The 82,200-nt window shown below is 41.9% G+C and carries 61 protein-coding genes, 4 tRNA genes, 1 rRNA gene and 1 pseudogene; 17 read left to right on the top strand and 50 right to left on the bottom strand.

Annotated features, from left to right (window positions below):
* The 8 genes and pseudogenes from D464_RS13445 to dnaK all read right to left on the bottom strand — a co-directional run.
* Positions 1–160, bottom strand: a 160-nt coding sequence (locus D464_RS13445) for a plasmid mobilization protein (RefSeq protein WP_018911341.1), incomplete at its 3' end; no start/stop codon positions are given.
* A gap of 142 nt (positions 161–302) precedes the next feature.
* Positions 303–1,190 (bottom strand): toprim domain-containing protein, encoded by an 888-nt coding sequence (locus D464_RS0110360; protein ID WP_009162335.1) that lies wholly within the window; start codon positions 1,188–1,190, stop codon positions 303–305.
* Positions 1,191–1,408: 218 nt separating this feature from the next.
* Entirely contained in the window at positions 1,409–2,623 is a 1,215-nt protein-coding gene (locus D464_RS0110355; RefSeq protein ID WP_018911339.1) for a VapE domain-containing protein, read from the bottom strand.
* A gap of 11 nt (positions 2,624–2,634) precedes the next feature.
* Entirely contained in the window at positions 2,635–2,991 is a 357-nt protein-coding gene (locus D464_RS0110350; protein ID WP_018911338.1) for a helix-turn-helix domain-containing protein, read from the bottom strand.
* 99 nt (positions 2,992–3,090) lie between these two features.
* Positions 3,091–3,456, bottom strand: a pseudogene (locus D464_RS14160) (mobilization protein); the annotation flags it as partial.
* Between the two features lie 129 nt (positions 3,457–3,585).
* Positions 3,586–4,044, bottom strand: coding sequence for a DUF6078 family protein (locus D464_RS0110340; RefSeq protein WP_024985917.1), 459 nt, complete (start codon positions 4,042–4,044; stop codon positions 3,586–3,588).
* A 20-nt stretch (positions 4,045–4,064) separates the two neighbouring features.
* Positions 4,065–4,730 (bottom strand): hypothetical protein, encoded by a 666-nt coding sequence (locus D464_RS0110335; RefSeq protein WP_018911335.1) that lies wholly within the window; start codon positions 4,728–4,730, stop codon positions 4,065–4,067.
* Positions 4,731–4,797: 67 nt separating this feature from the next.
* The gene (dnaK, locus tag D464_RS0110330) at positions 4,798–6,702 is read right to left on the bottom strand and encodes a molecular chaperone DnaK (protein ID WP_018911334.1); all 1,905 of its coding nucleotides are present in this window, start codon (positions 6,700–6,702) and stop codon (positions 4,798–4,800) included.
* Between the two features lie 321 nt (positions 6,703–7,023).
* Here dnaK and D464_RS13670 point away from each other — a divergent pair, with 321 nt between their 5' ends.
* Positions 7,024–7,161: a hypothetical protein gene (locus D464_RS13670; protein WP_154649601.1), complete on the top strand. Its 138-nt coding sequence runs from the start codon at positions 7,024–7,026 to the stop codon at positions 7,159–7,161.
* Between the two features lie 15 nt (positions 7,162–7,176).
* On the opposite strand, the gene D464_RS0110320 is transcribed toward D464_RS13670, so the two are convergent.
* The 4 genes from D464_RS0110320 to cysK form a co-directional block, all read right to left on the bottom strand.
* A complete protein-coding gene (locus D464_RS0110320) occupies positions 7,177–8,706 on the bottom strand; it encodes a PQQ-binding-like beta-propeller repeat protein (protein ID WP_018911333.1) in 1,530 nt (509 codons plus the stop codon).
* A gap of 36 nt (positions 8,707–8,742) precedes the next feature.
* Positions 8,743–9,555 carry a carboxylesterase family protein gene (locus tag D464_RS0110315; protein ID WP_024985916.1) on the bottom strand — a complete coding sequence of 271 codons (813 nt, stop codon included), beginning with the start codon at positions 9,553–9,555 and terminating at the stop codon, positions 8,743–8,745.
* Positions 9,556–9,776: 221 nt separating this feature from the next.
* Positions 9,777–10,859, bottom strand: coding sequence for an OmpA family protein (locus D464_RS0110310; RefSeq protein ID WP_004382288.1), 1,083 nt, complete (start codon positions 10,857–10,859; stop codon positions 9,777–9,779).
* A 756-nt stretch (positions 10,860–11,615) separates the two neighbouring features.
* Positions 11,616–12,563 carry a cysteine synthase A gene (cysK, locus tag D464_RS0110305; RefSeq protein ID WP_018911331.1) on the bottom strand — a complete coding sequence of 316 codons (948 nt, stop codon included), beginning with the start codon at positions 12,561–12,563 and terminating at the stop codon, positions 11,616–11,618.
* 244 nt (positions 12,564–12,807) lie between these two features.
* On the opposite strand from cysK, the gene D464_RS0110300 reads away from it, so the two are divergent.
* Together D464_RS0110300 and D464_RS0110295 are read left to right on the top strand one after the other, a co-directional pair.
* Positions 12,808–13,626, top strand: coding sequence for an AAA family ATPase (locus D464_RS0110300; protein ID WP_018911330.1), 819 nt, complete (start codon positions 12,808–12,810; stop codon positions 13,624–13,626).
* A gap of 20 nt (positions 13,627–13,646) precedes the next feature.
* Positions 13,647–14,669 (top strand): DUF4435 domain-containing protein, encoded by a 1,023-nt coding sequence (locus D464_RS0110295; RefSeq protein ID WP_018911329.1) that lies wholly within the window; start codon positions 13,647–13,649, stop codon positions 14,667–14,669.
* Between the two features lie 68 nt (positions 14,670–14,737).
* Here D464_RS0110295 and D464_RS0110290 read toward each other — a convergent pair whose 3' ends face one another.
* The 14 genes from D464_RS0110290 to D464_RS0110225 all read right to left on the bottom strand — a co-directional run bounded on the left by D464_RS0110290 (position 14,738) and on the right by D464_RS0110225 (position 28,161).
* The gene (locus D464_RS0110290) at positions 14,738–15,355 is read right to left on the bottom strand and encodes a DUF4840 domain-containing protein (RefSeq protein ID WP_018911328.1); all 618 of its coding nucleotides are present in this window, start codon (positions 15,353–15,355) and stop codon (positions 14,738–14,740) included.
* A gap of 381 nt (positions 15,356–15,736) precedes the next feature.
* Positions 15,737–16,147, bottom strand: coding sequence for a hypothetical protein (locus D464_RS0110285; protein WP_018911327.1), 411 nt, complete (start codon positions 16,145–16,147; stop codon positions 15,737–15,739).
* A gap of 12 nt (positions 16,148–16,159) precedes the next feature.
* Positions 16,160–17,473 carry a ribosome biogenesis GTPase Der gene (der, locus tag D464_RS0110280; RefSeq protein WP_018911326.1) on the bottom strand — a complete coding sequence of 438 codons (1,314 nt, stop codon included), beginning with the start codon at positions 17,471–17,473 and terminating at the stop codon, positions 16,160–16,162.
* A 186-nt stretch (positions 17,474–17,659) separates the two neighbouring features.
* Positions 17,660–18,541 (bottom strand): GTPase Era, encoded by an 882-nt coding sequence (gene era / locus D464_RS0110275; protein ID WP_018911325.1) that lies wholly within the window; start codon positions 18,539–18,541, stop codon positions 17,660–17,662.
* A 77-nt stretch (positions 18,542–18,618) separates the two neighbouring features.
* A complete protein-coding gene (locus D464_RS0110270; RefSeq protein WP_004382258.1) occupies positions 18,619–19,638 on the bottom strand; it encodes a beta-ketoacyl-ACP synthase III in 1,020 nt (339 codons plus the stop codon).
* 2 nt (positions 19,639–19,640) lie between these two features.
* Positions 19,641–19,826: a 50S ribosomal protein L32 gene (gene rpmF / locus D464_RS0110265; RefSeq protein ID WP_004382259.1), complete on the bottom strand. Its 186-nt coding sequence runs from the start codon at positions 19,824–19,826 to the stop codon at positions 19,641–19,643.
* A gap of 22 nt (positions 19,827–19,848) precedes the next feature.
* Positions 19,849–20,370 (bottom strand): YceD family protein, encoded by a 522-nt coding sequence (locus D464_RS0110260; protein WP_018911324.1) that lies wholly within the window; start codon positions 20,368–20,370, stop codon positions 19,849–19,851.
* Between the two features lie 168 nt (positions 20,371–20,538).
* On the bottom strand, positions 20,539–21,705 hold the full coding sequence (locus D464_RS0110255; protein WP_018911323.1) for a sensor histidine kinase: 1,167 nt from the start codon (positions 21,703–21,705) through the stop codon (positions 20,539–20,541).
* A 383-nt stretch (positions 21,706–22,088) separates the two neighbouring features.
* Positions 22,089–22,493 carry an OsmC family protein gene (locus tag D464_RS0110250; protein WP_024985914.1) on the bottom strand — a complete coding sequence of 135 codons (405 nt, stop codon included), beginning with the start codon at positions 22,491–22,493 and terminating at the stop codon, positions 22,089–22,091.
* Between the two features lie 723 nt (positions 22,494–23,216).
* A complete protein-coding gene (gene asnS / locus D464_RS0110245) occupies positions 23,217–24,608 on the bottom strand; it encodes an asparagine--tRNA ligase (protein WP_018911321.1) in 1,392 nt (463 codons plus the stop codon).
* Positions 24,609–24,771: 163 nt separating this feature from the next.
* Positions 24,772–26,304, bottom strand: coding sequence for a pseudouridine synthase (locus D464_RS0110240; protein WP_018911320.1), 1,533 nt, complete (start codon positions 26,302–26,304; stop codon positions 24,772–24,774).
* Positions 26,305–26,457: 153 nt separating this feature from the next.
* The gene (purB, locus tag D464_RS0110235) at positions 26,458–27,804 is read right to left on the bottom strand and encodes an adenylosuccinate lyase (protein WP_018911319.1); all 1,347 of its coding nucleotides are present in this window, start codon (positions 27,802–27,804) and stop codon (positions 26,458–26,460) included.
* Between the two features lie 159 nt (positions 27,805–27,963).
* Positions 27,964–28,038 (bottom strand) — tRNA-Val (locus tag D464_RS0110230).
* A 48-nt stretch (positions 28,039–28,086) separates the two neighbouring features.
* Positions 28,087–28,161 (bottom strand) — tRNA-Val (locus tag D464_RS0110225).
* 432 nt (positions 28,162–28,593) lie between these two features.
* On the opposite strand from D464_RS0110225, the gene D464_RS0110220 reads away from it, so the two are divergent.
* Positions 28,594–29,013 carry an HU family DNA-binding protein gene (locus tag D464_RS0110220; RefSeq protein WP_018911318.1) on the top strand — a complete coding sequence of 140 codons (420 nt, stop codon included), beginning with the start codon at positions 28,594–28,596 and terminating at the stop codon, positions 29,011–29,013.
* Between the two features lie 101 nt (positions 29,014–29,114).
* On the opposite strand, the gene D464_RS0110215 is transcribed toward D464_RS0110220, so the two are convergent.
* The 4 genes from D464_RS0110215 to D464_RS0110200 form a co-directional block, all read right to left on the bottom strand.
* Positions 29,115–29,196: transfer RNA gene (locus D464_RS0110215), tRNA-Leu, on the bottom strand.
* Positions 29,197–29,412: 216 nt separating this feature from the next.
* Entirely contained in the window at positions 29,413–30,435 is a 1,023-nt protein-coding gene (locus tag D464_RS0110210) for a S41 family peptidase (protein WP_018911317.1), read from the bottom strand.
* Positions 30,432–31,274 (bottom strand): DUF3316 domain-containing protein, encoded by an 843-nt coding sequence (locus D464_RS0110205; RefSeq protein WP_018911316.1) that lies wholly within the window; start codon positions 31,272–31,274, stop codon positions 30,432–30,434. The genes D464_RS0110210 and D464_RS0110205 overlap by 4 nt, the downstream gene beginning before the upstream one ends.
* A gap of 71 nt (positions 31,275–31,345) precedes the next feature.
* Positions 31,346–34,078 (bottom strand): DNA gyrase/topoisomerase IV subunit A, encoded by a 2,733-nt coding sequence (locus tag D464_RS0110200; RefSeq protein WP_024985913.1) that lies wholly within the window; start codon positions 34,076–34,078, stop codon positions 31,346–31,348.
* Between the two features lie 186 nt (positions 34,079–34,264).
* Here D464_RS0110200 and D464_RS0110195 point away from each other — a divergent pair, with 186 nt between their 5' ends.
* The 6 genes from D464_RS0110195 to D464_RS0110170 all read left to right on the top strand — a co-directional run bounded on the left by D464_RS0110195 (position 34,265) and on the right by D464_RS0110170 (position 43,611).
* Positions 34,265–35,812, top strand: a complete 1,548-nt coding sequence (locus D464_RS0110195) for a glycine--tRNA ligase (protein WP_004382276.1) — start codon at positions 34,265–34,267, stop codon at positions 35,810–35,812.
* Positions 35,813–35,903: 91 nt separating this feature from the next.
* Positions 35,904–36,575 (top strand): FKBP-type peptidyl-prolyl cis-trans isomerase, encoded by a 672-nt coding sequence (locus D464_RS0110190; RefSeq protein ID WP_018911314.1) that lies wholly within the window; start codon positions 35,904–35,906, stop codon positions 36,573–36,575.
* Between the two features lie 166 nt (positions 36,576–36,741).
* Entirely contained in the window at positions 36,742–38,190 is a 1,449-nt protein-coding gene (locus D464_RS0110185; protein WP_018911313.1) for an MATE family efflux transporter, read from the top strand.
* A 628-nt stretch (positions 38,191–38,818) separates the two neighbouring features.
* Positions 38,819–40,741, top strand: coding sequence for a 1-deoxy-D-xylulose-5-phosphate synthase (gene dxs / locus D464_RS0110180; RefSeq protein WP_018911312.1), 1,923 nt, complete (start codon positions 38,819–38,821; stop codon positions 40,739–40,741).
* A gap of 69 nt (positions 40,742–40,810) precedes the next feature.
* Positions 40,811–42,151 carry a Trk system potassium transporter TrkA gene (trkA, locus tag D464_RS0110175; RefSeq protein WP_018911311.1) on the top strand — a complete coding sequence of 447 codons (1,341 nt, stop codon included), beginning with the start codon at positions 40,811–40,813 and terminating at the stop codon, positions 42,149–42,151.
* 2 nt (positions 42,152–42,153) lie between these two features.
* The gene (locus D464_RS0110170) at positions 42,154–43,611 is read left to right on the top strand and encodes a TrkH family potassium uptake protein (protein WP_004382282.1); all 1,458 of its coding nucleotides are present in this window, start codon (positions 42,154–42,156) and stop codon (positions 43,609–43,611) included.
* Between the two features lie 756 nt (positions 43,612–44,367).
* Here the strand turns inward: D464_RS0110170 and D464_RS0110165 are convergent.
* The 5 genes from D464_RS0110165 to D464_RS0110145 all read right to left on the bottom strand — a co-directional run bounded on the left by D464_RS0110165 (position 44,368) and on the right by D464_RS0110145 (position 50,749).
* Positions 44,368–45,252, bottom strand: a complete 885-nt coding sequence (locus D464_RS0110165) for a tRNA threonylcarbamoyladenosine dehydratase (protein WP_018911310.1) — start codon at positions 45,250–45,252, stop codon at positions 44,368–44,370.
* Positions 45,253–45,302: 50 nt separating this feature from the next.
* Positions 45,303–46,172 (bottom strand): CvfB family protein, encoded by an 870-nt coding sequence (locus tag D464_RS0110160; protein ID WP_018911309.1) that lies wholly within the window; start codon positions 46,170–46,172, stop codon positions 45,303–45,305.
* Between the two features lie 107 nt (positions 46,173–46,279).
* Positions 46,280–46,975, bottom strand: coding sequence for an ABC transporter ATP-binding protein (locus D464_RS0110155; RefSeq protein WP_026284687.1), 696 nt, complete (start codon positions 46,973–46,975; stop codon positions 46,280–46,282).
* A 58-nt stretch (positions 46,976–47,033) separates the two neighbouring features.
* The gene (locus D464_RS0110150) at positions 47,034–49,151 is read right to left on the bottom strand and encodes a cation:proton antiporter (protein WP_018911308.1); all 2,118 of its coding nucleotides are present in this window, start codon (positions 49,149–49,151) and stop codon (positions 47,034–47,036) included.
* A gap of 494 nt (positions 49,152–49,645) precedes the next feature.
* Positions 49,646–50,749 (bottom strand): PDDEXK nuclease domain-containing protein, encoded by a 1,104-nt coding sequence (locus D464_RS0110145; RefSeq protein WP_018911307.1) that lies wholly within the window; start codon positions 50,747–50,749, stop codon positions 49,646–49,648.
* Positions 50,750–50,983: 234 nt separating this feature from the next.
* Between D464_RS0110145 and D464_RS0110140 the strand changes: the two genes are divergently transcribed.
* The gene (locus tag D464_RS0110140) at positions 50,984–51,997 is read left to right on the top strand and encodes an aspartate-semialdehyde dehydrogenase (RefSeq protein WP_018911306.1); all 1,014 of its coding nucleotides are present in this window, start codon (positions 50,984–50,986) and stop codon (positions 51,995–51,997) included.
* Between the two features lie 307 nt (positions 51,998–52,304).
* Here the strand turns inward: D464_RS0110140 and D464_RS0110135 are convergent, their stop codons facing one another.
* Positions 52,305–52,589 (bottom strand): putative quinol monooxygenase, encoded by a 285-nt coding sequence (locus D464_RS0110135; RefSeq protein WP_018911305.1) that lies wholly within the window; start codon positions 52,587–52,589, stop codon positions 52,305–52,307.
* A 28-nt stretch (positions 52,590–52,617) separates the two neighbouring features.
* Entirely contained in the window at positions 52,618–53,028 is a 411-nt protein-coding gene (locus D464_RS0110130; RefSeq protein WP_004382329.1) for an FMN-binding protein, read from the bottom strand.
* A 439-nt stretch (positions 53,029–53,467) separates the two neighbouring features.
* On the opposite strand from D464_RS0110130, the gene lipA reads away from it, so the two are divergent.
* Positions 53,468–55,288 carry a lipoyl synthase gene (gene lipA, locus D464_RS13435; RefSeq protein WP_018911304.1) on the top strand — a complete coding sequence of 607 codons (1,821 nt, stop codon included), beginning with the start codon at positions 53,468–53,470 and terminating at the stop codon, positions 55,286–55,288.
* A gap of 473 nt (positions 55,289–55,761) precedes the next feature.
* Here the strand turns inward: lipA and mutL are convergent, their stop codons facing one another.
* From mutL to tig, 10 genes are all read right to left on the bottom strand, one after another.
* Positions 55,762–57,633, bottom strand: coding sequence for a DNA mismatch repair endonuclease MutL (gene mutL, locus D464_RS0110120; RefSeq protein WP_018911303.1), 1,872 nt, complete (start codon positions 57,631–57,633; stop codon positions 55,762–55,764).
* A 13-nt stretch (positions 57,634–57,646) separates the two neighbouring features.
* Positions 57,647–57,934 (bottom strand): hypothetical protein, encoded by a 288-nt coding sequence (locus D464_RS0110115; RefSeq protein WP_018911302.1) that lies wholly within the window; start codon positions 57,932–57,934, stop codon positions 57,647–57,649.
* Between the two features lie 107 nt (positions 57,935–58,041).
* Positions 58,042–59,874: an OstA-like protein gene (locus D464_RS0110110; RefSeq protein WP_018911301.1), complete on the bottom strand. Its 1,833-nt coding sequence runs from the start codon at positions 59,872–59,874 to the stop codon at positions 58,042–58,044.
* Between the two features lie 95 nt (positions 59,875–59,969).
* Entirely contained in the window at positions 59,970–61,406 is a 1,437-nt protein-coding gene (locus D464_RS0110105) for a peptidylprolyl isomerase (RefSeq protein WP_018911300.1), read from the bottom strand.
* A 19-nt stretch (positions 61,407–61,425) separates the two neighbouring features.
* On the bottom strand, positions 61,426–62,850 hold the full coding sequence (locus D464_RS0110100) for a peptidylprolyl isomerase (protein WP_018911299.1): 1,425 nt from the start codon (positions 62,848–62,850) through the stop codon (positions 61,426–61,428).
* Positions 62,851–62,925: 75 nt separating this feature from the next.
* Positions 62,926–64,410: an IMP dehydrogenase gene (gene guaB, locus D464_RS0110095; RefSeq protein WP_018911298.1), complete on the bottom strand. Its 1,485-nt coding sequence runs from the start codon at positions 64,408–64,410 to the stop codon at positions 62,926–62,928.
* 714 nt (positions 64,411–65,124) lie between these two features.
* Positions 65,125–67,308 (bottom strand): DNA helicase RecQ, encoded by a 2,184-nt coding sequence (gene recQ, locus D464_RS0110085; protein ID WP_018911297.1) that lies wholly within the window; start codon positions 67,306–67,308, stop codon positions 65,125–65,127.
* A 101-nt stretch (positions 67,309–67,409) separates the two neighbouring features.
* Positions 67,410–68,648: an ATP-dependent Clp protease ATP-binding subunit ClpX gene (gene clpX / locus D464_RS0110080; protein ID WP_018911296.1), complete on the bottom strand. Its 1,239-nt coding sequence runs from the start codon at positions 68,646–68,648 to the stop codon at positions 67,410–67,412.
* Between the two features lie 11 nt (positions 68,649–68,659).
* Positions 68,660–69,373: an ATP-dependent Clp endopeptidase proteolytic subunit ClpP gene (gene clpP, locus D464_RS0110075; RefSeq protein ID WP_018911295.1), complete on the bottom strand. Its 714-nt coding sequence runs from the start codon at positions 69,371–69,373 to the stop codon at positions 68,660–68,662.
* A 175-nt stretch (positions 69,374–69,548) separates the two neighbouring features.
* On the bottom strand, positions 69,549–70,913 hold the full coding sequence (gene tig, locus D464_RS0110070) for a trigger factor (protein ID WP_018911294.1): 1,365 nt from the start codon (positions 70,911–70,913) through the stop codon (positions 69,549–69,551).
* 489 nt (positions 70,914–71,402) lie between these two features.
* Between tig and D464_RS0110065 the strand changes: the two genes are divergently transcribed.
* Positions 71,403–74,366, top strand: a complete 2,964-nt coding sequence (locus D464_RS0110065; protein WP_018911293.1) for a SusC/RagA family TonB-linked outer membrane protein — start codon at positions 71,403–71,405, stop codon at positions 74,364–74,366.
* 12 nt (positions 74,367–74,378) lie between these two features.
* Entirely contained in the window at positions 74,379–76,013 is a 1,635-nt protein-coding gene (locus D464_RS0110060; protein WP_018911292.1) for a RagB/SusD family nutrient uptake outer membrane protein, read from the top strand.
* 812 nt (positions 76,014–76,825) lie between these two features.
* Here D464_RS0110060 and D464_RS0110055 read toward each other — a convergent pair.
* Positions 76,826–77,587: an ABC transporter ATP-binding protein gene (locus tag D464_RS0110055; protein WP_018911291.1), complete on the bottom strand. Its 762-nt coding sequence runs from the start codon at positions 77,585–77,587 to the stop codon at positions 76,826–76,828.
* 181 nt (positions 77,588–77,768) lie between these two features.
* Entirely contained in the window at positions 77,769–78,515 is a 747-nt protein-coding gene (locus D464_RS0110050) for an MlaE family ABC transporter permease (RefSeq protein WP_004381600.1), read from the bottom strand.
* A gap of 385 nt (positions 78,516–78,900) precedes the next feature.
* Here D464_RS0110050 and D464_RS0110045 point away from each other — a divergent pair, with 385 nt between their 5' ends.
* The 3 genes from D464_RS0110045 (at position 78,901) to D464_RS0110035 (ending at position 81,437) form a co-directional block, all read left to right on the top strand.
* On the top strand, positions 78,901–80,241 hold the full coding sequence (locus tag D464_RS0110045) for a leucine-rich repeat domain-containing protein (RefSeq protein ID WP_018911290.1): 1,341 nt from the start codon (positions 78,901–78,903) through the stop codon (positions 80,239–80,241).
* A gap of 148 nt (positions 80,242–80,389) precedes the next feature.
* Positions 80,390–81,214, top strand: a complete 825-nt coding sequence (lptB, locus tag D464_RS0110040; RefSeq protein WP_018911289.1) for an LPS export ABC transporter ATP-binding protein — start codon at positions 80,390–80,392, stop codon at positions 81,212–81,214.
* A gap of 134 nt (positions 81,215–81,348) precedes the next feature.
* Positions 81,349–81,437: transfer RNA gene (locus D464_RS0110035), tRNA-Ser, on the top strand.
* A 535-nt stretch (positions 81,438–81,972) separates the two neighbouring features.
* On the opposite strand, the gene rrf is transcribed toward D464_RS0110035, so the two are convergent.
* Positions 81,973–82,085 (bottom strand): 5S ribosomal RNA (gene rrf, locus D464_RS0110025).
* Between the last annotated feature and the right edge of the window lie 115 nt (positions 82,086–82,200).

Below are 82,200 nucleotides of genomic sequence, written 5' to 3'. Positions count from 1 at the left end.
CTTTTCTTACAAACTCACTCATGGTTACTCCTGCGCTTTTGGCTTTGCCTTTGAGCGTATAGTAATCCTGCGTATTCAGTTTCACCGTGATACGGTATTTCTTCTTTTCGGCTACGCCCTTGGTTGGGCGACCACCTTTTTTATATTCTGTTTTTATCATACTTGTTTCGTTTATTGATTTGATGGAGACCGGCGGGATAATCCTCTGCACCGAGTGTCAGGAGGTGGAGCAAGTGGTTTTGGTATACCCAAAACATAAACTTGCTCCCCGAAAAACAGATTACGCAAAGCAAATCCTACAATCATAGCTTAATCCCTTTGATTTTCTTGTTTTCTATTTTCTCTGAATGCTTGAATTCAGCACATAAATACTCATTTAGGTCTTTATAATTCTGGAATACGGAAGAGCAGTCTTGGACAGTAAAACCATCTCTTTTAAGTTGTTCTAAAGTTCGCTTTCCTCCTTCATCATTATCTAAATATGAACAGATGAGCTTGTGCTTTGAAAGAAAAAATCTTGACTTTTTGATATTATTAATCGAGTTAAGTATCAGTGCAGCTTTCTTCTCTTCATCTGGACTCATCGTAAGCAGACTAAGATAATCCATAAAACCTTCAAATAGATTGATTTGTTCTGAAGGATTGGGAACATACGACACATCGGAAGGTGGCAAACACCCTTTGAAGTATGGATTGCGCAACACATACCCATAAGAATTGTTTGGAAAGCCTATTGCGTAATACTTCTTATCACCAACTCTATAATGAATTTCCTTGCAATACTTTTTGGCAGTATTTAAATTGACAGCTCGTGCAGCCAGATATTTTATGAGATTAGGATTGCATAGCTCCGTTGCTTCTATAATCTCTATTCGTGTCAGAGTAAGAGTTTTTGTTTCGCTAATGGAAGTAATAGCTGGCAATTTGTATTTATTGTTGTTTAATGCTTCTATAGCTTGTACTAAACTGCAATTATGTAATTTCATAACTAAATCTATAAGACTCCCACCTTCATCAAGGGCAAAGTCATACCATAGATTTTGGTTATAATCAACTTTGAAACTTGGAGTATGTTCATTTCGGAATGGACTTTTATACATCCCGTAATAGCTATAATTCTTTGTTGGATATATAGACATACTACCTAAGTAATCTTTAATTGATATTGCTTTAATTTCATCTATTGTCATACTTGTAACTTTTAAACCTTTTACTTACTACAATGTTATTGTTTTGTAAGTCATTGACAATGAAAGAAAAATATGTAGTACTAACTATCTTTGTAGTAATCATTGCATCTGTATATGATAGGTTGGTAGTAATGAGGTAGTAATACCTTATATAATTATTTACTACGGTCTAACCTTTTTTCTTTCAATGCCTTATCCCTCTTTGTAGTAAAGTAGTATTAATAATTTGTATTGTAACTTTGGATAAAAGGATTGGGAACAATCTTGCGTATATGGTAAACATACATTGGATTGCCACCTATTCTTTTGGATTTCCGCAAAAAACCAGCCTTTTTCAAGGCTTCTCCTATTCTCCTTTCACTTAGGTTAAGCGTTGTATATCCACGCAAATAGTTTAAGATTTCAGAAGTGGTCATATAACTCTCTTCTGTTGCTGCAGGCTTTTCCATGCCTTTAAGAAGCATTTCATACTCAACAGTCTGCACTTGAAACCCTTCGCTCTCTTGATGTAGTTCGGCTATTTCCTCTTCATTGAACCAGTAATGATAATCAACTCTCCACAATTCAACTGCTTCGGAGTACACCTTGTTGATATTAACCTCTTTAGCAGCATCAATATCAATGTGCTCAACCTCAAAAGGTAGAAAGCGACGACTTCCTGTCGGATCTGTTAGAAAATCATTACCATTAACAGATGCCATAAAGCTTGCTAAGTGAGGATACTCTTCGATGTAAGTGTCGTATGGTCTACGATATTTTACTCTTGGTGTCGTTATCAGATTCTTCAATTCATTTTCATCTCTCTTATTGAGTGCCTTTAGCTGGTCGTCAATATTGATAAAAAGGTATTCCGCAATCAGTGTTTGTATATCTTTTCCTTGTGGGTCAATCTTTCCTGTGAAAAGATAACTCTTCAGTTCTTCTGGACAGAGTAAATCAAGGAAAGTTGTTTTGAATTTTCCTTGTTCACCTGTAAGAACTAAACATGTATGATTACGACACTGTAAATCATCCATAGCATTGGCTACGACAGCAACCAACCATTTTACAAAGTAGTGTTTCCATTTATCAGGATTTCTCACCACAACACAATTTGCCAACCTTATAATTTCAGATTCATCTTCACCTTTAGGCTTTGGAAGATTCAACAAATACTCACGAATTGGGTTAACTTTATTGCAAAAGTCGCTCTCCCATATTGCTCGAATATTATCTGCTGGAGTATATATTCCCAAAGTCCCATCTACCAGCCGACGCATAGAATTAATATCATACTTAGTAAGAGGATGGAATGAAGTATTAGAATCTTGTTCTCGAAACTCTGTTCTACTTTTAACTGTATTAAAACGAAAAGCATAATGCTCTTTCAAGAATTGCTCTATGCGTTCATTCTTAGATTGCTTGGCTCGCCCTTCAGCTCTTTCCTTTTCCATAATACATATATTTATAAAAGGGAAGAATCAGAATGTTTCTCAGAAATAAAAGCTTTTGCCTCCTCGTTGATTTCGGCAACAGTCTTTTTCTTACCTCCTTCAATCCATGCCAACAACTCATCTTCAAAAAAATAGAGATGCTTACCATTCTTATAACAAGGTAGTAAGCGTTTACGTACTAAGGTGTAAACCGTGGGCTTGGCTTTCCCTATTAGTTTACACGCATCATCTATTCCAATAGGAATACGTTTGGGAGGGGTAACAGGTGTTTGTCCTTTACATACTAAATTCTTGATTTCAGCAATTTCGCTGACTAAGTGAGCAACTGCCTTTGGCAAGTTCTCAAAAGTGATTTCATTTTGTACCATAATACTTGTTATTGATTTTTACGGTGCAAATGAAAAAAGTGTTTCCTCTGTGTCCTAAGACACTGAAGAAACACTATAAAAACACAATAGGTTTGTGTGTTATTCTGTTATTTGGCGGTCTGAAAGGCTTTGTACAATAGGAATAACACCTTTCTTCTCATCATCACGGAGGTAACTTTTTATACTTCCAACTTCTACATCTTTGAATGTGGTGGCAAAAACCTGTTTGAGGAACTGCGACATTTCATCTTGTTTGCCAACTCTAAAATAGTTCCATATATTCCAACCAAAATGAAACAGGTCTAAGGCAACTAAACCTTTGATATTAATTGGTTCAACGTGTGATAAGGGAAGCTTAGCGGAGTACAACTCTATATATTCACAAAGCTTGAGCAAATATTTGTTAGAAACATAAGGTGCGAACTATAGTTGAGTATATTTAACAGCTATAGCTTTGTTTTGCTTTTTATAAACTAATTATTTTCATAGGAATGAAACCAGAGTTTCAATATGATGAAACTGGAGTTTCATACTGATGAAATTAGAGTTTCAAACTGTTGAAACTTTCGCTTAGTACTGAGAAGATGTTTTATTTTATACACGTTTGTAGGTACGCATAAGTGTAGGGTATTGTTCTTCATAGCTGTCGAACTCAATTGCAGAGCCGTCGTAACCCACGTCTGTGAAGATATCTCTTATCTCCTTTTGCTCACTTTCTGTCAGTACACGTTCCTTTCGTTTAATCCGATAATAAGCTGTGCGCCCAAAGGTGTAGATGAGATTTTGTCGGATATCACTTAAATCAGCCACTCGCACATTGTCATATATTCGTGATATTCCCCATGCAAAACGTTCCTTGCTGTTAGGGTCGAAGAACGGACAAGGCTGTGTGTCCGCAATCACATTCGAGTTCACCATCATATACTGCTCCCGTCCACCCATTTCGAGCATCGTGTAGGCAGTGTGGCGTAAGCACTGGCTGGCTTTCTCACAGTGAGTACCAGCACAGTGTGCGTAGTCGTAGGGTAATTGGTTGTATTGTTCAAGAGTCATTGGGTTATTTTAAGTTTAACTTATGGCAACTCTTCCATATATATTAATTTAAGATCATTCTTTTGGGTAATAACCTTCGTTATCTTAAAAGATGTACCACGAGTAAAATTGACTTGCTTTTCATCACCATGATTGTATATTTCATAAAGATTGTGTGCTTTAGTCTTTCCATCTTTCAATGGTTCAATTATATACACATTCTTACTATCTTCTTGCTCCCAATCGTCTTCTGTACATGTAAGACAATGAGCTACCGTAAAGATGTCTCCTTCACAAAAATCTGTTTTATCTTGAGATTTGCAATATCGACGTAAAGGGGTACTCTTACTTTGAGGAGCCTTCAAAACAAGGGAATTGAGTACTTTAAATAATTCTTCTGCGATTTCTGGTACAGTTCCATGATAATAATCGTCTCTAAAATAACAAGACATATCGCCATAAAACATTCTCAAGATTAAACGTTCAGCTTCTGTTAGGTTATATTCTTCTTCATTTTCAATATATTCTTTCATTCCACTATAATACCACTGTATTTTCCCAGCTTTTAGAAAATATTCTGAATTATAAAAGTCTGCGTCTATAAGACCAGTACCATATTCCATTCTTTTTCCATCATTTTTATGCTTTAATATATATTCTTGTTCTTTATCAATAAAATATTGAATATCTTTTATTTCTTCTTTCATAGTGTTTGATTAATCTAAAAAGCCCCAATGGAATTTCTACCATTGGGGCACGTTTATAATTATTATTTTACTTCACTTCCTCAAAGTCTGCATCCTGGATGGTATCATCCTGCTTTGGCTGCTCCTGCTGACCAGCATCTGCGCCCGGCTGAGGACCTGCCTGTGTACCTGCTTGGCTGTACATCTGCTGTGATGCTGCCTGCATAACGGTGTTGAGGTTGTTGATAGCTGTGTCGATAGCTGCAACGTCAGCTGACTTGTGAGCATCCTTGAGCTGCTGGAGAGCTGACTCGATGCCTGACTTCTGATCAGCTGGAACCTTGTCACCGTTGTCCTTCAAGAAGTTTTCGGTGGTGAAGATCATTGAGTCAGCCTGATTCAGCTTGTCAATCTTCTCACGCTCCTTCTTGTCGTTCTCGGCGTTCTGCTCAGCCTCAGCCTTCATACGGTTGATTTCCTCCTCGCTCAAGCCACTTGAAGCCTCAATGCGGATGCTCTGCTCCTTACCTGTTGCCTTGTCCTTTGCAGACACGTTGAGGATACCGTTGGCATCAATGTCGAATGTTACCTCAATCTGTGGAACACCACGACGAGCTGGAGCAATACCTGTCAGGTTGAACTGACCGATAGACTTGTTCTGTGCTGCCATTGGACGCTCACCCTGTAGAACGTGGATAGTAACCTCTGTCTGGTTATCAGCTGCAGTAGAGAACACCTCACTCTTCTTGCAAGGGATAGTAGAGTTAGCATCGATGAGCTTTGTCATCACACCACCCATTGTCTCAATACCGAGGGTCAATGGAGTTACGTCGAGCAATACAATGTCGCCCACACCGCTCTCCTTGTTGAGGATAGCACCCTGGATCGCTGCACCGACAGCAACCACCTCATCAGGGTTAACACCCTTTGAAGGCTCTTTGCCGAAGTAGTTCTTCACCAAGGTCTGCACTGCAGGGATACGGCTTGAACCACCTACGAGGATCACCTCATCAATATCTGATGTCTGCAACTTCGCATCGCGGATAGCGTTTTGGCAAGGAACGAGACAAGCCTGAATGAGGTTGTGTGCCAACTGCTCGAACTGCGCACGGGTCAATGTCTTTACCAAGTGCTTTGGAACACCGCCCTCAGCTGTGATGTATGGCAAGTTAATCTCTGTAGAAGAAGAGCTTGACAACTCAATCTTTGCCTTCTCAGCAGCCTCCTTCAGACGCTGCATAGCCATCGGGTCCCTTGTCAGGTCGATACCCTCGTCAGCCTTGAAGCCGTTAGCGAGCCAATCGATGATGACCTGGTCGAAGTCGTCACCACCAAGGTGAGTGTCACCATTCGTAGAAAGTACCTCGAACACACCGCCACCGAACTCAAGGATAGAGATATCGAATGTACCACCACCAAGGTCGAACACGGCAATCTTCATATCCTTGTTCGCCTTGTCAACACCGTAAGCAAGAGCTGCGGCAGTAGGCTCATTCACGATACGCTGTACATTCAGACCTGCAATCTGACCGGCCTCCTTGGTAGCCTGACGCTGTGAGTCAGAGAAGTAAGCCGGTACGGTGATGACGGCATCCGTCACCTCCTGACCGAGGTAGTCCTCAGCGGTCTTCTTCATCTTCTGCAGAATCATTGCAGAGATTTCCTGCGGCGTATATTTACGGTCGTCAATCTGTACACGTGGATAACCACCCTCATTGACTACCTTGAACGGAACACGCTCTGCTTCCTTCTTACTCTGGTCGTAAGTCTCACCCATGAAACGCTTGATAGAATAAACGGTCTTCTGCGGGTTGGTGATGGCCTGACGCTTGGCAGGGTCGCCCACCTTCCGCTCGCCGCCGTCAACGAAACCTACGACAGAAGGTGTCGTACGCTTTCCCTCGCTGTTAGCGATTACCACTGGCTCATTACCTTCAAATACAGCAACACAAGAGTTTGTTGTTCCTAAGTCAATTCCAATAATCTTTCCCATAATTGTATATTCTTTTATTATTATTTACTATTTAAATGCTATAACACGCTGTTCTTCAAGACAGCCGAAGCTATCTCGCTGGGCTAGATTAGCTAGCTTTCACAGCGTCATACGCCTACTATTAGACAAAGGATGTGCCAATGGCATAAGACTGACATATTGGCAGAAATAGAGAAAAGCATTGGATGTAAGTTAAAAATTAGATTCGTTTAAGTCACGAGCAGACTAGTTGACAAGTCAACGAGTTTACGCCACAAAGTAGGGACAGACGCCCTCGTCTGTCCACTAAACCTCCCTATTTCTTCGTGAAAAATATCCCTTATGAGGAAAGATGAAGGTTTCTATCCCAACCTTGCCGCATTACATTCAATAGAGGTAAATAATGGGTGGTATCAAAGAGAGGCTTTCCTCAATGCAAGAAAAGGCTCTCTTGAACTCAAGAATAGGGTTCAGTTATAAAGAAATGGATTTGTTTTATTTGATTACAAACTTGTAAATCCCATTCTGACGAGACCCGACAACAGCAGTATTGCCAATTGCTATAGGTGAAGACTCAAAGTTGCTTGCTACATGATGCTTATAAAGTAGTTCGCCATTCTTTGCCCTTATAAGATAGACTGTACCACCAGAATCACCAGTAAAGATAAACAGTTCGCCCTTTTCATTCATATATCCAATAGGCGACGACCATGCAAATTGATTCAGACGGGTTGTATAAGCAATCTTGCCATCGGTGGTATTAAAGGCTACTAACTGACCTGATGACTTACCCTTCCCATCGGCTCCATTATGGCAGATATTGGCAAAAATCAAGCCTTTCGCATCTCCTTTACCAAGCAAAGGGGTGCAATACATTCCACCATCAAGCACTTTCTCTCCTATTTGTATTCGATTACAAGGAATCGTCTGCACCCATACTTGCTCGCCAGTTAGGCCATTGAGCTTCACGAAATAACAAGTTCCACTCATCCCTTGTTTATCTACTTCGCAGCCACTATATATATAAGGTGTATTGTTCTCAACCTCACAGACGATTGTTCCGTCAATGTCATCGTGGTTGTCGTAATACCAAACTGGCTTCATGGTATTGAGGTTTACGCAGATAATACTACCATAATTATCGCCAAACCAACCATAATTACGATAGGCACAAAGGCTGTTTTCAATACCTGGGGCAGAGCCATTGATGGTATAACGCAATGCACTTACAAGTTTCAAGTGCCCTTGCTTACGGCTATACTTGTATAAACTGCCATCTTCACCAGGCCAGAAAAGATAGCCACCAACCTCTATAGGCGATGCATCAGACGCATACCAATGACGTAAGGCACGTGAGTCACGATCAATAAATTGCGATTCTTTGGTTTTGTTCAGATCGATTACTAACCGTCCAATTGGTAGGTGATTAGGGATGCCCTGACCTACATATAAGTTCTTGAAGAAAGGGTCAATAGAGGGTGTCCCTTTGATGGTGTTATGCACATCTACGGATGGTCTTGATGCCTTACCAGTAGTAAAGTCAATGAAATAAGTGCGACTGCAAAGGGATGACAGGATGATTTCATTACTCTTACTAAGATACAATGGCTGTCCTGTCCAGCCACTTCCACCTCCCCAGACACCAAAGCGTGTGTGCTCTGTGTTATAGTAGGTATCAAACTTCCAGGCTACTTCTATGGTATCAGGAGTGCCCTTCACTACTCCTCCGAAGTCTGCATTGCGTAATGGATCCTTACGGAATGTGAGGATATCAACGCTTTCGTAATCAGAAATCTTTCCTTTCAACAGACTCTCCGAATTGCCCTCTGCATCTATAGACCACTTCAATTTATTGGCAGAAGCATACATAGTGTCGGGCAAATAATGGTCTTCTATATTTGATTCAACAGCAACGGAATCTGTAAGTGGACTTTGAGTTTCAACCTTCTTAGTATCGTGACAAGATAAGGCTGTCACCAGTAAGGATACAGCCAACACCGTTTGATAGTAATTGCGAGGCTTCATGTTATATTATTTTAGGGTTTTAATCATAGGTATCAATTAATCATTATCATACATCTGGGGCAAGTTCTTTAGGTTTTGATAGGTTGATTTTATGTCGTCCCAAGTGATATCGAAATCTTTATCTATCGTCTTTGGTTTGTCATTCAATGAATGAGTAATCAGCCAATCGTATGTTTTTTGGAGATAAAAAACACGTGCCAAGATTCCATGACTACCACCTTGTAACCAATCATAACGCAGTAATTGATCACGATGATTGGCTTGTAAATAATTGACAACACGCTTTGATTCGTTTATAGAAATGGCTCTGTCGGCTGTTCCATGCATAATCCAAAGGGGTACTTCACCGAGCCCATCCATGTTTTTTAACGTCGTTCCGCCACACAAAGCCATACCGGCTGCAATCTTATTAGGGTATGTTCCTACGAAATCCATTGTACCATAACCACCGAGACTCATGCCTAGGACGTACACACGACTTGCATCAATGGAATAGTGAGACTTCATCCATTCCAATATATTATTTAGTTTCCTTGGACTCCAAGAACCACCCGGATTTTGTGGAGCTACCACGAACATGGGAATAATCTTACCCTTGTCAATAGCATCAAGGACGCCATAACGCCTCACTTTGTTCAAGTCTTTCCCACAGAGACTAGCACCATGTAGGAAGATAATAAGCGGTAACGGATGCTTGTTCTCCTTGTATTCATCAGGAGTATATATCCAAAAGTTATAGCCATCGGGAACGGCGTTATATTTCGTTTCAAACTGTCCTTCTGGTCTAATTTGTGCCGAAATATTCAATGTAAAGAGCAACATTATTATAGAAAAAGCGTACTTTACCATATCATTCTATAATCTTATATGAACATTGTAAATAGTTAGTAAGTATCAGAAATACTTATATTTAGTCTTGAGGTTACAAAGTTACAAAGAAAGACTTACATACATCAAACCTCCAAAAGGAAACTTATAGAAAAAAAGTAGGGGTAAACCTTTATCTGGTCTACCCCTACTAATATTCTTGTTTAATAATTAGCTATATTCGAGCTAATCGATTAACTTGATTACTTTACGTAAACAACTGCCAAACGGTTAGATGTTACACCCTGTACGCCTTGACCCTTAGCCTCGTCAACAACAACGCCACGACCCTCAAGGTACTTAGCTACAATGTTTGCACGATTCTGTGATAGACGATCATTGAACTCCTTTGAACCTTCTGGAGAAGCAGTACCAACAATCTGTACGTGACGACCAGACTTAACAGAGTCAAGTGCCTTCTTAGCTTCGTTAGTGAGGAAGTACTTGCCTTGAGCGAATGTTACAAATACTAAGTTATCAATGCAAAGAGTCTGAGTTGTCTGAGTTGGAACCTCCTTAACAACTTCTTTAACAACCTCCTTAACAACCTCTTTTGGCTTAGCGTTCAACTGATCACGGAGAGAGTTAATCTCATCGTTCAACTCACCAACATTCCAAACCTTGAAGTTGTGAGTACCGTTAGAAGTCTTGAACTTGTAGTTCAAACCAACGAAGAGACCAAGCTGAGCAGCCTGACGACCGAACTGGATAGCATCACCAGGACCATGTGTAAGGTTCCAAAGGATTGCTGGCTCTGCATAAAGCTGCCATGCTCTGTCCTTACCAAGGTTATAAGCGAATGTAAGACCTGTCTTTGCTGTTAACTCAGTATCATCACCTACATTGTTAGCCTGAATGAGGTTATTATCACCGAAAGTAATCCAGTAGCCGATACCAGCCTCTGCACCTACTTCGAAACGACGCTCTGGATTGTAATCACAGAACAAGTTTGTGAAGTTGATAGTACCATTCAAACCGAGGTTAAGACCACGAACGATTGTGTGGCTATTAGCAAAACCTAAAGAACCTGTTTCCCAACGGTTGTCACCGAAGAAAGCAAGACCTTCGAGGTTAGCACCATAAACTGGGCTAAACTGCTTACCTAATTTCAGACCTGCAGCAGCGTTAAGAGGAGCAAAGTGCTTGAAGCTCATAGGACCCATTACACCGCCCTCAACACCTAAATAGACGTTATCAAATGGCTTAGCTTTCTCATAAGCTACTTGAGCCTGCATACTACTAATGCCCATTGTGAGCATTGAAAGTGCAATCAAAAACTTTTTCATAAATGCTTAATATTAATGTATTGATTTTAGCGATCTCTAATTCTAGGGTGCAAAGTTAATACTTTTTTTGAATAGACCATATCTTTTTCAGAAAAAATATTGGTTTTCTTTAAAATATAGACATATACTTGCTATTTTGATATGACAACCATTAAGAAATACAGAAAAACAATAAATAGAATACTCATTATCTATTATTTAATATTTAATTAAAGTAGACTTATCCTCAACCTCTGCAGTTCTATCCATAGAGAAAAGTATCCCCTAATATTAACGAAGTGCTTTGTTTGATTCAAGAGAAGGCTCTCTTCATATCGAAAGAAGCGTTCCCTCTATTGAAGGTCTTATAGGCTTCAGAACATGACATAGAACATCAAGGCTTTAATATCTATCTCTCATTGGGTTTGAATAATCTTATTGAATCTAAAGGAAATCTGTTTTACTGTCACTCCTATCACTCTTTTAATATCAACAAAACACTGATAACTAATATGTTAGTATAAATGTTAAAAGTGACAGCAAACTAAATTAAAAGTAAATTAGGGTTTTATAAGGGTAAAATAAATGGGAATACAGGATAGAAGACATCAAGGAAGAGACATCCTTAGACGCTTATTTCATCTTAAAAACAACGTAATATATAAAAGAAGAGGTGTGTCGTTGCTATACTGACACACCTTCTTTAATTATCTCCTATTTGTATAATTACATAATTGTAGTTATAATCCAACCTTATTAAATAAGCCCCTTTCTTTCTTACAAGGGATATTCCTCAAAAGCATATAATACTGTTGAGAGATAACGCTCACCCGTATCTGGGAGCAAAGTAACAATTCGTTTACCTTTATTCTCGGGGCGTTTTGCAAGCTCACTAGCCGCAAAGACAGCTGCACCTGATGATATACCAACAAGTAAGCCATCGCTTTGTGCCAACTGACGACCCGTGAGTATTGCTTCGTCATTATCGACTTGGAAGATTTCATCAACGTACTTGCTGTTATATGTAGAAGGTATAAAACCAGCGCCAATGCCCTGTATCTTGTGCGGACCACCTTGTCCGCCGCTTAGTACGGGGGATGTTGTTGGCTCCACAGCAACGACCTTTACATTCGGATTCTGCTCCTTCAAATACTTGCCAACACCGCTTATAGTACCACCAGTTCCTACACCGGCAACGAAGATATCGACAGTTCCGTCCGTATCACGCCATATCTCTTTACCCGTTGTCTCATAGTGTTTCTGCGGATTAGCTTGGTTCTCGAACTGCTGAAGAATAATGCTTCCTGGAATCGAATCGCACAATTCCTCCGCTGCTTTGATAGTCCCTTTCATACCCTCTTTACCACTCGTCAACTTCACAGTAGCACCATAAGCTTTCACAAGGTTACGGCGTTCTATGCTCATTGTTTCCGGCATCGTAAGGATGAGTTTATAGCCCTTCACTGCTGCTACTAATGCCAAACCAACTCCCGTGTTACCACTCGTTGGCTCGATGATAGTGGCTCCTGGCTTCAGAAGTCCTTTATCTTCTGCATCCTCAATCATCGCTAGTGCAACACGATCTTTGACGCTTCCACCAGGGTTAAACGATTCTATCTTTGCTATAATTGGCTGCTCAAGTCCTTTCAAAGAAGAGAACTTATTTAATTCCAACAAGGGTGTATTCCCAATCAATTCAGTGAGTTTCTTTGCAATCTTTGTCATATCCGTTACCTTTAATTATTCGTTTCATCAACCAATCAAAACGCTTATCACCACAAGTTCTAAGTCTTTTGTCTCTTTTTCACAGGTGCAAAGGTACGGAGAAACATTGGTCTTTAAAATACTAACTTTATGTTATTTCGCATACCACAATTATGGTATTTACGTTAAAAAGAGCCTTTTCTATCGTCAAACAGATAAAAAGCACTATATTTGCGATAGTGTTATAATACTACAAGAAAGCCTTATGCAGAAATATGCCAATTATATAGAAGAGATTGAAATCGACTCCCTTTGGAGTGGAAAGAAGCACATTCGATGGACATTAGATCGGCAAGTTAATATCTTAAGTGGTATCAATGGCGTTGGAAAGAGTACCATTATAAATAAAGTGGTACGCTCTTTTTCACAAGGCGGAGAGTTTCCCAGTCATCTACTAAAGGGCGTTCGGTTGAAAGTGAACCCTTCCGATGCCAAATGGATACGCTATGATATTATCCGTTCGTTCGATCGTCCGCTGTTAAATTCGGACAGTGTTAGTAAGATGGATGGCAATCTTTCCACCGAATTAGACTGGCAGCTCTTTCAGTTGCAACGCAAGTATCTGGATTACCAAGTGAACATTGGCAACCGAATCATTGCTACTCTACAAAGTGGAGAACCTAATGCTACGGAAGAGGCACAGCGCATCTCCCTACCCAAAAAGCGATTCCAAGATATGATAGACGACCTCTTCACCGAAACAGGAAAGACTATCATTCGCACGGAGAATGAGATTCGTTTCTCGCAGATAGGCGAAACGCTCTATCCTTATCAGCTCTCAAGCGGAGAGAAACAGATATTGGTTATCCTCTTGACAGTACTCGTTGAAGATAATAAACCATACGTTCTCTTTATGGACGAACCTGAAGTTAGCTTGCACGTAGACTGGCAGAAACGACTAATTGATCTCATTCTCGAACTGAATCCCAATGTTCAAATCATCCTAAGTACGCATAGTCCGGCTGTGATAATGAATGGTTGGATAGACCGAGTAACGGAAGTTTCGGATATTACTGACAAATAATAGCAAGGGAAGGAGGCACTATGAGCAGACGACTCCGCGACAATCTATCATCGGCATACATCAATGCTGCCAATCAACTTAATGGTAAGCATGCACGCAGAAAGATTATTGCATACGTCGAGGCATACGATGATATCTTCTTTTGGAGGACGGTGTTAAGTGGCTTCGAAAGCAATGATCGCTTCTTTGAAGTTATGCTTCCGTCACGCTTGAACTTAACGAAAGGGAAGAAGTCGGTGCTTATGAACCTTATTTCAAATCAAATGGGAGAGAACATGATAGCGTGCGTTGATGCGGATTATGACTATCTTTTACAAGGCGAAACAGCTACTTCTACACAAGTCATCACTAACCCTTACGTCTTTCATACCTATGCTTATGCCATTGAAAACCTACAGTGTTACGCCCAAAGTCTGCATGATGTGAGCGTAGCTGTTACCCTTAACGACCACGCCATATTTGACTTTGAATCCTTCCTACACCAATATAGCGAGATAATCTATCCTCTCTTTGTTTGGAATATATGGACTTATAGACACCAGAAGTACCGCCAATTCACTATAACCTACTTCAATAGAGTTATCGAAATAGGGCACTTTTCTATCTATAATGCTGCCGAATCCTTACAAAGACTGTATCATAAGGTACAAAAGAAGATACGCCAATTACAAAAGGAGAACCCTTATGCAAAGGAGGATTACCTACAACTAAAGAGAGAGCTAAGCGCACTTGGCGTTACACCTACTACCACCTATTTATATATACAAGGGCATCATCTCTTCGACAATGTGGTTGTTCCCATCCTTAAACGTGTCTGCGACCGACTGATCAGAGAGCGAGAAGAGGAGATAAACCGCAATGCGGTGCATGATACGCAGCGTCGGAACGAGTTATCGAGTTACAGTCATAGTATCGAAGCAATCGTTTCCATGTTGAGAAGAAACGTAGGGTACAGAAACGCAGAACCTTTCAGGAAACTGCAAGAAGATGTTAGATTGTTTTTAGAAAGACAATCTACACAAGAAGAAACAACCAACGAATAAGGCGGTAGTATCATCCTTGACACTACCGCCTTACGCTTATTTTATCTTAAAAGAATGCTTTTAACTTATCAATTTGTACGTACTTGATAGATGTTACCATCGAAGTACACATCATCTTTGAGTGCGTTATCAACATAGATACCATTCTCTATAAATTGCGCAGCCATGCGTTTTGTTGAAGGATCAAACAGTCCTCTTACCGTACTGTTCCATATAAATCTAACAGCGATCCGATGGCTTGCACCATCGTAAGTAAGGTTACCTAAATCAGCAAGGAGTGGTACAACATAGAAGCCCGTAGCGGTTGGCTTCGCCCAATAAATACTAAATTTGAACTTCAGATCCTGTGCCGGTAAAGCCTCAATAGCCTGCTTTAGGCTCACATTCTTTACACTCTTTGCGAGATACTTAGTAGGGAATTGCTTTACAAGTAAGCATGTATCTGATGTCATCTCCCAATGAATATCGGTTGAATCTTTCTTTTCCCAGCCACCTGTTTGTTGGTTACGACTAAAGCAGATGAGCTTTCCTTGATAGTTACCTTTCATAACATTAAAGGCTGCATCTCTCTCTTCCTTTGTTGGAAGTTGGGGTCTACCGCTATCGTCACCATCGCCAAGGCAAGATGTTAAAGACACTATTGTAAGGAGCACAATAAGTAACAGTAATAGTTTATTCTTCTTCATTTTATTATGTTTTAGTTAGTTTCTTTATGCAAAAGTGATTGTTGGCAAAGTTACACATTCATTATTTATTACGGAACAAAATACTGTTAAATAAAATGTAAAACACAGATTGCCTATCCCTCAAAAAGCCTCAACTACAAGCATATAGATTGGAAAAGTCCATTCCAACTGGCTTCCGTTAGGAACTCTTCTCCTTAGGGGAGGCAGGGTGGGGTTTTCCTGGCAAGGACTTCTGCCTCGACTTTATGACGATCTACTAGTCTACAAATAGCACTGTTCACACTCCTCTCCACTCGAAGAGAGTATGGGGGTAAAGTCTCTTTTCTCCTCTTTGGAAAAACTATGAGAGATTATCGGGAAGTTCGGAACAGTTTCGAGAGACTATCGCAAGATCCACTTCCCACGCTCTTTCACCATCGGAACAACCACCTGCTCTGTGGTTTTATCACCATAATAGAAGAGGAGGAAGACGCTGGCAGTATTGTCCTTAGCAGAGAAGTGGGATGCTCCGAGCGTTATGGAGTCTATCCCATGATGCACACTATCTTGCTGAGCCACAAACTGCTTAAGATTGAGCAATAGCTGCTTTCTGTAATTATCAGGCAGGTTATTGGTTCGATTCTCATTATTGAGGAACGCCTCGTAATCGCCTTTTAGGAGTTGCTCGTAATAGTGTTTAGCCGCTTTGGCAGCTAGTTTTCCTTGATCAACATTCTTCTTCTTCTCACCGCAAGCTGCTAATAGTAACGCAACAGCAATGAGAATACTTAATGATACCTGCTTCATAGACATTCTATTTATCAATTACTTTTGACGAATGAAGATGTTGATGGGGCAACCATGTAGGTTCCAATTCTCACGTAACTTATTCTCTAAGAATCGACGATACTGCTCCTTAACATATTGCGGAAGGTTCGCATAAAAGACAAAGGATGGTATCTGTGTGTTCGGAAGCTGTGAACAATACTTTATCTTGATATACTTGCCCTTGACAGACTGTGGTGGGGTAGCCTCAATGATAGGTAACATGACCTCATTCAACTTGGTTGTTCCAATATGAATCTTGCGGTTCTGATAGACCTCCTTAGCCGTCTCCAACACCTTAAAGATGCGCTGCTTAGTAAGTGCGGAAGCGAAGATAATAGGGAAGTCAACGAATGGTGCCATACGACTACGGATAGCATTAGTGAAGGTGTCGATGACCTTTTGGTTCTTATCCGGCACCAAATCCCATTTATTAACCACGACAACAAGACTCTTATTATTACGCTGAATCAGCTGGAAGATATTCATATCTTGCGACTCAATACCACGTGTGGCATCCAACATAAGAATACATACATCGGCATTCTCAATACTTCGGATGGAACGCATCACACTATAGAACTCGAGGTCTTCCGTTACCTTATTCTTACGACGAATACCCGCTGTATCAACGAGATAGAAGTCGAAACCAAACTTTGTATAGCGTGTATAAATACTATCACGTGTGGTTCCTGCGATCTCTGTCACGATGTTACGATCCTCACCAATGAAAGCATTAATGATGCTAGACTTACCTGCATTAGGTCGACCAACGACTGCAAAGCGTGGGATGTCTTCGTCGATTGTCTCATCAGGTACATCCTTCAGTTTATCAAGGAGCGTATCGAGCAAGTCGCCCGTTCCACCTCCTGTGGCTGCACTAATACATATTGGATCACCTAGACCGAGCTTATAAAACTCAGCAGCTTGGTAATATTCTCCGCTATTATCCACCTTATTAGCAACGAGAAGCACGGGAAGTTTCGTGCGACGAAGTATCATAGCAACATCTTCATCCCAATCAGTAACACCCGTCTCAGTATCTACTAAGAACAGGACAAGATCGGCCTCTTCGGTTGCAACTAACACTTGCTTACGGATTGCATCCTCGAATACATCATCCGATTTAACTACCCATCCGCCCGTATCAACAACGGAAAACTCGCGCCCATTCCACTGACATTTACCATACTGACGGTCGCGCGTTGTACCTGCCGTGTCGCTCACAATAGCGTGACGAGTTTGGGTTAAACGATTAAAAAGAGTGGACTTACCAACGTTAGGACGTCCCACTATAGCTACTAAATTTGCCATCTTTTTAATTGGTCTTCTTTCTTCTCATAATATCAAACATTGTAATTTACATTATAAGAAGGCGCCGGATGTGGTCAGGCATCCGATGAATATTTGCCGAGGATGACCATTCCCCAGCCCTCACAGTATGTGAGAGTGTGCCCTACTAAGCAGTTAGGGCGAGTGTCTTCTTAATTAGGGGGGCATTTACTCTGGATTATACCCAAAGTTATTCAATTCCTTCTGAGAGTTACGCCAATCCTTATCAACCTTAACAAAAGTCTCAAGAAATACCTTCTTATCAAAGAAACGCTCGAGACTCTTGCGTGCTTCCGTTGAGACTTTCTTCAGTGCCATACCCTGATGACCGATGATTATACCCTTCTGACTGCTACGTTCCACATAAATAACAGCATTGATATGAATCTGTTGATCGTCCTCCTTAAAACGCTCAACGACGACCTCAACAGAGTATGGAATTTCCTTATCATAGTAACGGAGAATCTTCTCACGGATAATCTCCGACACAAAGAATCGGGCTGGCTTATCCGTTAATTGGTCTTTATCAAAGAACGCAGGACTATCTGGTAACAACTCATGAATACGCTTCATTAAGATGTCTATGCCAAACTTATTCTTTGCAGAGATAGGGAGTATTTCAGCATTCGGGAGTAACTTATGCCACTGTCCCACAAGGTCGCCAAGTTTCTTCTGGTCGCCCTCATCTATCTTGTTGATAAGCAGAATGACTGGTATTGTCATCTTTGAGACTTTCTCTAGGAAGTCCATATTCTTCTCTGGGTTCTCAACGACATCCGTCACATAGAGCAAGATGTCAGCATCAGCTAAGGCCGATTCAGAGAACTGAAGCATCATCTCCTGCATCTTATAATTAGGCTTCAATACGCCAGGAGTATCAGAGAAGACTATCTGTGAATCGTCTGTATTGACAATACCCATAATACGATGGCGTGTTGTCTGTGCTTTAAAGGTGGCAATACTAAGTTTCTCACCAACGAGCTGATTCATTAATGTACTCTTACCAACATTCGGGTTACCAACAATGTTTACGAATCCTGCTTTGTGCATAATGGTTACTTCTAAAAAAACGCATCAATCTTATAGGAAAAGAAAGATGCGTTTCAATTATATGATAACTTAGAGTCTTATTTCTTAACCGCTACTGACTTTCCGTCGTATGCCCACTTATAATAAGATGCACCATTGACGAAACCAGCTCCGAATGCCGTAAAGATGATGTTATCACCTTTCTTTAGCTGTGACTCAAAATCCCAAAGAACGAGAGGCATGCAGGCTGCACTGGTATTACCATAACGCTGTATGTTAACCAATACCTTGTCCATTGGAACACCAATACGCTTTGCCACTGCTTCTATGATACGTAAGTTAGCCTGATGACAGACAACGTGATCAATGTCATTCTGTGTCAAACCATTACGCTCAAGCAATGTTGCACAATCATCACCCATTGCTGTTACAGCATAACGGAAGACTGTACGACCTTCTTGATAGGTGTAATGCAAACGATGATCAACAGTGAAACGAGATGAAGGACATACAGAACCGCCTGCCTTAACATGCAAGAATGGAAGCCCTTTACCATCTGTGCGATGATAAGAATCTATCAAACCGATTCCTTCCTCTTCTGTACCTTCAACCATAACAGCACCAGCACCATCACCGAAAAGCGGGCATGTCGCACGATCGCGATAATCAGTAATTGATGACATCTTATCTGCACCAATAACGATAATACGCTTATGGCGACCGCTTTGAATCATGTTGCAGGCTACATCAAATGCATACATGAAACCACAGCAAGCTGCAGCAAAGTCAAATGCGAAAGCATTCTTCAAACCCAACTTACCTAATACAATAGAAGCTGTAGATGGGTGAGGATAGTCAGGGGTCGTAGTGGCTACAATGACAGCATCAATACTATCAGGGTCTGCACCAGTCTTCTTCATCAGAAGTTTAGCAGCCTTTCGAGCCATATAAGAAGTACCAAGTCCCTCCTCTGTTAGGATTCTGCGCTCCTTAATACCTGTACGTGTGGTAATCCACTCGTCGTTGGTATCAACCATGCGCGACAATTCCTCATTGTTGAGGACATAGTCTGGCACGTAACCTGCGACACCCGTTATGATCGCATTGATTTTACTCATATTTATTCAGCCGTTTCCTTTACGACAGCAACTTTACCACGATAGTAACCGCAAGTAGGGCATACTGTGTGATAAACATAATAAGCACCACAATTAGGGCATACTGCCAATGTAGGAGCTACTGCCTTATCGTGAGTTCTTCTCTTGAGTGTACGAGTCTTTGACTGTCTTCTTTTTGGATGTGCCATAATTCTTTAAACGTTTAATATATTATTCTTTCAATTTTAATAGAGCTTCCCAGCGCGGATCCATTGGCGTCTCGTTTCCCTCCTGACCACTTCGGGTGGCAGAGTACTCCTCAAGAATACGTATCATAGCAGGGTTGCATTTTCCAGGTGCATGCACATGCTTGATAGGGATTGCGAGGGCAATGAATTCGTAGAGGTACCATGTAATATCGAGTATTCCTTCGTCCTCGGCCACCATTACAAGGTCATCCTCTTCTGAGTTTTCTGTTCCTAATTTTACTTCGAGACGTTGTGTTGTCTCTATGGACTGCTCCATTGGATCAAGGCAAATATCGCATGGAACCATTACCACGCCTGTCTCATGGAAGTCCAGGGTAAAGAAATCATTTCCTGTACGCGTAATATCAAGAAGAACACGCACCTTACCCTGACTCACTTCAGGAGCATCAATAGCCTTAAAGTAAGTGTCATCAAGGTCAAACTCAAGGTAATTAACACCTTCATTAAGACCTTTCAAGTCGATTTTAAGGGTTTCTAAGTCCATAATCGGGTTGCAAAGTTACGAATATTTTTCTGATTATAAGCAAATTATAAGTAAAAATGTAAAGATATACAGGCGTAAAGACTCGGGAAAAGGACATACTTATCACGCCTGCCACCCGTCTTTAGTCCCCTTAATTGAATAGTTTATCTGAATATAGAAAGGATAAAATCAGCTTTTATTCAGTTCAATTCTAAAGGTTGTACCATGTCCTATCTCGGAACATTTAACAAAGATCTTACCATAATGATAATCCTCCACAATACGTTTAGCAAGACTTAATCCAAGTCCCCAACCACGCTGTTTTGTTGTAAAACCAGGACGAAATACATTCTTAATGTTCTTTCTCTTTATACCTTTACCAGTATCTGATATTTCAACAACAACTTTATTATCAATTTGTTCAAGATGAAGGACGATCTGACCACATTCTCCTCCCATCGCATCTACCGCATTCTTACAAAGATTCTCTATAACCCATTCAAATAACGAAGCATTCATTTTTATTATAATATCCTCGTCTGGCAGATCTGTTATCATCTGTATTTTCTTGGAAGTGCGGCGATCCATATAGTCAACAACATGATATAAGACCTCATTCATACTGGCTGGGACAGGTTCTGGAATAGAACCTATCTTAGAAAAGCGATCTGCAACAAGCTGCAATCGTTGTACGTCCTTATCTAATTCCGGAAGTAATTTATCATTGGGATAGGTCTCCTTCAAAATAGCTAACCAAGCCATTAAAGAGGATATAGGAGTACCCAACTGGTGTGCTGTTTCCTTACTTAACCCCACCCAAACCTTATTCTGTTCTGCCCTTTTAGATGTCAATAATGCAAAGATAGCAACGACAACAAAAAGCATTACAACCCCTAATTGTATATAAGGATAAATAGCTATTCGTCTCAACATGAGTGATTCATCATAGCAAACTTCTATATAATCATTATGATTATTTGCCAATGGAATTCGAATAACCTGCCCTGCGCCTTTCATCTGTTGTGCTACTTTATTTACATATTTCACACTATCAGATTTATTACTAGCACTAATTTTCACATTTCGATACTCCGTGACCGTACCATCCTTGCCAAGTACAACCACAGGTATCGTATTATTCTCATCTAAAACTTTTAATACTAAACTAAGGTCAGCATTATAATCAGCTTCACTCAAAGTCCTCATAGCTTCAGCCCAGACCTCCATCTTACTCCTTTCTTGTTGTGCCAAATCACGTATCAAAGAATGTGAGATAAGCAAAGAGGCAACAGCTATAAAAATAGCTGCCAAGACTAATAAGATCTTTACCTGTCTGATTCTATCTGTCCATTGCATACATCTCTCATAACGGCAATATGGGCAAATTATTGCATAACGTCAAGAAACGATGACGCAAGAAGAATCGTATACCAAGCTTAACTGGAGCATCTTCTTAGAGAGAAAGAAATACCTAATTATTTTGTATTTTAGTTTGCTGTCACTTTTAACATTCCTCTGTATGATTTTTATAATCAGTGTTTTATGAGAGGTAAAGGAGTGATAGGAATGACAGCAAGCCAAATAAGTTTTTCGATAAGTACTTTATATAGTAATCAAGGTTGAAATGATGTAATTCGAATTTACGATAAGAGAATAATAAAGGATATTTGGCGATCTTAGATCTTCCAAATGTCCTTTATTTAATAAGTAAGTCTTGGTTCTTAAATCATATCATGGAGTTACTCATAAACAAAAGTAAAAACCTTCTCTGCCGTTAGCGTATTGCCAACAAAACAAGTCTTGCGAGCGATATGCTCAAACTTCTTACGTTGCTTCTCGTCAAATGAAGCCTTCAGATGGAAGGTGATTGGAATACGTGAAACAGCGAAAGTCTCCATATCTTCTTCTATCTGACCAATCTCAGCATAGCAACCAGAAAAATCTACACCACCACGTTCTGCTTGCAATCCCATCATCGTCAGCGCACATGCAGCCAGTGAATTACCCAATAACTCAACAGGGTTTTGATTCTCCCCCAATCCCCCTACAGCCTTACCAGCATCAGTGTTTATGGTTACAGCAGACCTTACGTGTGTTGCTTCAACTCGCCCTTTCCCTTGATAAATTGCTTTTGTAACTGTCATAATTGTATCTTTTAAATTAGTAATAATCTTTCGGTTGGTTAATAACATCTATATGTTTCGACAAAGGTAGTAAAAGGTAATAGATAAAACAAGGAATTAATTATTTTACTGAAAATTAGTTTGCTGTCACTCCCGTCATTCTTATAGATGTGTAAATGATAGCCCACTTCGTAATCTCTCTTCAGCTATTACAATGATATCATTTATTTCTGAAAGTTCTTTACATTCAAAATTCTTATTATAGAGTAAATAGCCCATTATTATACGCAAGTTCGGGTTAAGAAAGTCCTTTTAAAAGTTGGTAATCTCGTTAGTTTTTTGTAACTTTATATTTGAAAATCAACAATTTACAAAACAACCAAGCGATGATTACCAAAGACAAAGTTACAGAAAAACTTTAGAATGTATAACGATAATCAGCAGAAAGGGTTAGGCGTTTAAGTTTACGTTTACATACTTTCTTGCAGACAACATGGTGTTTTTCAGCGACATGATACTATCATCATTTCTTTGTTTAGTTTCCTGTCATCTTTATCAACTCCAGTATTATGCTATCCACCAGTCGCTTATGATAGATGTAGGAATGATAGAAGTGAAAGCAAACTTTAGATTGAAACGGAAAGAGGGAATCCCTTTCAAGCGTTTTATAGAGTAATATGTTTATTTTAGGTAAATAAAAAAGGCGACCATCTGTTAAGATAGTCGCCTTCTGGTATCTTATCTTTAGAACTCTGCGTTCTTTGGAGTACGTGCAAATGGGATTACGTCACGGATGTTTTGCATACCAGTAACGAAGAGAATGAGTCGTTCGAAACCAAGTCCGAAGCCACCATGTGGACAGGTTCCATACTTGCGAGTATCGAGGTACCAGTCGTAAACCTCACGTTTCATACCACGATTATCGATCTCTGCAAGTAACTTATCGTAATTCTCTTCACGGACAGAGCCGCCAATGATCTCACCGATATGTGGGAAAAGGACGTCTGTTCCCTGCATTGTTTTGCCATCAGGGTTCTTCTTCATATAGAACGACTTGATTTCGCTTGGATAGTCGGTCATGATGACAGGACGCTTGAAGTGTTCCTCAACGAGATAGCGCTCATGCTCACTGCTGAGATCCATTCCCCAACCAGTGATTGGGAACTCGAACTTCACACCATCAGCAACTGCTTTCTGAAGAATCTCTATACCTTCAGTGTAGGTTAGGCGAACAAACTCTTCCTTGAGTACACCCTCTAGGCGAGCAATCAGTCCCTTGTCAATCATCTTGTTAAGGAATTCAAGGTCGTCCTTGCAGTTCTCCAGTGCCCAGCGAACGCAGTACTTGATGAAGTCTTCCTCAAGATCCATCAGTTCGTCTTTATCAATAAAGGCAACTTCGGGTTCAACCATCCAGAACTCTGCCAAGTGACGAGGTGTATTAGAGTTCTCTGCACGGAAAGTAGGACCGAAAGTATAGATAGCACCCAATGATGTTGCACCGAGTTCACCCTCAAGTTGACCAGATACAGTAAGGTTCGTGCGCTTACCGAAGAAGTCTGCACTGTAATCAACCTCACCGTTCTTTGCGATGCGATCCAGGTCGAGTGTTGTTACTTGGAACATATTTCCAGCACCCTCGGCATCACTACCCGTAATCAATGGAGTGTGGAAATAATAGTAACCATGGTCGTGGAAGTACTTGTGGATAGCGATTGCCATGTTGTGGCGAATGCGGAAGACAGCACCGAAAGTATTGGTACGCAGACGCATGTGACCATACTTGCGCATATACTCAAAGCTCTGCCCCTTCTTTTGCATAGGGTAGTCGCTTGGGCAAAGACCGTAGATTTCAATCTCTTTACATTGGATCTCTGACGTCTGACCAGCTCCCTGACTCTCTACAAGCGTACCGATAACGCTGATACAAGCGCCTGTTGTAATGCTCTTCAGTTTCTCTTCTTCGATTGTAGTAGGGTCAACAACCACCTGAATGTTCTTGATAGTAGAACCATCGTTCAGTGCGATGAAGTCAACAGCCTTGCTACTTCTATGTGAGCGAACCCAACCTTTTACATTAATATCTTTACCAAAGTCGGTGCAAGCAAGTGCATCGACGACTTTTGTTCTTTTCATCTTTTGTATCGTAATTAGGACTTCTCAACAAGCTCAAAGGAAAAGGAAAAGGAATAAAGAGGGAATCTCTTTACACATTCTTTCCTTAGAAGTTTATTGTAGAAGTCTTTATCCTCGTTTATCCTCTCACACCCCCTCCTTTCGGAGGGGCTTGGGGAGGCTTCTATTCAAACGCACCCATGCGCAGCATATCGACTTCCTTCTCTGTGAGGAAACGCCAATCACCACGACGTACATTCTTCTTTGTTAGACCAGCGAACTGTACACGATCAAGCTTTACAACACGATAGCCAAGGCTCTCGAAGATACGACGAACGATACGGTTCTTACCGCTGTGAATCTCAATGCCAACCTGTGTCAAGTCGTCAGGACTAGCGTACTCAATAGCGTCAGCCTTTATCTCTCCGTCTTCAAGCTCGATACCATCAGAGATCTTCTGAAGGTCGTTTGCAGTAACAGGCTTATCAAGGAATACATGATAAACCTTCTTCTTTAAGAACTTAGGATGTGTGAGTTTAGAAGCAAGGTCGCCATCATTTGTAAGAAGCAATACACCTGTTGTGTTACGATCAAGGCGTCCTACAGGATAGATACGTTCAGGACAAGCACCCTTAACAAGGTCCATTACAGTCTTACGCTGTTGTGGGTCATCGCTTGTTGTAACATAATCCTTAGGCTTGTTCAATAGGACATACACTTTCTTTTCCAATGATACTGGCTTATCCTGAAAGAGTACTACATCAGTACGTAAAACCTTACTTCCGAGTTCCTTTACCACCTCGCCATTGACGGTGACAGCACCTGAAAGGATAAATTCATCAGCTTCACGACGTGAACAGACACCAGCATTTGCAAGATACTTATTCAATCGGATAGGTTCGTTTGGATCGAAGTTCTCTTCCTTATATTCAATGCGTTTCTTCATTGAATACTTTGCATTTGGATCATAATCTGCCGTGCGCTGACGATAACCTCCTTGGTTATAACCACCACGATTATTATATCCACCATGGTTATTATAACCACTGCGATTATTGTACCCACCGCGACTCTGATAGCCTCCACGATTGTTATAACCACCGCGATTGTTATATCCGTTGCGGTTCTGGTAACCACCTTGATGTGGCTGATAGCCGCTCTGGTTTACTTGATAACCATTGTTGTTCTCTTCTCCTTCTGCGTTAGTGTTGTTGTTATAACGTGGACGGTAACCCTGTGACTGGTACCCACCTTCTTCGTTGTTATAACGTGGACGATAGCCACCCTGCTGTGGTCTGCTTTGATAGCCACCACGACTTTGGTATCCACCTTGACGTGATTGATACCCTCTCTCTTCGCCATTGTTGTTGTTATAACGTGGACGATAACCACCTTGTTGAGGGCGACTTTGATAACTATTACGATTGTTGTATCCGCCACCATAGTTGTTCTGACGTGGGCGATAACCACCTTGTTGAGGGCGACTACTGCTTTGTAAGCCAGAACCAAAACCCTCCGGACGGAATCCACCTTCGTTGTTTCCGCCATTAGCCCTATCACTGCTGTAAGCACGTTGAGTGTGAATACGTGGACGTTGTGGGCGTCCTGTGCCACGGTACTCTCTTTGGTAACCACTTTGTTCAGCTGCAGAATAGCCCTCACGGCCATTGTCATTCTGTTCAGACTGAACCTCTTTGTTTTCGAATTCTTCTGCCATAATTGTAGTTTGCTTTAATGTTAACTACTGACCTCACGATCAATGAGTAATAAAGTTTATTATTGTTTTATTCTTATTGTTAGTTAAGGCTCCCATAATAGGAGCTACTCAGTTTTATTAATAATATCTTTTTCTTAGGGTTTTGTTGGTTTATTAAATTCCTGTATAGTTGTGTGGAGTGATTGCCATGAGCTCTGCTTTCACGCTATCACTGACATTTAACGTCTGTATAAACTCATGAATTGTCTCCTCTGTCATCTTCTTATTGGTGCGAGTAAGAGCCTTTAATGCCTCGTATGGATGTGGGTAAGCCTCACGACGAAGGATAGTTTGGATAGCTTCAGCTACTACTGCCCATGTGTCATCGAGGTCTTCGCGTAGTTTCTCTTCATGGAGAATGAGTTTACGTAAGCCTTTCAATGTACTTTGAATAGCGATGACGCTGTGCCCAAGAGGTACACCCACATTACGCAAGACAGTCGAGTCTGTCAAGTCGCGTTGCAGTCTACTAACTGGCAACTTCTGTGCTAAGAACTGCAAAATAGCATTAGCGATACCAAGGTTTCCTTCGCTATTCTCATAGTCAATAGGGTTCACCTTGTGTGGCATAGCACTTGAGCCAACCTCGCCCGCTTTGATCTTCTGCTTGAAATAATCCATTGAGATGTACATCCAGAAGTCACGATCAAGGTCGATAATGATGGTGTTGATACGACGAATAGCATCAAAAATACTACCCATGTGGTCGTAATTACTAATCTGTGTAGTCCATTGTTCACGTTCCAAACATAGTTTCTCGCTGACAAACTGATTGCCAAAAGCACGCCAGTCATACGATGGATAGGCTACATGATGTGCATTGAAATTACCTGTTGCACCACCGAATTTAGCTGTAAACTTACAACTGCGTAGGGATTCCAGTTGCTCGCTAAGACGATAAACATAAACCTCAATCTCCTTTCCTAATCGAGTAGGAGAGGCTGGCTGACCGTGTGTCTTTGCCAGCATTGGGATATCTTTCCATTCTTCAGCATACTCTTTTAGCTGCTGAATCAGTTCCTCCACTTGTGGATAATACACCTCTTCGAGTGCCTCCTTGATAGACAGCGGAACACTTGTATTGTTGATGTCCTGTGAAGTTAAGCCGAAATGGATGAACTCCTTATACGCATCTAAGCCCCCAATCTTGTCGAACTCCTCCTTAATGAAGTATTCAACCGCCTTGACATCATGGTTAGTTGTCTTCTCAATCTCCTTTACTCTTGCTGCTCCCGATTCGTTAAAATCACGATAGATAGTGCGTAACTGCTCGAATAAGTCACGGTTGAAACTTGCCAACTGAGGTAGAGGCAATTCACAAAGCGTGATGAAATACTCAATCTCTACACGTATTCGATAACGAATAAGAGCATACTCTGAGAAGTAGTCTGCTAAGCGTTCTGTCTTGCTTCTGTAGCGACCGTCAATTGGAGATACGGCTGTTAATGTGTCGAGGGTCATATCAATGGATGATTAATATAGGTGCAAATTTAGCAATAAAATCGGTAAACACACAAGGATAAGTAATAATAAAACAAAAAAGAATACGCCTTTTATACTATAAAAAGAAAACTCCGTAATATCCATTACGAAGTCTTCTCTTTTACTGATAACTATTAGTGGGCGTTGACGGATTCGAACCGCCGACCCTCTGCTTGTAAGGCAGATGCTCTAAACCAGCTGAGCTAAACGCCCTTGAAAAAATCCCTGCAACCCCGAAGAATCACAGGGAAACACCCCTTGTGGGCGTTGACGGATTCGAACCGCCGACCCTCTGCTTGTAAGGCAGATGCTCTAAACCAACTGAGCTAAACGCCCCTACTATCTGTAAGGCGGGTGCAAAGGTAAGTGTTTTTTTTGTTTCTAGCAAGTAATTAAGAGATTATTTTAGTGTAGAATGATATTATTTATTCCTTTAATAGGCTATGTTTGTTATCCTTTTATTCATTGTGTGTTGTACTCGTAAAAGGTTAGCACACCTCTTATATATGCTTTTCTTTTGTTCTGTCTATCGTCTTTTAACAGGGAGATATGGCTCACCTTTATTCGAGAAAGATTTTTATTACTTGGAAAAATAGATTATTTTTAGTTGGAGTTAAATCTGTTTTTGTCTAAAAAATAATCTATTTTTTCTTGCAAAAGGTATCCTTTTTTATTATATTTGCAGCTGTTTTACAAGATAAGTTAGGCTCTATTGGTAGAACTAAGAGCCTTATTTAACCGACAGAGTAACTAAGTAAAGATAATATTATGTCAATTCAAATCAGATTAGAACAGAGTAAGTTCAAAGATAAAAAGGGTGCCGGACATTGGTATGCACGTACAGTTAGTGCGGGCGAAGTATCTACTGAAGAGTTAGCTGATGCCATTCAGGAGAATACATCCTTTACTCGTGGTGATGTTCGTGGGCTCGTTATTGCCCTCATTGATGAGATTTCTTATCGCCTTCGACAGGGTGAGACGGTTGTTCTTGATGGCTTAGGACGTTTCCACCTCAGCGTAGAGAGCGAACCGGTGGAGAATCCGGAGGACTTCAATCTCAAACGAAATATCAAGGGTATAAAGTGCAAGTTTGTTCCTTCTGGTGCCCGTGCCGGACGGAAGGGGAAGAAGATTCAAGACATGGCATCGGGTGTCCGTGTTATTTGGGCTGATGTTGATGATGAATAATGAGGGGGATTAATGATAGGTCAGACCATGAGGTTTCAATGTTGACATGTGTATATAGAATAAAAAAGAGCTAACCATCAATAATGCTTAGCTCTTTTTTGTGCGCCTAACAGGACTCGAACCTGCACAACGTAAGTTACTAGATCCTAAGTCTAGCGCGTCTACCAATTCCGCCACAGGCGCATAACGAGTGCAAAGATACATAATGTTTTGGATATAACCAAATGTTTGTGAATTTCTTTTTAACGTTTAGTTGTAAACTGCCAATAGTTTTGTTAAATGTGACGGCAACTAAAATTAAAACTAAGACAAGTGTTTGGCGGTTTTAAGATGGAGATTATTCTTTTATAAAGCCAACCCTTCAAGCTCTCCTTTCGGGCGGTTGAAGGATTGGTTCAATTACTTTGCAATGAGTTGACGAGCAAACTCGATAATCGTATCCTTGCCTTTTATGAGATCCGATTCAGTGATATCTACTTTGTAATCAGGATCAATACCGAACTCTGTCATTTGCTTATCTCGATTATACATGGGGCATGCGGAGAAACGAACCGACCATCCATTGGGTAGTTCGGAAGAGAAGGGTAAACCTGCTCCGCCACCTGTTTTATCACCAACGACGTGGACGTTTGGGCAACACTTCATATACTTCACGAACTCGTTGGCAGCAGAGAATACACTACGATTAGTCAATACAACGACTGGTTTCTGCCATCGAATACCCTTTCCGGGAGTGAGGTATTCGGGTTGAAGTGATGAGAAGTCGTTATGATTGGGACCTGTTTTATGCTGGATATAACCGACAAGCTCCTCCTTATTCGTGAACCTTGCTGCCAGTTCTTCAGCATTACTTAACTGTCCACCTCCATTGTTCCTTACATCGATTATAAGCCCGTTGCAAGGTTGAAGATGCAGTAGGATGTCATCTAAATTACCAGCCCCAATAGGATTTTGGAAACTCTCGCAGCGTATATAACCAATGTTGTCATCAAAGACAGTATAGTCTAATCCGCTTGCAATGAGATAATCACTCTTCAGGTATTTACGCTCCAGCGAGTCTGAATAATTCTTTGGATAGTTGTCTCTCCACGCCCAATAACGTCCGATATTAAAAGAGGTATAAAGATTGACATGCCCATCTTTGAGTTCTGAAAGCATATTCGTTAAAACTTCAAACTGCTGTTTCTCATTCATGGATACGTCGAACTGTTTGGCATAACGTTGATGAACTTCTTGCCAATCTATTCCCTTTTGTGAGAAGAAACAATAATGTTCATCCATGATCTTCCATAATGCCTCAAAGTTTCCACGTGGATTGTTGGCATACTCTTCATTATCAATACAGCTCGTAACAGAGCACAACAAGAGAATCAGAAGGAGGCTCGTTGTGATAGAGCTGATGCTAGATTGGATTCTTCTCATGGTAATATTTTATTGATAGAAAATGTTCTTACGATACCCAATACAAATAGATTGCTCCACGTGTGTTGGCGTAATCCGTTCATCTTAGCCTGTTGGTAATCGCCAAGATAGCCAAGACGGAGGGTGGTATGATGCAATGTAAAATCAATTGTAACCATCTGTCGGAGTGAAGGAGCATTGATGGGAGTTGTGAAAACGAGGTTGTGATCGTAATTACCTTTCGTGAATATCTCATAATAACTCTGCCCATAATTAGGTGAGAAAGCTAATCCAATGAGTGGTATTTGTAATTCATAACGGAGACAGAAAGGCTTGTTCCAAAGGTGAAACCGATAATCAGCTGTAACATTAGGAGCGATGTTTAGTTGCCCATAAGCTTGTGCTGGATTATTGGCATTACTTGTGTTGTAAAGGAAACCAAGCCTTGTGTCAATTCCTCCACCAGCTTTCAAGCGTAAGTCTCCATTGCCGATAGTCCATTTATTGATGACATATTGCCAGTTATATTGGAAGTTGTAATAACCTCCTAATTCGTTATTATTATCTCGTCGATTGTGTGCATAGAGTAATTGAGCTTGATGTATCAGTTCTCGTGACACCCTGCTACCATTCTCACGCACTGTATGTGAGATGTATCTAAGCTCTGTTCCGTTGTATTTCTCTTGTGATAAGTAAGTGTCGAGGACGTTAGCTGTACCGATACCCAACATTTGTGCATTGCTTATCACCTTATTATTATATAAGGTGTCTTGGGCTTGTAAGGTTGTTGAAGAGAATAAGAGAAACGTTATAAAGAAGTTCGTTTTACGTAAAAAGAGAGTCTTTAGTTTCATAGGCATAAGTTTCGTTAAAGCGAAAATCCCACTTATAGAAACATTCACATCAGGTCTCTATAAGTGGGAATATCATGTTATTCATCTGTAAACAAGTTGAGTTGCCCAGTTATCTCATCAATCACTTGTTGTTGAGATTTACCAGCATCAGGGTCGAGATTCTCCTCCATTGGATTTGTTGTAGGCTCTTCTTGAGTATCATCTCCATTATCTCCCTCATCGTTATTATCCTTCTTCTCTTCTTCAGGGAAGCGTGTTGGCGCTAGTTCCTCAATCTTATCTACTTTCCAAGTGGTGAGACGTTTACCTTTAGCTTTGAATCCTTTGATACCAACAAACTGTTCTGCATCAAACTCTTCAGTACCTCTTGAAGCATCCACCCCACCGTATGTCACTTGAATGCGAGGGTAAGCAACGTCCGTCAAGAGTACCATTTGTGAGTTAGGATTATCTCCTATGAAATTCTGATGACGCTTTGTTGCCTCCATTTGGAAGCGTTTCAGGTAAGGATAACCTTGATTGTCTGCATCATAGATAACGGCTGTCCATGGTTTATCTGCAATGAATTTCTCTATGCGAAGGATGTTATCTTCGTAGTGATTGCTTGCATCGAAGTTCGTAATATAGAACTCCCCATTCTTCAAGACGACGAGTATATTGTCTTGATCAGCGAACTCTCCGAGGAAACGACCATGCTCTTCGTAATTGATTCGGTTGATATCTGGGTCAAACCAAACCTTTCGTCCGCCCAATGTTGAGTGTCCGTGACTCTTCAATGAGATACGATGAACGTTCTTCTTTGTGAGTAGCTTGCCCTTAGCAGTACGTCCCTTGATAAGCACAGAAGCAAAGTCATACTCAACGAAGATGTTTTGTTTGGGCTTGTTAGGGTTCGGATCGAGGGTAATCTTTATCAGTTCGGCCTCACCGTTAGGGTTAGCTGTGAAGTAGATGATCCTTGATCCATCTGTACCTGAGGTTAAGTCATACTCTTTGTCACGTGTAATTGAGGTGACATTAAAGCGTTTGATGTAATAAGGACCAGTCTTTCCATCACGATAGACAACGTTATAGATGGTGCGTTTATCATTCTTCTTGAATACCTGAAGATATATAACTCCTTTACCCACAAACACCTTGTCGGCAATACGAATTACCTTGTACTTACCATCGCGATAGAAGATAATGACGTCATCAAGGTCTGAACAGTTTTGAACAAACTCTGCCTTCTTGAGTCCAGTACCAATGAATCCAGCCTTACTATCTATGTATAACTTCTCGTTGGCATCAACTACTTTCGCTGCAACGATGGTATCGAAGCTCTTTATCTCTGTGTGGCGAGGGTGATCCTTACCATATTTCTCCTTCAAATGAGTGAACCATTCGATGGTAACACGCACCATCTCGCTAAGATCCTTATCTATTTCTGCAATCTCAGCCTTTATCTTCTGAATGAGTTCGTCAGCCTTATCTTTATTAAATTTCAGTATTCGCTGCATCTTAATCTCCAGTAGGCGGAGGATGTCCTCACGGGTTACTTCGCGAATAAAGGTCTTCTTATAAGGATCTAATTTAGCATCAACAAAGACTACCACTTCGTCTAAGTTCTTTGCAGTCTCAAACTTCCTCTCCTTATAAATACGCTCTTCAATGAAGATACGTTCCAATGAATTATAGAAGAGTTGTTCCTCCAGTTCGTGTTTGCGAATCTCTAACTCCATCTTCAACAACGCCTTTGTATGTTCTACGGAATTGCGAAGAACGTCGGAGATAGTCAAGAACTTAGGTTTATTGTCTTCAATGACACAACAATTAGGAGATATGTTTATTTCGCAATCAGTGAAGGCATAAAGGGCATCAATGGTCTTGTCACTGGATGTGCCAGGGGTGAGGTGGAGTTGAATCTCAACCTCGGAGGCGGTCATATCCTCTACTTTGCGAACCTTTATCTTACCTTTCTCTACTGCTTTTGTGATTGATTCTTGAAGTGAGTTAGCCGTTTTGGTGAAAGGAACCTCACGTATGACGAGGGTCTTGTTATCAAGTTTCTCTATTTTGGCACGCACCTTTAATACACCACCACGCTGTCCATCATTATACTTCGCAGCATCAATACTTCCGCCAGTAGGGAAGTCTGGATAGAGATGAAAGTCCTCATTCCGTAAGTATTGCACTGCTGCTTCACAGATATCGTTGAGGTTGTGAGGAAGAATCTTTGATGATAAACCAACGGCGATACCCTCCGCTCCTTGTGCAAGAAGTAATGGGAACTTCACAGGAAGTGTGATAGGCTCTTTGTTGCGACCATCGTATGAGAGTTGCCATTCGGTTGTCTTTGGATTAAAAACAGTTTCCAAGGCAAACTTGGATAGGCGGGCTTCTATGTAACGAGGCGCAGCTGCACGGTCACCAGTAAGTATATTGCCCCAATTCCCTTGTGTGTCAATGAGCAAATCCTTCTGTCCTAATTGCACCAAAGCGTCTCCGATGGATGCATCGCCGTGTGGATGGAACTGCATGGTATGCCCAACAATGTTCGCAACCTTATTGTATCGCCCATCATCCATGCGCTTCATCGAATGGAGAATACGGCGTTGAACAGGCTTCAAGCCATCTTCGATATGCGGAACGGCACGTTCAAGGATTACATAACTGGCGTAATCTAAAAACCAATTCTTATACATACCAGAGAGGTGATGCACTGCAGCAGCGTCAAACCTGTCAGCAGGCTTGTAGTCAGAATGAGTTTCTTTTCCTTGCACCTCATCGGCAGGAGCGAGCTCGTCCATGTCTTTTATTTCGTCATCCATATTGTCGTTGTTGTTGTGTCGTAGCTTAGCTATATAAGTTACAGATGACTGCAAATGTACAAAAAAAACTGAATATAAGCAAATCAGAGCCTTTTCTCATTTTATAAAGTTTCACGCTATTAATGAACTTATTCGACTAAAAAGATGTAACTTTGCGACAAATTTATAAGGAATAAAAAGATAATTATGGCACAAGAGGACGTTTTTAAGAAGATAGTAAGTCACTGTAAAGAGTATGGTTTTGTATTCCCCAGTAGTGATATCTATGATGGTTTAGCAGCCGTATATGACTATGGTCAGAATGGTGTTGAGCTTAAGAACAATATAAAACAATACTGGTGGCAATCAATGGTATTGCTTCACAGCAATATTGTTGGTATTGATGCTTCTATCTTTATGCACCCAACTGTATGGAAAGCAAGTGGTCACGTTGATGCCTTCAACGACCCTTTGATTGATAACCGAGACTCTAAGAAGCGTTATCGTGCAGATAACCTTATCGAGGATCAGATAGCTAAATACGAAGAGAAGATTGATAAGGAAGTAGCAAAGGCAGCGAAGAAGTTCGGTGCAGACTTTGATGAAGTTAAGTTCCGCGAAACCAATCCTCGCGTCTTAGAACATCAAAAGAAACGTGACGAATTGCATGCTCGTTACACCGAAGCAATGCAAGGTCCTGACCTCGAAGCATTGAAGCAGATTATCCTTGATGAGGGTATTGTTGATCCAATCAGTGGTACAAAGAACTGGACAGATGTGCGTCAGTTCAACCTTATGTTCTCAACAGAAATGGGCGCATCAGCCGATGCAACCAATAAAATCTACCTACGTCCAGAGACAGCACAGGGTATCTTTGTAAACTTCCTCAACGTCCAGAAGACGGGTCGTATGAAGCTTCCTTTCGGTATTTGTCAGATAGGTAAGGCCTTTCGTAATGAGATCGTAGCACGTCAATTCGTGTTCCGTATGCGTGAGTTTGAGCAGATGGAGATGCAGTTCTTCTGCCAACCTGGAACAGAGATGAAGTGGTTTGAGTATTGGAAGAAGCACCGTTTGGCATGGCATGAGGCTTTAGGTATGGGCGACGATAACTATCGTTTCCATGATCACGAGAAGTTAGCTCACTATGCCAATGCGGCTACTGACATTGAATTCCGTATGCCATTCGGCTTCAAGGAGGTTGAAGGTATCCACTCACGTACCAACTTTGACCTTTCACAACACGAGAAGTTCTCGGGAAGACAGATAAAGTATTTCGATCCAGAGCGCAATGAGAACTATGTTCCTTACGATGTTGAGACATCTATCGGAGTAGATCGTATGTTCTTATCAGTGATGTGTCACAGTTATACAGAGGAACCATTGGAGAACGGATCAAGCCGTATTGTATTGAAACTCCCCGAGCCTTTAGCACCAGTTAAGTGTGCTGTTCTACCATTGGTAAACAAAGATGGACTTCCAGAGAAGGCTCAAGAGATTGTTAACCAACTGAAGTTCCACTTCAATACACACATGGAGGCGAAGGACTCAATAGGTAAGCGTTATCGTCGCCAAGACGCTATTGGTACTCCATTCTGCGTGACTGTCGATGGTGATACATTGAATGATAACACCGTAACTCTGCGTTATCGTGACTCAATGAAGCAGGAACGTGTACCAGTTGAGAAGCTCCGTGAGATAATAGAAGACCGTGTTTCAATCACTTCTCTATTGAAGAAGATTGATATTGATTAATAAGAGATAGGTTAGTAGAACTTACTTGTTTAACATCTTATCAATGGATGTTTCAGTAAGTGCTACTAACCTTTTTTGATATAAAAAGGCTATGACTAAAACGATAAAAACATTCTTTCGCCATGTTGTAAGTATGCTTTGCTTAGGCGGATTACTGCTTACTTCAATGAGTATTGTGTCTTGTTCCGAGGATAAAGACGATGTTGATGAGTTTGCCAATTGGAAGACTACGAACGAGAACTATTGGAATAAGCTCTATACAACTACTGAACAGAAGATAAAGGGAGGTGATACTTCTTGGAAGATTATCAAGAATTACACCTTAGCCGGGCAGCATGCTGTTGGTAATGCGCAGCTGAGCTATAAGCTAGAGAATCATATCATTGTACATGTATTAGAATCTGGTTCGGAGACAAAAAGCCCTCTTCTCACCGATTATGCATCGGTTCACTATATGGGACGTTTGATACCATCAACAACCTATACAGCTGGTTTGATCTTCGACAAATCATGGTCGTCTAACACCTTCAATGCGCTTACCTCTCGTCCAACACACTTTGAAGTAAGAGGTGTCGTAGACGGTTTCGCTACAGCCTTACAGCAGATGCATAGAGGCGACCATTGGGTTATTTACATCCCTTATCAGTTGGGTTATGGTGCTGTAAAGGCAGGTGGTGGTACGATTCCAGCCTATTCTACGCTTATATTCGATGTACGATTAGTAGACTTCGCACATGTTGAGAAGAATCTAAAGGATAAATAAGAGTAGGACAACTAACTGTTTTTTATCGGTTGAATAGCCGAACCTTGTACTTGTAAGTAGGGACACACGTCATCATAAGAACTTCTTTTCATGTGTGATAAAGGGGCTTATGAGGCGCATGTCCCTATGTTTTTTTACTTCAAATTATTGATTAATTCGTATCCCATTGCGTATCTCCTTTAGTAAAAACATAGCCGATGCACTCCTTTCAAAGATTCGAGAAGGAGAAGAGATGACGACGAGTGAGAAGTTTAATCTTATCATTCAGTTAAGTATTCCGTCGATTCTTGCACAGATAACAACCGTCCTGATGTTCTATATTGACGCTGGAATGGTTGGCTCATTGGGTGCAGAACCAGCAGCGGCAATCGGTCTTGTAGAGCCCGCAACATGGCTCTTCTTCTCTTTAATAGGTGCTGTTACAATGGGATTCTCTGTACAGGCAGCTCACTTCATAGGTGCTAAAGACTTCTCAAAAGCACGCTCTGTAATGCGTCACGGATATGCCTTTGGACTCTGTTTTGCATTATGTTTTCTGCTTGTTACAGTGCTCATTGCACCCTATCTCCCTATATGGTTAAGGGGCGGAAAGGATATTCAGCACGATGCGTCTACTTACTTTCTTATCTTCTCTTTCATCATTCCTTTCCACCTTCTGGAGGTAATGTCTGCCTCCATGTTGAAGGTTTCTGGCGATATGCGACGCCCCAGTTCAATGGCGATACTGATGTGTGTCTTGGATGTAATCTTCAATTACTTCTTCATCTTCCCAACGCACGACATCACCCTACTAGGGCTACAAGTAACAGTGCCCGGATGGGGTGCTGGCGTTGCAGGAGCAGCCTTCGGAAGCCTCTTGGCATTCATTGCTGTTGCATTACCATTGGCTTATTACGCCATATTCCGTAGTCCAATCCTAGCGTGGAAGTTGGATGTTGAACGCTTTGTGTGGCGTTGGCAATACATTTGGAATGCGGTGAAGATAGGTAGTCCTATGGCTTTGCAATATCTCTTGATGAATGGTGCTCAACTCGTATCAACGATGATTGTCGCTCCATTGGGTAATGTCTCGATAGCTGCCCATTCGTTTGCAATCACAGCCGAAAGTCTTTGTTATATGCCAGGCTATGGTATTAGTGAGGCTGCAACCACTCTCGTTGGACAGAGCGTAGGGGCGGGCAGGCGTGATTTGCATCGTAGTTTCGCATGGATGACCATATTCTTAGGAATGCTAGTGATGGCATTCATGGGTGTAATCATGTATATTTTCGCTCCCGAAATGATAAGTTTATTATCGCCAGTTGCCGATATACAAGCTCTGGGAACATCCGTTCTTCGGATTGAAGCGTTCGCCGAACCCTTCTTTGCAGCAGCCATCGTCGCCTATAGCGTGTGCGTAGGAGCAGGCGATACATTGAAACCTTCCTTCATAAACTTGGGTTGTATGTGGCTCGTCCGATTGACTCTTGCCTATGCGTTAGCCAGTGAATACGGATTGAAAGGCGTATGGTTTGCTATGGCTGTTGAACTTTCTTTCCGTGGAATCATGTTCTTGTTCTATCTCTTTATGCACCTTCGTGGAAAAGCGAAAACGGTTAGTACATTAAGTCGTTAGTACGTTATCACGGTTTGCCCAATATTCTTCTCAAAATAAAGAGACGCCCTCTTTGAATCAAGGAGACGCCCTCTTCATTGCAAGGAAACGCCCTCTTTGAATGGAAGAAAGCGTTCCTTTATTTAAAGAACATGCCAACCTGTAGGGACAGACGCCCTCGTCTGTCCGCTATAGCACAGCCAGATAAGACCTACCCCAAGCCCCCCAAAAGGAGAGGATGTAACCTAACGGGATGTTATTTAGGGATTTACAAGCGGACAGACGAGGGCGTCTGTCCCTACTTTATAGCCTCACCTTCCAACTCCTCTCCGAACGGAATACTCCCACCCAGCCTCCCCGAAGGGGAGGAGTGCCTAACGGGAGCCGGTTAGGAAAAGGCATTCTTAATACAAAGAGGGCGTTTCTTCACATCGAAGAAACGCCCTCTTCAAATGAAGATGAAGTTTCGCTCTCAGCTTCTCATCGAATGAAAAGAGGGGAAATAGTGTTTTTAACAACTTAAACATGGGTCTAATGACGTGTAAATTAATCCTCTTATAGTTTCAGCCAACCACTAGTTTACATCTAATTTATTTGGCTTTTCAGGCTATTTAGCGTATCTTTGCAACGCTATTCACATTATTATATAATGTTAAACGATAATAGATTCGACCTTTTAAAGACGATACAGTCACCCACAGACTTACGTAAACTTAGCTTAGAGCAGTTGCCTAAGTTATGTCAACAACTGCGTGAAGACATCATAGAAGAAGTAGCTGTTAACCCTGGACACTTGGCTTCGAGCCTTGGTGCAACAGAGATAACTGTGGCTTGTCACTATGTCTTTAATACTCCAGAAGACCGCATAGTTTGGGACGTTGGGCATCAGGCATACGGGCATAAGATACTGACTGGCAGGCGTGAAGACTTCTGCAATAACCGTAAATTAGGTGGGTTAATGCCTTTCCCGTCGCCTTATGAGAGTGAATATGATACATTCACTTGTGGGCACGCATCCAACTCTATATCTGCAGCTTTGGGTATGGCGGTAGCATCGAAACTGACTAAGCAGCATCGACATGTTGTAGCCATTATAGGTGACGGAGCGATGAGTGGCGGTCTAGCCTACGAGGGTTTGAATAATGTTTCGAGCCAACCTAATGACCTATTGATTATCCTCAACGATAACGACATGTCGATTGATAGGGCTGTAGGAGGTATGGAGCAATACCTATTAAACCTAGATACCAACGAGACTTATAACCGTCTTCGCTTCAAAGCGTCACAGTGGTTACACGCCAAAGGACTATTGAATGAGGATCGGAGAAAAGGCTTACTTCGATTGAACAATGCCCTTAAATCGGCTCTTGCACATCAACAGAATATATTCGAAGGGATGAATATTCGGTACTTCGGACCATTTGATGGTAATGATGTAGGAGAGCTTGTTCGCATCCTAAGACAATTGAAGGATATGAAGGGACCTAAGCTCCTTCACTTACATACGAAGAAGGGTAAAGGATACGAACCAGCCGAGAAGAGTGCCGTAGTATGGCATGCTCCGGGTAAGTTCGACCCAAAGACTGGCAAGCGAATCATACATGAATCGCATAACGAACCACCTAAGTTTCAAGACGTATTCGGTAATACTCTCTTAGAGTTAGCACGCAAGAATCCACGTATCGTAGGCGTTACACCAGCTATGCCAACAGGTTGTTCGATGAACATCATGATGAAGGATATGCCCGAAAGAACATTCGATGTAGGTATTGCCGAGGCGCATGCTGTAACCTTCTCAGCTGGTATGGCGAAGGATGGGTTACAACCTTTTTGCAATATTTATAGTGCTTTCTCTCAACGAGCTTACGATAGTATTATCCACGATATGGCAATCCTCAATCTGCCAGTTGTGCTCTGTTTGGATAGAGCCGGACTAGTGGGTGAGGATGGTGCGACGCATCATGGAGCCTTTGATATGGCTTTCTTGCGCCCTATCCCCAACCTAACTATCTCTTCACCGATGGACGAACACGAGTTAAGAAGGCTGATGTACACAGCCCAACTACCTGGTAAAGGCTCTTTTGTGATACGTTATCCACGAGGAAAAGGTGTGCTTACGGATTGGGAATGTCCGTTGACTGAAATAAAAGTAGGTACGGGTAGGCGTCTGCACGATGGTTGGGATGTAGCCGTGTTGAGCATTGGTCCGATTGGAAATGACGTAGAAAAGGCTATAAACATCATCGAGTCAGCCAACTCACCATCGACTCAAGAGCATTGTCCTAGTATTGCCCATTATGATATGAGATTCTTGAAACCATTGGATGAGACCATTCTTCAGGAAGTTGCCGAACGCTTTTCTCGCATTATAACTATCGAAGATGGGGTGCGTGACGGAGGCTTAGGTACTGCTGTAACAGAATGGATGAGCGATCATGGACATACACCTCACATAACCCGAATGGGTATGCCCGACCACTTTGTAGAGCAGGGAACAGTTGAACAGTTGCGTGCTCTCTGCGGTATAGATATTGATGGAATAAAGAAACAACTGACCTCAGTTGAGTCATAGTGAACCCTTATCTGTATAAGAGAAGGTGGTTAAAAGACTTACAAAGACAGACAAGTTAAAGCATAAAACATGAAGATTATCATATCAGGAGCATATACTATTGGCTCTTATCTAGCTAGACTCCTCTCACGTAACAAGCAAGACATTGTGCTCATGGATGAGTGCTCGGAGAACCTAGAGAAGATTAGTAACGAGGCTGACTTACTAACGATGGAAGGCGCAGCAACCAGTATCAAGAATCTTAAAGAGGCTGGGGCTGAAGATGCCGACTTGTTTATTGCGGTTACGCCAGACGAGTCGAAGAATATTGCGGCATGCGTTCTTGCACACCAATTAGGGGCTAAGAAGACCGTTGCTCGTGTAGATAATCCAGAGTATGTAGAGCCTTCTAATCAAGAACTCTTCCATCAAATGGGAGTAAGCAGCATAATTTATCCAGAGCTTTTAGCCGCTAAAGACATCATCAATGGATTGAAGATGTCATGGGTACGTCAGCGTTGGGATGTGCATGATGGAGCGTTGGTCATGTTAGGTATTAAGCTGCGGGAGAGTTGTGAAATACTTGATCGTCCATTGAAAGAGATTAGTGGTCCGAATGATCCTTACCATGTAGTTGCTATCAAGCACAACGATGAGACGATTATACCAGGTGGTAATGATACCTTACAATTATATGACCTTGCTTACTTCATGACCACTAAGCAATATATACCATACGTGCGCAAGATAGTGGGAAAGGAGCATTATGTTGACGTGCAAAACGTTATCTTCATGGGAGGAGGTAAGACGGCTGCACGTGCAGTGAGGATGTTGCCAGAGTATATGCACGCCAAGATCATAGAGCAAGACCCAACGCGTTGCGAAGAGTTAAACAATATCTTGGACGAAGACACGCTTGTTATCAATGGTGACGGACGTGATATTGGATTGCTGCAAGAGGAGGGTATCCGTAATACACAAGCCTTTGTTTCATTGACATCGAACGCTGAAACGAATATTCTTGCTTGTCTAACTGCAAAGCGAATGGGCGTTCGCAAGACTGTAGCTGCCGTCGAGAACTTTGATTATGTGGGCACTGCTGAAAGCCTAGATATTGGTACTATCATCAATAAAAAGGCTGTTGCTGCCAGTCATATATACCAGATGATGTTGGATGCAAACGTTGAGAACATCCGATTCCTTATGTCCGTCAATGCCGATGTGGCTGAGTTTGTACCCAGCCCAGACGCTAAGATCACACGAAAAGTAGTCCGCGAACTCAATTTACCACGTGGAGTTACCATCGGCGGATTGGTTAGGAATGGAGAAGGAATGCTCGTTTCGGGTAACACGCAGATTGAGGCTGGTGACTCAGTAGTGGTCTTCTGTTACAATGTAGATATGAAGAAGGTAGAGAAACTATTTATGTGATTATGTTGAATCTGAAACTTATATCCAAGATTCTGGGCTCTCTCTTGTGGATAGAGGGAGTGTTGTTGCTGTGTTGCCTCTTTGTTTCTATATGGTATCAGGGCGATGATATACTACCATTTGTGTGGAGTATCTTAATCACAGTAGGCTCTGGATTCATCTTCCGAATCCTTGGACGCAATGCAGATAACCTATTAGGACGTCGTGATGCTTACTTTGTTGTGACCATATCGTGGATACTTTTCACCCTCTATGGCACACTTCCTTCCATGATCAGTGGCTATATTCCGAGTTTTACTGATGCTTTCTTTGAAGCTATGTCAGGCTTCACAACTACGGGAGCAACCATCCTCGACTTCCCCGAGAAACTACCGAAAGGCTTACTCTTCTGGCGTTCGTTGACCCAATGGATAGGTGGTTTAGGTATCGTGTTCTTTACTATTGCCATCCTTCCTTCTCTAGTGGGTGGGTCGGTAAAGGTGTTTGCTGCAGAGGCAACAGGACCTATTAAGAGTAAGTTACATCCGCGTATCAGCACCAGTGCTAAGTGGCTTTGGATAGTCTATTTAGTGTTAACTACCGCCTGCATCCTTAGTTATAAGGTTTGTGGAATGGGCTGGTTCGATGCCTTCAACTATTCTATGACGAGTACAGCAACAGGTGGCTTCGCTACGGAGAGTGGCTCAATTATGACCTTCCACTCGCCTGCGGAGGAATATGTATGTGCATTGTTTTGCTTCCTTTCAGGCGTAAACTTCACCTTATTATATGCATCAGTTATAGGGATGGATATTAAGAAACTCTTTAAGAACAGTGAGTTCCGTCTCTATACTATCATGGTTCTTTCCTTTGCAATCTTCATCACTTTCGAACTCGTTTGGCGTAATCACTACGACATAGAACACGCTTTCCGCAGTGCCATCTTCCAAGTTGTTTCATTCATCACAACGACTGGTCTCTTTAGTGATGACGCTGGTAAGTGGCCTCATGTGACGTGGGTTGTACTCGCAGCGTGTATGTTCTTCGGTGGATGTTCAGGTTCGACGAGTGGCGGACTGAAGAGTATTCGAGGTGTGATGTTGCTTAAAGTAGTTCGAAATGAGTTCCGTCAGATCCTCCATCCGAATGCTGTTCTACCCATGAAGATCGATGGTGTCAATATCTCGCAATCGAAACGTGTAACCTTACTAGGCTTTGTTGGGCTCTATCTCATCCTAACTCTTTTCTGTGCATTCACGATGATTGCCCTAGGAATTGACAATACTAACGCTATCACCATCACGTTAAGTAGTCTTGGAAATGTCGGTCCGACGTTAGGCATGGAGATTGGTCCTACGATGTCATGGGCGCAACTTCCCGACTTAGCAAAGTGGATTTGTTCGTTCTTAATGCTTGTTGGTCGACTGGAGTTATTCACTGTTCTCGTCCTCTTCACACCTGCTTTTTGGAAGAAGAATTAGCCCTTTAATAATTCAAAATTCATAATTCACAATTCAAAATTATGATTAGGTAGAGTTGACGAGTGGACAGGTTGACGAGTAAACTGGTTATTTGTTCAATAGAATATAGTACTATCAAGTAGGGACAGACGCCCTCGTCTGTCCGCAAAAATACTGCCAATAAAAGCCTCCCTAAGCCCATCCAAAGGAGGGGATGTAGCCTAATGGGATGTTATTTAGGGATTTACAAGCGGACAGACGAGGGCGTCTGTCCCTACTTTGTAGTACTATATAGATAAGGGGAGAGCTATTCATACAATCCTCCGTGAGGTACTCCTCCCCTTGGGGGAGGCTGGGTGGGGTTTCCAGTCGAGGGCGTCCTTCCCTACTTTGTAGTACTATATAGATAAGGGAAGATCTATTCATACAATCCTCCGTGAGGCACTCCTCCCCTTGGGGGAGGCTGGGTGGGATTTCCAGCCGAGGGCGTCTGTCCCTACTTTGCAGCATCACATTCAATAGAGGTAAATAATGAGTGGGGAATCAAAGAGAGGCTTTCTTTAATGCACCTACGTCCAAGAGGGTCTATAAGCGGACAAAAATTACAAATGTTAGTGTGTTTTGATCTGATAGAACTGTCTTAAACTTAGAAACTTGCTATGAATAAAGGGCATCTGGAAGATAAGAGATCACCAAATGTCCTTTATAATTTTCTTTTCGTAAGTTCGAATTATCGAATATCAATCACGATGTCGTATAAATCGCTTATAGAGAAATTTATTTACTTACTACTGCCTTCTCTGCTTTGAGCCTTTTATATTCTTCCAACATCTTTGCAGCACGCTCACGTGCGATGCGGGCAGGCTCACTGGTAGCTTCTTCTTCAGGGCGAATGCGCATAGTGTGGGCTAGATTGATAAGATCTTTCACAGCTTCTCCACCTGCAATAAGTCCAGCCGCAGCTGGTACCCACGCATTAGAATTGGGAATAGTATGGCGATCGGTGCACTTACGCATATCCTTATCAGGGCAGATACAATGGAAACGACAAGAGATTTCGGGTTGTTCTATACTCTCAAGCGGTTCTTCAGGACTATATACTACTTTAAGATGCTTAATCTTTGTCTTACGAAGTTTCTTACGAATCACCTTCGCCAGTGGGTCGTTAATAGTCTTGAAGATGTCGGTCACACGAAACTGCGTGGCATCCAGTTTATAAGCTGCACCCATACAAGAGAGCAATGGGATATTCAACTCATGAGAACGATAGATGAGATCGAGCTTAGCTGTTACTGTATCAATGCAATCAATGACATAATCATAATGTGAGAAGTCGAATTGATCAGCATTGTCGGGCAGATAAAATGTTTGATATTTTCGTACAATACAACGAGGATTGATAGAGTGAATACGCTCTTCTGCTACATCTACTTTATGCTTCCCCACTGTTCGAGTGGTGGCAAGGAGTTGACGATTGACATTCGTCAAACAAACACGGTCGTCATCAATAACATCAATAGCTCCCACGCCACTGCGTGCCAAGACTTCCACAACATATCCACCAACGCCTCCAACACCAAAGACAGCGACACGACTACCATTCAAGGTGTCGATAGCAGGCTTACCAAGGAGGAGTTGGGTTCTTGAAAATTGATTCTGCATTGTATTTTATTATCCTTTATTTGGGCTGCAAAGAAAGCGAGTTAAAAAGATCATTGCTCGCCGACTAAGCGTATAGACAATGGTTCAACAGTGATGAGCCGGCGCTTGTAAAGATCGCCAATAGCTCGCTTATACACTTTCTTCGATACCTGGAAACGACGCTTGATATCTTCTGCTTCGCTCTTATCGCCAAGGTCGCAGATGCCATTATGCTCACGGAGATACTGGAGGAGCACCTCTGCAAAGTCTTCTGCATGCTGCTGCCCTGTGGGTTGGAGTGTACAATCAATCTTTCCATCGGGGCGAACAGTGGATATGTAACCCTTCAATCGGTCGCCAGTGTGAACATATTGGAACACCTGATCTTCATAGATAAGACCTGGATACTGGTTATCAACAATCACCTTAAAACCAAGATCTGTCTTCTGCCATACAAGAAGATCAACCTTCTGTCCATGCTTATAATCACGTGGTCGACGTTCGTCAAGATAATGTTCCACTTTAGCAGACGCCACAAGGCGATAACTATCCTCATCCAAATGGATATGCACAATATATGAATTGCCCATTACCATGCGCTTTTTCTGCTCACGGAACGGACAAAAGAGGTCTTTCATCACACCCCACGAAAGGAATGCACCATACTCATTGACCCACGAACACTCCAAGTAAGCAAAGTCGCCCACCTGTGCCAGAGGTTCTTCGGTCGTAGCAATAGGGCGTTCGTCTTGGTCAAGATAGACAAACACTTCTATCTCATCACCTATCTCAGTACTTTCTGGCACATACTTCTGAGGCATGAGAATCTCACCATCTGATCCTCCATCGAGGAAAAGTCCAAATGGTTCTCCATTGCCTTCACGTAAGGCAATCTTTAATACAGTGAGCGTGTTGTATGCTCCGAGCTTTATTTTAGACATAATAACCCTTTATAGTTGAAGACAAGATAATCTCTTATAAGACAGAGTAACATAAGAACAACATTCTTTAAGTAACAGACTTATCATTCTAAGAATCTACTCATTCTCTATCTCGATAACAGCACTCCCTCCTTCTGTAGGGGTTGGGGGAGGCTTTCTATCATACCATCTTTGAGATGTATCGTTCTATCTGTTATGTGTGCAAGCCCTTCATCATGAGTAACTATGACGAAAGTCTGACCGAACTTATCGCGGAGATCGAAGAAGAGTTGATGCAACTCTTCTTTGTTCTTTGTGTCCAAACTACCTGAAGGCTCATCGGCAAGGATGACAGATGGATTGTTTACCAATGCTCGAGCTACTGCCACACGCTGCTTCTCACCACCTGATAGTTCGTTGGGCTTATGACTTGCACGGTCACTCAACCCCATAAACGCTAATAACTCCTCTGCGCGCTGACGTGCTTCCTTCGTCTTTCTGCCTGCAATGTAAGCAGGAATCATGATGTTCTCAAGGGCTGTGAACTCTGGTAAGAGTTGATGGAACTGGAATACAAAGCCGAGATGTTGGTTACGGAAGTCGCTCAACTTCCCCGTTGAAAGACTCCCAACGTCAATTCCATCGACAATGACAGAACCACTATCAGGCTTATCCAGGGTACCGATAATCTGCAATAAGGTTGTCTTACCAGCACCTGACGGTCCGACAATGCTCACCACTTCTCCTTTATTAATATGCAAGTCGATACCCTTCAGCACCTGCAGTGAACCGAAACTCTTGGTTATGTTCTTAATATCTATCATAATGCTATTCTTTTATTGGGGCTATTAGCCTTATTGGGCTTATTAGCCTAATACCCTCTTACACCTTATTATGAATCCACTCTCTCACAGCCTCGTAAGCACTGCGTTCCTCCGTATGTTGTGGTTGAGCAAACGTCATATCGTCCATACGATTGCCATACTGATCAGGAAAAATTATCATCAGTGTCTTACCCTTGAAGTAGCGATTCACCTCTTCTGGTAATCGTTCCATCGCACTCTTATAAGAAATTGTACCCTTACGAGCTGTGACGATCACAAATAGCTGATCAGCCTTCACACGTGTTGCCAAATCTGGAAGTTCTTTCCAATGATACATCTCCTCGTACTCGGCACGCACACTAGGGAATCTATTACGAATGAACTCCGTTATGAGTTGCAAACTCTCGCGGCGACCATGAAACACGATACGGCACTCCAAATTACCTGCCAGACGTGCCAATCGCTCTAACCAACGATAGAAACCAGGCTCAAACTCTGCACGAGAAGGCACTGCAACTTGTATTCTTCTTATCGTATTCAGGGGTTGGGTAATACGAGTAATGATAATTTGTCGGCTCAATCCATTATACAAACTACGTGTGAACTCCCCCCAAAAGTTCTTATTTATATCCTTATGGAAGTGCAACCCCATAAGTATCTCAGATGTCTGAAACTCTTTAAAAGCATGTTTGATACCATTAGCAATATTCGCCGCTATGCGCACCTGCGTTGTCATTGGTACATCTGAAGAACTAGCTAACCGATGAATCTGTTCCAACAAACGCTGCCCCTCCACTTGATTATGCCGCATATTAACATCATCATACACTACATTTAGGGCGACAAGCTCCTTCTTTAGTCGTGGATTACGCATCATTATAGCCATAGAGACCAAACTCTCTGCATATTCAGGATACTTCACAGGAATAAGAATCTTCTCGTCGTTAAGCGTCTTCACCATCTCTGGTTCCTCTTTCTCTTGTAAACGAATGCGCTGAGCAGCCCACTCTGTAACCAATGTTGATATGATACAAGTGAAGAGTATCATAATCACAATACCATTCAACACCTCATCTCCAAAGAGGTAAACTCCGGGAGAAACCTCCAAGCGACGCCCCACCATCACCATGGCAATAGCACCTGCGGCGTGCGCACTCGTAAGACCGAACATCATGTGCCCCGACATCTTCGACATCTTAAAGAGTCTTGCGGCAATATATGCTGCCACTGCCTTACCCAATGTTCCAAAGACAACAAGGCAAAAGACCACCCATAAGATGTTGGTGCCAGAGAAGAGTAAACGAACATTGATCAACATTCCCACACCAATTAGGAAGTAAGGAATGAACAGCGCATTACCCGTAAACTCAATGCGATTCATCAACGGAGAAACCTTCGGAACATATCTATTTAGGATCAAACCAGACAAGAATGCACCAAAGATGCCCTCTAAGCCAACAGCATCAGATAAAGAAGCCGAAAGAAATACAACCGCTAAGATGAAGATAAACTGCATAACAGCATCAGAATAACGGCGCAAGAACCAACGAGCAAGACGGGGTATAAAGAAGATTAGTCCAGCACAATAAACAACAAACTTCACAACGAAGAACAACCAGAAGCCAACTCCCCCACCGCCATGGAAGCTATTGACGATTGATGCCATCACGATCAAAGCAATGAAGAGTGCCATCATGGAAGAGCCAACACTCAACGTCGAACTTGTGTGCCGTGTCAGTCCATATCTTCCTACGATCGGATAGGCTATCAGCGTGTTCGATGCCATAATAGCAGCGAGTAACAATGCGGCTAATGGCGTATAACTCAACAAACTAACGCCCATCAGATAAGTCATAATAAACGGACAAAGGAAGGTTAACAGCCCGAAGATCATCACCCGATTACGATTCTTCTTCAGCCCCTCCATATCCATCTCAAGCCCCGCTAAGAACATAATATAATACAAGCCAACACGCCCGAATAACTCGAATGAAGCATCACGCTCCAAGATATTCAGCCCGTACTTACCAACGATAACTCCCGCCAACACCATACCAATGATATGAGGTATGCGCAATCGACCCATGATGATAGGTGAAATAAGTATCATCAAAAGCACCACAAAGAATATCAGTGTCGGGTCGGCTATAGGGAAATACTGTGATAAATGCAACATGAATGTCTATTAACTTATTGCTTGCAAAGTTACTAAAAAAGTTTGGCAACATTCCATCTTAGCATATATTCATAAATTATATAAGCCAAAATTTAAGTCAATATACTTTGTTCCCCACACTTACATACGCTTTCCGCATTCAGTTCCTGCGGCTCCCGTATTCTTTACATACGTATTCTGCATTCACGGAATACGTATCTTTTCTTATTATCTAAGCGTGATAAAGTATTATCAGACTTAGATAACTAATTATCACGCTTAGATAATTAATTATCACACTTAGATAATACTATTACTTATGCTTCAAAACAATACAGAACACCGAAGAAACAAAAAGAAAAGCAGCGGAAAAGAAATGCTAAACATATACATTTCGATTCCACTGCTTGTGCTTTACAATAGGTAAAGAGTGCTTCCAACTATCAAACAGGTATATTACTTCAAGAGATGAACCCCATTTTACACCCTTTGTATATATGCCGGAGCGTAAATTATCACGACTTATTTTGCCCTTTAAACTGTAAGTAATACTGTGCTTTCTGCGCTTCTATCTCTGCCTTCAGTTCCTCTTGTGTGGGTAGATAGAGCTTATACTTTGTCGCAAAAAGTTGTTTACTATCGTGAAGTATGGAGTATCGTGCAATGTCTTCATCCGTGTCCGAACATAAAAGAATACCTATGGTCGGGTTATCACCATCCGTCCGTTTGAGCTCATCAAACATCCTGACATACATATCCATCTGCCCCACATCCTGGTGCGTAACCTTTGATGTCTTTAGATCCATCAATACGAAGCACTTTAGGAAGTAGTTATAAAAGACCAAATCGATGTAATAATCCTCCTTCTCCGTATGGATATGTTGCTGGCGCCCAACGAATGCGTAGCCCTTTCCTAGCTCCATGATGAACTTCTGGAGATTACTGATAATACTGCTCTCTAGGTCTGTTTCCGTAAAAGAAGTATTCGGTGTGAATCCTAAGAACTCTGCAACAACAGGGCTTTTAATGAATTCCAACTTCTCAACAAGTGGACTGCTTTTCTCTAGCATCTCCTCTCTTACCAGCTCCTTATGATGAGATTGCAATAGACGATAGTAGTACTGACTACTCACGTTACGCTGGAGTGTTCTAACGCTCCAACCCTCTGTAACAGCTTCCTGCTCATACCATGCCCTTGCCTCATCATCTCGAACCTGCAACAATACGCTATAATGTGTCCAAGTGAGACGAATGGAAGATTTTCCAGTCACCGACTGGAGAATGTCATGTAGAGCCGATTTTCCAGTCGAAAACTGGAATATGTCTGGGTAAAGTTGACTAAAGAGTATGTAATTATAAAGGTTACTCTTAGAGAAACCCTTACCATATCTATGTACAAGTAGACCGCTTAACTCTTGTATAACTCGCTTACCATAATCAGCACGGGAATACTTTAATAGCTCCTCATTCAGCCTCTTTCCTAACAGCCAATTACGCTTCAGTAGGGCGATATTCACGGCATGATACGCCTCATGTTGCGCCTCATCGATGATTAAGCAACTCTCTTCAAACAAATGCTCTTTGCTTGGAAGTTCGGGTTCTTGTGTAGTATTATTCATTGTTATAATTGTTTAGATTGTTCAACTCAAGCCTTCTTACTTCTCTTCTTCTCAAGTGTTTTTAGTTATAGATGTACTCTATTAAATCCGAGGTCAAAGTTACAAAAGAAGTTGAATATAGGCAAATATAACCCACCAAAGGCTAAAAGAAAGACAGATTGTAGCTTGTATTACAAGAAAAATAGTACTTTTGCAAGTACAAGTGATTAATTGAAAACAATAAAAACAAAGTATATGAAAGTAGCAATTGTGGGTGCTAGCGGTGCAGTTGGGCAGGAGTTCCTACGCATCTTAGCGGAAAGGAATTTCCCAATGGATGACCTTGTACTCTTTGGTTCAACGCGTTCTGCAGGCAAGAAGTACGTTTTTAAGGGTAAAGAATATGAAGTAAAACTACTCCAGCATAACGACGATTTCAAGGATGTAGACATTGCTTTCACCAGCGCAGGCGGTGGTACTTCAGCCGAGTTTGCCGATACGATCACCCGATACGGTGCTGTGATGATTGATAACTCCAGCCAGTTCCGTCAGGAAGCAGACGTTCCTTTGGTTGTTCCAGAGATCAACCCAGAGGATGCCCTCATACGTCCTCGTGGTATTATAGCCAACCCTAACTGTACAACGATTATGATGGTTGTTGTCTTAAACCCTATCGATAAGCTCAGTCATATCAAGAAGGTGCATGTCAGTAGTTACCAGAGTGCATCGGGTGCGGGCGCTGCTGCCATGCAAGAACTGCAACAACAATACAAGGAACTGGTTGAGACTGGTGAGGTAAAGACCATCGAGAAGTTTCCACACCAGCTCGCTTACAATGTCATCCCACAAATAGATAAGATGACAGAGAACGACTATACGAAGGAAGAAATGAAGATGTTTAATGAGACGCGTAAAATAATGCACTCCGACGTACGCACTTCTGCGACCTGTGTTCGCGTCTCTTCACTCCGCAGCCATTCGGAGGCTGTATGGTTCGAGACCGAACGCCCGCTATCTGTTGAAGAGATTCGTGAGGCATTGAAGGCGGCTCCTGGCGTAACACTCGTTGATGATCCGCAGCACTATGTGTACCCAATGCCACTCGAGAGTGCAGGTAAGGACGATGTCTATGTAGGTCGTATTCGCAAGGATCTAGCCGATGACAACGGTAACACGCTATGGCTTACTGGTGATCAGATACGTAAGGGTGCGGCATTGAATGCAGTGCAGATTGCAGAGTATCTGATTAAGGTGGGGGATGTGAAGTAAGGGTAGAGACTATAAAAAAAGCCTCACCCCCGCCCCCTCTCCGAATGGAGAGGGGAGTGATTAGTAAGACTTGCTTGTAGACTAAATAATGTTTACTTGTGAGACAAATAACATTCTTCTGTGAGGTTAGATACATATAAGAAAAATAAAAAGAGTTCATTTGCTATCATGCAAATGAACTCTTTTTATTTTATAATAGACGTACGATACCTCCAAAAGGAATAATCTCTATTCTATCGAAAGAACGTAAGATTTAGTACTATCTACTCCCCTCTCCATTCGGAGAGGGGGCGGGGGTGAGGCTTCTTTAACGCTCGAACTGTTCTATACTCAAGCCTCCTTCCGTCAGCTTCTCAATCTCAGGAACAATGCGAGTGAAGTGCTCTGAACGGGCATGACGGGCTAAGCAAACCTTATTCTCCCATGTTTCACAAAACATGAAAACACCCGGTTGGGTTGCACTCTCAAACAAATCGTAACCTTTGTTGCCCTCATCTTTTCGAGAGATTTCCACTAACTCGTCTGCAAGAGCCTTCACTTGAGCTGTCGTAACACCCTCTTTTACCTTGAAAAAAGCGTTTAATCTGATCATAATTTCTACTTATTTAGTCGATAAAACTTTACTTATTCTTCTTGTAATAAGCCACTGCAGCAGCCACATTAGCCTTTATTGCACGTGAAGAGAATGTAGCACCTGTTGCACCATCAACCTGCTCTGCCTTTGCAGCCTTAGCCACTTTCATTCCTTCAAACTTAGGGAGTAGGTTCTGCTTCACCGTGTTGAAGTATCGAGGTGATTCATGATTTGCCAATGGAACAACCTTTACAACCTTGTTATTCTTGATATAAACCTCCACAGGAGTAGCCCCCTTAAATCCCTTTACATTTGGAGTTAGGGTCGTGGTGTTCACTACGTATGTTCCATCTGCTTGTTTATACATCACCTTTCCCTGCTGGACTGCAGCAAAAGCAACGCTACCTGTAATTGCTAAAGCTATGAAGGTAGCTGAAAGAAACTTCTTATTCAACATTATTTTTACCTTTATCTATTTGCTATCTGTGTGCTTGCAAATATACGAAAAACTATGTTTCTAACACGATGTTTTTGTTTTTTTAATGGTAGAACACACCTACTTATAAGCCTATAAACCACTTTCTATATCGCAGACAGAACCTAAAAATAGCGTAAAAGAGGCTTCCCTATAAGAAAAAATAGTCTATTTTTAATAAGAAAACAAACGAACAACGAAGAGAAAATAAACTAAAAATTAACTCAAGAGAAACCCTTTTCAAACATAGGGGACCATCCGCACCCACATAAACGGGTATCTCTTCAAAAATAGAAAGAACTTATCAACATCACAAGACATAACCATCAACAACAGAATCATTTGCTTTTTTATTCCCAATACTTCGTCTCTTTTTCTAAAAGTTCGTACATTTGTAAGCAGTATCTATCAATACCAAACAATGAAATATATACTATTACCTAAACAAGATAAGTCCCACCAGCTACCTTTCTATTTTGCTGTCGAAGAATACGTAGCCCATCATTACCCCGATGATGATTATTTCTTGGCATGGCGTGTACCCCCTACTGTGATGTTAGGGCGCAATCAACTGATTGAAAATGAGGTGAACGTTGATTATTGCAAGGCACATTCTATCGACATATTCAGGCGTAAGAGCGGTGGAGGATGTATCTATGCCGATGAAGGGTGCATACAGTTTTCGTATATCTCACACCTTTCTAATGCGAATGAAGCCTTCGTTCAATACATGAATCGCATGACTAATTTGCTACAAAGTATTGGTATCGACGCACAGTTATCAGGGCGAAATGACATCCTCATCAACGACACAAAGGTTTCAGGATGTGCTTTTTATCAACTTAACAATCGCAGTGTTCTGCATAATTCATTGCTTTTCAACACACAACTATCGCATCTTTCAGATGCACTCACGCCCTCACTTGCGAAGCTCAAGAGCAAAGGAATCGATTCTGTTCGGCAACGTGTCACCAACGTATCACAATATACTGACATTGAAATAACCGACTTCATGCGCTATGCCCAACAGCAATTCTGCCATAGTGAGGTGTTAGAATTGACCGAAGAGGATATGCTGGGAATTGAAAGAATCGAACAGGAGTTAGCCTCCGACAGCTTTGTTTATGGTAAAAATCCGAAATATTCTATTGTAAAAAAGCATCGTTTCGAGGGTGTGGGAACACTGGAAGCGCACATAGAACTAAAGAATAACACGATTGTAAACATCAATTTGATGGGCGATTATTTCCTCCTTGGAGATATTGATAACGCTCTTCTGAAACCATTAAAAGGCGTGGAGTTTACGAGAGAGGCTGTTGAAAATATTTTAGAAAACACTGATTTGTCGACTATCATACGTGGCTTTCAACTCTCACAACTGCTCCGCTTGCTCTTTGGACGCAAACCACACGTGATGAAACCAGAGTGGTTAAAGATTGATCTAACATCGAAGAAGTCTACTGGTGAGACTGCAGGGATCTTGTCGAAACACCACATGAACACCATCTGTACGAGTGGCTTATGTCCAAACAGGGCTGAATGTTGGATGGCACGCACGGCAACTCTGATGATTGGGGGCGATATCTGCACCCGAAAATGCCGTTTCTGCAACACTTTGAGTGGGCGACCAAGAGCATTAGATAGCAACGAACCAACAAGAGTAGCCGAATCCATCAAGGCTTTAGGACTGCGTTATGCCGTCATCACATCGGTTGATCGTGACGATTTAGACGACTACGGAGCAGCACATTGGGTACAGACTATCAAGGAAATACAGCGTTTGAACCCCGAAACAAAGGTCGAACTACTTATCCCTGACTTTATGGGTAAAGCCGAACTCATACGTCAGGTGATGGCAACAAAGCCTCATGTGGCTGGTCATAACATGGAGACTGTACGCCGACTGACACCTTCCGTGCGTTCAGTAGCACGATATGACCGAAGTTTGGAGGTGTTGCATGAGATTACGAAGTGCGGTATTACAGCCAAAACAGGCTTTATGTTGGGCTTAGGAGAGACCCACGAAGAGATATTAGAGACGATGGATGACATTCTCAAAACGGGTTGTAAGCGTCTAACCTTGGGTCAGTACCTTCAACCAACAGCCCATCATCTCCCCGTATCAGCTTATATTACCCCCGAACAATTTGCCGATTATAAGCGCATTGCATTAGAGAAAGGATTCAAGCATGTGGTGAGTGGACCGCTGGTTCGCTCTTCTTATCATGCTGCAGAGGGGTAAAACAAGGTTGAGAATAGGCTCTCCCCTACCCCTTACAGACATGGTTTTAGACAGAATGACACAATGACATGTTGTTTTAATGACATATCTCTATGATAGAGGAGACGTGGTTTTAAACAGAATGACATAATGACATGCTGTTTTAATGACATATTTCTAAGATAGAAGAGGCGTGTTTTTAGACATAAAGACATAATGATATGTTCTTTTAATGGCATATTTCTAAGATAGAGGAGACGTGGTTTTAGACAGAATGACATAATGACATGCTGTTTTAATGACATATTTCTATGACAGAGGAATATAGGAACAAGAGGGCTGTAACGCCACCCCAAAGTAGGGACAGACGCCTTCGTCTGTCCGCTCAAAATCCCTGTTTCCATTGATACATACCACATTTGGGCGGACAGACGAGGGCGTCTGTCCCTACTTTGGGGTGCTACTTAGGTTGCGAATAATGCTGTCTACACTTCTTAACTATCAAACAAATATTCAATATCATGCTGCTTCATAACCGCAATAATCGGTTCGCCAGATGGCGTGTAATTGACATTTTCACAAGTGAAAAGCTCATTCACAAGGTTATCCATCTCACTATTGGTCAATACCTGACCCTGTGGAATAGCGGCATTACGTGCTAAACTCAAAGCGAGTGTACGATCGATATCTTCCTTCACACTTGCCCCACTCTCCACAGCTGATGCCACCATATCTTGAATAAGACTAACAGCATTGAGCCCTTCGATGCCTGCTGGCACTCCATTCACTGCATAACTATCACCACCGAGACTATCCAATTGGAAGCCCATATCTGCCATTTCAGGGAGGATGCGATCGATGATTAACTTGTCAGATACCGTGAATTGCACCACTTCAGGGAATAGAACCTTTTGCGAATGAGCCTTATGAGATGACAACTGGCGCAAGTACTCCTCATATAAAATGCGTATATGAGCACGGTGCTGGTCGATAATCATCAAGCCAGACTTCACCGCTGTCATGATATAACTACCCTTATACTGATAGTGCGAAGGTGACTTTTCCTCTATCATCGACTCGTTTGCAGAGGCTGTAGAGGCTGATGAAATAATCAAACTCTCATCTGTTGGAGTCGTATTAACATCTAAATCATCTTGTTCAAAGAGTTTTGACTGGCGTATCTCAGCATTACCGTCTAAACCAGAGTACAACTCCTCCCAACCCTCTGGCACACTCGGCTTCTGCGGTTGGGCAGTTTGTTTAAAGGGATTGAACGATGGGTTTATTTCAACCTTCGGTGCTTTAGTTCCCGAATGAGGGTCGAATACTGGAATATCAGGCTTCCCTTCGGTGTCAAAGTCAATCGAAGGAATGTCATTAAAGCGTCCCACGGCTTCTTTCACAGCTGCTAAAAGAATCTGCCAGATGGCTTGCTCATTCTCAAACTTTATCTCCGTCTTTGTCGGATGAATGTTTACATCAATGTTCGTAGGCGGTACTTCAAAATAAAGAAAGTAAGGAATCTGCTCGCCCTGAGGGATAAGTCGATCGAACGCAGTGATAACCGCCTTATGAAAATACGGGTGTTTCATATAACGTTCATTAACGAAGAAGTACTGCTGGGGCGTCTTCTTGCGTGCAGACTCTGGTTTCCCAACAAAGCCATGGATATGACATAGACTCGTGTCAACGTCTATTGCCAAGAGATCTTGGTTCAGTCTCTTCCCAAACACCTCAACAATTCGCTGTCTATAGTTGCATGATCGCAGATTAAAAAGCTCTGTTCCATTACTATATAAGGTAAAGGCTATATGTGGATAAACCAATACAATGCGTTCAAAAGCATTGATGATATTATTCAATTCGGTGGTGTTCGACTTCAAAAACTTGCGTCGTGCAGGTACATTGAAGAAGAGATTCTCAACCAAGAAATTACTTCCTACAGGGCAAGAACAAGGTTCTTGATTCGTAAAACGACTACCCGAGATAGACAGATGAGTACCGAGATCATCATTCGCCATGCGTGTCTTCAATTCTATCTGCGCCACCGCAGCAATCGACGCAAGTGCTTCTCCACGAAAGCCCATGGTATGGAGTGAGAAAAGATCATCTGCCTTCCGTATCTTAGAAGTTGCATGACGCTCGAAAGAGAGGCGTGCATCAGTCTCTGACATACCCTTTCCGTTATCAATCACTTGGATAGATGTGCGCCCCGCATCGACTACTAAGACATTAATTGACGTTGCTCCAGCGTCGATGGCATTCTCTACTAGCTCTTTGATAACGGATGCAGGGCGTTGAATAACCTCTCCCGCAGCAATCTGATTGGCTACACTATCGGGTAAAAGTTGTATGATATCACTCATTGATTAATAATGCTTAAGCAATAAACAAGAATAAGATAAGCAGTGCTATAACACCTGCAGAGAGTATCAAAGACACCCACATGGCTGTGAAACGATTGTATTTGTGTGTCAAAACTTGTGGTCGCAAGCTATGAGAAAGACGCCTTTGAAGTCCCTCACGATACCCCTCCTTTGGCTCATCTTGCTGTTCTAACTCATTTTTCGCACGCTTCTCTATATCCGAGAGGAACTCTTTACGCTCGTCAACATACATATATTCATGATGAAAACGACGGGGCTTTGATGATTGAAAGAAGAACATATTTCAAAGGAGTTAATGATGTTAATAATGTGAAGAGAAGTTGACCTATTGTCGTAAATGATTCTACCTATTGTCGTAAATGATTACGACAATAGGTTGACGAGGGGTCACTCTATACGTTGTCGAGGCGGCAAGATAACTTGAGCATTACGCTTGGTAGCTGCCGTCTTACGTGCTGCACGACGGAAGATATCATTCTTATCCTTTGGACGAACATTATCAAAAAGCTCAAAGTGAGGCAATGTCAGGCGATCAGGGGGAATCTGCGTCATTGGACTAATCACACCATCTGCCTTGGACATCCATATTTTTTTCAACTTACGTTCGGGTGTTATGAACATACGAAGGGTATCTGTCTCCGTGTAATTATGCCCTATCAACGTACTGTCTTTATCGGTATGATAGAACACAACTTCTACGTTTCCCCATGCGTCCACACGCCTAACAGCACCATTGACAAAGTCTGCGCGCATGTCACGTGACGATATTTGATTATAGTGTTGCTTATCTGGAAGCGTTTCAATAGAGAACGCATTACCATAGACAAAAGCCTGTCGAATGGTGGAGTCATTCATGTATGCCTTGATCGAATCACCAACTAGTTGACGGTTACCACTCCATACTATTGGGTAGTCATACATAGTCATACAGGAGTCTTTCGTATTAGCAACAAGGAATCCACATACGGCTTGTACATCCGTGCGAAACGCCCTCACGTTGTTGACTCCATAGATTTCACGATACATCTTAGGCGTGTTCATGTAGAATCCCTTCATACTAATTGTGTCGGCATGAACGAATAGTGTGTCACCCTGGGAGAAGTCTTTTGCTATCGGACCAGGCTTTCCACCAAAAGCAATAGCCGCCGAGTCAGTATAGTGAAGATAGTCTCCCTTGAAGGCATGTTTCTGTTTCTCGTCTATATAATAGACGTTCCCTTCCCCTGTTCCTTCGTGAGTGTTGCTATTATAAGTAAGGTCGCGACCAGTGATTGTACGCTGGTTTAGCTTATCAATAATCTTCACATTACCATGTCCCTCACTATATCCAGACTTGGCATTGTAGATTACTTCATCGCCAGTTATCACTCTCTTTTGTCGGCGATCATCGATCTTCACATTACCACGAGCAGTGCTATGACCAGTCTTCTCATTATAGAATACGTCTTGACCTATTACGGTTCTGTTATTTGCCTTGTCGACTATCTTTACATTACCATGCCCTTCGGCTTCACCCGTCGAACTGTTATAAACGATGTTATCTCCCTCTACATCTTGCTTGGGAGATGTAATCGTTGAATGACCATTAAGCTCCATGTTGTCAGTTCGACTATTATAAGTTCCATCGTTAGTATGCACAACTTCGCCCTTTGCTGTTCGAATAACTGACTTGCCAACAACATGTACCAAGCCTGTTTCTGTATTACCATGTGCCTCTGGAGTTGTGATCCTGTACTTAGGAGTAAACATAACAACATTACCGAAGAAGTTGGCATCGTGGCTCTCTGTATTATAATCACCTTGATCGGCAATAACGGTATTTCCATTGTAAACCAAGGTTCCACGACCACCGAAGTAATTAGCAACTTTCGATATCATGTTATAGTCTAAGCTATCACAACGTAGTGACTTTCCTGGCTGACGAACCACAACCTTTTCTCTAACATGAACCATTTGAGACATGCCATCATAGTGAAGACGATGACAATCAAGCGTCACTCCACCCGGTCGAGTTACATGAACTTTACCGAAAGCTTTAAACCAATTCGACTGTTCGTTGAAGTATGCACTATCACAACTAAGCGTCATGCCCTTATAACGCAACCGAACATTACCCTTTGCAATCTGCACATCTGGCATCAACATCTGGTTGTGTCTAAGGTTATCGGCATGGTCTATATAGAACTTACTACCCTTCTTTTCCGTCACTTTCTGAGCCATAGAAGGGTGGTTATAGCATAACCCAAGCAGGCATAGAATCGTGATTAACATGATTCTATGCCCGCAAAGCTTATATATATAAGTGTTTTCTAATGTCATTTAATCCAACCTTCATACTTGAACTTACAATCCTTGTAGCGAGGATTCATTCGAACATAAGTGTTCTTAATCTTGCTTACTACCCAGTCATGAATTATCTCTTGACGACGGTGAGCAGTAACGATGTCACGCATAGTTTGAAAGTCTTCTGTTATCGTAGCTCTATGTTCGTCGGTACGACTCTTTAGCTTTACGATAGCACAAACGACCTTTCCTCGATTGTTAACCATCTGAAAAGGAGCAGAGATCTCACCGACTTTCATGGTGTCAACAACTCGTGCTACTTCTGTTGGTAAGTCCTTCATCTTGAAGCGAGAGGTGCGTTCGTCCCCTGATGAGTTGACCATGAGTCCATGGTTATTCTTCGTATCTTTGTCGTCAGAAAGGTATGCGGTGGCATCCTCAAACGTGAACTTCTCTTTGCGAAGATCACGTCCAATAGAGTCTAAGCGTTCTTTTGCAGCATCAATAGAAGCCATTGATACACGAGGTTTCAATAGGATATGACGACAATTAATCTTATCTCCTCGACGGTCAATCAACTGAATGATATGATAACCAAACTCGCTCTCTACGATCTTAGAAACCTTCTTCGGATCAGTCAAGTTGAATGCTACTGCAGCGAAAGCAGGGTCTAACATACCTCGTCCCATATAACCTAATTCACCGCCCTGACGCGACGATCCAGGGTCTTCGGAGTACAAACGTGCTAAGGTGGCAAAGGATGTTTCTCCCTTTGTTACACGATCCGTATAGTCACGTAGTTGGTTTTTAATGCGATTAACTTCCTCTGGCTCGACTTTAGGAGTTTGTGTTAGAATCTCCACTTCAACGGTAGTTGGAATCATAGGAATACTATCCACTGGTAACTTCCTAAAGTACTCGCGCACTTCAGCAGGTGATACTTTCACATCTCCAACGAGCTTTGCTTGCATCTTCTGAACCAACTGACGATTCTTATAATCATCGTGTAAGTCTTGTCTAAGTTGCGCTATACTCTTATGCTGGAACTCCTCTAATTTCTCCTTAGAACCTATTTGTGGCAAGGAAATCCAGTAGTTGATTTGTTGATCAACTCCCTGTGCAATCTCAGACTCAGTCACCTCTACGCTATCAAGAGCAGCCTGATGAAGGAAGAGTTTCTGCACTGCTATTTGTTCAGGCAACACACACTCTGGGTCTCCATCCCACTTCATTCCCTCTGCTTCTCCTTGTAGTTTCATGATCTCGACTTCGGACTTTAATATCGGTTCATCACCCACTACCCATATCACCTCATCGACTACATTGTTGGCTTTAGCAACCTGGTTCGTATCTACCGAATCAGTTAGAACTAACGGTGCAGAGGCACGAAAGCCACCTGCATGCAAACCCATTGCAACGAGCGTAACGCCTATCAGCAAAGCACCTGTCTTACATTTATTTATCTTCATCTGATTTCTTTATTATCACTTAATGCTTATTGACTGTAGAAAGAACAGCCTTATCAACCACAACTTTATATTTCTTTCTCAATGAATCGACCCACTTCTTCTCAAGTTCCTTTTGATAATCAGAAACCACAAGAGCACGTACATCATCCAAAGACTCTGGTGCTTTCAACTTCTTACCATAGGTTGCACCAATAGGAAAGTCCTTCATCTCTTTCACAGGAACACTCATTCCAAACACCTGCTTATCGACAAGATCATTATCACTCTTACGGAAGATTCCCTTCTCAACACGTATGCGGAGTGTGCTATCTGCATTGAATGTCTTACGCAGTGCATCGTTCCATTGTGCAAAAGGAAGTCGCTTCACACAATCTTTCACAGCCTCAACGTCAGCTTGATTCTTTACATGATAAGCAATGCCTTTAAAACGTGGCTCTGTCCATTTATATTGTTTCCTATGTTTGTGGAAATAGTTTTCTAAGCCCGTAACATCTGCTGATGCCTTATCCCAAACCATACGATTACTCATCTCAACCATCAATAAGCCATCATAATACTCACGGATAAGATTCTTCAAATTAGCATCCTTCTCTTCCAGTTTCGCAAGTTGTTTATCAAGTAATTGCTCACGAGTTACACCCTTACCCGCCTGCTGAACAAGGCTATCTAACTTCTTATCGACTATCTGATCACGCAATCCACGCATCTCAATAAACTGTAAGATCCGTGCATGCAACGAATCATAAGGAGCCAATCCTTCATGTGCTATCATCTTAATAATGTGATAACCATAAGGAGAAAGCGTTGGTTTACTAATTTCACCAGGCTTCAATGCCAACATAGCACGCTCAAACTCCTGCACTGTTTGCCCCTTTTGAAGCAATGGCAACTCGCCTCCGTTCTGTGCAGACTCTCGATCAGCAGAATACTTCTTAGCCAACTCTCCGAAGTTTGCCCCATGCTGTAAAGCATTATAGATAGAGTCTGCCAAGACCTTAGCTTTCAGTTCTTCTTCTTTTGTCGCACGCTGATTTAATCCTACAAGAATGTGTGCACAACGCCACAAACCACCATTCGCTTCAATACTCTCCTTCGTCTCTTGATAAATATCCCGAGCCGCTTTTTCAATATCAGAGTTCGTAAGGAACGATGGACGAATCTGCTGATCTCGATAGGTAAGGAACTCTTGTTTGAAGGAAGATAATGTATCTAAACGAGCATCCAAAGCCGCTTGCACCTTCAACTTATAATTGATGAACAGATCCACATAATCGGCTATACTCTTCTTATCAATGACCCCTTCAGCATTGTTCTTATTATATGAATACTCAAATTCAGAACGACTAACTGGTTGCCCATTGATAGTCATTATGGTCGGGTCACTCTGCCCAAATACCATCGTGGTAGATAGCAGCGACAATAATAAAAGAGCCTTGATTTTCATTGTTATTATTTAAGACACACATACCCTCTCCACTGCTTTTACAGAGAAGAGGGCGGTTAATTATTAATCTGTTAATTACTCTGGACGAGAGTAGTTTGGTGCTTCACTCGTAATAGTGATATCATGTGGATGACTCTCCATAACGCCTGCGTTGGTGATACGAGTAAACTTCGCATTGTGCAAATCTTCGATAGAAGCAGCACCACAATAGCCCATTCCAGAGCGAAGACCACCAACAAGTTGATAGATAACTTCTTGAACTGTACCCTTGTAAGGAACGCGTCCTGCAATACCTTCTGGTACCAGTTTCTTTGCATCGTGGATATCATTCTGGAAGTAACGATCACGTGAACCATTCTTCTGTTCCATAGCCTCCAAAGAACCCATACCACGATAACTCTTAAACTTACGACCATTGAATATGATGGTATCACCAGGAGATTCCTCTGTACCTGCAACCAACGAACCAATCATCACACTGCTTCCTCCAGCTGCCAAAGCCTTCACAACATCACCAGAATAGCGCAATCCCCCATCAGCAATCAATGGCACACCAGTACCTTCCAACGATTTATAAACATCGTAGATAGCGGTCAACTGTGGTACACCCACACCTGCTACAACACGTGTTGTACAGATAGATCCAGGACCAATACCTACTTTCACAGCATCCGCACCATTATCAACAAGGAACTTAGCTGCCTCTGCCGTCGCAATATTACCCACTACAACATCAAGGTTAGGGAAGGCTGTCTTTACATCATGCAACTTACCAATAACACCTGCAGAATGACCATGGGCTGTATCAATAACGATAGCATCTACACCTGCAGCAACCAATGCTTCGGCACGCTCCATGGTATCACCTGTAACGCCAACACCCGCTGCGACACGCAAACGCCCCTTCTCATCCTTGCTTGCCATAGGCTTATCTTTAGCCTTTGTGATGTCCTTATAAGTGATTAGACCTACAAGATGATTGTCCTTATCGACTACTGGTAACTTCTCAATCTTATTCTCTTGAAGAATCTGCGCAGCGGCAGTAAGGTCGGTTTGTTGATGTGTTGTAACGAGGTTCTCCTTGGTCATCACGTCATCAATCAGCTTATCCAAATGGCGTTCAAAACGCAAGTCTCGATTGGTAACAATGCCTACTAAGTGGTTATCCTCATCTACAACGGGAATACCACCAATGTGGTAATCGGCCATCATCGCGAGTGCATCCTTCACAGTTCTACCCTTTAAGATAGTCAGAGGGTCGTAAATCATACCATTCTCAGCCCTCTTCACGATTGCAACTTGATGTGCTTGATCCTCAATAGTCATGTTCTTGTGGATCACACCAATACCACCTTCTCGAGCGATGGCAATCGCCATTGAGCTCTCCGTAACGGTGTCCATTGCCGCTGTAACAAAGGGCACATTGAGATCAATGTGGCGTGAAAACTTGGTTTTCAACTGTACCTCTTTAGGTAATACTTCCGAATAAGCTGGGATTAAAAGGACGTCATCGTAAGTCAATCCGTCCATCTTGATCTTTTCTGCAACAAATGATGACATAATGATTTGGAAATTTATTGCATGCAAATTTAGCAATTAATTATCAAATAGACAGGCTTTTTCTCCATTTTCTATAATCGAATTAAAGCTATTTAACGGCAGGTTAATACGACTGTTGAATGTCAGTAATATCATGCAGAAAAAAGACATAGTAACAAGTGCGTCGAGGCTCTTCTGCATAGAAGAATTACACATATAATCCCCCTTCTAACGAATGATTGAAAACTATGGAAGTATCACCTTGTTAGCAACAGACAAGAGGTTGCAAATAAAGAGAGGCTTCCTTCACATTAAAGAAAGCCTCTCTTCACATCAAAGGAAGCCTTTCTTCAAATCGAAGAAAGCACTTCCTTTAATTCAAAATTTATAATTCACAATTCAAAATTGTGATTACTTTAAGTTGACGAGTACACGAGTTAACGGGTTTACAAGTTATTAGTTCAAGTTGACGAGTACATGAGTTTACGGGTTTACAAGTGATTACTTTAAGTTGACGAGTACATGAGGTAACGGGGTAACAAGTGATTAATTCTATTGAATGTAGTGCCACAAGTAGGGACAGACGCCCTCGTCTGTCCGCCCATAATCCCTATTTTTTGATAGAAACATTGCTGTGTTTGCGGACAGACGCGGGCGTCTGTCCCTACTTTGAAGCATTCATTCCAATCAAGGAGAGTACTTCCTCTAATTCAAAATCATACTTTCTATATGCAATCAGTTTGCCATCTCTGACAGAAACTTTATACGCACCAACCGGATAACCTCCTCACTGTAATCACCATCAAGCTCTTCCATTGCCACATCAAGGCTATCTGTCTCGCTGTCCATGAAGTAGTCATAGATGTCATTGATTGTATCATCGTCATAAACATCCTCTAAGAAGTAATCGATATTGAGCTTCGTTCCACTATAGACGATCTCTTCAATCTTAGTGAGAAGATCATCGAAATCAAGTCCTTCAGCCGATGCAATGTCATCAAGTGGGAGTTGTCTGTCAATGCTTTGGATGATTTTTACCTTCTGCATAGACTTCTTTGCGACCGTTCGCACACGTAGTTCTTCGGGGCGCTCGATGTGGTTTTCTTCGCAATGTTGCCTTATCAATTCACAAAACTCTTTCCCATAACGCTTCGCCTTACCTGCTCCTACTCCTTGAATGTTCTGTAGTTCCTCTTCATTGATAGGATACATCATTGCCATCTGCTCTAAGGATACATCCTGAAAGATGACGTATGGAGGGATTTCTAACTTACGTGCTATCTTCTTACGAAGGTTCTTTAGCATGGAGAAAAGTTCTGGATCGAGGACTGCTGTGCCCGCCATTGGTGTTTCATCGTCCTCTTCATCCTTAAACTCGGCATCCATTACTATCATAAACGACGTCGGTGACTTCATGAAGCGTTTGCCTGCTGCGGTCAACTTCAATATGCCATAGTTCTCAACATCCTTCTTCAGATAACCAGCCAAGAGTGCTTGTCTGACCACAGGATTCCATATCTTCGGGTCTTCATCTTCGCCAGCACCGAAGTCATCAAGCTCGTTGTGCTTATGATCTTTTTGATCATCTGTTGCTCTACCTTTGACAAAGTCAATGACATACTCTTGTCGGAAGTTTTCTTTCAAAGCCTTCACAGCTTGGAGAACTATCAAGAGCTGATTCATTGCCTCAATCTTCTTCTTAGGGTGCAGACAGTTATCACACATGCAACAATTATCCTTTGGGTATTCTTCACCAAAGTAATGAAGCAACATCTTACGCCTACAAACAGACGATTCTGCATAAGCCTCGGTCTCTTGTAACAGCTGTCTACCAATGTCCTGTTCGGCTACGGGCTTTCCTTCCATGAACTTCTCGAGTTTCTTCAAGTCGTTCTTTGAATAAAAGACAATGCAGATTCCTTCCTTACCATCGCGCCCAGCACGCCCAGTCTCTTGGTAATATCCCTCCAAACTCTTCGGTATATCATAATGGATAACGAAGCGAACATCAGGCTTATCAATACCCATTCCGAATGCTATTGTAGCCACGATGACATCCAACTCCTCCATAAGGAAGTCGTCTTGAGTTTTCGATCTCGTTTCCGAATCAAGCCCTGCATGATAGGGCGCAGCCTTTATATCATTGGCTTGAAGGATGGCTGCCAACTCTTCCACCTTCTTACGCGAAAGACAATAGATGATTCCGCTTTTGCCAGTATGCTGCTTAATGAACTTAATAATTTGCTTACTTGTATCGTCATCACTCCTCTTTGCACGTACTTCATAGTACAGATTAGGACGATTAAAAGAGCTTTTAAACTCGGCACAATCCTCTATTCCAAGACTACGAATGATGTCCGTTCGCACCTTATCGGTTGCTGTTGCAGTGAGCGCAATGACTGGTGCAGCCCCAATAGTATCTATTGCATAACGTATCTTACGATATTCTGGACGGAAGTCGTGTCCCCATTCAGATATACAATGAGCCTCATCAATCGCATAAAAACTTATCTTCACCGACTTTAGAAACGCCATATTCTCCTCTTTATTGAGAGATTCTGGGGCTACATAAAGTAGTTTTGTACGTCCTGAAACAATATCAGCACGCACCTTATCTATCTCTGCCTTCTTTAAAGAAGAGTTAAGGTAATGCGCCACACCATCCTCTTCACTGATACCATTGATGACATCTACCTGGTTTTTCATTAATGCAATAAGAGGCGAAACAACAATAGCTGTACCCTCCATTATCAGTGATGGAAGTTGATAACACAGGCTTTTACCACCACCTGTAGGCATTAGCACGAAGGTATCATGTCCTGCAAGAAGATTGCGTATAATGGCTTCTTGATCACCTTTGAACTTCTCAAAGCCAAAGTAATGTTTAAGTTTTTCGGTAAGATTGAGCTCTTTTGTCATGTTAATAGCTGGTGATTTCCTATCCGTTTATGGTTTAGTAGAAACAAAGAAAGTCTGCTGATGCGGTGTAAAACGCCACATCGGCAGACTATACATATATGTTATGAGGCTGAACCCGTTTGTTGGATATGAGCCTTATCGAGCTGTTGACGAACATATTGTTCCGTCACCTCAAATTCTTTTACGTCTCTTGATGGAACTTCAAACATAGCATCCATCATCACAGACTCTACTATTGAACGTAAACCACGGGCTCCTAACTTATATTCAACAGCCTTGTCTACAATGCAATCAAGAGCAGCTTCTGTGAAAGTGAGCTTTATTCCATCCATTTCAAACAGCTTGATATACTGCTTAACAATGGAGTTCTTTGGTTCAATAAGTATGTTGCGCAAAGCCTCACGATCGAGTGGACTAAGATAGGTAAGCACTGGCAAACGACCAATTATCTCTGGAATGAGACCAAAGGACTTCAAGTCTTGTGGTAAAACATACTTCATTAAGTCCTTTTTATCTATCTTTGCAACATTCTGAACAGAGTTATAACCAATCACATGTGCATTCAGTCGTTGTGCAATCTTACGTTCAATGCCATCGAAAGCACCACCACAAATAAATAAGATATTGCGGGTATCCACATGGATGTAGTCCTGATCAGGATGCTTACGACCACCCTTTGGTGGTACGTTAACCATAGTTCCTTCCAATAACTTCAGCAATCCTTGCTGAACACCCTCACCACTTACATCACGTGTAATACTTGGGTTATCACTCTTACGGGCAATTTTATCAATCTCATCGATGAATACTATACCACGTTCAGCGGCTGCTACATCGAAGTTAGCTACCTGTAACAAGCGTGAAAGAATACTCTCCACATCCTCTCCAACATAACCTGCTTCGGTGAATACTGTTGCATCTACAATGGTGAAAGGAACATCGAGAAGTTTCGCAATAGTACGTGCCAATAAGGTCTTACCAGTACCAGTTGAACCCACCATAATGATGTTGCTCTTCTCTATTTCTACACCATCTTCGTTCTTCGGTTGCTGAAGGCGCTTGTAATGGTTATACACTGCAACAGAAAGATAGCGCTTAGCTTCATCCTGACCAATGATATATTCGTCAAGATACTGCTTAATTTCTTTGGGCTTAGGAACCTCTTTTACCTTAAAAGCAACACTATCGGTATTCTCATCATCAGCCAATGCGCCTGTCTGTGTAACTATCTTGTAAGCCTGCTGCGCACAATCTTCACAGATGTAACCATTCAATCCTGTGATGAGAAGTTTTACATCCTTCTCACTGCGACCACAAAAACTACATTTCTTCTGGGGCATTATTTACTCCTTTACTTATTTGATTCTGTATTGTCAGCGGATGTATTGAGCACATTATCAGTTGGTTTCTTGACAAGCACATCATCAATCATTCCGTATGCTTTTGCCTCTTCTGCATTCATCCAATAGTTGCGATCACTATCATTCCAAACCTTCTCGAAGCTTTGATGGGAATGATCACTAATGATGGTATAAAGCTCTTTCTTGAACTTCATAATCTCTTTTGCTTCTATCTCAATATCGGACGCCTGACCTTGTACTCCACCTAAGGGTTGATGGATCATAACGCGACTATGCTTTAGTGCAGATCGTTTCCCTTCTTTTCCGGCAACCAATAATACCGCTGCCATAGATGCTGCCATACCTGTGCAAAGAGTTGCTACATCGCTAGAAATAAACTGCATGGTATCATAAATACCCAAGCCCGCTGTTACGCTTCCACCTGGTGAATTGATATAAATAGAGATGTCTTTACCAGGGTCAACAGAGTCTAAGTAAAGAAGTTGAGCTTGTATTGTATTAGCTGTATAATCATCTACTTGTGTACCAAGAAAGATGATACGCTCCATCATCAAACGTGAGAAAACATCCATTTGAGTGACATTCAACTGTCGTTCCTCAAGTATATAAGGGTTCAAGTATTGTGCTTGTGCCTTCACAACATCGTCTAGCACCATACCATTCATCCCTAAGTGTCCTGTGGCAAATCGCCTAAAATCATTCATTGTAATCCTTTCTTATATAATAATGTGACAAAAATAGAGGTTATCGACCTCCCTTATTATTGCCATATTCACAAAGAGTATGCCATAAAATAGGCATCTTCTCGCTTACTATAAGCAAAGATAAGGAAAAAAACCGATAACCTCTATATATAAAAGAAGATTTTTCTTAAAATTGTTACTCGCTTACAAGTTTATTGAACTCATCGAGAGTTACAGTCTTAGTATTTAGCTTCACTACCTTCTTAATAGCGGCAGCGAGCTTACGATCCAATGCTGCTTCTACGAAAGAATCGATGTTCTCGCGCTTCTTTAACATCTCATCAGCATAACCGTTCAAGTAGTCCTCTGGGACATTAGTCATACCATATTGAGCGAACTGCGCACGTGCCATCTGGCGTGCACTCTCACGTACATCGTTATCATCAACCTTAATATCATTAGCTTGTGCTAACTGCTCCTTGATCAAGTGCCATGTGAGTTCCTTGATGCTCTGCTCATAGTTCTTCTCAACAAACTCCTCGCCCTTATCTTGGTTGTTAGCCAACATAATGCGCTTCAAGAGAGCATCTGGGAAAGTAAGATCGCCCACTTTCTTCTCACAATAAGCACGAAGATCCTGAACGAACTTATAGTCAGAATCACCCTTCAACTGCTCTTTCAAACCATCAGCGATAGCCTTGCGGAATGCAGCCTCATCCTTTATCTCGGTATCTTCACCATATACGCTTTTCCATAACTCTGCATTATTTTCGGCCTTTACGAAGCGTGAGATTTCAGTGATCTGATACGAGAAGTTACCCTTATGCTCAGCAACTTCTTCCTTCTTGATCTTCAATAGAGAAGACACCTCGATATCGTTATCTGGGTAAGCTGCAGTAGGATTAAATGTAATGATATCACCAACCTTTGCACCATCAAAGAGTTTCTTTTGATCCTCAACCTTTATATATTGTGGCATCAACGAAGCGCCCTCTACAGTAATACCACCTTCAAGAGTATTACCATTCTCATCCAACTCACGAAGATCACCCTTCAACAAGTCACGCTGTTCTGGATCGAATGTCTCTGCCTTATCATAGTGACCTGCACGACTCTGGAACATCTCAACTTGCTGATCAATCAGCTTATCATCAACCTCAATCTCATAGAAGTCAATCTTGTTCTTACCGCTCAACTCGAGCTTAAACTCTGGTGCAACAGCAATATCAAACTTAAACTCATAAGGTGCAGGTTGCTCCAACTCTACAGGCTTTTGAGCCTCTGATGACATTGGCTGACCCAACATCTGAATCTTGTTATCAGTAATATATTTCTGTAGATTCTCGCCTAGGATCTTATTGATAACATCCATCTTCACCTGTGAACCATACTGACGTTTAATCATGCCCATAGGTACTTGTCCCTGGCGGAAACCTGGTACATTAGCGCGCTTACGATAATCCTTGAGAGTTTTCTCAACCTCATTCTTGTAGTCAGACTCTTCTACTGTAATGGTCATCAAACCATTTACTTTGTCTGGATTTTCAAATGAAATCTTCATCTTAATATTATTGAATTTATGTTTAATTATTATTTATCAAATGTTTACATACATGCTAAGAGCATTGCACCTCATAGGGTATTTGGTGTGCAAAGATACTTAATTTTTCGCACAACCTTATCATATATATATGGAAATTTGTTTTTTTAACCAAGGAGATAAGGACTAAAAACAGGCTTATCAACGCCTCTTTAAAGCCTTACCAACTATCCCACTCCTCCCAAGAAGGAACCCAATTAAGATCTAATTAGCATAAGAATTTATGAGCAGATAGTATCTCTTTTGTATTATTAAATGTTAAATTAAAATTTGAAGCAAGCTCTTTTCAAAGAAAGTATTATATTTGCTACAAATAATACAATAGACCTAAACGAATGTAAATACTAACCGACCTAAACGAACAAGAAACCTAAATCAAGTTTTACCAGGTCGATATTATTCATCTAAGACACAATACTTAATATGAAACAGCAATTTAGGAAGCTGGGAATGTTTGCAGTTGCAGCTGCCATTTCTACAGGATCTGCCTATGCAGGAAAGCCTGCTATGCAACCTATGACAAGTTTACCTGTCATGCAACAGGACAATAACACTTGCACAGGACAGGTTGTCGATGCTAATGGTGACCCTATCGTCGGAGCAACAATCATGGCAAAAGGAACTACACATGGTACTATTACCGATCTTGATGGTAAGTTTTCTCTATCTAACGTAAAGGCTGGTACAATCATTATTGTCAGCTATGTTGGTTATGAAAAGAACGAGATTATATGGAGAGGAGGCTCACTTAACGTTACCTTAAAAGAAAGTACACAAACCATGGATCAGGTTGTTGTCATTGGTTATGGTAGTGTTCGCAAAGCCGATTTGGCTGGTTCTGTAGCTGTAATGAGCGATAAAGCCTTCAGAGATCAACCTATTAAGAACGTTAGTGAAGCCTTCCAAGGACGTGTAACAGGTATCAATGTTGTCCAGAGTGGCGTACCTGGTGGTGGCGTAAAGATCCGTGTGCGTGGTACGAGTTCTATTCATCGTAACAACGACCCACTATATGTTGTTGATGGTATTGTACGTGAGAATGGACTCGACGGTATCAATACTGAAGATATCCAAAGCATACAAGTTTTGAAGGATGCATCGTCTACTGCCATCTATGGTAGCCGTGGTTCAAATGGCGTTGTACTCGTTCAGACCAAGCAAGGAAAACAAGGTCAACAGAGTATCATGTTTGATGCTAGCCTCGGAATTGCCAACGCTTACAACATGCCTAAGGTGATGGACACAAAGCAATATGCACAGGCTTTACTTGATGGAGGTAAGATTACAAACCAAGCAGAGCTACAACCTTACCTCGATGGTACGAAGCCTGGTATTGATTGGATGGATAAGATTCTCCGCACAGGAACTATTCAGAACTATAAACTTACGATATCTAAGGGTAATGCCGACACACAATACTACATGAGTGGCAGCTACCTAAAGAATAAAGGTGTCGTTGAGAATACTCAATTTGAACGTTATCAAGCTAAAATCAACATACACTCTCGCCTCTACAAATGGTTTGAAATCACTGGAGACCTCGATTACAGCCATGGAAAGAGTACTGGAGGTGGCTTTGATGTGTCGCAAGAAAACCCTCTATGGATCGCACAAAATTACTCTCCAACCATGGAGATGTATGATGAGAAAGGCAAGTTTATGAAGGATCCTTATAACACTATTCAGGCCAACCCATACGGTATTTTGACTGCAAATGCTAGTCAGTTCCGCACAGATATACTCACTGGCCATGCTGATCTTAAGTTCCATATTCTTCCAGGACTTACCTTTACTAGTACAAATGGATTTGATTACTTTGATGGAAAAGGCTATAGTTTCTCAACGACAAGGGTATTCCCTAAGAGTAGTATGGGGAATAACGATCGTCAACGTACCACCTTACAATCTACCAACAACCTTACTTATACGGGCGCATGGGACAAGCATAACCTCACAGCAACAGGGGTATTCGAGGCTACACAGAGTACCACTCGCATGATGGGGCTCAATGGTACCAACCTTCAAACAGAATCTGTTGGGTGGTGGGACTATAACAATGCAACCAACCGAGGCGGTTCAAACGATTACAGCAAATGGGGACTTCTCTCATGGGTAGGTCGTGTAATGTATAATTACGATAACCGTTACATGCTAACAGGAACGTTCCGTGCCGATGGTAGTTCACGTTTCTCAAAGAAGAAGTGGGGCTATTTCCCTTCTATCGCTGCGGCTTGGACCATCAGTAATGAGAAGTTCATGAAGCCGATCACATGGATTAGTAACATGAAAATCCGTACTAGTTATGGTCTTATCGGTAACCAAGGAGTACCAGTATATGCAACTTTAGGCACCATGACCGCTACTAACTTTGACTTCGGAACATCAACTACTTACACAGGCTACTGGGCTAAAAACATCGCAACCCCAGACCTAACATGGGAGAAGTCGAAACAGTTTGACATTGGATTGGATGTTAGCTTCCTCAATAACAGACTGGAGTTGAGCATTGACTACTTCAATAAGAAGACCACCGATGCCTTATTAAAGAAGTCACGTACGTATTATCTCGGTGGTACACAATACTGGGTTAATGCTGGTGAAATTACCAACAAAGGTCTTGATATTGCGCTTACAGCACGCATCATAGATACTCCAGAACTTTCATGGACATCTACTATCAATGGTTCTTATCTAAAGAATAAAGTCGTAAAGTTGACATCACAAGATCCAATTCTCTATGGTAGCTCACCTTCTCCAGGCACAGTTGAACCTTCAACTATCATTAAGGAAGGGCAACCTATTGGTACATTCTATGGTTACAAGTGGGCAGGTCTAAACGCAAATGGTCTTGACAGCTACTATGCAGCCGATGGGAGCATCACCACAAGTCCCCAAAGTGCAGACCGACAGATACTCGGTTGCGCTAATCCAGACTTCACAATGGGTTGGAACAACTCAATTACCTATAAGAATTGGGAGTTCAATGCCTTCTTCAATAGTGCCTTTGGAGCACAACGACTGAACCTTGTTCGCTTCGCAATGAACTCCATGGTAGGTGCTTCAAAGTTTGTTACTGCAGCCGATTACATCAGTGAGATTGGTAAGACAATGCCTGCTCTTAATGCTGTAGGGAACAATAACCTTGGCAACTCAAGCAAGTGGATTGAGAATGCAGATTACTTCCGTTGTGAGAACATAAGCATAGCATACAACATTGCTCGCAAGTACACTCAATTTGCTGATATACGTTTGGCATTGAGCGTACAAAACCTCTTTACGATCACAGGCTACAAGGGTGCTGACCCTGCAGGTATGTCTTTCTCTAACAACAACGTCGACATGGACAATGGTATTGATATGGGCACATATCCTAATCCACGCACCTTTACATTCGACATTCGCTTTAACTTCTAACAAAATAACGATATGAAAAGAAATATATTCTATGGCTGTATGCTCCTTGCTTCAGCCCTTACGCTACAAGCATGTAGTGATATTCTCGACGAAGACCCAAAAGGTAAGCATACCCCTGGTAATTTCTTCGCTTCACAAAACGACCTTGATGAAAGTCTGTATGCCCTCTATGAGCAGGTGAATCATACTCAAAACTACACCAATCCAGGCTATCCTCAATGGCAAGGTGACGATATTACGGCTAATCCAGGCTCTAATAAGCAGGCTTGTGCAGAGATAGATAAGTTCCAAGTGTCCGATAACAACAAGGGTGTAAGGGATGCTTGGAGACTGCATTACAATCTCATTCAGGCAGCTAACTACATTATTGACAATGCAGAGAAGACGCCTGTTGCTAAAGAGAACATCGACCTTACCATCGCTCAAGCACGTTTCTGGCGTGCATACGCATACTATTATCTTGTGCGTGTGTTCGGTCCTCTTCCCATCAATCTACACAATGAAGATGACAACAGACCAACTAAGTTAACTGATGTTCAGGGCGTCTATGACCTCATAGTATCGGATCTGGAGGCTGTTGATGCTGTCAATCTGCCAACACATTACACATCAGCTCCAGCCCAACTCTTCGGTGTTGACGTCTATGTAACGCAACAGGCGGTGAAGTCAACACTATCCGCAGTCTACATGTCAATGGCTGGTTATCCTCTAAACAAGGGTCAGGAATATTATGCGAAGGCTGCAGAAAAGGCAAAGGAGGTTATTGATGGTGTGAACAGCGGCAAGTATAACGCTACTATGGATGCTGATTGGCGTAACGTCTATTCGTATGGTAACAACTACAACAAGGAGACTATACTTGGAATCAACTTCTCCCCAACAAAGAACTGGTCGACTGATTCAGAGTTCTCAAGCTGTTGTTTCTTTGAAAGTCTCGGTGGATGGGGCGATGCATGGGGTGAGATTAAGTTCTGGAAAGACTTCCCAGATGGTCCACGTAAGCGTGCCGTCTATGATCCACAAATACGTTTAAAGGATGGAACGCTCGTTGATTGGTGGGCACTTGATGGTAGCGGTAAGCCTATTGTGGCAGAGCGTCACCCAATGTTCTCCATCTTTACCATCAATGCAGACGATAATGGCAAGGAGATTAAAGCACCTTACGACTACACCAAGAAGCCCTACAAGGGTATGTGTACCGACACTCGCCATCAACTCATACGCTATCCAGAGGTATTACTATGGTATGCAGAGAGTGCAGCACGCAGTGGTGGCAACCTCGCACTGGCTAAGGAATGTTTGAAGAAAGTGCGTGCTCGCGCTGTTGATGGGGCTGCGGCAACAATCGTTGATGGTGTTGCTATTGATGCTATGACCCCTAACCAGCTTGCAGAAGCCGCCTTCAAAGAGCATGGATGGGAAGTTGCTGGTAACTGGGTTGCCCTTGCTACACGCCGAAGTGATGAGTTACGTATGAACATTCTACGTAAGAACTTCGAGTATCGCAAGGCGAATGCACCACTCACCGTAGCTGCTGGATTCGTTGCAACAGAGAGTGTTCCGGTCACAGGAACATGGAATGATAACATGAATTACTTGCCTTATCCGGGTGCAGATGTTGAGAAGAATCGAAACTTGAAACGATAGTTTCTTTATCTATTAAGCTATTCTAACCTACCTATAGTATCTCTCTTAGAGCGTTAACCATAGGTAGGCTTTCTTCATAATTTCAGTTACTTCTGCCTAAGATTATGATTGATACAGAATGATATGATAATGACTTAGTAAGACCTAATACTCCTCTTATCCGCATCTAAAGTATAGCTCACAAAGAACGATACTGTCAAGACTATCTTCGTTGTAGCCTTATACACTCCATTATCACCTATGTGATAATCCGTTATATACCGTGCTGTATAACTGATTATACCAACACATAGTAATGAGGGTTTGCATTGAGACTGTATATTTCAGAGCCTGAGACTGTGTGTTTCAGAGCCTGAAATTGTGTGTCTCAAAGCCTGAAACCGTGTGTCTCAAAGCCTGAAACTATGTGTCTCAAAGCCTGAAACTATGTGTCTCAAAGCCTGAAACAATAAGTATCATAGGTGCTGACAATTCCCCATTTGCCCCTCTGATAGGTAGATATATCCTCTAAACACCCTCTTTGTGGTGCTATCTCCAATCGAAAATACCGATCCCAACTGGCTCTCGTAAAACGTCTCCTCCCCTTGGGGGAGGCTGGGAGGGGTTTCCAGACGAGGGCATCTATTCCTACTTTCTTCCGTCACTTTCAATAGGACTATATTGTTTTTATATACAAAGAGACGTCCTTCTCCATCGAAGAAAGGCGTTTCTTTGCTATCAGGAAAGGCTTTCCTTGCAGTGAGAAAGGCGTTCCCTTAATTCTTATATAAATTATACTATCGTCTTTCGGAATAACTTATAGATTCCAAGAGTCATTCTGAAAGCTCTATACTCTTCACTTTCTTGAATAGATCTGATGCGAAGACGAGGTCGTTCAACTTCTTATTACGTGATGAGATGACTGAATCCTTATCGCCTTGCCACTCCTTCCTGCCGTCCGCAATGAAGATAATATTCTCGCCAATACCCATCACCGAGTTCATATCATGCGTGTTGATGATGGTCGTCATATTAAACTCTCGAGTGATACTTGTCAATAGCTCATCAATAACCAACGATGTCTTAGGGTCGAGACCAGAGTTCGGCTCGTCACAGAAGAGGTATTTCGGGTTCATAACGATGGCTCTTGCTATGGCAACACGCTTCTGCATGCCCCCCGAAATCTCACCCGGATACTTCTGTTCTGCGCCTGATAGATTCACTCTCTCTAGGCATTCTAGTGCCCTTTTGTCACGTTCTGTAGCCGACATATCCGAGAACATATCGAGTGGGAAGCGTACATTCTCTAGCACGGTGAGCGAGTCGAAGAGCGCAGCACCCTGAAATATCATACCCATCTCACGTCTCATGAGGATCTTCTCTTTCTTTGTCATATTCACAAAGTTGCGTCCATCATATAAGACTTCGCCCTTTGTGGGGTCTATGAGTCCCGTCAGAGAACGCATGAGCACGGTCTTTCCCGCACCACTTTGTCCGATGATGAGATTCGTCTTACCATCTTCAAAGACTGTATTAATGTCCTTCAGCACTTCTTTGTCACCGAATGACTTGAATAGATGTTTAACTTCTATCATAGTAGGGGAGCCTCTCCCAGCCCCTCCGAAAGTAGGGGAGCCCATATACTAAGGGTGGGATGTGGGAGAATTGTTAGTTTTCTTATTCTTAATGATACTATATGAAAAGTTGTCCCTGCCGTTTCTAACTAACTTCCGTTAGGCACTCCCCTCCTTGGGAGGGGCTGGGGAGAGGTTTTATCTAACTCAACATCTGCGTTAGGAACACATCGCTAAAGAGAATCAAAACGCTCGAGCAGACCACAGCATCAGTGGATGCTTTGCCCACTTCGACACTTCCGCCCTTCACGGTGTAGCCCATGTAAGACGATACACTTGAGATGATGAAGGCAAAGAAGAAGCCCTTAATAATACTCATCCACATAAACCACGGATTGAAATCATGCTGCAATCCAGCGGTGAGATCTACTGGTGTGATGATATGTGCGAAGTAGGCTGTGGCATAAGCTCCGATGATACCCGTTGCAGCAGAGAATATTACGAGGAACGGCATGATGGTCATCAAACCGAGAATCTTTGGTAATATCAGATAGCTGGCAGAGTTAATTCCCATAATCTCAAGAGCATCTATTTGCTGAGTCACACGCATGGTGCCAAGCTCTGAGGCTATGTTTGAGCCCACTTTACCCGACAGTATCAGACACATGATACTACTCGAGAACTCCAAGAGCATAATCTCGCGCGTCACATAACCAGATACCCAATGGGGCATCCAAGCACTTTGTACGTTGAGCTTTATCTGAATACAAATCACAGCTCCTATAAAGAACGAGATGAGCAACACGATTCCTATAGAATCGACACCTAATTGTGACATCTCTTTAAGATATCTTTTAAAGAACATCCTCATGCGTTCCGGGCGACTCAATGAGCGTCCCATCAGCATAAGATAATTACCGAATGTATTCAGCCACTTAATGATCAGCATGATTACCGTATTTAGTTTTGTGACTGCAAAAGTAGGCAAATAATCACAGATATAGGCAGGAAAGACATTATTTAATAGTCTTTCTCGTGTGGTTCTTGTGGGTTATAGAGCATGAGTGAAATGTCTGAAGAATGGCAAGAAAGGAGTGGAGTGATAAAAAGAAATAGGCAATACTCAAAGTATTAAAGTTCTCGTATATATATGAGACCAATATTTATTTTCCTTGTTTACTATCAGTTTAATATCTTTTTGTTTGCATAATTCAAATAAAATAACGAATATTGCAGAATGATTGCCACATATTCAAAGTGTCATCTATTTGCTTTCTTTATTTATTTAAATAACCCTATAGCGTTCCTTTTACGCTATAATAAAACAAATGTGTATGATGAAACAATTACTTATTTCAGCTTTATTCTTAAGCTGTGTGACAATTTCAAGAGCTCAAACTATTCCTAGTGAGAAGGTAGTAATCAGTGTGAAGGCTAATACCGCATCGGTTTCATTTGCTGTGCGTACGCTTGCTAATGCTCCCGTTGTCTGTGATTTTGGATCAGATGAAGGCGTTAAATCTTTTCCTTCAAATACTGAAGGAACCTTCACTAAGGTAGAGTATCACTTCGTTAGTCCTTCTACTTCCGAGCGTACCTTTGCTATTGCTGCCGACAAACTAATGACTTTGCGCATTGTACAGAGGCGTGAAGTAAATGGTGTGGTAGAGGTGAAGTCAAATGCTCTTCGTAATCTGAATGTTGATTATGTAGACCTTACTGCGCACGACAAGGTGGATGTCTCTTTATGTCCTAACCTTGAAGTATTGACCTTGAGTGCTAGTGGTGTTGGCGAGATTGTACTTCCGAAGAGTGATAACCTTGTGTCGGTGCAGGCTTCTCCAACCCTTCTTGGACAAGGATCATTACGCCAATTGAATAATCAAGACGCAAAGAATCTGAAGCAATTGGGGGTTACGGGAGCGTCTATTAGCAAGCTCGATGTAAGTAATAACATTAACTTAGAAACTTTGGTATTTGCTAATCCGAAGAAAGTTCTTCGTGAGATTAATGGAGCGAAGGCGCTTCGTAAATTACAAATGCTTGATGTTAGAGGAAATGCACTGGCCTTTGACCAAATCCCAGACCGCTATATTCAGGATTCACCAATAGAGAACTTCCGTTACAGTGGACAGACTTCTTATCTTGTTCCTAAGAGTAAGGTGCAAGGATTAACAGTAGACCTTTCTTACCTTCAGTTTGCTCGTGGCATCTCAACAGCAGCCGAACGGACGGAGTTCACATGGATGTATAAACGTAATGAAACGGCTAAGTATGCTCCAGTTCCTGCTGACAAGGTGACCAATATACTTGGTGTTTTTACCTTTGATAAGTCTTTGTCGGAGGATGATGTAGTGCGTGTTTATTGCAAGATGTCGAACCCCGGCTTCCCTGGTATCGGTAAGAAGAGTAGCAATACACTTGGAACTTATATGATAAAGCTCAAAGACACCTCTAATGGTATCACTTCCGTTACGGCTTCGGATGCTGCTTTACATGTGATAAAGACTGATGATGGTTGTCGTATAGAGACCGCTACACCACAAAAGGTTATGGTTTTTGATGTGAATGGTAAGACTGTTTGGACCGGAAGGACGCCATCAAATATAGAATTGAAACATGGTGTTTATATTGTTCGTTCAGCGTCTGGTGAGGTTGTGAAACTAATCAAGTAATACTCAGATGTGACTCTTTGTCTCTTAAAAAACACAAACAACAAGGTGCTATATAGCCTTGTTGTTTGTTGTTTTATTAATATTTTGCTACATTTGCAAACTATAAGGAGAGGCAAGATAACAGCAAACTCGAAAGAAAAGAATAGCTATGTCAGAGACAGATAATATAGTTGTGCGTCCAGAAGAAGAAGGGAGCATCCTGCATACGGACAAGTTGGTAAAGCGGTACGGAAAGCGTACTGTGGCAAATGGTGTGAGTATTAGTGTACGACAAGGAGAGATTGTCGGGTTGCTCGGACCGAATGGTGCAGGAAAAACAACATCTTTCTATATGACAACAGGACTTGTTGTTCCTAACGAAGGTCATGTTTATATTGACGACCAAGAGATTACTAATTATCCTGTTTATAAGCGGGCGCGGGCGGGTATAGGCTATCTTCCACAGGAAGCAAGTGTCTTTCGCAAGATGAGTGTCGAAGACAACATCATGAGTGTATTAGAGATGACGAAGTTAAATAAGCAGGAACGCATTGATAAAATGGAAAGTCTTATCCGTGAGTTCCGCCTTGAGAAGGTGCGTAAAAACCTTGGTGACCGCCTTTCTGGAGGTGAGCGTCGTCGTTGCGAGATTGCTCGTTGTCTGGCTATTGATCCAAAGTTTATCATGCTGGATGAGCCCTTTGCGGGTGTAGACCCTATCGCTGTTGAGGATATTCAGCACATTGTTTGGCGATTGAAGTTCCGTAATATCGGTATTCTAATCACCGATCACAATGTGCATGAGACGTTGAATATCACCGATCGAGCTTATCTCTTGTTTGAAGGACGCATCCTTTTCAAGGGGACACCAGAAGAGTTAGCCGCCAATAAGATTGTTAAGGAGAAGTATCTGGGTACAGATTTTGTGCTGCAAAAGAAGGACTTCCAGTTGTTAGACCAGCGTAAGCGGGCACAGCAAGAGAGTGCAGAATGATGGTTGTATAAGGTTGAAAACAATGGCAAAGAGCCTATCTTCTTATGGTATTAATTATCAATAACAAAGAAATTCAGCCTTTAATAATTTGCTGTTTACATCATAAATGCTTACTTTTGCACTGCATTTAGCAAGGAAGTATGGCAGAGTGACCGAATGCGCTGGACTCGAAATCCGGTATACGCCCATAGGTGTATCGGGGGTTTGAATCCCTCTACTTCCGCAGAGTTATTCGATAAATAGTGACGTAACCGCATCTTATACATATCACAAGATGTGGTTACGTCTTTTTTAATTAAGGCTTCTTTCAAAGCTTCTTTCCGAATAGAAAGGAAAGAGAATGTCTTTGTTTACAAACAAAGAAAGCGTTTCCTTAATACAAGGAAAGGCTCTTCTCTATATGAAGAGACGCCCTTCTTGAATGGAGAAGGGCGTTTCCTTATATCAACAAAATGCTTTCTTTGCTATGAAGAGGTGCTTTCATCAGATGAAGAGAATACTCAAAAGTAGGGACAGATGTCTGCGTCTGTCCTTACTTATGGCACCGTGGACAAAGGTGTTAAACACCCTTGATGCGCATCCTACGTATCTCGGTAATTACGCTCTATCAGCATTACTTTCCTACGGACGATGAGCGATTGTTCGGAGAGGAGTGAGGAAAAGGGCTGGGAAGAGGTATGTTGTTGAGAGTGGGGCAACAAAAAAGGAACAAAAAAAGAGAGCTTCGAAGATTTCTCTTCAAAGCTCTCTAAAGTAAAAGAAGGCGGCGACCTACTCTCCCGCATTGCATTGCAGTACCATCGGCGCAGACGGGCTTAACTTCTCTGTTCGGAATGGGAAGAGGTGGAACCCCGACGCAATAACCACCTAATGTTTCGTTCGGTTGACTTGTTTTGAAGTTGACTAGTTGACTAGTTATTTGTCTTCATTCTTGTCTTCCTTCTGTCTTCTTATCAGTAGAATCGTTATTAAACATTGTTCTTAGA

This window comes from Prevotella veroralis DSM 19559 = JCM 6290 (genome assembly GCF_000377625.1).
In the GTDB taxonomy this organism is placed as follows: Bacteria; Bacteroidota; Bacteroidia; order Bacteroidales; family Bacteroidaceae; genus Prevotella; species Prevotella veroralis.
This window is presented reverse-complemented; position numbering and strand designations above follow the sequence as displayed.

Bases quoted from the DNA above. Each gene is read 5' to 3' on its own strand.
- D464_RS0110360 (WP_009162335.1), bottom strand. From the start codon at position 1,190: ATGACAATAGATGAAATTAAAGCAATATCAATTAAAGATTACTTAGGT.
- D464_RS0110355 (WP_018911339.1), bottom strand. From the start codon at position 2,623: ATGGAAAAGGAAAGAGCTGAAGGGCGAGCCAAGCAATCTAAGAATGAA.
- D464_RS0110350 (WP_018911338.1), bottom strand. From the start codon at position 2,991: ATGGTACAAAATGAAATCACTTTTGAGAACTTGCCAAAGGCAGTTGCT.
- D464_RS0110340 (WP_024985917.1), bottom strand. From the start codon at position 4,044: ATGACTCTTGAACAATACAACCAATTACCCTACGACTACGCACACTGT.
- D464_RS0110335 (WP_018911335.1), bottom strand. From the start codon at position 4,730: ATGAAAGAAGAAATAAAAGATATTCAATATTTTATTGATAAAGAACAA.
- dnaK (WP_018911334.1), bottom strand. From the start codon at position 6,702: ATGGGAAAGATTATTGGAATTGACTTAGGAACAACAAACTCTTGTGTT.
- D464_RS13670 (WP_154649601.1), top strand. From the start codon at position 7,024: ATGAGGAAAGATGAAGGTTTCTATCCCAACCTTGCCGCATTACATTCA.
- D464_RS0110320 (WP_018911333.1), bottom strand. From the start codon at position 8,706: ATGAAGCCTCGCAATTACTATCAAACGGTGTTGGCTGTATCCTTACTG.
- D464_RS0110315 (WP_024985916.1), bottom strand. From the start codon at position 9,555: ATGGTAAAGTACGCTTTTTCTATAATAATGTTGCTCTTTACATTGAAT.
- D464_RS0110310 (WP_004382288.1), bottom strand. From the start codon at position 10,859: ATGAAAAAGTTTTTGATTGCACTTTCAATGCTCACAATGGGCATTAGT.
- cysK (WP_018911331.1), bottom strand. From the start codon at position 12,563: ATGACAAAGATTGCAAAGAAACTCACTGAATTGATTGGGAATACACCC.
- D464_RS0110300 (WP_018911330.1), top strand. From the start codon at position 12,808: ATGCAGAAATATGCCAATTATATAGAAGAGATTGAAATCGACTCCCTT.
- D464_RS0110295 (WP_018911329.1), top strand. From the start codon at position 13,647: ATGAGCAGACGACTCCGCGACAATCTATCATCGGCATACATCAATGCT.
- D464_RS0110290 (WP_018911328.1), bottom strand. From the start codon at position 15,355: ATGAAGAAGAATAAACTATTACTGTTACTTATTGTGCTCCTTACAATA.
- D464_RS0110285 (WP_018911327.1), bottom strand. From the start codon at position 16,147: ATGTCTATGAAGCAGGTATCATTAAGTATTCTCATTGCTGTTGCGTTA.
- der (WP_018911326.1), bottom strand. From the start codon at position 17,473: ATGGCAAATTTAGTAGCTATAGTGGGACGTCCTAACGTTGGTAAGTCC.
- era (WP_018911325.1), bottom strand. From the start codon at position 18,541: ATGCACAAAGCAGGATTCGTAAACATTGTTGGTAACCCGAATGTTGGT.
- D464_RS0110270 (WP_004382258.1), bottom strand. From the start codon at position 19,638: ATGAGTAAAATCAATGCGATCATAACGGGTGTCGCAGGTTACGTGCCA.
- rpmF (WP_004382259.1), bottom strand. From the start codon at position 19,826: ATGGCACATCCAAAAAGAAGACAGTCAAAGACTCGTACACTCAAGAGA.
- D464_RS0110260 (WP_018911324.1), bottom strand. From the start codon at position 20,370: ATGGACTTAGAAACCCTTAAAATCGACTTGAAAGGTCTTAATGAAGGT.
- D464_RS0110255 (WP_018911323.1), bottom strand. From the start codon at position 21,705: ATGCAATGGACAGATAGAATCAGACAGGTAAAGATCTTATTAGTCTTG.
- D464_RS0110250 (WP_024985914.1), bottom strand. From the start codon at position 22,493: ATGACAGTTACAAAAGCAATTTATCAAGGGAAAGGGCGAGTTGAAGCA.
- asnS (WP_018911321.1), bottom strand. From the start codon at position 24,608: ATGAAAAGAACAAAAGTCGTCGATGCACTTGCTTGCACCGACTTTGGT.
- D464_RS0110240 (WP_018911320.1), bottom strand. From the start codon at position 26,304: ATGGCAGAAGAATTCGAAAACAAAGAGGTTCAGTCTGAACAGAATGAC.
- purB (WP_018911319.1), bottom strand. From the start codon at position 27,804: ATGACCCTCGACACATTAACAGCCGTATCTCCAATTGACGGTCGCTAC.
- D464_RS0110220 (WP_018911318.1), top strand. From the start codon at position 28,594: ATGTCAATTCAAATCAGATTAGAACAGAGTAAGTTCAAAGATAAAAAG.
- D464_RS0110210 (WP_018911317.1), bottom strand. From the start codon at position 30,435: ATGAGAAGAATCCAATCTAGCATCAGCTCTATCACAACGAGCCTCCTT.
- D464_RS0110205 (WP_018911316.1), bottom strand. From the start codon at position 31,274: ATGCCTATGAAACTAAAGACTCTCTTTTTACGTAAAACGAACTTCTTT.
- D464_RS0110200 (WP_024985913.1), bottom strand. From the start codon at position 34,078: ATGGATGACGAAATAAAAGACATGGACGAGCTCGCTCCTGCCGATGAG.
- D464_RS0110195 (WP_004382276.1), top strand. From the start codon at position 34,265: ATGGCACAAGAGGACGTTTTTAAGAAGATAGTAAGTCACTGTAAAGAG.
- D464_RS0110190 (WP_018911314.1), top strand. From the start codon at position 35,904: ATGACTAAAACGATAAAAACATTCTTTCGCCATGTTGTAAGTATGCTT.
- dxs (WP_018911312.1), top strand. From the start codon at position 38,819: ATGTTAAACGATAATAGATTCGACCTTTTAAAGACGATACAGTCACCC.
- trkA (WP_018911311.1), top strand. From the start codon at position 40,811: ATGAAGATTATCATATCAGGAGCATATACTATTGGCTCTTATCTAGCT.
- D464_RS0110170 (WP_004382282.1), top strand. From the start codon at position 42,154: ATGTTGAATCTGAAACTTATATCCAAGATTCTGGGCTCTCTCTTGTGG.
- D464_RS0110165 (WP_018911310.1), bottom strand. From the start codon at position 45,252: ATGCAGAATCAATTTTCAAGAACCCAACTCCTCCTTGGTAAGCCTGCT.
- D464_RS0110160 (WP_018911309.1), bottom strand. From the start codon at position 46,172: ATGTCTAAAATAAAGCTCGGAGCATACAACACGCTCACTGTATTAAAG.
- D464_RS0110155 (WP_026284687.1), bottom strand. From the start codon at position 46,975: ATGATAGATATTAAGAACATAACCAAGAGTTTCGGTTCACTGCAGGTG.
- D464_RS0110150 (WP_018911308.1), bottom strand. From the start codon at position 49,151: ATGTTGCATTTATCACAGTATTTCCCTATAGCCGACCCGACACTGATA.
- D464_RS0110145 (WP_018911307.1), bottom strand. From the start codon at position 50,749: ATGAATAATACTACACAAGAACCCGAACTTCCAAGCAAAGAGCATTTG.
- D464_RS0110140 (WP_018911306.1), top strand. From the start codon at position 50,984: ATGAAAGTAGCAATTGTGGGTGCTAGCGGTGCAGTTGGGCAGGAGTTC.
- D464_RS0110135 (WP_018911305.1), bottom strand. From the start codon at position 52,589: ATGATCAGATTAAACGCTTTTTTCAAGGTAAAAGAGGGTGTTACGACA.
- D464_RS0110130 (WP_004382329.1), bottom strand. From the start codon at position 53,028: ATGTTGAATAAGAAGTTTCTTTCAGCTACCTTCATAGCTTTAGCAATT.
- lipA (WP_018911304.1), top strand. From the start codon at position 53,468: ATGAAATATATACTATTACCTAAACAAGATAAGTCCCACCAGCTACCT.
- mutL (WP_018911303.1), bottom strand. From the start codon at position 57,633: ATGAGTGATATCATACAACTTTTACCCGATAGTGTAGCCAATCAGATT.
- D464_RS0110115 (WP_018911302.1), bottom strand. From the start codon at position 57,934: ATGTTCTTCTTTCAATCATCAAAGCCCCGTCGTTTTCATCATGAATAT.
- D464_RS0110110 (WP_018911301.1), bottom strand. From the start codon at position 59,874: ATGGCTCAGAAAGTGACGGAAAAGAAGGGTAGTAAGTTCTATATAGAC.
- D464_RS0110105 (WP_018911300.1), bottom strand. From the start codon at position 61,406: ATGAAGATAAATAAATGTAAGACAGGTGCTTTGCTGATAGGCGTTACG.
- D464_RS0110100 (WP_018911299.1), bottom strand. From the start codon at position 62,850: ATGAAAATCAAGGCTCTTTTATTATTGTCGCTGCTATCTACCACGATG.
- guaB (WP_018911298.1), bottom strand. From the start codon at position 64,410: ATGTCATCATTTGTTGCAGAAAAGATCAAGATGGACGGATTGACTTAC.
- recQ (WP_018911297.1), bottom strand. From the start codon at position 67,308: ATGACAAAAGAGCTCAATCTTACCGAAAAACTTAAACATTACTTTGGC.
- clpX (WP_018911296.1), bottom strand. From the start codon at position 68,648: ATGCCCCAGAAGAAATGTAGTTTTTGTGGTCGCAGTGAGAAGGATGTA.
- clpP (WP_018911295.1), bottom strand. From the start codon at position 69,373: ATGAATGATTTTAGGCGATTTGCCACAGGACACTTAGGGATGAATGGT.
- tig (WP_018911294.1), bottom strand. From the start codon at position 70,913: ATGAAGATTTCATTTGAAAATCCAGACAAAGTAAATGGTTTGATGACC.
- D464_RS0110065 (WP_018911293.1), top strand. From the start codon at position 71,403: ATGTTTGCAGTTGCAGCTGCCATTTCTACAGGATCTGCCTATGCAGGA.
- D464_RS0110060 (WP_018911292.1), top strand. From the start codon at position 74,379: ATGAAAAGAAATATATTCTATGGCTGTATGCTCCTTGCTTCAGCCCTT.
- D464_RS0110055 (WP_018911291.1), bottom strand. From the start codon at position 77,587: ATGATAGAAGTTAAACATCTATTCAAGTCATTCGGTGACAAAGAAGTG.
- D464_RS0110050 (WP_004381600.1), bottom strand. From the start codon at position 78,515: ATGCTGATCATTAAGTGGCTGAATACATTCGGTAATTATCTTATGCTG.
- D464_RS0110045 (WP_018911290.1), top strand. From the start codon at position 78,901: ATGATGAAACAATTACTTATTTCAGCTTTATTCTTAAGCTGTGTGACA.
- lptB (WP_018911289.1), top strand. From the start codon at position 80,390: ATGTCAGAGACAGATAATATAGTTGTGCGTCCAGAAGAAGAAGGGAGC.